The 84,751-nt window shown below is 46.1% G+C and carries 83 protein-coding genes and 1 tRNA gene; 48 read left to right on the plus strand and 36 right to left on the minus strand.

The features are described 5' to 3' along the window. Positions 1-225 precede the first annotated feature (225 nt). Both Q0389_RS00245 and Q0389_RS00250 read left to right on the plus strand, forming a co-directional pair. Positions 226-933 (plus strand): Bax inhibitor-1/YccA family protein, encoded by a 708-nt coding sequence (locus Q0389_RS00245; protein ID WP_298690234.1) that lies wholly within the window; start codon positions 226-228, stop codon positions 931-933. Positions 934-958: 25 nt separating this feature from the next. Further along, positions 959-1,339, plus strand: coding sequence for a thiamine-phosphate pyrophosphorylase (locus Q0389_RS00250; RefSeq protein WP_298690237.1), 381 nt, complete (start codon positions 959-961; stop codon positions 1,337-1,339). 34 nt (positions 1,340-1,373) lie between these two features. Here the strand turns inward: Q0389_RS00250 and Q0389_RS00255 are convergent, their stop codons facing one another. The 5 genes from Q0389_RS00255 to Q0389_RS00275 all read right to left on the minus strand — a co-directional run bounded on the left by Q0389_RS00255 (position 1,374) and on the right by Q0389_RS00275 (position 5,138). Beyond that, positions 1,374-1,748: a hypothetical protein gene (locus tag Q0389_RS00255; protein ID WP_298690240.1), complete on the minus strand. Its 375-nt coding sequence runs from the start codon at positions 1,746-1,748 to the stop codon at positions 1,374-1,376. Positions 1,749-1,913: 165 nt separating this feature from the next. Next, positions 1,914-2,609 (minus strand): methyltransferase domain-containing protein, encoded by a 696-nt coding sequence (locus tag Q0389_RS00260; protein ID WP_298690243.1) that lies wholly within the window; start codon positions 2,607-2,609, stop codon positions 1,914-1,916. Continuing rightward, positions 2,606-3,400: a metal ABC transporter permease gene (locus Q0389_RS00265; RefSeq protein ID WP_298690246.1), complete on the minus strand. Its 795-nt coding sequence runs from the start codon at positions 3,398-3,400 to the stop codon at positions 2,606-2,608. Before Q0389_RS00265 ends, Q0389_RS00260 begins: the two co-directional genes overlap by 4 nt. Before the next feature lie 14 nt (positions 3,401-3,414). After that, positions 3,415-4,176: a metal ABC transporter ATP-binding protein gene (locus Q0389_RS00270; protein WP_298690249.1), complete on the minus strand. Its 762-nt coding sequence runs from the start codon at positions 4,174-4,176 to the stop codon at positions 3,415-3,417. Then, positions 4,167-5,138 (minus strand): zinc ABC transporter substrate-binding protein, encoded by a 972-nt coding sequence (locus tag Q0389_RS00275; RefSeq protein WP_298690252.1) that lies wholly within the window; start codon positions 5,136-5,138, stop codon positions 4,167-4,169. Before Q0389_RS00275 ends, Q0389_RS00270 begins: the two co-directional genes overlap by 10 nt. Before the next feature lie 86 nt (positions 5,139-5,224). Between Q0389_RS00275 and Q0389_RS00280 the strand changes: the two genes are divergently transcribed. From Q0389_RS00280 to Q0389_RS00300, 5 genes are all read left to right on the plus strand, one after another. Then, positions 5,225-5,596, plus strand: coding sequence for a transcriptional repressor (locus Q0389_RS00280; RefSeq protein ID WP_298690254.1), 372 nt, complete (start codon positions 5,225-5,227; stop codon positions 5,594-5,596). A gap of 205 nt (positions 5,597-5,801) precedes the next feature. Beyond that, the gene (gene secG / locus Q0389_RS00285) at positions 5,802-6,119 is read left to right on the plus strand and encodes a preprotein translocase subunit SecG (protein WP_298690257.1); all 318 of its coding nucleotides are present in this window, start codon (positions 5,802-5,804) and stop codon (positions 6,117-6,119) included. A gap of 16 nt (positions 6,120-6,135) precedes the next feature. Then, positions 6,136-6,693: a ribosome recycling factor gene (gene frr, locus Q0389_RS00290; RefSeq protein ID WP_298690260.1), complete on the plus strand. Its 558-nt coding sequence runs from the start codon at positions 6,136-6,138 to the stop codon at positions 6,691-6,693. A 4-nt stretch (positions 6,694-6,697) separates the two neighbouring features. Beyond that, entirely contained in the window at positions 6,698-7,306 is a 609-nt protein-coding gene (gene pyrE, locus Q0389_RS00295; RefSeq protein WP_298690263.1) for an orotate phosphoribosyltransferase, read from the plus strand. 3 nt (positions 7,307-7,309) lie between these two features. Next, the gene (locus Q0389_RS00300; RefSeq protein WP_298690266.1) at positions 7,310-7,627 is read left to right on the plus strand and encodes a hypothetical protein; all 318 of its coding nucleotides are present in this window, start codon (positions 7,310-7,312) and stop codon (positions 7,625-7,627) included. Here Q0389_RS00300 and Q0389_RS00305 read toward each other — a convergent pair. Next, positions 7,624-9,234 carry a cation:proton antiporter gene (locus Q0389_RS00305; RefSeq protein WP_298690270.1) on the minus strand — a complete coding sequence of 537 codons (1,611 nt, stop codon included), beginning with the start codon at positions 9,232-9,234 and terminating at the stop codon, positions 7,624-7,626. The two genes, Q0389_RS00300 and Q0389_RS00305, sit on opposite strands and share 4 nt — an antisense overlap. A gap of 230 nt (positions 9,235-9,464) precedes the next feature. Between Q0389_RS00305 and Q0389_RS00310 the strand changes: the two genes are divergently transcribed. From Q0389_RS00310 to Q0389_RS00345, 8 genes are all read left to right on the plus strand, one after another. Then, positions 9,465-11,093 (plus strand): CTP synthase, encoded by a 1,629-nt coding sequence (locus Q0389_RS00310; protein ID WP_298690273.1) that lies wholly within the window; start codon positions 9,465-9,467, stop codon positions 11,091-11,093. Continuing rightward, on the plus strand, positions 11,077-12,672 hold the full coding sequence (recJ, locus tag Q0389_RS00315) for a single-stranded-DNA-specific exonuclease RecJ (protein ID WP_298690479.1): 1,596 nt from the start codon (positions 11,077-11,079) through the stop codon (positions 12,670-12,672). The genes Q0389_RS00310 and recJ overlap by 17 nt, the downstream gene beginning before the upstream one ends. Then, a complete protein-coding gene (locus Q0389_RS00320; protein WP_298690276.1) occupies positions 12,672-13,136 on the plus strand; it encodes a hypothetical protein in 465 nt (154 codons plus the stop codon). The genes recJ and Q0389_RS00320 overlap by 1 nt, the downstream gene beginning before the upstream one ends. 6 nt (positions 13,137-13,142) lie before the next feature. After that, positions 13,143-14,183 carry a tetratricopeptide repeat protein gene (locus tag Q0389_RS00325; RefSeq protein ID WP_298690279.1) on the plus strand — a complete coding sequence of 347 codons (1,041 nt, stop codon included), beginning with the start codon at positions 13,143-13,145 and terminating at the stop codon, positions 14,181-14,183. After that, entirely contained in the window at positions 14,158-14,598 is a 441-nt protein-coding gene (gene rnhA / locus Q0389_RS00330; RefSeq protein WP_298690282.1) for a ribonuclease HI, read from the plus strand. Before Q0389_RS00325 ends, rnhA begins: the two co-directional genes overlap by 26 nt. Further along, complete coding sequence (rnc, locus tag Q0389_RS00335; RefSeq protein WP_298690285.1) at positions 14,591-15,271, plus strand: ribonuclease III; 681 nt, start codon at positions 14,591-14,593, stop codon at positions 15,269-15,271. Before rnhA ends, rnc begins: the two co-directional genes overlap by 8 nt. A gap of 81 nt (positions 15,272-15,352) precedes the next feature. Further along, complete coding sequence (gene aroC / locus Q0389_RS00340) at positions 15,353-16,429, plus strand: chorismate synthase (RefSeq protein ID WP_298690290.1); 1,077 nt, start codon at positions 15,353-15,355, stop codon at positions 16,427-16,429. 105 nt (positions 16,430-16,534) lie between these two features. Then, the gene (locus tag Q0389_RS00345; protein WP_298690293.1) at positions 16,535-18,001 is read left to right on the plus strand and encodes a PhoH family protein; all 1,467 of its coding nucleotides are present in this window, start codon (positions 16,535-16,537) and stop codon (positions 17,999-18,001) included. A 257-nt stretch (positions 18,002-18,258) separates the two neighbouring features. Here the strand turns inward: Q0389_RS00345 and Q0389_RS00350 are convergent, their stop codons facing one another. From Q0389_RS00350 to folE, 4 genes are all read right to left on the minus strand, one after another. Beyond that, positions 18,259-19,233: an iron-sulfur cluster assembly scaffold protein gene (locus Q0389_RS00350; protein ID WP_298690296.1), complete on the minus strand. Its 975-nt coding sequence runs from the start codon at positions 19,231-19,233 to the stop codon at positions 18,259-18,261. Between the two features lie 12 nt (positions 19,234-19,245). Next, a complete protein-coding gene (locus Q0389_RS00355; protein ID WP_298690299.1) occupies positions 19,246-20,460 on the minus strand; it encodes a NifS family cysteine desulfurase in 1,215 nt (404 codons plus the stop codon). A 128-nt stretch (positions 20,461-20,588) separates the two neighbouring features. Further along, positions 20,589-21,896 (minus strand): flagellar protein export ATPase FliI, encoded by a 1,308-nt coding sequence (gene fliI, locus Q0389_RS00360; protein WP_298690302.1) that lies wholly within the window; start codon positions 21,894-21,896, stop codon positions 20,589-20,591. Positions 21,897-21,899: 3 nt separating this feature from the next. Continuing rightward, on the minus strand, positions 21,900-22,487 hold the full coding sequence (gene folE, locus Q0389_RS00365) for a GTP cyclohydrolase I FolE (protein WP_298690305.1): 588 nt from the start codon (positions 22,485-22,487) through the stop codon (positions 21,900-21,902). A 147-nt stretch (positions 22,488-22,634) separates the two neighbouring features. Between folE and tig the strand changes: the two genes are divergently transcribed. The 7 genes from tig to Q0389_RS00400 all read left to right on the plus strand — a co-directional run bounded on the left by tig (position 22,635) and on the right by Q0389_RS00400 (position 28,777). Then, positions 22,635-23,936 (plus strand): trigger factor, encoded by a 1,302-nt coding sequence (gene tig / locus Q0389_RS00370; protein ID WP_298690308.1) that lies wholly within the window; start codon positions 22,635-22,637, stop codon positions 23,934-23,936. Then, positions 23,936-24,532, plus strand: a complete 597-nt coding sequence (gene clpP / locus Q0389_RS00375; protein WP_298690311.1) for an ATP-dependent Clp endopeptidase proteolytic subunit ClpP — start codon at positions 23,936-23,938, stop codon at positions 24,530-24,532. The genes tig and clpP overlap by 1 nt, the downstream gene beginning before the upstream one ends. Before the next feature lie 9 nt (positions 24,533-24,541). Beyond that, positions 24,542-25,597, plus strand: a complete 1,056-nt coding sequence (locus tag Q0389_RS00380; protein ID WP_298690314.1) for a diguanylate cyclase — start codon at positions 24,542-24,544, stop codon at positions 25,595-25,597. 7 nt (positions 25,598-25,604) lie between these two features. Continuing rightward, positions 25,605-26,120, plus strand: a complete 516-nt coding sequence (gene def / locus Q0389_RS00385) for a peptide deformylase (RefSeq protein WP_298690317.1) — start codon at positions 25,605-25,607, stop codon at positions 26,118-26,120. A 197-nt stretch (positions 26,121-26,317) separates the two neighbouring features. Continuing rightward, a complete protein-coding gene (locus Q0389_RS00390; protein WP_298690320.1) occupies positions 26,318-26,575 on the plus strand; it encodes a hypothetical protein in 258 nt (85 codons plus the stop codon). A gap of 67 nt (positions 26,576-26,642) precedes the next feature. After that, complete coding sequence (locus Q0389_RS00395; protein ID WP_298690323.1) at positions 26,643-28,151, plus strand: YifB family Mg chelatase-like AAA ATPase; 1,509 nt, start codon at positions 26,643-26,645, stop codon at positions 28,149-28,151. Then, positions 28,151-28,777, plus strand: a complete 627-nt coding sequence (locus Q0389_RS00400; RefSeq protein WP_298690326.1) for a GDSL-type esterase/lipase family protein — start codon at positions 28,151-28,153, stop codon at positions 28,775-28,777. The genes Q0389_RS00395 and Q0389_RS00400 overlap by 1 nt, the downstream gene beginning before the upstream one ends. Before the next feature lie 27 nt (positions 28,778-28,804). On the opposite strand, the gene Q0389_RS00405 is transcribed toward Q0389_RS00400, so the two are convergent. Further along, a complete protein-coding gene (locus tag Q0389_RS00405; RefSeq protein ID WP_298690329.1) occupies positions 28,805-29,908 on the minus strand; it encodes a YeiH family protein in 1,104 nt (367 codons plus the stop codon). Positions 29,909-29,994: 86 nt separating this feature from the next. Beyond that, entirely contained in the window at positions 29,995-33,240 is a 3,246-nt protein-coding gene (locus tag Q0389_RS00410) for a DUF748 domain-containing protein (protein ID WP_298690332.1), read from the minus strand. Between the two features lie 96 nt (positions 33,241-33,336). On the opposite strand from Q0389_RS00410, the gene Q0389_RS00415 reads away from it, so the two are divergent. From Q0389_RS00415 to Q0389_RS00440, 6 genes are read left to right on the plus strand one after another with little or no spacing between them, the layout of a single operon-like run. Continuing rightward, the gene (locus Q0389_RS00415) at positions 33,337-34,356 is read left to right on the plus strand and encodes a ribonucleotide-diphosphate reductase subunit beta (RefSeq protein WP_298690335.1); all 1,020 of its coding nucleotides are present in this window, start codon (positions 33,337-33,339) and stop codon (positions 34,354-34,356) included. Beyond that, positions 34,343-35,077, plus strand: a complete 735-nt coding sequence (locus Q0389_RS00420) for a carbon-nitrogen hydrolase family protein (protein WP_298690338.1) — start codon at positions 34,343-34,345, stop codon at positions 35,075-35,077. Before Q0389_RS00415 ends, Q0389_RS00420 begins: the two co-directional genes overlap by 14 nt. Next, positions 35,074-35,721: a protein-L-isoaspartate(D-aspartate) O-methyltransferase gene (locus Q0389_RS00425; RefSeq protein WP_298690341.1), complete on the plus strand. Its 648-nt coding sequence runs from the start codon at positions 35,074-35,076 to the stop codon at positions 35,719-35,721. The genes Q0389_RS00420 and Q0389_RS00425 overlap by 4 nt, the downstream gene beginning before the upstream one ends. Next, on the plus strand, positions 35,718-36,329 hold the full coding sequence (locus Q0389_RS00430) for a bifunctional 2-polyprenyl-6-hydroxyphenol methylase/3-demethylubiquinol 3-O-methyltransferase UbiG (protein WP_298690344.1): 612 nt from the start codon (positions 35,718-35,720) through the stop codon (positions 36,327-36,329). Before Q0389_RS00425 ends, Q0389_RS00430 begins: the two co-directional genes overlap by 4 nt. Then, on the plus strand, positions 36,326-37,270 hold the full coding sequence (locus Q0389_RS00435; protein WP_298690347.1) for an RsmB/NOP family class I SAM-dependent RNA methyltransferase: 945 nt from the start codon (positions 36,326-36,328) through the stop codon (positions 37,268-37,270). The genes Q0389_RS00430 and Q0389_RS00435 overlap by 4 nt, the downstream gene beginning before the upstream one ends. Further along, complete coding sequence (locus Q0389_RS00440; protein WP_298690350.1) at positions 37,267-37,707, plus strand: low molecular weight protein-tyrosine-phosphatase; 441 nt, start codon at positions 37,267-37,269, stop codon at positions 37,705-37,707. The genes Q0389_RS00435 and Q0389_RS00440 overlap by 4 nt, the downstream gene beginning before the upstream one ends. Here Q0389_RS00440 and Q0389_RS00445 read toward each other — a convergent pair. The 4 genes from Q0389_RS00445 to purB form a co-directional block, all read right to left on the minus strand. Next, positions 37,704-38,315, minus strand: a complete 612-nt coding sequence (locus Q0389_RS00445) for a hypothetical protein (RefSeq protein ID WP_298690352.1) — start codon at positions 38,313-38,315, stop codon at positions 37,704-37,706. The genes Q0389_RS00440 and Q0389_RS00445 overlap by 4 nt on opposite strands. A 7-nt stretch (positions 38,316-38,322) precedes the next feature. Then, positions 38,323-38,652 carry a hypothetical protein gene (locus Q0389_RS00450; RefSeq protein WP_298690354.1) on the minus strand — a complete coding sequence of 110 codons (330 nt, stop codon included), beginning with the start codon at positions 38,650-38,652 and terminating at the stop codon, positions 38,323-38,325. A gap of 354 nt (positions 38,653-39,006) precedes the next feature. Continuing rightward, positions 39,007-41,373 carry a ribonucleoside-diphosphate reductase subunit alpha gene (locus Q0389_RS00455; RefSeq protein WP_298690357.1) on the minus strand — a complete coding sequence of 789 codons (2,367 nt, stop codon included), beginning with the start codon at positions 41,371-41,373 and terminating at the stop codon, positions 39,007-39,009. An 88-nt stretch (positions 41,374-41,461) separates the two neighbouring features. Beyond that, positions 41,462-42,790 (minus strand): adenylosuccinate lyase, encoded by a 1,329-nt coding sequence (gene purB / locus Q0389_RS00460; protein ID WP_298690360.1) that lies wholly within the window; start codon positions 42,788-42,790, stop codon positions 41,462-41,464. A gap of 117 nt (positions 42,791-42,907) precedes the next feature. Here purB and Q0389_RS00465 point away from each other — a divergent pair, with 117 nt between their 5' ends. Together Q0389_RS00465 and Q0389_RS00470 are read left to right on the plus strand one after the other, a co-directional pair. Next, positions 42,908-43,822, plus strand: coding sequence for an RluA family pseudouridine synthase (locus Q0389_RS00465; protein WP_298690363.1), 915 nt, complete (start codon positions 42,908-42,910; stop codon positions 43,820-43,822). A 4-nt stretch (positions 43,823-43,826) separates the two neighbouring features. Further along, positions 43,827-44,753, plus strand: coding sequence for an RluA family pseudouridine synthase (locus Q0389_RS00470; RefSeq protein WP_298690366.1), 927 nt, complete (start codon positions 43,827-43,829; stop codon positions 44,751-44,753). On the opposite strand, the gene Q0389_RS00475 is transcribed toward Q0389_RS00470, so the two are convergent. Further along, the gene (locus Q0389_RS00475) at positions 44,737-46,461 is read right to left on the minus strand and encodes a lysophospholipid acyltransferase family protein (RefSeq protein ID WP_298690368.1); all 1,725 of its coding nucleotides are present in this window, start codon (positions 46,459-46,461) and stop codon (positions 44,737-44,739) included. The genes Q0389_RS00470 and Q0389_RS00475 overlap by 17 nt on opposite strands. Positions 46,462-46,920: 459 nt before the next feature. Continuing rightward, on the minus strand, positions 46,921-47,454 hold the full coding sequence (gene ruvC / locus Q0389_RS00480; protein WP_298690371.1) for a crossover junction endodeoxyribonuclease RuvC: 534 nt from the start codon (positions 47,452-47,454) through the stop codon (positions 46,921-46,923). A 135-nt stretch (positions 47,455-47,589) separates the two neighbouring features. On the opposite strand from ruvC, the gene dnaA reads away from it, so the two are divergent. The 5 genes from dnaA to queF all read left to right on the plus strand — a co-directional run bounded on the left by dnaA (position 47,590) and on the right by queF (position 54,429). Continuing rightward, a complete protein-coding gene (gene dnaA / locus Q0389_RS00485; protein ID WP_298690374.1) occupies positions 47,590-48,918 on the plus strand; it encodes a chromosomal replication initiator protein DnaA in 1,329 nt (442 codons plus the stop codon). Between the two features lie 190 nt (positions 48,919-49,108). Then, positions 49,109-50,176, plus strand: coding sequence for a DNA polymerase III subunit beta (gene dnaN / locus Q0389_RS00490; RefSeq protein WP_298690377.1), 1,068 nt, complete (start codon positions 49,109-49,111; stop codon positions 50,174-50,176). 107 nt (positions 50,177-50,283) lie between these two features. Further along, positions 50,284-52,596: a DNA topoisomerase (ATP-hydrolyzing) subunit B gene (gene gyrB, locus Q0389_RS00495; RefSeq protein ID WP_298690380.1), complete on the plus strand. Its 2,313-nt coding sequence runs from the start codon at positions 50,284-50,286 to the stop codon at positions 52,594-52,596. Between the two features lie 9 nt (positions 52,597-52,605). Beyond that, positions 52,606-53,991 carry an EAL domain-containing protein gene (locus tag Q0389_RS00500; RefSeq protein ID WP_298690383.1) on the plus strand — a complete coding sequence of 462 codons (1,386 nt, stop codon included), beginning with the start codon at positions 52,606-52,608 and terminating at the stop codon, positions 53,989-53,991. Between the two features lie 48 nt (positions 53,992-54,039). Beyond that, positions 54,040-54,429, plus strand: a complete 390-nt coding sequence (queF, locus tag Q0389_RS00505; protein WP_298690386.1) for a preQ(1) synthase — start codon at positions 54,040-54,042, stop codon at positions 54,427-54,429. A gap of 150 nt (positions 54,430-54,579) precedes the next feature. On the opposite strand, the gene Q0389_RS00510 is transcribed toward queF, so the two are convergent. The 10 genes from Q0389_RS00510 to Q0389_RS00555 all read right to left on the minus strand — a co-directional run bounded on the left by Q0389_RS00510 (position 54,580) and on the right by Q0389_RS00555 (position 67,181). Continuing rightward, a complete protein-coding gene (locus Q0389_RS00510) occupies positions 54,580-54,801 on the minus strand; it encodes a hypothetical protein (RefSeq protein ID WP_298690389.1) in 222 nt (73 codons plus the stop codon). Further along, on the minus strand, positions 54,801-55,916 hold the full coding sequence (locus Q0389_RS00515; RefSeq protein WP_298690392.1) for a hypothetical protein: 1,116 nt from the start codon (positions 55,914-55,916) through the stop codon (positions 54,801-54,803). The genes Q0389_RS00510 and Q0389_RS00515 overlap by 1 nt, the downstream gene beginning before the upstream one ends. Positions 55,917-56,029: 113 nt before the next feature. Beyond that, entirely contained in the window at positions 56,030-60,295 is a 4,266-nt protein-coding gene (locus Q0389_RS00520; protein ID WP_298690395.1) for a PAAR-like domain-containing protein, read from the minus strand. A gap of 169 nt (positions 60,296-60,464) precedes the next feature. Further along, the gene (pstB, locus tag Q0389_RS00525) at positions 60,465-61,250 is read right to left on the minus strand and encodes a phosphate ABC transporter ATP-binding protein PstB (RefSeq protein WP_298690398.1); all 786 of its coding nucleotides are present in this window, start codon (positions 61,248-61,250) and stop codon (positions 60,465-60,467) included. 3 nt (positions 61,251-61,253) lie between these two features. Then, positions 61,254-62,096: a phosphate ABC transporter permease PstA gene (pstA, locus tag Q0389_RS00530; RefSeq protein ID WP_298690402.1), complete on the minus strand. Its 843-nt coding sequence runs from the start codon at positions 62,094-62,096 to the stop codon at positions 61,254-61,256. Further along, on the minus strand, positions 62,093-62,944 hold the full coding sequence (gene pstC, locus Q0389_RS00535; protein WP_298690405.1) for a phosphate ABC transporter permease subunit PstC: 852 nt from the start codon (positions 62,942-62,944) through the stop codon (positions 62,093-62,095). The genes pstA and pstC overlap by 4 nt, the downstream gene beginning before the upstream one ends. 58 nt (positions 62,945-63,002) lie before the next feature. Next, a complete protein-coding gene (locus Q0389_RS00540) occupies positions 63,003-64,421 on the minus strand; it encodes an HD domain-containing protein (RefSeq protein ID WP_298690408.1) in 1,419 nt (472 codons plus the stop codon). Further along, complete coding sequence (locus tag Q0389_RS00545; protein WP_298690411.1) at positions 64,418-65,830, minus strand: HAMP domain-containing sensor histidine kinase; 1,413 nt, start codon at positions 65,828-65,830, stop codon at positions 64,418-64,420. Before Q0389_RS00545 ends, Q0389_RS00540 begins: the two co-directional genes overlap by 4 nt. After that, on the minus strand, positions 65,824-66,498 hold the full coding sequence (locus tag Q0389_RS00550; protein ID WP_298690414.1) for a response regulator transcription factor: 675 nt from the start codon (positions 66,496-66,498) through the stop codon (positions 65,824-65,826). The genes Q0389_RS00545 and Q0389_RS00550 overlap by 7 nt, the downstream gene beginning before the upstream one ends. An 11-nt stretch (positions 66,499-66,509) precedes the next feature. Beyond that, the gene (locus Q0389_RS00555) at positions 66,510-67,181 is read right to left on the minus strand and encodes a PhoU domain-containing protein (protein ID WP_298690417.1); all 672 of its coding nucleotides are present in this window, start codon (positions 67,179-67,181) and stop codon (positions 66,510-66,512) included. A gap of 143 nt (positions 67,182-67,324) precedes the next feature. Between Q0389_RS00555 and pstS the strand changes: the two genes are divergently transcribed. From pstS to Q0389_RS00570, 3 genes are all read left to right on the plus strand, one after another. Continuing rightward, complete coding sequence (gene pstS / locus Q0389_RS00560; RefSeq protein ID WP_298690420.1) at positions 67,325-68,320, plus strand: phosphate ABC transporter substrate-binding protein PstS; 996 nt, start codon at positions 67,325-67,327, stop codon at positions 68,318-68,320. Between the two features lie 284 nt (positions 68,321-68,604). Next, the gene (locus tag Q0389_RS00565) at positions 68,605-69,972 is read left to right on the plus strand and encodes a hypothetical protein (protein ID WP_298690423.1); all 1,368 of its coding nucleotides are present in this window, start codon (positions 68,605-68,607) and stop codon (positions 69,970-69,972) included. 104 nt (positions 69,973-70,076) lie between these two features. Next, on the plus strand, positions 70,077-70,469 hold the full coding sequence (locus Q0389_RS00570; RefSeq protein WP_298690426.1) for a hypothetical protein: 393 nt from the start codon (positions 70,077-70,079) through the stop codon (positions 70,467-70,469). A 4-nt stretch (positions 70,470-70,473) separates the two neighbouring features. On the opposite strand, the gene Q0389_RS00575 is transcribed toward Q0389_RS00570, so the two are convergent. Beyond that, positions 70,474-71,163 carry an energy transducer TonB gene (locus Q0389_RS00575; RefSeq protein WP_298690483.1) on the minus strand — a complete coding sequence of 230 codons (690 nt, stop codon included), beginning with the start codon at positions 71,161-71,163 and terminating at the stop codon, positions 70,474-70,476. Between the two features lie 13 nt (positions 71,164-71,176). After that, positions 71,177-71,701, minus strand: a complete 525-nt coding sequence (locus Q0389_RS00580) for a SurA N-terminal domain-containing protein (protein ID WP_298690429.1) — start codon at positions 71,699-71,701, stop codon at positions 71,177-71,179. Between the two features lie 180 nt (positions 71,702-71,881). On the opposite strand from Q0389_RS00580, the gene Q0389_RS00585 reads away from it, so the two are divergent. Together Q0389_RS00585 and Q0389_RS00590 are read left to right on the plus strand one after the other, a co-directional pair. Continuing rightward, positions 71,882-72,214: a DUF2325 domain-containing protein gene (locus Q0389_RS00585; RefSeq protein ID WP_298690432.1), complete on the plus strand. Its 333-nt coding sequence runs from the start codon at positions 71,882-71,884 to the stop codon at positions 72,212-72,214. Positions 72,215-72,301: 87 nt separating this feature from the next. After that, entirely contained in the window at positions 72,302-72,781 is a 480-nt protein-coding gene (locus tag Q0389_RS00590) for a phosphate-starvation-inducible PsiE family protein (protein ID WP_298690435.1), read from the plus strand. Between the two features lie 6 nt (positions 72,782-72,787). Here the strand turns inward: Q0389_RS00590 and Q0389_RS00595 are convergent, their stop codons facing one another. Together Q0389_RS00595 and Q0389_RS00600 are read right to left on the minus strand one after the other, a co-directional pair. Beyond that, entirely contained in the window at positions 72,788-73,333 is a 546-nt protein-coding gene (locus Q0389_RS00595) for a hypothetical protein (protein WP_298690439.1), read from the minus strand. A 102-nt stretch (positions 73,334-73,435) separates the two neighbouring features. After that, positions 73,436-73,511, minus strand: a tRNA-Ala gene (locus Q0389_RS00600). A 112-nt stretch (positions 73,512-73,623) separates the two neighbouring features. On the opposite strand from Q0389_RS00600, the gene Q0389_RS00605 reads away from it, so the two are divergent. After that, positions 73,624-74,244: a hypothetical protein gene (locus Q0389_RS00605; protein ID WP_298690442.1), complete on the plus strand. Its 621-nt coding sequence runs from the start codon at positions 73,624-73,626 to the stop codon at positions 74,242-74,244. A 5-nt stretch (positions 74,245-74,249) separates the two neighbouring features. On the opposite strand, the gene Q0389_RS00610 is transcribed toward Q0389_RS00605, so the two are convergent. After that, positions 74,250-74,672: a hypothetical protein gene (locus tag Q0389_RS00610; RefSeq protein ID WP_298690445.1), complete on the minus strand. Its 423-nt coding sequence runs from the start codon at positions 74,670-74,672 to the stop codon at positions 74,250-74,252. 132 nt (positions 74,673-74,804) lie between these two features. Between Q0389_RS00610 and Q0389_RS00615 the strand changes: the two genes are divergently transcribed. From Q0389_RS00615 to Q0389_RS00640, 6 genes are read left to right on the plus strand one after another with little or no spacing between them, the layout of a single operon-like run. Further along, complete coding sequence (locus Q0389_RS00615; RefSeq protein WP_298690448.1) at positions 74,805-75,911, plus strand: HD domain-containing phosphohydrolase; 1,107 nt, start codon at positions 74,805-74,807, stop codon at positions 75,909-75,911. 9 nt (positions 75,912-75,920) lie between these two features. Continuing rightward, complete coding sequence (locus Q0389_RS00620) at positions 75,921-76,289, plus strand: response regulator (RefSeq protein ID WP_298690451.1); 369 nt, start codon at positions 75,921-75,923, stop codon at positions 76,287-76,289. Then, positions 76,289-78,622: an ATP-binding protein gene (locus Q0389_RS00625; protein ID WP_298690454.1), complete on the plus strand. Its 2,334-nt coding sequence runs from the start codon at positions 76,289-76,291 to the stop codon at positions 78,620-78,622. The genes Q0389_RS00620 and Q0389_RS00625 overlap by 1 nt, the downstream gene beginning before the upstream one ends. A 12-nt stretch (positions 78,623-78,634) precedes the next feature. Beyond that, complete coding sequence (locus Q0389_RS00630; protein WP_298690456.1) at positions 78,635-79,423, plus strand: HDOD domain-containing protein; 789 nt, start codon at positions 78,635-78,637, stop codon at positions 79,421-79,423. 15 nt (positions 79,424-79,438) lie between these two features. Beyond that, positions 79,439-80,563, plus strand: coding sequence for an FIST N-terminal domain-containing protein (locus tag Q0389_RS00635; protein ID WP_298690461.1), 1,125 nt, complete (start codon positions 79,439-79,441; stop codon positions 80,561-80,563). An 8-nt stretch (positions 80,564-80,571) separates the two neighbouring features. Then, positions 80,572-81,534 carry an ATP-binding protein gene (locus Q0389_RS00640; RefSeq protein ID WP_298690464.1) on the plus strand — a complete coding sequence of 321 codons (963 nt, stop codon included), beginning with the start codon at positions 80,572-80,574 and terminating at the stop codon, positions 81,532-81,534. On the opposite strand, the gene Q0389_RS00645 is transcribed toward Q0389_RS00640, so the two are convergent. Continuing rightward, the gene (locus Q0389_RS00645; protein WP_298690467.1) at positions 81,531-82,220 is read right to left on the minus strand and encodes a sulfite exporter TauE/SafE family protein; all 690 of its coding nucleotides are present in this window, start codon (positions 82,218-82,220) and stop codon (positions 81,531-81,533) included. The two genes, Q0389_RS00640 and Q0389_RS00645, sit on opposite strands and share 4 nt — an antisense overlap. A gap of 122 nt (positions 82,221-82,342) precedes the next feature. On the opposite strand from Q0389_RS00645, the gene Q0389_RS00650 reads away from it, so the two are divergent. Further along, the gene (locus Q0389_RS00650) at positions 82,343-82,606 is read left to right on the plus strand and encodes a heavy metal-associated domain-containing protein (RefSeq protein WP_298690470.1); all 264 of its coding nucleotides are present in this window, start codon (positions 82,343-82,345) and stop codon (positions 82,604-82,606) included. Here Q0389_RS00650 and Q0389_RS00655 read toward each other — a convergent pair whose 3' ends face one another. Both Q0389_RS00655 and Q0389_RS00660 read right to left on the minus strand, forming a co-directional pair. After that, entirely contained in the window at positions 82,607-83,578 is a 972-nt protein-coding gene (locus tag Q0389_RS00655) for an argininosuccinate synthase domain-containing protein (protein WP_298690473.1), read from the minus strand. A 123-nt stretch (positions 83,579-83,701) separates the two neighbouring features. Further along, on the minus strand, positions 83,702-84,751 hold a 1,050-nt coding region (locus Q0389_RS00660; RefSeq protein WP_298690476.1), incomplete at its 5' end, for a toprim domain-containing protein.

Here is an 84,751-nt window from a genome sequence, read left to right on the forward strand (position 1 = left end):
GGACGGGAATTATAGGGGAAAATATCAAAGATGTCAAGAGGTTTTCGAAAGAAATTGTACTTTTTGTTAAAAAAGTTTTTTCTCCTCCTTTTATAGATTTCAAAAAGTAACTTAATACCCCGATTTTCATCATTTAAAACCGTGATTTATCTTTCTAACCAAATCAATGGTTAATGAAAGTAATGTATAATCACTCTCATAAATTACCTTATAAAGGAAGAAGCTATGGCTTTATATGATCGCGAATACGCACGAGAAGGTGCTTTTGGTTACGAGAGCGCGTACCGAGACGAAGCGCAGATCGTTACATTTGTAAAAGATACCTATAAATTGTTTGCGGCTTCAATGCTCGCCGGCGGTGTAGGTGCTTATGTCGGTATGCCCTTTGCAGGTGTTGTAGCGGCCAATTACTGGTGGATTGCCATTCCATGGATGCTCTTTGGAATGTTCGGTCTTCAAATGATTAAAAACAAACCGGGCGTGAATATGATCGGCTTGTTCGCGTTTACCTTTGCGAGCGGTGTCATCATCACTCCGCTTCTAAGCCATATCCTCGGAATGGCAGGCGGAGCGACCATTGTCGGAAATGCATTTTTTATGACGGCGGCATTGTTCGGCGGCCTAAGTTTTTTTGCCATTAAAAGTGCAAAAGACTTTACTACTTGGACAAAACCGATCGTTATCGCTTTCTTTATTATTATGGCGGTATCGTTGATCAACGTCTTTTTCTTGAAAAGTCCGATGCTATATGTAGCTATTCAGGCAATCTTTTTGCTTGTAATCAGTATCATGGTATTAATTGATACTCAAAATGTTATCCGCGGCGCATACGAAACACCAATGGACGGTGCAATTGCGCTCTATTTGGATTTCTTTAACCTTTTCATCACATTGCTTCAACTCTTCGGAATCTTCGGCAACAGTGACGACTAAACCATTTCCTCCGGAGCTTCTCCGGGTGGTCGATGCTAATCTCAACCGTCTCAAAGAAGGTATCCGTGTGATTGAGGATATAGCGCGCTATGTTCACAATGACAAGGATCTCGCCGCTTCGCTCAAAAGTCTCCGTCATCAATGCCGTATCGAACCGCTCGAACCATTACTCTCTTCTCGTGACAGTATTAACGACGTATTGCGTCCTACAACAACAAGCGAAATGAACCGCACCGATCTGCGCTCTATATTAATAGCAAATTATAAACGGGGACAAGAGTCTTCACGGGTTTTGGAAGAACTTTATAAAATAGTAGAGCCTGTATTGAGCGAGCGATTCAAACAGATCCGCTACGAGCTCTATACATTAGAAAAAAGAAACCTATTATCTGATTTGAACGACTAAGGCATTAAAGTTTGCTTCTATCGAGGCAGAATTTTTAATGACGACACTCGCCGTCATGACAATGGGTTTGTCTTTCGACATATTCATCGGAAATCTGAAGATTGGTACACGAATCAAGCAATCCATACAGTTCCATATCCGCTCCCGTAATATGACGGACAATATTTCCATCCCCGTCTATAAAAACAAACATCTCGTATTTATGCTCATTTTTCTTTATATGATGCGAAAAAATGACATATTCGGCTTTTTCAAGTTCAGGAAAATTATTACATGAAGCAATGTATTTTTCACACTCTTTGTTTATTTTTTTAATCTCCAGAAATTCTGATTGTATAGCATCTCGAAGGACAGGCATCAAATTTGGGATAACATCTTTTAGATTTGCATATTTTTCAATTCCTACCATGACTGTCTCCTTTGTTTTTATCTTGTAGCTGGATAGTATACCTCTTTAACTCAAAAAGATATACTGCTTTTCATTTAACATACTACTATAAATATGCGTTCAAATTTATCTTTTGATCCTCTACGTTTATACAGGTATAGCCCGACAACATCGACCGAATAAATTTTATACGGATTTAGACATTATAAATACAACCTCAAATTCGAGGTAATTCAGCGGATACATTTCCATCAGCCGTTTCATCCGTCCTACATCCAGCAGCCGACGCCCTCCGCTCACCCCGCTGCGCTTGATATAGCGAAACATCTCTCGAACCGAATCAAATTCTAATGTCGTGTGCAACACTTCAAACCGTGCATCCAAATGATGTTCGGCAATACTTATCACCTCTTCACTCGAGCGCAACAGCGGAGCGACATCGGCACATTCATGCAGGGTTTTAAACGTCCCCGCAGTGAAAACAGCCAACGAATAAGGGGTGTTAAAGCGGGCAATATTGCTCAAAACGGCTCCAAGATCATCCGCCCACTGCAATGCCGATGCCGAATAGATATGATCGAACGGCTCATCTTTCAGCGTATCGAATAATGTCGGATCGTTAAAGTCCCCCAAAATCAGTTCTACATTCGGCGACCGAGGGTGATACTCCAACATCGAGGCGGAAAAATCAATGCCGACGTAACGCTCGATTTCCCAATCGATCAATGAGTAAAGGGTCCCGTTTCCGCACCCCAGATCCAAGATACGTCTCGGACGATCTACCGTCGAGTCAACCAGTTTTTTGGCAACAAGACGCTGAATAACGTTGCGGCTGCCGTATTCGGCAGCGTATCGCGAAAATTCATGACACGCATTGCTCATCGACGGTTCACCGCCAATGCGATGACAAAGATGACTAGCAGACACAGCACTATTGCCGCACCGCTTGGGAGGGCGAAAATATAGGAGCCTATCAGTCCGATCACAACCGAGAGAAGTGCAATCAGTGCGGAGAGGATCGTCGTTTTAAAAAATCCCATCCCGAAACGGATCGCGGCCACCGGAGGGATTACCATCAATGCCCCGATCAGCAAGGTCCCGACAACGCGGATGGAGAGGGCGATGATGATTGCTATGACACTGACAAGCATGAAGTTGAGCAACGTTACCCGAATTCCTCCGGCACGTGCCACCTCTTCGTCAAAAGCGATGAAATAGAGCTCTTTAAAAAAAATCAGTAACAACGCCATCGCCAACGACCCGAATACCCCCATCACCCATAAATCTTCGTTACTCACCGAGAGGATCGAACCGAACAGGTAACTAAATAACGAGGCGTTAAACGATCCCGCCAATGAGACGATCACAATCGCAAGTGCGAGCGAACCCGACAGGAAGATCGCTAATATCGAATCCGAATACATGCCGTGGACACTGCGCAAATATTCGATGAGCCATGAAGCGACAAGCGAGGCCGCTACTGCCATCCACAACGGACTTAAACCGAACAACAGCCCTAAAGAGACTCCGACCAAGGAAACATGCGCCAGCGTTTCGCTCAAAAGCGAATAACGGCGCAACACGATAAACGATCCGCTGAGCGACGCCAAAAGGGCAATCATCAAACCGGCGATAAACGCACGCTGCATAAAAGGGTAATCAAACATTTCCATCTTATTCTATCCCCTTAATGGTTATGCGATACGACATGCGCCGGAGTACCGTAGAGACGGCTCATCTCGTCGCATCGGATCATTTCGGCCGGATTTTGGGAGACAAGGACCGTTTGGTTGATGAATAAAACGCTGGTGATGTCTTCGGCAATAACCCCGACATCGTGAGTAATAAAGAGAATAGACATTTTTTTCGTCCGGTTAAGATTGCGCAAAAGTTCATAAAAACGGTGCTGCGATTCGACATCGACTCCCGTATTGGGCTCATCGACGATCAAAACATCGGGGTTTGAAGCCAAAGCGCGTGCGATCATCACCCGTTGACGCTGTCCGCCGGAAAGATTACCGATAAGACGGTCTGACAAATCGCCGACTCCCATCAACTCCATCGCTTCAAGAATCGCAGCTTTGTCCTCGGCACTTTCAAATCCTAAAATTCCGCGCCCCGCATACCGTCCCATCGCGACAACCTCTCTGACCGTCGCCGGAAATGCCGTGTCGACCAATGCCGAACGTTGCGGTACATATCCGATTCGATTCCATGCCCGAAATCGTTTTTGCGTCGTTCCGAAAAGCTTGATCTCTCCCGATGAAGGTTTTTCCAATCCGAGCAAAAGACGAACCAACGTCGTTTTACCTCCACCGTTCGGGCCGATAATAGCACAATACTCCCCCGGTAAAATCCGAAAAGTCGCCTCTTTGATTACGGGATTTCCCTGTCGTTCAAAGCTGAGCTTGTTAACCTCGAATAAAGGGGGAGAAAATTTCAATGACACTCCAGCGCTTCTCTGAGTTTTGCAAGATTCTCTTGCATGATCGAGAGATAAGTTTGATGCGATTTTAACTCATCTTCACTGATATTCTCCAGCGGTTGCATGGACTCGGCATTGACGCCCGCTTCTTTGGCAATCGTCTGGGCGACATTGTCATTAACCAGTTCTTCAAAGAAGATCGTTTTTATCCCATGTTTTTTGACTAAATCGATAATCTCAGCGATGGTTTTTGCGCTCGGTTGTTCATCGGTCGAGAGTCCTATGACGGAGATATCTTCAAGATGATTGGCATGGGCAAGATAACCGAAAGCGTCATGATTAGAGACAAGCATGCGATTTTTACACTCGGATAATCCCGCCGTGTAGTCCGATTTCAGTTTTTGCAACTGTTTAATATAGTTGTCCGCATTTTGATGAAATACCTCTGCTTTCAAAGGAAGAATTTTCGAGAATTCATCATCAAACGTTTGCGTCATTTTGATCATGTTGTCGATATCGAGCCAATAATGCGGATCGTATTCTCCATGATGATGAGTTTCCTCTCCTTCAGCCTCGGCAGTGTGTCCACCGTGTTCATGTTCTTCTTCACTTTTCATCAATATGACATGTCGGCTCATATCGACGCTCTGCGTTGTGCCGGAAAGGGCATTTTTAAGGTTCTCGGCCCAGCTCTCAAATCCCGCTCCGTTATATACGAACAGTGCCGATTTGGAGATTTCGGCGACTTGAGCTGGATTAGGAGAAAACATATGCGCATCGCTCCCCAACGGAATAATAGAACGGACATCGATCGCATCGCCTGAAACTGCCTGAGCCGCTTCCAAAAGAGCATAGGTACTTACCGATACAATCGGTTTAGTCTCGCCGTATATTTGTTTTTTCTGCGGCTGCGGAGAAAAAAAAGTGATCCCGATTACGATTGCGGCGATCACACCGCCAAATACTATAAGCCGTTTTGTATCCATTGTTCAGCTTCCTCAATATAAAAATCGGGTATCATTCTAATGCAACTTAGTTGCAATAAACCTTAAAGTTAAGAAGTATTATCAAAATGAACCTTGATGAAAAAATAACGCTCAACGGATTTCGGCTGACCGCTCCGCGCAAAAAGATTCTCTCGATCCTGGGAGCGCAGCACCACCCTATCAGCTTTGAAGAGTATACCCTCATCGATCCCGCTATCGACAAAAGCACTTTTTACCGGACCATGCAGGCATTTGAAAAGGCCGATATCATCCACGGCATCGAATCGGATGAGGGCAAACGCTATTTTGAACTCTCCGAAAATGTCCATCCTCATTTCATTTGCCAGTCGTGCCGTACAATCGTCTGCTTAAGCCCCCAACCGATTATTTCACCTGATGGCTACATCATTGATTCCGTCGTGTATAAAGGGAAATGCCCCGAATGTTCTTCATCATGAATAGAAAAAATAGTAAGCTACCGCCGAAACGACGATAGCCGTCGCATACGCCAGTTTTTTTCTCGCGGTACATTTATGACACATCTCTCCATCCTTCTGCTTTCACTCAACGGATTCTAGTCTCTCTTGTTTTAAAGGAGGCTTCATTCCCCTCTTATCAACACTGTGCTATAATCGCGAACTTTTTATACTATTAAGGATTAACATGACAGGTATACTGCTCATCGTGCAGATCGCTTTGGTCGTTATGATCACCATCGCGGTACTGCTCCAAAAAAGCTCTAGCATCGGCTTGGGTGCTTATAGCGGCTCGAATGAATCGGTATTCGGGGCTAAAGGTCCGGGAAGCTTTTTAGCGAAAGTAACTTTTTTCCTCGGATTTGTTTTCGTCGTCAATACTATCGCTTTGGGCTATTTTTATGCTCAACAAAAAAATGCTTCGGTAGTCGATGCAATGGTTGAAAAAACCGATGTCGCCGCGCCGACAATCAATATCGTAAACGACACTAACACCACTAAATAAAGCAAGGGAGAATTTCATGCTAAACGAAGTGTATCAATTTTGTGAAGAAAAAATGCAAGGGAGTATTGATCATATGATCAGTAATTTCCGCACTCTTCGCACTGGAAAAGTAACGACCAAAATCCTCGATAACGTCCGTGTAGAGAGCTATGGTTCTCTCGTGCCGTTAGATCAGGCAGCCAGCGTTTTGGCGACCGATGCAACAACAATCACGATCAGCCCATGGGACAAATCGATGCTCAGCGTCATCGAAAAAGCGATCATGAAAGCCGATATCGGGGTCAATCCGAACAACAACGGAACCGACGTCAAGCTTTTCTTCCCTCCGATGACGATCGAACAACGCCAAGATACCGTTAAAAAAGCCAAAGGGATGGCAGAAGATGCCAAAGTCGGTGTTCGAAACGACCGTAAAAAAGCAAACGATAAAATCAAAGTACTCGAAAAAGACAAACTGGTAACACAGGATGAGTCGAAGGGTGCCCAGGATAAAGTCCAAAAAATCACCGACAAATACATCTCTAAAATCGAAGAATTGCTCAAAAACAAAGAGCAAGACATCATGACGGTCTAACTCTATGGATATCAAAGCTATCTATATGAATGCGAATGCCATGCTTGAAGGGCATTTCAAACTCAGCTCCGGCAACCATTCGCAATACTATCTCCAATCGGCAAAAGTTCTCGAAGATCCGAAAACGGCAAAACTCCTTGCCGATGCACTCGCGGCGAAAATTCAGGAGAACGGTATCGCCATCGATACCGTATGTGCTCCGGCTCTGGGCGGTCTAATCGCAGGGTTTGCCCTTGCAACCGCATTGGACAAACGCTCAATCTTTGCAGAACGGGTTAACGGCGAAATGCAAATCCGCCGCGGATTCGAGATCACTCCGGGTGAAAAAGTCCTCATCTGCGAAGACATCATCACTACCGGCGGTTCCGCGATGGAAGCGGCCAAAGCGATCGAAGCTCTCGGCGGAGAAGTAGTCGCATTTGCCGCACTGGCAAACCGCGGTTTCTGTAAACGCGACGGAAGCACTCTGGAGCGTAAGACCAATTGTGCATTGCCATCCGACAAACCTTTGTTTGCATTGGCCGATTTTGACTTCGAGATGTATGCACCGGAGAGTTGTCCGCTATGTGCAGACGGTTCCGAAGCGATCAAACCGGGTTCACGGGGAAATTAATCCATGTCTGCGAATCCTGAGAAGTTTAAAGTCGATATGGAGCATCTGCAAAAGGTGCAACGTACGCTTCGAAAAGCGGGCAATATTTTCCCGAACGAAAAAGAGCTGGTAGCCACCCTCGAAGAGCTTATCATCAAAGCCCAGGACGATAATTCGCTGAATACCTATTATCATATGGCGCAATATCTTAAACAACGGCTCAAAGAGTTGAAATCCCATCTGGAAAACCCTCTTGAAGCCGTCGATACCGCCATCGAGGATTTGGATTGGTCTATCCGCTATCTCCAGTGGCTCGTTAGCGAGCAACCGAAAGAAGCTTAAATTTTACATTGAAGCGCTTCCCCGACAAGGGTACGCGCGACCTCTTTTTTCCCATCGACCGTAACGGCGATAGGTAGATCGGAAAGAGCCTCTTTCTCTTCGAGGCTGACTACTTTTACAACCAATTTAACCTGTTTCGTATGCTTCAATATCGCTTCGCAAATCAGCCGTTTTTTCTCTAAATTATCCAAGGTTACAATGACACCTGCCGCCGTATCCAGACATAATAGATCTAGAATAGAAGGTTTCGCCATATCTCCGTAATAGGCTTCCTCACCCTCTTTCAACGCTTCCTGGACATGTTTGTAACTGTTATCGATAATAACGTATTGAATTCCGTGCTCGCGTAAATCTTTTGCGACAAACTTTCCGACGATGCTGTATCCGCAAACAATAAAATGGTTCTGTCGTACCGAGAGAGAACTAAAATCATCCGTAGAACCCGGTTCTTTGAAAAAAAGTTTTGTCACCCATTCGATCCGCTGCAAAATAAACGGGGTCAAAATCAACGATAAGACGACCGTCAATACCAACGTCTGCGATACCTGCTCATTCATCAGTTTATGGTTCCCTGCCAACGCGAAAATCGCAAAAGAAAACTCCCCGACCTGCGCTAATGCCATCGCCGTCTTCATCGCTGTTTTAACTTTGGTTGCGATACGGATAATCCAGAAAATAATAGCCGCTTTGATCATCAATATACCGATCAGAAGAGCAAATATTTCTCCGTAATGGTGCACAAAGAAAGCCAAATCGATCTTCATCCCGACCGTTACGAAAAACGTACCGAGCAACAAGTCTTTAAACGGAGCGATATCCGATTCGACTTTATGATGGTATTTCGTTTCGGCAATAATCATCCCGGCGATAAACGCTCCTAGCGAATAAGTAAATCCGAATCCGTGCGCAAGCAGCGAAGCACCGACGACAATCACCAATACCGATCCCATAAAAAGTTCTTCGACGTTGGACCGGGACGAAAAATGGAGCAGCCACGTCATCGCGCGCTTTCCGATGACAAACAACAAACTGACGATCATCACGGCACTGATGGCGGTGTTTTCGAGAACCTGCTGGAAATCTTCGCCGTCCGAACTCATAAAACCGATCAAAAGGAGAATCGGAATAACCGCGATATCCTGAAAAATCAAAATCCCCATCGCACTTTGTCCGTAGGGACGATGAATCTCTTTGGTCGCTTTGAGATGACTCAATACGACTGCCGTCGACGAGAGCGAGAGGGCCATCGCAATAATGATCGACGAGGAGACCTGTATTGCGAACAGATTATGGGCTAAATAATAAAACAAGACGGCGGAGACGACGACTTGCAGCAGTCCGTTGACAAAGACATCGCGTTTCATCGTCCCCAAACGCTGCAGCGACATCTCAAGCCCGATCGTAAACATCAGAAAAACAACCCCGAATTCCGCGATCAGCTCCAACGTATGCGAATCGGCCAAATGGCGCAGATCAAACAGATACGAAACCGCCACTCCGGTCAAAATATATCCGATAATCTGGGAGACGCCGAATTGTTTTAAAATAAGATTGACGATGACGGAGACTCCCAACGCCATTGTCACATAGTAGAGTGCTGATTCCACCGATTTCCTTTACATCACAAACCTATTACCGACCGCTTCTGCAATTGCCGAATCTTCGGATATTCAAATCCGCTATGACAACACACTATTTTTGCTTTCAAAGTAGCTTTTTATAAGTCTTAAAAGTATATAATACGTTCCTTAAGAAGAGCGGCAATTTGTCGACGTTTTGGATCATCACGACCCATTTAACCCCATCGTAAAAACGCTAAGAGCTAAGGAATGATTCAATGACCAAATATATTTTTGTAACCGGCGGAGTTCTGAGTTCACTCGGAAAAGGGATTACGGCAGCCAGTATCGGCGCACTTCTCAAACACTCCGGAAAACAAGTCGGAATGCTCAAAATCGATCCGTATATCAACGTCGACCCCGGAACCATGAGTCCACTTGAGCACGGCGAGGTATTCGTTACCAAAGACGGCGCCGAAACCGACCTCGACATCGGTAACTACGAACGATTCCTCGATGCTTCATTTCTCCGTACCAGCAACTTCACGACGGGACAGGTTTACAGCAGTGTTATCGAACGCGAGCGCAGCGGAGGATATCTGGGTCAAACGATCCAAGTCGTCCCCCACATCGTCGGCGAAATCGTCGATCGGATCAAAAAAGCGGGAGAAGGGCATGAGATCCTCGTCGTCGAACTCGGCGGCACCGTCGGTGATATCGAAGGGTTGCCGTATATGGAGGCGATCCGCATGATGAAACATGACGACGAGGTTGAGGGGACGTTCTTTATCCACGTAACCCTGATCCCGTTTATCAAAGCGGCAGGCGAACATAAAAGCAAACCGACTCAGCATTCGGTTCAGGAACTCCGCCGTATCGGAATCACACCTCAGATGATTATCGCCCGTAGCGAAGAGCGCCTACCGAAAACCTTTAAGAAAAAATTGGCACTCGCTTGCGATGTCAGCAGTGACAGCATCATCGAAGCGATGGACGAGCAGACGATTTATGCGGTTCCGCTCAGTTTCATGCAGCAAAATATTTTGGCTCCGATTGCCAAAGAACTCGAACTCGGCGAACTCAAACCCGACATGGAGCAATGGGATTCGTTGGTTAAAAAAATCGTTTCGCCAAAACATCATGTCACGATCGGTTTCGTCGGCAAATATCTGGAACTCAAAGAGTCGTATAAATCGTTGATCGAAGCGCTGATCCATTCGGGTGCGCATCTCGATACCCGTGTCGCGATACACTGGGTAGACAGTGAAAAAATCGAGACTTCGGGAGCGGAAGCGCTGCTGCGCGACTGCGATTCGGTCCTCGTGGCCGGAGGGTTCGGAAACCGTGGTGTAGAAGGGAAAATCGAAGCGATCCGCTATGCCCGCGAAAACCGTATTCCGTATTTGGGAATCTGTCTGGGGATGCAACTCTCGATCGTCGAGTATGCCCGCAATGTTCTGGGTTATGAAGACGCCAATTCAATCGAATTCAATCCGCAGACAACCCATCCGATGATCTACCTGATCGATAACTTCATCGACCAGTCGGGAGAAACCCAGCTGCGTACCCACACGTCACCGATGGGGGGAACACTCCGTCTGGGCGAATACCCGTGCCAAACCAAAGAAGGATCGAAACTGCGCGCCGCGTATAACGACGAAGCACTTATTTATGAGCGCCACCGTCACCGTTACGAAGCCAATCCAACGTATCGTGATGCACTCGAAGCGGCGGGGATGATTGTAACCGGCGAATCTCACGGATTGATCGAAGCGGTTGAAATTCCTGAGCATCCATGGTTTTTGGGAGTACAGTTCCATCCTGAATTTACCTCCCGCCTCCAAAGCCCGAATGCTTCTATTCTCGGGTTTGTCAAAGCGACATTTGAACATGCGAATCCTGCCTGAGGTCCCCCTTCTCGACCACAGCACTCTGGGAGATTATCTCTCCCGACGTTTTGATACACAAAGCGTCTCCCTCTCCGACATCCCTCATCCCAATCAGCTCAAAGATGCCGATAAAGCAGCCAAACGGCTGGCCAAAGCGATTCGCAACAAAGAGCGTATCGTCCTTGTAGGAGACTATGATGTCGACGGGGTCACCTCCACCGCCATCGTCAAACGTTTTTTCGACCTCATCCCCTACCCGCTAAGTACCGTCATCCCAAACCGTTTTACCGACGGATACGGTGTCTCTCGCAATGTTTTGGAACGGATTGATGCCGATGTCATCTTTACGGTCGATAACGGGATCAATGCTCACGAAGCGGCACAATTGTGCCGGGAACGGAATATCGATCTGATTATCACCGATCACCATACCCCTTCCGACACCCTTCCGGATGCCTATGCCATCGTCAACCCGAAACAGCACGATTGTCCTTACCCCTTCAAAGAGATATGCGGTGCTCAGGTGGGATGGCTTTTGATGGGGCTTATTAAGCATGAACTAGGCCTTGAGATCGATATGCGGCGCTTTTTCCCGTTCCTCGCCCTCGCCGTCATTGCCGATGTGATGCCGCTGATCGGAATCAACCGGGCCATCGTCAAAACAGGCTTGGACATGATGCAGCGTTCTCCTATGGCCCCGTTTGCCATGATCCGCGATTTTCTGAACCGTTCGGCGATCACCTCCGAAGACATCGCGTTTCAGATTGCACCGCGGATCAATTCTGCCGGACGGCTCGAAGATGCATCGATCGCTTTGGAGTTTTTGCTCGCCGATACGATGGAGCACGCGTATCATCAGTTTGAGATTCTCACCGCCCTCAATACCCTGCGCAAAGAGACCGAAGCGCAAACGACGGCCGAGGCGATGCTCTCCGTCTGCGAAAACGATACCGTCATCGTCGTTGCGGGCGAACACTGGAATGAAGGGGTGGTCGGAATCGTCGCATCCCGACTCGTAAACCACTTTCAAAAACCGGCCATTGTCCTGAGTATCCATAACGGCATCGCCAAAGGTTCCGGCAGAAGTATCGGAAATGTCGATCTTTATACTCTGATCAAGTCGCAAGAGCACCTCCTCGCCAAATTTGGCGGACATAAAATGGCAGCAGGATTATCGATGGATATCCACAATGTCGATGCATTCCGCACCGGGATCAATCAAGCGGCATCGACGATCGAACCGTCCGATTTTATCCCCGTAAACGATATCGTCGGAGAGCTGGAACATGAAAGTATCAATTTTCAGCTCTTAGAGCTGCTAGAGCGCTTTGAGCCTTACGGAGAAGGCAATCCCCGTCCCCGCTTTTTACTTCGCGATGCCGAAGTAATCAGCGTCAAACTTTTCGGAAGCGATCAATCTCACAGCCGTCTCGAACTGCGTCCCTCCCGTGTTAGTCCGAAAACACTGGAACTGGTCGCTTTCCGCCGTGCCCTCAGTGCTCCGGAAAATAAGAAAATGAGTTGCAGCTATACCGTCAACAAAAATGAATGGAACGGACGGGTCTCTTTACAGCTTATGGTTGAAAAAGTCTTTTGATGCTTCGCCCATTCATTGCCGTATGTCTCCTCTTTTTTATGTACGGATGCCAATCCCCAGAGCGTAATCTCCCTTATCCGCTCACCGTTACCGAGGACGGTCTGGGAGCCATCCATGCCGATACGCCGATGGATCTCATCCAGAGCAAACTGAGCGGCTTTAGCTTTGAGAAACTGAGCCGGATCACGCCGGAGCATCCCGAAATCATCGTGCAGCTCAAACGGGGAAGCAATGTTCTCGCCCAGATCGTCTCCGACCGGTCCGGCAAAAAAATATCTGCCATCGTCATCGTTTCCCCACTCATTACCAATCGGCATAACGAAGGGATAACCGGACAGTTGCGTTCTAACATTCCCCTCACCTGCGACGAGAACGGATGTTTCTATACCGATGAGCCATCCGTACGTTATCGGCTCGACCCCTCCGACAAAACGATCCGCGAAATTACCTATCAAAAGCTATAATACGCCATGGACACTTTTTTTATTGAATTTCGCGATCCTCTCTTCGGGATTGTCGTTTTTTTTATCCTCCTTTTTATCCTGTCGTTTTTAAGCTACTGGTGGGGGCGCTACAAAGCGGCCCGCGAGCACCGTGATCTCGAGTCCTTTTTAGGGAAATTCGAAGCGATAGGGGAAGCCCAGCTCACGGAGCAGGTACAAACGAACTCCCTCTCAAGCGAATCGTGGCTTTTGCTCGCACAAAGTTTTGAGCATCAGGGGAACTACGAGAAAAGCGTCGAGATATATCACGCCCTTTTATCCAAAAACCGCGATCCGATCTTTCAGAAAGATGCCCTCCTTCTCTTGGGAAAAAGCCTTTTCAAAGCCGGTTTTTTAGAACGTTCTCGCCAAACCTTTTTACAAATACTCCAGAATCACCCGCGCACCCCACAGGCGCTTCATTATCTGATATTGATTTACGAACAGCTCCAGCAATACGACAAGGCGCTGGAAGTGACCGAGTCGCTTCTGGAACTCTCTTCCGACACCGTCAATGAAAAACTCTATCTCGAATGCCGCATCCTCATAGGCGATCACCGTATCTCCATTGATGAAAAAGCAACACGGCTGATCGAGATTTATGAAACACACCATACTCTGGGCTATATGATTTTTGAGTGGCTTTTCACCTACCGTCCCCTTTTGGGATGGAAACATTTCGACCAGTCCCTCAGCTCACGGATCACCGATATTCTGTGGCGTACAGCGGATGACAATCTTGATTTGGATATAATTGCGAGCAACACCTATCTACGGGAGCTCTTCAGCGCCAAAGGATCCGTCGATCTGGCAAGCGGAAGCTCCTTGTTTGAGCTAGACACCCTGATCACTCTGCATCAATGCGGTGCGTCAAAAGCCACGTTACAGTTCGAGTACACGTGTGATAAGTGTAATATGATCTCTTTTTTACCGTTTCACCGCTGTCCGCACTGTCACGCCATCGACACGGTAGGGGTTATCATGAATCTGACAAAGGAACGGTTTGAAGGCAATAACTCTCTTCAGTGACGGCTCTGCGCTCGGGAACCCAGGACCGGGGGGCTACGGAGCGATCTTACGCTACGGTACGACCGAGAAAATCATCCGTGGGGGAGAGGCGCATACGACGAATAACCGTATGGAGCTCAAAGGGGTCATCGAAGGGCTCAGAGCCTTGAAAGAGCCCTGCGACGTCACTATTATTTCCGATTCCAGCTACGTGATCCGAGGGATCAATGAATGGTTGGAGGGGTGGATAAAACGCCGTTTTGCCAAAGTCAAAAATCCTGATCTTTGGCAGGAGTATATTGCCGTATCGTCTACGCACCGTATCAACGGCGTCTGGGTACGGGGGCATAACGGCCATCCCGAAAACGAACAATGCGACCAAATCGCCCGAGAAGAGGCAGAAAAATTTAAAAAAGGACTAAAGGCAAATGAATGATCTACACACCCTTCAAGAACAGCTAGGGTACTCTTTCCAAAACCAACAGCTCCTTATTGAAGCGCTGACGCATAAAAGCTACAAACAGCCCTACAATAATGAGCGGTTGGAATTTTTGGGAGACGCGGTACTCGATTTGATCGTCGGAGAATATCTCTATACCAAATTTCGCAATTACGATGAAGGAAAGCTCTCCAAGATGCGGGCGTCTCTCGTCAACGAAGAGGGGTTCACCTCGCTTGCGAACCACTTGGGACTTGGGGAATATATCTATCTCTCCAATGCCGAAGAAAACAACAGCGGGCGAACCAAGAGTTCTCTGCTGTCCAATGCGTTCGAAGCACTGATGGGGGCGATATATCTGGAAACGGGTCTGGGAAAAGTTCAGGAGATTACCGTCAAGCTTCTCGAACTCGTCCATCCGGATATTTCGCTCGATTCACTGTTTAAAGACTATAAAACCTCTCTACAAGAACTCACGCAGGCCCACTACGGGATTACTCCCGAATATCAGCTGATTGCCGCACACGGTCCCGATCACAAAAAAGAGTTCGAGGTTGCCGTTTTGATCGACGGCAAACGCTATGCCTCCGCACAAGGAAAAAGCAAAAAGCAAGCACAGCAGGAAGCGGCTCAAATCGCCCTTCAAATGCTCACCAAGGAATTAAAATGAAAAATCGGGCCCACTGCCGAAGTGAACTCAGCGTTAGCGTAGCCAAAGGGGGCTTTGCCCCCTTTGCGTTAGGAAATTAAAATGAACCGCTTCGGAGAACGTTTTACCATCAGCACTTTCGGAGAATCGCACGGAAAAGCGATCGGTTGTCTCATGGACGGTGTACCGGCGGGACTTCCTATCGATGAGAGTTTCATCCAAAGCGAACTTGATCGCCGCCGTCCCGGGCAAAACGAATTCGCTACCGCCCGCAAAGAGGCGGATAAAGTAGAAATCCTCAGCGGAACCTTCGAAGGGCTCAGCACCGGAACCCCTATCATGATGGTCATTTACAATACCGATCAAAAAAGCGGTGATTATTCCAACGTCAAAGATATCTTTCGCCCCGGACATGCCGATTTTACCTATATGCATAAATACGGCCTACGAGATTATCGCGGCGGCGGCCGCTCTTCGGCACGGGAAACGGCAGCGAGAGTAGCGGGCGGCGCGGTTGCCAAACTGATGCTCCGATCCCTCGGAATCACCTTTCAAAGCGGTATCAGCGCCATTCACGGAATCGAAGCACTCTCTCTCGATTTCACCTACCCGCCGAACAGTCCGATCTATGCGCTCGATCCCAACGTCGAAGAGGCACAAAAAGCCGCTATCTTGGAGGCCAAAAACGCTCACGATTCGGTCGGTGGAGTTGCTACCGTCAAAATTTCGGGTCTTCCGATCGGCTTGGGTGAGGGGTTGTACTACAAACTCGACGCCGTACTCGCCGAAGCGATGATGGGGATCAACGCCGTCAAAGCGGTCGAAATCGGCGAAGGGATCCATAGTACTCAGCTTCTCGCGTCACAAAACAACGATCCTATCAGCCCGAAAGGGTTTAAAACCAACCATGCCGGAGGCATTTTGGGTGGTATGAGCAACGGAGACGACGTACTTATCCGTGTCCATTTCAAACCGACCCCTTCGATTTTCATCGATCAGGAGAGCATCAACACTGCCAACGAAAGCGTCCATGTATCGCTCAAAGGGAGACATGACCCCTGCGTCGCGGTACGCGGCTCGGTCGTGGCCGAATCGATGGCAGCGCTCGTCATCGCTGATATGCTTTTACTCAATATGGGACGTACGATGAGCGGGGTAGAGGGGTATTACCGAAAGTAGGCGACACGCCCTCCTTTAGCCCCCTTTTTCCTCCCTGAGAAGAAACGTATCCGTCTTTAAGCTTTCTTTGACTACCATTTAGAATTCCTATACAAAGGGTTCTTTGTGACCAGTCCGATTCAAAACTGCTACCTCCTAGATACCTCCGTAATTTTAGACGATCCGACCAACATTCTACGAATCAGCGATGAGAACCAAAACGGTATCCTTATCACGAACATCGTTTTGGCAGAGCTCAACAGTAAAAAAGACGATATGCGCTCTGAAGCGGGGTTCCAGGCCCGTGAGTTTTTTCGCCTTGCCGATGCGGCATGGGGGGAACCGATCAGTTCGGTAGAGTTACCGCGATGCGTTCAGGATCGGATCGATCTCTCTTTATGTCAGCATGACCGTTACTACCGTCTCTCCCTTAATTTCGACCGTTCTTTGCACGGGGGAGAAGAGAACCTCATCGATTTGTTTATCGTCCACCGCGAGCACTACCGCGTCTCGAACAATTTTTCAGAACCCAAAGGGCTTAATGACGCCAAAATCGGCGAAATCGCCGACGATTACGATCTAACCCTCCTCAGTAACGACATGTCGTTTCGCATCGCCGCGGAAATACGGGGTATCCGCACCCAAAGCATCCGCAACAGCAGCGTCGAAGCACCTGAAAAAATCGACTTCTCCTATACGTACGAGTACGAAGAAACTCCCCTGCTTCCGGCTGAACCTCAGCACCATAACTTCGATCAGATCACCTTTATCCAAAAAGCGCTCAGTAGCGCATCCGAGATGTACGAAACCGGAATCCAGCGCCACGCCTTCTGCATCAACAACCAAATCGAATGGTGCGACTTCGACCGCCGTTTCGGAGAACATTTCAACGAAGAGCTTGTCCGTCCACTGAATCTGGAGCAAAAGTTTTATTATGCGATGATGACCCACCCGCAAAACTATGTTACCGTTGTCGCCGGTTCCACCGGATCGGGGAAAACGCTGGTTGCATTGCAGGCGGGACTGGAACTTGTCGAAGAGGGGATTGTCGAGGGGATCGTTTATGCCCGAAACACCGTCACCTCGAACGACCAGCAAGCCGAACTCGGCTTCCGCAAAGGGGATGAAGAGCAGAAATTGGGCTTTTTCATGTATCCGCTTTATGCCGCGGTCAATTTTACCATCGAGCACCAAAGCAAATACTCCATCGATGCACGGGTAGAATATACAGGCAACACCAACTCGGTCAAACGGGAAAATGCAACCGAAGTGTTTATGAAAAAATACAACATCGAGGTCATGGATATCGCCCATATGCGCGGGACGACGATTTCGCGTAAATTCGTCATTATCGACGAAGCCCAAAACATGACCAATGCCACCCTGAAACTGATCGGAACCCGGATGGGAGATGAGACCCGCCTCGTCGTCATGGGAGATCCCGGACAAATTGACCATCCGTTCCTCTCCAAACGCCGCAATGCGCTGGTCAGCTTGCTCAACAAAGCGCAGCATAACAATTTTATCGCCGGTATTCAGCTACGTCATACGATACGTTCACAGGTAGCGGATTGGTTTGATAAGAACTTTTAATTCTTTTCTTGTCGCCAAGAAAAGAAACAAAAGAAGCGCATCTCTCCGGCAAAACGTTCACGCGACTCTTGGCATTTCTGCCACCGTGCGTGGCTTTCAAAGATGATGGAAAGACAAAGTTATTCTTAATAATGCCCCAAAAATTTACCTAGAGCCCAACCGCTGGCAGAAGTGCCAAAGCGGTTGGAAGCGTTTTATTGAGGGGGCGATTTTCTTTTGGTACTTTTCTTATGAAAAAGAAAAGTACAGAGAGGAACTTAGATAGGAAGAACGCGGATTTTTTGAGAAAGTTTTTCTTTGAGTGTCGCTTCGATCGCATACAACGTTCCGGTACTCGAACTCGCACATCCGTTACAGGCGCCCAAATAGCGGATATAGACATCGATATACTCCGGGGAGTCTTTGATGTCGATAACTTCCATGTTTCCGCCGTCCATGACGAGGAATTGACGGATCGAATCATCGATAACACTGTCTATCGCTTTGATTTTCTGAACCAGTGTCATCGCTTCGAAATCACCGTGAGTTCCCGCATCTGCCGCCGCACGCATTTTTTCCTGATCCATTTCGGCACGAACGTCCGCTAGGATATCGACGAGATAATATTCGCGTGCTTCATGCCCGCCCGGTTTGATACAGGATTTACAGAATCCGCCCGCTTTCGTATAGTCGGTGATCTGCTCGACTGTTTTCAGGTCATTGAGTTTGATCACTTCACGAAGCGTTCCCAAACTGACACGGGCACATTCGCACACGATGATCTCGTCTTCGAAACTTGATTCGTCGACGCCGAGATACAATCCTGCCGCTTTTTTGATAACGTCATACGCCATAACCGAACAGTGCATTTTTTGCGGTGGAACAGCCGGCGTTTCGGGATCGTCGCGGAGGGCGAATTCGACATCGATATTGGTGATTTTGACCGCTTCTTGAACCGTTTTCCCGATACAAAGCTCTGTCATCATATCCGAAGAGGCGATAGCCGTTCCGCATCCGAAACTTTTAAACTTCGATTTGACGATCGTGTCGGTTGCCGGATCGACTTCCCAATACAACCGTACCGCGTCACCGCAGCTCTCCGCTCCGAAATCGGCAACGATCAGCTTGTGTCCCGCAGCTGCAGCTTCCTCTTCCGTAATTTCCCCCTGATGCTGAGGGTTGTTCATCAATGTTGTTACTTTATTTGAGTACTGATCCCAGAGGGATCCGCCCAATAGGTCGTTTTTAGCCATAATAGATTCCTTTTAATGATGGATATTGCATTCGCCGGCTTCACCGCCGGGGGTTGGTTGTACTTTCGCATATGAGCTTGAAATCGCACGCAAACGGGAGACTGCCGCTTTAAAATGGTCGATTACATAATCGACCTCTTCATCGGTCGTAAATCGGCTCAGACTGAGGCGAATCCCGGTATGTGCCAGCTCATGGTCGGCACCGATCGCCAACATTACCGTATTGGCTTCCAAATCTTCGCTCGCACAGGCTGAACCCGTCGATGCACCGATAAGAGCATTGTTCAAATCCCACAGCATCCCTTCTCCTTCGACGCCGCGAATCGAGATAAGAATCGTGTTCGGAGTGCGGTTGTCACGGTTCCCGACGGTAAAAACATCATCGAGCGTAGAGAGAAGTGCATCTTCGAGACGGTCACGTTTCGCCCGGATCGATGCCATTTTTTCTTCGATATTATCGGTTGCGAGTTCGATCGCTTTACCCATACCGATAATATAAGGGACATTCAGGGTTCCGGAACGGCGTCCCCCCATATGCTCTCCCCCGTGCAGCAATGGTGTAAGCTCTTCGGAGTTGCGGATATAAAGGGCTCCGATCCCTTTGGGACCGTGAAACTTATGCGCCGACATCGACATAAAATCGACATGAACCTCTTGCATATCGACAGGGATTTTTCCGACAGCCTGAACGCCGTCCGTATGGAAAAGAACCCCTTTCTCTTTACAGATTTCACCGATCTCTTTGATCGGAAAAATCATTCCGGTTTCATTATTCGCCCACATGACCGATACCAATGCCGTTTTATCCGTGATGAAACTGCGGAGAGTATGGGCTTCGACGATCCCTTGGTCATTCACCGGAAGATAGGTCACTTTGACACCCTGTTCTTCGAGGAACCGACAGGTGGAAAGGACGGAGGGGTGCTCGACCTCTGTGGTCACGATATGGTTTTTATCCCCGTTGAGGATTTTGTCAACCCATACCGATTTGAGAACCCAGTTGTTTGACTCTGTCGCGCATGAGGTAAAAATGATATCGTCGTCATCGCTTGCGTTGATCGCTTTGTACATTTGGTTGATCGCTTTGGTAATCGCCGGATGGGATGCCGTACCGAATCGGTGAAGCGAGTTGGGATTTCCGTAAACCTCACTGAAGAACGGAACCATCGCCTCAACGACTGCAGGATCGACCATCGTTGTCGCGTTATTGTCCAAATAGACTTGCATTGTATGCTCCTAAAATCGAGTTTCAAATAAAAGACAAAAATTATCTTGTTTAACTTTTAGGATGATAGTGCAATCGACGTTATAGCAACCTTAAAAGATTTTTATGTTTAGGATTTTTTAAGGAGCGGTCAACTCCCCATCAATGCGATGATTTGATCGACCGTTTCTTGGTATGAAGAGATACTCATCGCCTCTTGAGAGAGAAACTGTTCCATCTTCTCTTTTTTACCGATCGCTTCATCCAGCTCCCGGTCCGTTCCCCGCACATACGCGCCGATACGGATAAGCATTTCGTTCTCTTTCAGCAAGGTATAGAGACGGCGAAACCGGCGAACGGCGGCCAAATGTTCGGGAGTGATGATATCGTTCATGACCCGTGAGGCTGAATTGAGAATATGAATCGGCGGATAGATACCGAAATCGGTCAATTCTCGGGAGAGGACGATATGACCGTCGAGAATCGAGCGGGATTGGTCGGCAATCGGATCGCTCAGATCGTCCCCTTCGACCAAAACGGTAAAAAAAGCGGTAATAGAACCGTTGCCTTCCTCTTTACCGGCACGCTCCATCAGTTGGGGCAACAATGTCAACGATGATGGAGGATACCCTTTAGAAGTCGGGGGTTCGCCCAATGCCAGACCGATTTCCCGCTGCGCCATCGCAAAACGGGTCACGGAATCCATCATGAACAATACGTCTTTCCCCTGCGCTTTGAAATATTCCGCAACACTCATCGCACTGAAAGCTCCGTATTTACGCATCAACGGCGAATCGTCCGATGTCGCTACGACCAATACCGTATTCTCCAAATTTCCGCCGAGGCTTTTTTCGATGAATTCGGGAACCTCGCGCCCCCGTTCACCGATCAGGGCGACCACTTTGATCGGAGCATCGGCACCGCGGACGATCATCCCCATCAAGGTCGATTTTCCGACCCCGCTTCCGGCGAAAATGCCGAGCTTCTGCCCTTTTCCGCACGTCAGCAATCCGTCTATCGTTTTAACGCCGACACTGAAAGGGACATCGATCATCCCCCGCTTCATCGCGGCAATCGGGGCTTTGATAATAGATTCGAAATGAGTACCGCCGATTGGCCCTTTGCCGTCGATCGGATTCATAAACGGATCGACGACCCGCCCTAACAGCCCTTCTCCTACTTCGATCATCATCCCGCTCTGATTCGGATAAATCTTGTCTCCCGCCCGAAACCCTTCGACAAAACGAAACGGCGTGATAAAAAAACGGTTTCGCTCTACTTCGCTCACCATCCCCAAAGCTTCCGTACCGCTCACTTCCGAAACCATCAAAACCGTATCCCCGATACTGACATGCAGCCCTTCGGCGACGATCACCGTCGGGCTGATTTTCGTAATCGTGCCGAATACGGTCGTGAGTTTTTCGACTCCGAGACGGCTGCGCAGCTTTTTTAAAGGCATCGGCTAGTAGCGGTTACCGCTGGAGGAGTTGATAAGGCTGAAAAATTCCATTCGGGTCTTTTCATCCCGCTTAAACAACCCGCGCAATGCGCTCGACGTCGTCGTCGAACTGATTTTTTCCACACCGCGCATCTCCATACACATATGACGCGCCTGCACGACGACGGCAACCCCTTTGGGTTCGATCGCTTCCATCAGCGCATCGGCGATCTGCTCGGTGAGCTGCTCCTGAATCTGCATCCGTCGGGCGAATACGTCGACAACGCGGGGAATTTTAGACAAACCGACCACTTTCCCGTTCGGGATATACGCCACGTGAGCCCGTCCGATAATCGGTAGAAGATGGTGTTCGCAGGTCGAATAAAACTCGATATCTTTGATAAGAACCATCTCATCGTTGGAACTTTCGAACATGGCAGAATTTAAAATCGTCTGCGGATCTTCGCGATAGCCCCCAAACATAAATTCGTACGCTTTCAAAACACGCCCGGGCGTTTTTTCCAACCCTTCACGCTCCACGTCTTCGCCGACATAACGGATCATCGTTTTGACCGCTTCTTCAAAATCTTTCGGTTCTACTTTTTGTGACATTCTTCTCTCGCACTCTATTTTTATCACTTTAGCACCTTTTAGCTGAGGCTTGGATGAGCAAATAGACTTCTTCATAGACTTGTTAGGACTTTTTGGATATTATTGCCACCATTTAGTCCACAGTGACACAACAGGAAAAGGGATTCAATGCAAATTACAACCAATAAAATCGACTCGGCTAATGCTAAAATCAATGCAGCCATCACACGCGGAACAATCGACGCAAACGTTGAAAAAATCGCTAACCAGCTCTCTAAAGAGGCTAAAATAGCCGGTTTCCGAAAAGGAAAAGTACCTGTAAGCGCTGTCAAAAAACAATATGGCGAACGTCTTGTTCAAGATGCTGAAGCACAAGCTTTGCGCGACCTATTGGATCAAGGGCTTAAAGCAATGGAAATCGCTGCGGATACGCTTATCGGAGAACCGCAAATTGCTAAATTTGAAAAAAATGAAAACGGCATCGATGTAGAAGTGGTTATTGCAACTCGTCCGGCTATCACCCTTGGTGACTACGCAGCAATGGTTCCCGAAGTAAGCAAACCTGCTATTGACGATACCGCAATTATGGCGCGTATTGAAGAGCTTGCATCAGCTCAAGCACCATTGGTCAACGTCGACGAAGACCGTGCACTCGTAAGCGGTGACACGGCACTGATCGACTTCGAAGGGTTTGTTGACGGCGAAGCGTTCGAAGGGGGAAAAGCTGAAAATTTCGGTCTTCGTTTGGGCAGCGGCCAATTCATCCCGGGATTTGAAGATCAAGTTATCGGTATGAAAAAAGATGAAGAAAAAACCATCGATGTTACTTTCCCTGAAAACTACGGCGGAGCTAAACTTGCGGGCAAACCGGCACAGTTTAAAGTAAAAGTAAACGCTATCCAAACCAAAGAAGCGGTTGTAGTCGACGATGAATTGGCAAAGAAAATGCTGCCAGGCGATGAAAACGCAACACTTGAAACGCTCAAAGAAAAAGTAAAAGAACAACTCCAGAGCGAAGAGATGAGCAAACTTTATAACGATGAGCTTAAACCAAATCTAATGGAAACTTTTGTGAGCGCATTCACCATCGATCTTCCTGAATTTATTGTTGAACAAGAGATGGACATGGCCTTGAACAAAAAAGCGCGCGAGATGAGCGAAAGTGAGATCGAAGAGCTCCGCAACGATGCCGAAAAAGTAAAAACAATGCGCGAAACGTTCCGTGACGATGCGTGCCGTGCCGTTAAAGCGACCTTCATCGTCGATGCATTGGCAAAAGCTGAAAACGTCATCGTAAACGAACAAGAATTGATGCAAACCATCTACTTCGAAGCGATGCAAATGGGTCAAGATCCTGCGGCAGTTTACAAACACTACCAAGAATCAGGCTATCTTCCGGCAATCCAAATGGCGATGATCGAAGATCGCGTGTTGAGCAAATTGCTTAACGACAAAATCAAAGAGGCGTAATGAGCTACATTCCTTACGTTATCGAGAAAACGGGACGCGGTGAACGCTCATACGATATCTATTCGCGTCTTCTCAAAGACCGTATCATCATGCTCAGCGGTGAAGTAAACGACCCGGTAGCCTCATCTATCGTCGCTCAGCTTCTTTTTTTGGAAGCGGAAGACCCTCAAAAAGACATCTACTTCTACATCAACTCTCCCGGCGGCGTTATTACCTCGGGGATGGCGATCTATGATACAATGAACTATATCCGCCCGGATGTTTGTACCATCTGTATCGGCCAAGCAGCATCGATGGGGGCATTTTTGCTCAGTTCTGGAGCAAAAGGGAAACGTTACGCCCTCCCACATGCACGTATCATGATCCATCAGCCTCTCGGCGGTGCTCAGGGACAGGCAACCGATATCGAGATTCAAGCCAAAGAAATTTTGCGGATGAAGTCGGAATTGAACGAGATTTTGGCCAAAAACTGCGGTCAAAGTGTCAAGAAGCTTGAAAAAGATACCGATCGCGATAATTTCATGTCAGCCGCAGAAGCGGTGAGTTATGGTATTATTGACGAAGTTTTAATTCAAAAAGAAAAAGAAGAGAAGTAAAGGCTAACCATGGCAAGTCTCAGTGATCTCAAGCGCTCACAACGACAGGCTGCCCAAAAAAGCGGCGAAGAGGGGGGCAGTAATTTTATCAGCGCCTCCTCTTTGAGCGATCCCACCAGCGATCTCGAGATTTTTGCCAAAGAGGTTCTAACCGCCCTGATCTCGGATAATCTTCCCCCTACTCCAAACAATTTCGCCCTCTATTTTGACCGTATCTTAGAAGAAAAAAGCGAAAGCCTTCGCCGTCAGATCGGATCCATTTTAGAGCTTGAAGAAGACAACCAAGACGATAAAAGTATCGAACTTGAAAAAACGCTCAAACAAGGTTTTTCTTCCGTCAAAAGTATTTTACAACTTAGTGCGACCCTCTATAAAAATATATCGCTAATGGAAAAGATTCTCGACAAGCGGAAAGAGGAGATTAAGAACATCCCTTCCGTAAGTGGAGCGAGCGACCTTCTTTTATCTCTCGGAACGGATGTCAGCAAGCTCAGTACGATCCTGAAAAAACAGGTCACCCATATGAAGAATATCTATGATGAAACGGCTACGATTGTCAAGCAGGTCGAAAACGAGACCATATTTGACAATCAGTACGGCGTTTACAACAAACGCTATCTTCTTACCAAGCTGGAGCAAGAACGCAATTTAATTGACGAGTTCAAGCATAAAAGCTCATTAATTACGGTTCGCCTCTCCAAAGAGACGACTAACAATATCCAAAGTGAAAAAGCGCAGCAACTTATGGTACGGACCGTTGCACGGCTTCTACTGAAAACCTCTCGCCGCAGCGACATTGTCGCCCATTACGGTGATGGGATATTTGCCATGGTGCTTAAACACACGGACATAGAAAGTGCCAAACGCGCTTCCGAACGTCTCTACGATCTTGTCGCTTCCAGTAACTTTTTTCTTGCCGAGCAGGAGATTCAGTTGCGCATCGCCATCGGCGTTGCGGAGCTTCAGGCAGCATTAGGCGTTGAACAGACACTGATGTGTACCCTCAACGCCATGGAAGGGGCCGACAACGATTCCAAACTCCGCTATATGGTTTGCAGCCAATAAGGTTTTTATGATCCTCCCAATTATCACCTATCCGAACAAACAGCTCAAAGCTCTCTCATCCGAAGTAACCCACTTTGACGAAAGACTGCACCTTTTTTTAGACAATATGTTTGAAACGATGATCAGCTCGAACGGAATCGGTCTGGCGGCTATTCAGGTTGCTAATCCTATCCGTGCCCTCATCCTCTGTATCCCCGATGAAGAAGGGAATCAGCACAAAGAGAATCTGATAGAAATCATCAATCCGGTCATCCACACCCCTCGGGGAACGGTCTTGTATCAGGAAGGGTGTCTGAGTGTCCCGGGCTTTTACGAAGACGTCGAACGTTACGAGAGCCTGACGCTCCATTATCAAAACCGCCACGGCGAAACAAATATACTGCATGCAACCGATCTTTTAGCCATTGCGATTCAACACGAGATCGACCACCTCGATGGAAAACTGTTTATCGAAAAGCTCTCATACAACCGCCGTAAAAAGTTTGAAAAAGAGTATAAAAGAGCACTCAAAGAGAAAAAATAACCTTCCGAATCTATTGCAAGATGCAATAGGTTTCCCTCAATAAACTTTTTTTGCTACAATGCACTTTTCATTACAACCTAAAATGTTGTATAGTGTTATATTTTGAATCTTAAATTTTTCAGCCATACGTAAAAATAATTGATCTATTTATTTCAATGGCACTACAATATACCAATAATCCGTCAAGGAGGTATAGTGTGAGAGTATTATTGAATAGAAGATATTACAGTATCTATCTTGTGGGATCGATCATATTTGCCTGCTTTTTATTTATGTTTATCAGCACTGTTTCCGTCTTGAATACTATCGGCGGCAAAACAAGTGCCGATCTCGCACTGGAAAAAGCCAAGCAGACCTGCCTTAAGAAACAAGGGGAATTGGTTCAAGTGAATAAGGACAATCCCCTTAATACGGTATGTATCGTAAACGGCGTTAAATCAGATTCAAAAAACTAAAGTCCGGATATGCCAAAAATACGGCGGTACGGCTTTGGTCTATTTTTGAATATGATCGGAATTATCTATGAAACAACTCTTGTGTGCAACATTTGAAGGGATCGATGCAAAAACGGTAGAAGTCCAATTTACCGCAACCAAGGGGCTTCCCGCATTTACGATAGTCGGTATGGTCAACACCGCTATCAATGAATCGAAAGAGCGGGTAAAATCAGCATTGCTCGGAAATAGCTTCGTCTTTCCTCCCAAAAGGCTTACCGTCAATCTTGCCCCGAGTGATTTACGGAAAGAGGGATCACATTTCGATCTGCCCATAGCGGTTCTGATCGCACTGGGAAGTTTTGAAGGCGATCTCACAAAATGGTATGTCTTCGGAGAGCTGGGGCTGGACGGAACCGTCACCGAAAATTCTCTTCTGTATCCTATCATCCTCTCCTTGGCTAATCAAGGGGTCATTAAACAGGCAATCGTCCCTAAAACCAGTATTGCCAAACTCTCGAAGATTCCCGGAATCGCATTTTACGGTGTCAATACCCTCAGTGAAACTCTGGATATTTTACGCGCGCAAACGCTTCCTCCTGCCGCTGCCAATACCTCGGAATTTAGTTTCCATCATATACGGCACAATGAAATAAAATACTACTATGACGAAAACTATCCACTCGATTTTAACGATATTAAAGGGCAGGAACACGCTAAACGCTCTGCGCTGATTGCGGCGGCGGGAATGCATAATCTTTTGCTCGAAGGTTCGCCCGGAAGCGGAAAATCAATGATTGCCAAACGTTTACGCCACATCATGCCTCCGCTACACAATGACGAACTTCTTGAATGTGCCAAGTTGGAAATTTTGGAAGGAAAAGAGCCTTCTTTTACCCCTGTTCGCCCGTTTCGCTCTCCTCATCACTCCAGTACGGGAGCCAGTATCTTCGGAGGGGGAACGCATAAAGCACAAATCGGGGAAGTCGGATTAGCCCATGGAGGAATCCTCTTTTTCGATGAGCTTCCCCATTTTTCCAAACCCGTGCTCGAAGCGCTTCGGGAGCCTTTGGAAGATCGGCATATCCGTATCTCGCGCGTCAATGCCAAGGTGACGTATGATGCAAACTTTTTATTCGTTGCGGCAATGAATCCTTGTCCGTGCGGCAATCTCTTTAATACCGCGATACCGTGTCGATGCTCGGATGTTGAGATAGCGCGTTATAAAAGCCGTCTATCCGACCCCTTTTTGGATCGGATAGATCTGTATGTCCAAATGCACCCTATCAGTTCCGACGACAAACCTACCGTTACCTCACGCGAACTGCACGAAAAGGTCAGACAGGCATTTTTACGTCAAAAACAGCGTGGGCAAAGACAGTTAAACGGTGCGCTCGAAGATATGGAAATCGCGCGGTTTTGCCGATTGGATGAAGAATCGCAACGGACAATCGATCAGGCGATAGGGCGATTCGGACTCTCGTTTCGTGCCGTGAGTCGGGTTTTGAAAGTTGCCCGAACCATTGCGGATATTGAGGGGGAAGAAGATATCTGCAAAGGGCATCTTCTTGAAGCGTTGAGTTACCGGAAGCGTTAGTGCGACGCCTGATTTTTGTACTCATCAGCCTGACGATAGCCATGATACTTTTTAAGACCCTTACGACACCGAAGAAACACCTCCCCTATTTTCGTCCTGACGAACGTATTTTGGCTTTTGGAGACAGTCTGACCTTCGGATACGGGGCCGCACGCTCAGAGAGTTATCCTGATAACCTGCAGCGCACTCTTAAACGCAGAGTGATCAATGACGGCATTCCGGGAGAACTCTCCGAACAGGGTCTTATACGATTACGCACGAGTATTTCCCGTTATCGTCCCCGCTTACTGCTGTTATGCCACGGGGGAAACGATATTTTACATAATATCGATGACAGCCGACTGCGTTATAATCTTGAGCAAATGATCATATATGCACATGCCAACGGTGTTGACGTAATTTTAATCGGCGTCCCGCAATTTTCTCTTCTGCACCTTTCCGAACATCCGGTATACGAAGAACTGGCAAAGCAATACAACCTTCCCATCGAAGGCGATATCTTAAGCACCATCCTTCACGACAACCGCTACAAGAGCGATTATGTCCATCCCAATAAAGCCGGATACGTGATTATGGCTGCCGCCGTCGAAAAAGTGGTTCGGGAAAAATACCGTTTTGAAGAATAGGAGGCATACGCCTCCTATAAAAGGAGGTTAGAATGTTGCCACAACCCATTGGGTGATGATAAAGCCGCCGAATACCAGCCAAAGAAACATAGACCCCGCCGCATAGATCGGTGCCAAACCAAGTCCTTTAAACTTGGTAAAGCGTGTCCCCATCCCCAGCGCCGTCATCGCCATCGTCAATAAGAACGTATCGATCACATTGATATTTGCGATTGTCGATTGGATCATAGTGGCAACCGATTCTCCCGCATGAGCATCGGTAAACTGAAGCAATAATGAATTCACCCCTGCCATACCGATAAAATAGACGGCGAACCACGGGATAACCAATTTAACGCCCCCTCCGGCCGTACCCGTTTTTTTGGCAGCGTATGAGAGATAAATTCCCAAAATAATCAACATCGGTGCGATCATGATGACGCGGGTCATTTTGACGATAACCGCCGTATTTGCCATATCGGCATCCGCGCCCGGGATCGATGCCGGAACGGCAACGACCTGTGCTACCTCATGAATCGTACCGCCGACATACATTCCGAACGTTGTCGGCTCCATATGCAAAAATCCGGTTGCCGGCTGAATGATCGCCGCGTACAACACCGGATACAAAAACATCGAAATCGTTCCGAAAAGGACGACCATCGATACGGCAACCGCCGCTTTATGCTCTTCTGAACGCAATACCGGTTCGGTAGCCAATACCGCTGCGGCGCCGCATACCGATGCTCCAGCCGCCGTCAGCATCGACGTATCACGATCAAGTCTAAAAAACTTTTGAGCCAAAAATGTTCCGAGGATAAATGTCGTCGAAAGCATGATCAAAGAGACCATGAATCCTTGCAGCCCTACTTGCTCGATTTGCTGAAACGTGATTCTAAATCCGTAAAAAACGATCGCAAAGCGTAAAATCTTTTTCCCGGAGAAAACGATTCCGCTCTCCCATGCCGAAGGGAATTTGTTGTGAAGCGTGTTTGCGTAAAAAATACCCAGTACAATCCCAACAACGAGGGGAGAGATACCCAAATTTTTAATGAAACCGATATCGGCGATCATCGTCGCCGCTGCGGCAAAAATAGCAACGAAAAGGATACCGCTGATGGTTCCCGCACGTTTTTGAGGTGAAAACGGCATAAAATCTCCTTTAATTAATTTAAATGCAATTATAGGGAGATTTATCCGATTTTAAAAATCAGCCCGATTGAATGAAATATTCACTTTTACGGTACAACAATCTCCATACGGACCGGAACATCCCCCGATTTTGCGGTACTGACCGCCTCTTCGTTTTTAATGACGATACGCGAAGCCAATCCTTCATTTTTCGCCAATTGCGCGCGGATATTCTCGGCACGCTTATGTGCCAACATCTGTAATTCCTGCGGCGCAAGCGGCTGTTTGGCGATGAGTTTATCGATGAGGGCATCCGAATAATGGCGTACAAATGCCGCTTCTTCGGGATACTGTTCCTCAAGTTTCTTTTTAAGGAGCTTGACTTCTTTGCCATCGAGCATATCATCCGCCATCTCTTCAAGCAGCTCCATGGTGATGGCCTGAGAAGAATCGATTTTAAGCTCTTTATTGCGTTTGAGAGCTTCTTTCACCAGTTTCGCCCCCTTAAGCGCATACGCATCGCCCTGCTCGTCCCATCCGCCATAGATTTCGAGCATCAGCTTCGGCCGTTTGGAGAGCATAGTCGTAAGCTGATCGAGTTTCTCGATCTGCGGAGGGAGCAATACGGCCGAGCCTGCTTCGAAATCGATGGAAGAGAGCTTATCGCTCTCGATCCCCATCAAAGAGCCCAATAGGCGAAACGGCGAGGTAACAGCCTTGGTAAAGAGGTTACTGATTACCTGCCAAACCACTTTTCCGTATTTGAAATCTGGATTATTCACATCCCCTTCTATCGGCAAGTCGATGTCGATGACGCCGTCGGAGTCTTCCAAAAGAGCGACAACCAGACGCATCGGCCACGGCGATCCCCCCTCTTTTTCGGCACCCAGTTCAATTTGTTTAATGACAACCTGATTCGCTCCGTTTAGTTTGCCTCCGTCGATCTTATATCCCAGATTCAAAAAAAGTTTCCCGCCGTCAATTTTATATCCTAGGAATTGGAGCGAGTACGGAGTGTAATGCTGTAATTCCAGATTGTCGAATGCCACTTTGATGTCGGTAAACTCTTTAGGGGCTTTGGTATTAATAGAACCGTCGACTTTTGCCAAACCGTACTGATCGACTCCTCCTCGCAGCTTCACAAACGTTCTGACGTCTTTCGTCGTCGAAATCCCCAAAACTGACCCCTCGAGATCATGGATATATGTTTTAAACGGCAGAGGAAGAGATTGGTCGCTAAACGTGGCGCTGCTGTTGCGTACCAATAATTTTACGATATCGATTCCAAACGGATTGGAGGCAGGTTTCGTAGTGTCCGTATCCGCACTCGAATGTTTTGAGAGCGTTGAGTAATTAAATACTTTTTGGGCATCGATGAGGGCATTGGCATATAACCCGTCAATTGCGAGCTGATTAATCTTTAGCCGATTGTCGGGATAGCTATAGGTAAACGGTGTCGCCCCGATATTTTGCCATCCGAGCAATACCGACTGATCACGGGAATCGTCGATGACCCAGTCGCTGAGAGCTACTTTCCCTTTGACCGATGCTTTGGCATTTGCATAGTCGTAATGAGCGCTTACCGAAGCGCTTCCGCGATGCAGTGAAGCATAACTGCTCGGCTCGATATACGGATCGAACAAAGCGACGTTTAAGCGTTTTAGCGTCAGATCACCGCTGCTGCGCATCGATGAACGGGTTATGTCGCTTTTAAGTTCCAGCGTACTTTTTTCATTAATCCGGGTATCAAACGTCAGATAATTTTTGACCTCCGGATTGCTTTCAAATCCGCGCAGGTTCAAATGCATCTGATCGAATTTGAGTGCTACCGCTCTTTTCGGTACCTCATCTCTGAACGCAACGGATCCTTGACTCAAATCAATCTCATCGAGGCGGTATCCCCATGGCGCCTCTTGCGTCGAAGGTTTCGGTGTCGATTTAGAGGCATATGCATATCGGGAGAGATCAATAGAGCCGTCATTAAGCCGTTTGAGAGAAACGCTGGGCTGTTGAAGAGCGATTCTTTTCACGGATGCAAACCGTCCCGCTCGATCTACCGATACCCCTTCAATTGAGCTTCCCTGCAGTGCAATGACTCTCGCATCGTCTTTTTGGCGCGCTACCTGAACGGTATCGGTGGCTATCTCGACATCGAGCGGCGTTGCCTCGTCACTGCTGATCGTGCCGCAGTGCAGTCTCAGATTGGCAACCGAAGCATGATACGGTTCGGCAGGAGCACTGTCTCTCCATTGCAACCCTACCCCTTCTATTGCGGCATGTCCGATCGTATAGTTCCACGGTTCTTTCGTCTCATTTTCATCGTCCGGGAACGCTTTTTGAATCTCTTCGATATAGTTTAGCCAATCGATCGTACCGTTCTTACCACGCTCCGCCGCTACGTTCAATCCGTTTACGTTCACGCTCCGGGCATTAAAAATTTTGCGCATCGGCAGCACGTTTCCGCCCTCAAGTTTTAAAGAGGCCAGTGTCAGAAGATTGCGCTGTTCCCCTTTAGGGATGATCCGAAGCTTCTCTACCCCTACGTAGAGGTTGGAGAGTTCCGTCGCATTGACATCATCGCTGTTAAACCGATAATCAAATCCGAACTGCGCGTCTCCGTCCGCCACTTCGATCGGAAATTTCTCCCGAAAATAGCTCCACGGGGTATACAGCTTCCCCGATTTGAACGCAATACTCCCTCCGATATCGAAAGGGGCAAGGGCATCAATCTTCCCGCGGATGTCGAGGAAACCTCCATCGTTGATCGTTGCGTACAGGCGCATTTTGCCGTCTGCACTTGAAAGGTTCCGAAGATCGATATTATCGATTTTAAACCCTATCGGCCCTACCCCTTGCGCAAACGACTTCCCATCCGATACGTCGCTGTAATCCAATGAACCGTCTTGAAGGGTAAAATGACGGATAATCAATCCCATCGGTTCGGAAGAGGATTCCTCTTCTTCGGTATCGGAGCCGAGGTTGCTCAGCCATTTGAAGTTAAAATCTCCCTGCTCGTCACGCCGTATAGTGATTTTGGGTTCACTCAGCGTGATATCGCCGATAACCAGGCCCCCTTTCCACAGATACGCCGTCGGATCGACATTGATCGAGAACTTTCGGAGGGCAAACAAATCACCGTGTTTCGGTGTTTTAAACGCAACCCCTTTCATTCTCAGATGAAACGTAAAAGGATTAAAAGCGACCCATTGAACCGAGAATTCTCCCCCCTTTGTCGCTTCGGCAATCTTTTTCGGGGCAACGTTTTTTAAAAGATAGGGAACTCCCCAGAAACCCGCCGTGCCATAGACCGCAACTGCCGCTGCCAATGATTTGAGGATCAGCCCTTTTTTCATCTTGTATACCCCTGCCAAAATCTGTTTTCATTTTATCATAGTTAAATCTATATTTAGACATAATCATTTACTTTAATCTACAGAGGGATAGCCGAAATGAAGCGCAAACAAATTTACAATCCTACCTCCAACGAACACGTAAACGACCGTCAGGTTTTCGGCGGCAATCCTACCGGTATTTTCGAACTTAACAATATCAAATATCAATGGGCCTATAACCTCTGGGAGATGATGCTTAACAACACATGGTTCCCCAAAGAGGTCGATATGACCCGCGATGCCGTAGACTATAAATTTCTCACCGAGATGGAAAAAACGGCTTACGACAAAGCCCTCTCGCAGCTTATTTTCATGGACTCCCTCCAAACCAACAATCTGATGGACAACATCAACCCTTACGTAACCGCCCCGGAGATCAATCTGATTTTGGTACGCCAAAGCTTTGAAGAAGCGCTTCACTCCCAAAGCTATGCCGTCATGGTCGATTCCATCAGCCAAAACAGCGAAGAGATTTACGATCTCTGGCGCCGGGACATGATGCTCAAAACCAAAAACGACTCGATTGCGGCCCGCTATGATGCCCTCGCCCACGATCCGTCCGAGAGCGCTTTCGTAAAAGCGTGTTTCGCCAACCAAATCCTGGAGGGGATCTATTTTTACAGCGGATTCACCTATATCTATACCCTCGCGCGTTCGGGCAAAATGCTCGGCTCCGCACAGATGATCCGCTTTATCCAACGTGACGAAGTAACCCACCTCGTTTTATTCCAAAACATCATCAACACCCTGCGCCGTGAACGTCCCGATCTTTTCACCGAAGCGTTGATCGAAGAGGTTTACGATATGTTCCGCAAAGCGGTCGAGCTCGAAGTCGCATGGGGTCAATACATCACGCAGGGGCAGATTCTGGGTCTGACCAACGAAATCGTCGAACAATACATCCAGCATCTGGCCGACAACCGTCTCAATGCGGTTGGGCTCAAACCTCTGTACAACGTTACCAATCCGATCAAATGGGTCGATGATTTCTCCAAATTCAACGACCAAAAAACCAATTTCTTCGAAAGTACCGTCACCAACTATTCCAAAGGAAGCCTCAGTTTTGACGACTTCTAAGACCCGTCCCGTCGTTTCGTTGTGCATTGAAACGGATACCGATTTTCATGCCAACCTGAATCAACTGCTCCGACTGATTGAGCGATCCGAAGAGGATGCGATCATCGTAGCTCCCGAAGTCGCTCTGAGCGGATTTGCCTACGAACGCTTCGACGAAGCGGCCGCATTTACCGACCATGCACTTCAACAACTTCAAGAGCGCATCGGCAACCGCCTTCTGATTTTTACCGCGATTTCCAAAAAAGGAGATGCGTTTTATAACACGGCTTATGCGCTTCACAACGGTATCATCCTGCACAGCCAGGACAAATTGAAGCTTTTCGCTCTGGGAGCGGAGCATGAGCATTTCCGACCGGGAGAAGAGGGGGAGATCGCCCCTTTTGAGTTTGACGGAATTAAAATAGGGATTCTTATCTGTTTTGAACTCCGTTTTAAAGCGCTTTGGCAGCAGCTGGAGGGGTGTGACATCATCGCCGTTCCGGCACAATGGGGAAAACTGCGTCTGGATCACTTTGTCACCCTGACCAACGCTCTTGCCCTAATGAATCAGTGTTTTGTTATCGCCAGTGATGCCGCCAACGAAGAGACTACCGGCATGAGCGGTATTATTACCCCCTTCGGCGGTGAAATCCGCAACCACGGAAATCTCTCAACAACATCGCGTTATGAAGAGCGCACCGTCCTCTCCATGCGCCGATACCTCAACGTAGGAATAGTATGAATATCGATAAAATTACGGCGATCAAGACCACCCGCATGGCCGAAGAGATCAGCAAAAAATTCCCTCTCCGCCCGATCGTCAAAAATGCCATTATCCAAACCAACCGCGAAGAGTTCGTCCCTATCGCCATGCGCCACAACGCCTACCGCCTCGATGCCCTTCCGATCGGCGCACAACAATACATCTCTTCGCCTCTTACGGTTGCAAAAATGACCCAATACCTCAGCCCGGAGGGGTGTGACAGCGTTCTGGAAATAGGGTGCGGAAGCGGCTATCAGGCCGCCGTTCTTTCCCAAATCTTCCGCCGTGTATTCACCATCGAACGGATCGAAGCGCTGCTGCTGGAAGCCAAAGAGCGCTTCCGTCACCTGCGTTTGGGCAATATCCACACCCGTACTGATGACGGACAAAACGGCTGGGAGCAATACGCCCCGTTCGATCGGATTTTATTCTCGGCATCCGCACGCGAGATTCCCCAAAAACTGTTTCACCAACTCGCAGAGGGGGGAATATTGATCGCTCCGATCGACAAAGGTCGGGAACAGGTCATTACCCGTTTTACAAAGCAGGGGGGAAAAATCCACGAAGACCCTCTCGAAGTATGCGATTTTGTTCCGGTATTGGACGGAGTGGTACGACGATGAGCGATCAAAGAGAATTTTGGAACGAGCGCTTCGCCAAAGAAGGGTACTTTTACGGTTTGGAACCGAACCTTTATGTCGCATCCATCATCGATACGTTAGATGAGAACCGCAAAATCCTTTTTTTAGGGGAGGGGGAAGGGCGTAATGCCATCTATGCCGCCCGTGCAGGGCATCAGGTCACCGCACTGGATGCCAGCGATATCGGCTTGGCCAAATGTGCCGAACGTGCCCGCAGCGAAGACCTCGCGATAGAACTGATTCATACTGATCTGGAAGAGTGGAGTCCGTCCGATTCCTATGATGCGGTTCTCTGTTCTTTTCTCCACCTCGCCGAGCCTCTGCGTAGCGACGTTTTTGCCAAAGTGCTGGATGTCCTTTCAACAGGAGGCCTTTTCGGCGGCGAATTTTTCTCCGTTCATCAGCTCCCCCGTACGACCGGAGGCCCCAAAGACGAAACGCTCCTCTACACCGCCTCCGCACTCGAATCGATTTTTTCAGGATTGTCGTGCGAGATCGCCGAACTGCACGAATGCGATGCCGAACTCTTCGAGGGAAGAGGGCATAACGGTATCGCTTCAGTAGTGCGGATGCAGGTACGACGCCGATGAGTCTTCCCGAAGCCTTTACACAGCGGCTGGAGCAGATTGTTCCACGTGAACGCTTCGGAAATGTTCTCTCTACCTTTGATCTTCCCAAACAGGTCACGTTCCGTGTTAATCCCCTCCAAACAACTCCCGAGGCTCTCGAAGCCGAACTGACCGCCTCGGCAATAGTGTTTGAACGGATAGAGTGGGGCGTTTTGCAAGGGGTTTACCGTATCGATCCCGCAGACAAGCTTCGTCTCACCCAAACCGAAGCGTTTTACAAGGGGCATTTCTATATCCAAAACCTCTCATCGATGATCGCTCCCGTTTTGCTGGCTCCTGAACCCGAAGAGACCGTTCTTGATCTCGCCGCCGCACCGGGAGGCAAAACGCTGATCCTCGCTTCGATGATGCAAAATACGGGATGGCTCTCCGCCGTGGAGCCCTCACGGGAGCGTTTTTTCCGCATGTGCGATAATCTAAAATCCCAAGGTGTAACCAACGCCCATACCTACATGACCGACGGACGCAGTGTAGGGAAAAAATGTCCTCTGATGTTCGATCGCATTCTTCTCGATGCACCATGCTCGTCCGAAGCACGATTCAAAAGCTTCGATGAAAAATCGACAATGTTCTGGACCCTTCACAAGGTCAAAGAGACCTCCAAACTCCAGCGCCGCCTCCTCCTCTCGGCATTCGATGCCCTCAAACCCGGCGGGAAACTCCTCTATTCGACCTGTTCTTTCTCTCCTGAAGAAAATGAATCACCCCTTCAGCACCTTTTAGAGCGCCATGGAGAGCATTTAAAGACACTTCCTCTAGTCTTACCCTTCGATAACGTTCAAAAGCCTCTGACACGCTGGGGAAAAGAGATTTTCGATGAACGAATCCAAAATGCCGTACGAATTTTGCCGACCGATACGATCGACGGATTTTTTATTTGTCTGTTGGAGAAAACTCAATGAAGTCGATTCTTTTTGTATGTCTCGGAAATATCTGCCGCTCACCGATCGCTGAGGGGGTGGCCCGTCGGCTGATAGAGCAGGAGGGTCACGGTATTACCGTCGATTCGGCGGGAACCGGAAGTTGGCATATCGGCGAGGCTCCCTGCCGCCATTCGATCACCGTTGCACGGAACAATGGCGTGGATATCTCTTCTCTGCGTGCGCGCCAGGTGCATAAAAACGATTTTCAGAAGTTTGATCTCATCGTAGCTCTCGATCAAAGCAACTACAACGATTTACAAGCGATGGGAGCTAAAAATCTGGTAAAACTCGGAGAATTCGGATGCGGGGGAGCCGATGTCCCCGATCCCTATTTTTTTGACGGGTTTGAAGGGTTTGATCGCGTCTTCGCAATGATCGAGTCATGTGTCGCACAGCTTCTCAGCGAACGCGGCTAAAAATTCTTCTCGATATAGATCATATCATAATTCGATCCGCCGTGATTGACCCCGTTAATCAGGCCGAAAACCCCCGAACGGTGTTTCAGAGCATACCCGATATAGGTATCCTTCCAATCAGGAACTCTGAGCAAGCGCCCGATATCGATGTCGGCACTGATGTCTAGGTAGTTAAGGAACTTGGAGGTATTGCTCCCTTTTTCTCTTGCGTCGATCACTTCCGTAATCGGAATCTGTTCGGCTAACGAAATCCCTTCCGCTCCCCCGATACGCAGACGATTGTCCCACACATCGATGTTATAGTACGCTTTGACATATACTGTTCCTTCCCAGAAACTCTCTTGATGATGGTTCTCTAAAAAACGGTAAATGGAAGCTTTCAGATAAATGTCGATCGGAAGATCGTATATCCCTCTGGCGAGTAAATATCCTCCGTCGATCCCTAACACATGGGTTTTGGCACCGCTAAATTCCCCTTCGCCGCTTAAAATCTGCCCCAGATCGTTTTTGTCGGCGATCCCCCATCCTAAACGTACCGAATAAAGATCGTCGCTTCCAAACGCGACCGCTCCCAATATCCCTAGTGTAACTATGGCTTTTCGTATCATTTCTCTCCTATCCGCTGTACGGAAGTTCTTCGTACCCGATGGAAGCCCCTATGATATAAAGCGGGGCCTCTTTTGCGCGGCCATTATAACTGCCGATTGTTAATGCATTGTGCGAGGGTGTTAGTTCCACCGTGATCCCATCGGACATATCCAAAGAGGATAAAACATTATCGCTCACGAGTTTAGCATCGGTTACGCTATCAACCTTGAAAAGAACGTCGATCCAATCGTAGCCGCGGGCACTGTCCTGAACACTGAAACGGATGGCGATGGAAGTAGGGGAGAGGGGGGTGAGGGAACGGATCTCGCCGTCTCTGGCAAAATCGATCCGTTCCATTAGTTTTTTTATTGAAGTAGTTGTTAATGGCGTCATCATTTACCTTAAAATATATAAGTGAGATTCCCTTAACCTGAAATTTATCTTACAATAAGTAAAATACAGCCCTACAATTCTTGTTGTACCTCGTTCTTAGTACTTTTGCAGAAGGACTAAGAACTCTACTATTTTCGTCATCATTTGAATCAGAATCAAGATTTTTTCCATATTGTCACCCCCTCTCGTAAAGAAATTTCTTCTACGTATTTAGAAAGGGATTAGGAATCTCATTTATATATTTTGTATGTACTATTATGCCGAAATATAGATTTATCTATGATTATATGAAAACAGACTAAAGCCCTAATTTGGGCTTTACTGGCACCCTTCACACTCCATCGAGCGGTCTGCCGTATCTTGCTTTTGCTCCGGCGATTGGGAACGGAGGTAATAAGTCGATTTGAGACCCAGTTTCCAAGCGAGCATATAGATGTCGTTGAGATATTTCCCGCTGGCTCGGTCTAGGGTGATAAAGATATTGAGACTTTGCCCCTGATCAATCCATTTTTGGCGGATTGCCGCTGCTTTGACGAGGATCGTTTGATCGAGATCATACGCAGGGGTGTAATAGCTCCACGTATCCGGGCTGAGTTTCGGAGCTACGACCGGAATCAATCCTGAAAGATTCTCTTCAAACCATTTGCGTTTGTAGATCGGCTCGATCGTCTGCGTCGTCCCCGTGAGGATCGAGATCGAACTGGTCGGTGCGATCGCCATCAGATAGCCGTTACGCATCCCCTGACGTTTGATCGTTTCGCGCAGCTCGTCCCATTCATAGTTTGGAGCGAACAATCCGCCGCGATCGACGAGATTTTGCACCTCTGCCGTTGCGTGATCCATCGGTAGAATTCCGCGGCTCCATTTTGACCCTGCGAATTCGGCATAAGAACCTTTTTCGACGGCAAGATCGCTGGAAGCTTTGATTGCATTGTAGCTCACCGCTTCCATCACTTCATCGACTTTGTCAAAATGCTCTTGGCTTCCCCATACGATTTTGTTTTCCGCAAGCATCTGCGCTTCGCCCATGACGCCCAGACCGATCGCTCGGCTGCGCATGTTCGTCCGTTTTACTTTTTCCAACGGATAGAAGTTCAGATCGATTACGTTATCGAGCGCACGGATCGCAACCGGAACGATCCGATCGATATCCTCTTTGGTATGGATACGGGAAAGATTGACCGATGCGAGGTTACATACTGCCGTCGCACCGTCGACTTTCTCTTTTTCGACGATATAAATCGGTCGTCCGCCCAGCGAATCGAGAGCCGTTACCTTGTTTGCGGGTTTTTCGATTCCGCTGTCGACTTTGACGATTTCGTCTTCTTCATAAGTGACGAAAGAACCGTCTTCAAATTTGATTTTTACCAGATAGTGATTCGGCTGCGTGTTTTGGAAAATCTCGGTGCACAGGTTTGAACTTCGGATTACTCCGTAATGGTCGTTCGGGTTGGCACGGTTGGCACTGTCTTTAAAACAAAGGAACGGGCTTCCCGTCTCGAAATACGAAGTAAGGATTTTTTTCCACAAATCTTTGGCTTTGGTATGTTCCTTGACCACATTCGGATCTTGTTCGAGTTCGAGATAGCGTTTTTCGAAATCGGCCCCGTAGAGTTCGCTGAGTTCTTTGACGTCAAACGGATCGAACATCGTCCAGATTCCGTCTTCGACGACACGTTTCATAAACATATCGTTGATCCAAAGGGCAGGGAATAAATCATGCGCACGTCGGCGCTCTTCTCCTGAGTTTTTCTTCACATCGATAAAATCTTTGACATCCATGTGCCACGGCTCGAGATAAACGGCGATGGCCCCTTTACGGGTTCCGAGCTGATCAACCGCGATCGCGATGTCGTTGGTGATTTTCAAAAACGGTACGGTTCCCCCTGCAGCATTCTTGTGTCCGTCGATAAATGAACCCATGGCACGCACCTGTGTCCAGTCCCAACCGATCCCGCCACCGAATTTGGAGAGCAATGCCATCTCTTTGTAGGCGTCGAAAATCCCTTCAATATTGTCCGGAGACGATCCGATGTAGCATGAACTCAGCTGATGACGGGTTGTACGGGCATTAGAGAGAGTAGGAGTCGCCATCATAACCTCAAATTTAGAGATCATATCGTAAAACTTTTTCGCCCACGTTTGACGATCCGATTCGTTTTGAGCCAGGAACATCGCTACCGCCATAAACATATGCTGAGGCAATTCGATCGGATCGCCTTTGCGGTCTTTGATCAGATAGCGGTCATACAACGTCTTAACGCCGAGGTAGTTAAACTCCAGATCGCGTTCGGGAACGATATACGCATCCAAGTCCGCTAAATCGTATTTTTCCTTCAATCCCAGAAGAATGCGCCCTTCCGCTTCACCGCGTTCAAAGTAGCTCTGCAAAGTACCGTATCCCGTAAAACCGTTGACACGGTGGTACAAGTCATAAAGAAAAAGACGCGATGCGACGAACGTCCAATTCGGAGAATCGATATCGATCTTGTCAACAGCCGTCTTGATCAGGGTTTGCTGGATCTCGTTACTGTTGATTCCGTCACGGAATTGGATCTGCGCATCGACTTCAAGCTCGCTTTGCGATACGTTGACAAGCCCTTTGACGGCGGCAGAAGTATATTTTTGAATTTTGGTAATGTCCAACGGTTCACGGCGCCCGTTACGTTTCACAATGGTTAGCATCTCTCTCCCTTAACTCTCTCAAAAGCTGTATTATAATCACTGAATATTGTATTGTTTCTTATACCGAAAGAAACTATTTTAATGATAATTATTTGAACACCCGTGCAAAAATTTTATCCACATTTTTGGTGTAATAATCATAATTGAAACATTCGCGGATCGCCTCTTCGCTCAAACTTTGACGTAGCTCTTCGTCTTCCAAAAGGTATTGCAGATAGAGACTTTCCCCTTTTTCATTGACGGCACTTTTACCGTGCTGCAATCCTTCCCATACTTTCATCGCATTGCGTTGAACAATACGGTAGGCATCTTCACGGCTTACACCCTTAAGAGGCAATTCAAGTAAAACACGTTGGGAGAAAACGAGTCCGCCGGTTAGATTAAGGTTACGCATCATGTTCTCAGGGTAGACAACAAGATTAGCGATAACACTGTTAAAACGGTGAAGCATGAAATCAGCTGTAACAAAACTGTCCGGCAACCAGAAACGCTCCGTTGAACTGTGAGAAATATCACGCTCATGCCATAACGCTACGTTTTCCATTGCAGGGATAACATAGGCTCGAACCATACGTGCTAACCCTGTGATATTCTCCGTCAATATCGGATTGCGTTTGTGCGGCATTGCGGATGAGCCTTTTTGCCCTTTCGCAAAAAACTCTTCACACTCATACACTTCGGTACGTTGCCAGTGGCGAACCTGTACCGCAAATTTTTCGATCGAGCTTGCCATCAATGCTAACGCCGAAGCAAGACGTGCATAGCGGTCACGCTGAATAACCTGGTTAGATGCCGGAGCCGGTTTGAGTCCTAACGCTTCGCACGCATACTCTTCAAGCTCTAACGGTGCGTGAGCGAAATTACCCATGGCTCCCGATACCTGACCGACGGAAATCACTTCCATCGTTTGTTGCAGGTTTTCCAAATGGCGAGCCATCTCATCATACCAAACCGCTAACACCAAACCAAACGTAATCGGCTCACCGTGAATTCCGTGGCTTCGTCCGACGAGTAATGTCATCTTGTGTTCTTCGGCCCGTTTTTTGATCGATTCCATCACCATTTTGACATCATCGATAATCAATGCCAATGAATCACGCATCTGAAGAGCGACAGCAGTATCCACCGTATCGGAAGATGTCATACCGTAGTGGAACCAACGACTCTCCTCTCCGAGGGTTTCAGAGACCGATGTCGTAAAAGCGATTAGATCATGGCGAGTAATCGCTTCGATCTCATCGATACGCTCTACACTGAACCCTGCATTCTCTACAATCTTTTTAGCATCTTCATCCGGAATGAGACCCAATTTATTCCATGCAACGACAACCGCTTTTTCAACATCGAGCCATGCTTGGTATTTTGCTTGGATACTCCATTTGGATTTCATCTCTTCTCTGGCATAACGATCTACCATTTCTCAACTCCTTAGTATGCTAAAATGCGCTTCATAAAATAAGCCGAAAATCTTAGTATGATATTGGCTCTTACTATAAGTTATAGTCTATCCAACCCTCCCTAAAAAGGAATTAAATTGCCATTCGTTACCAAACGTCTTTACGCGCCGAATCGTCAAAAAGCCTTTCTTTTTTTGATGCATGAATTAGGTATTCCCCAAAACGAAGCGCAACGTTTAATCGCCAAAGGTAGACTTTCCCAAAACGGCATCGTCATGTCAAACAATGCAGGCTTCATCGAGGGCGAATGCGATTTTATACTGTTTGAACCTCTTTCTCTCGGATTGGAACCTACGTTTGTCGCAAGCGAATTTGCCATATATGATAAACCTAGCGGTTTGCTTGTTCATCCTCAAAATCGTCATACTCCCTACTCGCTTAACGATGAGATTAAACACCGTTTCGGTCATGAAGCGAACATCACCCATCGTATCGACCAAGAGACGAGTGGATTGGTTTTGGCCGCGCGAAACAAAGAGAGTGAACGTGTTCTAAAAATGATGTTTGAAGAGCGCCAAATCACTAAGAAATATTTAGCTATGGTGAAAGGTCATCTGTCGCAGCCTCTCGATATTCAAGAACCTCTTTTACGCCGTGAAGATTCCAGTTCCATTATTCGGATGATTGTACGTGTTCATCCCGAGGGAAAACCTTCGCGCACATTTATCATCCCGCTTCACTATTTTCCCGAGACCGATACAACTCTCGTCGAGGCTTCACCTTATACCGGACGCCAACATCAGATACGCGTTCATTTGTTTCACGTGAAACATCCGATCATCGGAGATCCGATCTACAATCAAGATGAAACCGATGCCGTCCGTTTTTTAGATCGTGAGATGAGTGAAGCGGAACGTTTTACGAATACCGGTGCTTCCCGCCTCTTGCTTCATGCGTATTCACTCGATTTTACCTACAATAGCAATCCGTATCATATTGTCTCGCAAGAAGACTTTATCACACAATGTTTTGAAGCAATGAAGCAAAAATAATCCTATGCCGTTCGTTACCAAAAAACTTCATTCTCCCATTCGCCAACAAGCACTTTCATTTTTAATGAATGAACTCGGATATTCACGCAGCGAGGCTCAGCGTCTGATTACAAGAGGACGAATCTCACAAAACGGTACCGTTATGAATGAGCAGTTCGGATACATTGAAGAAGGTGATTTTGAGTTCATCTGTTTTGAACCGTTATCATACGGTTTCAAACCTATGTTTGTTGCTAACGACTTTGTCGTCTATGACAAACCCAATGGTTTGTGCGTTCATCCCAATAGCCGTAAATCGGGATATTCTCTGAACGATGAAATCAAACATCTCTACGGAAATGAAGCTAACGCAACCCATCGTATCGATCAGGAGACAAGCGGTTTGGTTTTAGTCTCTCTCAATAAAAACAGTGAAGCCGTTTTAAAGCGGTTATTCTCTGAACGACGTATCACCAAACGTTATCTCGCTATGGTAAAAGGGCATCTCAAAGAGCCTCTGGATATCAACGAGCCGCTCCTTCGAAACGATCACCCCAATCTATTAGTCAGCATGGTCGTCAAAGTAGACAGTGCAGGAAAAGTATCACGTACCCTCATAAAGCCGCTGCGCTATTTTCCTGAATCAGATACTACTTTGGTGGAAGCCTCACCGCTCACCGGACGTACCCATCAAATCAGAGTCCACTTGTTTCACGTGAAACATCCTATCGTCGGAGATCCGGTTTACGGCCAGGATCAAGCCGATATCGAACGGTATATACGAAAAGAGCTGTCAAGGGAAGAGATATATCAAAAGAGCGGTGCAACCCGTCTTTTACTTCATGCTCATACATTAGAATTTGAATATAGCGGTATCTCCTACCGAATTATTTCGGAAAGAGATTTCGGTGCGGAGTGTTTGGAAGCGATGAAAATCAATCCACGCATCTAATATAGCGTTGGCGTTTTGACTCTTTGATTTTACGGATATCGACTAATATATAACCGTCAATACAACTATTGAAATCGGTATCGATCCCGAAATCCATAAATTGGACTCCACCCTCTTCACACAACTCACTGTATTGTTTATAAAGGGTAGGAACCGATACGTCAAAGGCTTTGAGATAGTCTTTAAGACGTCTAAAGTCTTCAGCATAGTCTTCTCCGCTGAATAACTCCGTAAATTCCGCACGCACATAATCTGAGAGATGGTAAGGCGATTTTGCTTTTACCATCGTGTGATCCGAACCGAAATAGAGAGAATAAAAATAGACTAAAGCTTCTTGGGCGTGTTTCGGAAAACTCCCTGAAATACTGACAGGACCCATCATATATTTGATGTGCGGATTATGGCTCAAATAGGCCCCGATCCCTTGCCAAAGATAATCTAATGCTCGACTTCCCCAGTATTTCGGCTGAACAAAACTGCGTCCCAACTCAATAGCATCTTCTAGCACCGAATCGAATTGATCGTTCATTTCGCATAAATCGCTCATGTATAATCCCTCTTTACCCAGCCAAGAGAGAATCCATTCACACTCTCCGATACGATAGGCGCCTGCAATTTCAAGAGCCTCATCGTCCCACAATACTAGATGATGATAATAGCGGTCATACGCATCGACATCACGGGCGCGTCCGCTCCCTTCTCCTACTTTTCGAAAAGAGTACTCACGTAATCTTCCAATTTCGTTGATGATATTTGGAGCGTATTCTTGTTCGATCAAATAAATCTGTTTGTTATCACTTGTCAACCCGATCTGTTCCCCTTTACGAAGCTCTGCTCTGAGATCCTGACGCGATACGGGATGAGCAATCGAACATTCGGTAGGATATATCCCTTTTTTCCCTTTCGAGAGTCTCAAGAGGTGTTTACGGAACAATCGCGCATGACGTTTTTCAGTCAAATTAAAATCGTTAAGCGCTTTCTCACTGACCATTTGACCGATCGTAAAATCAAAAACCCGATTACGAGCGGCAAAAATCTCATGACTTAACAACAATGCCCCTAACGGTTTGTAAATCCATGAGACGCCATAGAAAAGAGGACTATTCTTTCCTTTGATATAAATAGGAAGGATCGGCGTTGCGTTACGCTTCGCAAATTTAATAAATCCCCCTTTCCATGCACCCTCTTTAATACCGAAAAATCCGGCACGGGAAACTTCGCCTGAAGGGAAAAAGATAACGGCTTCTTCCGCTTGTAACGCATTGTCGATTTGACGTAATGCATTTTTGGAGAGTTTATCGTTGAAATTATCGACGCCGATCATAAACTCTTTGAGCTGTACGATTTCAGAGAGCATACGATTAGCAACGATTTTCACTTTTCTATCCTGACGGACGGAACATACCATTTGTATCAGACACAAAGCATCCAATGCCCCCAACGGATGATTGGCTACTATAATAACTTTTCCCATAGAAGGAATATTTTCAATTTGCCGATGAACGGTCTTATACGATACATTTAAATATTCCAAAACGGCATTAATGAATTCCAAACCGTTTTTACCCTCATGCATTTCCATAAAACGGTTAATCGATTTTTCATGAAGAAGAAGTCGTGTCAATCCGACAATCGTTTTATTGATTAAAGGAGGATATTGAAATACCTTCGGGTGTTCTTTGCGTAAAATCATTTCTGCATTAACCATCGTCTTTATCCTCTGTTTTCACATCTATTAATCAAATAGTAAAATGTATCGATTTCAGTGTGATTACGTTTTGATTACTGCTGTGTAACATAATTGTTCGAAAACAAAATCTCGAATTATGTGAATAACTTTTTATAACAATGGCTTAATGAATATTTAACCGGGTAAAATTCTCGGAAGTCCCTAAAATAGGCGTTTTAAGGCTGGTTGAAGGTAGTGATTTCAGTCTATATTTATCTAAATATTTTCTGAAATGGAGAAGAATTTTTACAGATTATTTGAAAAAATCGGTTTAACTTATTCACAGAGCACTCACAGTGTGAATATTACACATTTTTAAAATTTTTCTTTTTTTCTTATACATTTAAGAAAATTCTCAGTGCTGTAACAAGGATAAACATTTAAGCGTTTTATCAATCTCAAAATATTAAGACTCTCTAAGCCTCTTTAGGTACACTTTTACCCTAGCGACTCTCCTGGTGTGTTAGTCGCTTTTCGTACTTTCTGACTCTTTTGATTTAAATCCAATTTGACTCTTTGCGCATGAGCGATTGCAACCGCCATAGCATCGGTAATATCCAACGGTTTAATCTCTTTGGTAATCCCTAAAATCTGTTTCACCATAAAAGCCACTTGTTCTTTTGCCGCCTTTGCTTTTCCCGTCAATGCTTTTTTGACTTGTAACGGTGTATATTCGGCAAACATCCCGTATTCCTGTAATAATTTAAGAGTGATTGCCCCTCTAAACTGTGCCAGTTTTAAAACAGTCTTCGGATTGTGGGCATAGAAAATATCTTCCATCGCTACCTCATCGATAGTATGAGAACGAAACAGTTGTTCAATCGCCTCACACACTTGGGGAATTTGATATTGAAGCGCTTCACTTTTCATCTTGATCAATCCGGCTTCGACAAGACGAATTTTTTGCCCTTCTATACTTACAAGTGCATAACCGCAATTACGGGTCCCCGGGTCTATCCCCAATATCGTCATACTCTTCCGCCTTACAAATTTTATATGCCGTAAATCTGTTCACATAGGTGAATATCTTTTATTCACCTCTTCTTTGAACCTAATTATAGGCAAATATTGGTATTATTCACATCACTATTCACAGGGAACAAAAAAATGAATTCGATCGGCAAACAAGTTTTAAACGCACTTAAAAATGAGATTAGTGAGATTGACTATCAACGCTACGTCAAACAACTAACCTACGATGAAAGCGAGTCCAAAAGCAATATTGCTATCTTTCGTGCTCCCAATCCTTTGATTGCCAATTGGACCCGGACTAAATTTGCGGAAAAGATTGCCCATCTTTTCGAAATCAAAACAGGTATCAAACCTTCCGTATCGATTTTAGTGCAATCTACTGCTGCACAAACACTCCAAAATACAGCTACAAATGCAATCGTAGAGAGACCTAGCGGCGGATCGCTACTCAATCCTTCTTTCACCTTTCAAAATTTTATTGTCGGCGATTCGAATAATTTTGCCTTTATCGCCGCTAAAAACGTAAGTGAGAAACCGGGAGTCGTTTATAATCCTCTCTTTATCTACGGAGGAGTCGGACTGGGAAAAACCCACTTGATGCAGTCGGTCGGAAATGTAATGCTCTCACAGGGCAAAACGGTCATTTACACTTCGGTAGAACAATTTCTAAACGATTTTACCCGTCATCTCAGCAACCGTACAATGGATCGTTTTAAAGACAAATACCGTAAATGTGATTTGCTTCTTATCGACGATATTCAATTTCTAAGCAACAAAAACCAGATTCAAGAGGAATTTTTCCATACTTTCGATGCGCTGCGCAATGAAAACAAGCAGATTATTATTACCTCCGATAAACCCCCTAAAAAAATCGGTGGACTCGAAGAACGTCTAAAAAGTCGATTTGAATCGGGTTTGGTTGCCGATATTCAGCCTCCCGAACTCGAAACAAAAATCGAGATCATTAAAAAGAAATGTGAAATCAACCGCGTTAAACTCGATCGCGAAGTTATTAACTATGTGGCAACGATCATCGAGAACAATACCAGAGAAATCGAAGGGATCCTTTCAAAGCTCAATGCTTATTCACAGCTCATGGGAGTCGATATTACGATCGAATTTGCCCGAAACGTCCTCAAAGAGCAAATGGCTGAAAAACGGAGTAATATCACTACCGACCTTATTATGGATACCGTGGCCAAAGAACTTAATATCAAACCGAGTGAGATCCGTTCTAAAAGCCGTAACAGCAATATCGTTTACGCCCGTCGGATCGCCATTTACCTTTCCCGTTCTCTTACACCCAACTCGATGCCTCAACTTGCACAATATTTCGGAATGAAAGATCATACGGCCGTTAGCCATACTATGAAAAAGATTCAAGAGCTGATGAAAAACGACGAAGATTTCCGAATCAAAGTCGAAGAACTCTCCAATAAAGTCTCTATGGCTACTCCGGAATAGTATTTTGTGTTTGTAAAGCCGATTTAAAAAAGATATAATTCAACACGTGAACAACTGTGAATGAAACAAACTAGATTCATCACATCAAAATAGCAGAAGAGAGGGGAACAAATCAGATGTTTTCACACATTCACACCCCCTTATTACTATCTACTACAATTGATGATATAAATAATAAAAGGAGTCTTTTATGAAAATTACCGTTGACAAGTCGGTCCTGGAAAATATCCTTCTGCATCTTCAACCCTTTTTAGAAAAAAAAGACACATCTCAAATCACATCTCATATCCTCCTCTCCACAGACGGAAGAACCCTTTTTGCAAAAGCAACGGATTATGAAATCGGACTTGTCATTCAAACAAACTCGGTAAGCGTAGAAGAACCCGGTTCTATTACCGCAAACGGTAAAAAGCTTCTCGATATCGTCCGTATCTTAAAAGACGAAGAAATTGAACTAAATCTTGACAAAGACACTCTTCATATCCGTCAAAAACGTTCCAATTTTAAATTACCGACATATAAAAGCTCCGAATTTCCGGCATTCCCTTCAACTGAGGGAAAACCGAACATCGCGATCAATTCTCATCTTCTTATCGAATCACTCAAAAAAATTACCCCTGCAGCCGATACCAACAATCCGAAATTTGAACTCAACGGTGCTCTCATCGATATTAAAAGCAATCAAATCAACTTTGTAGCTACCGATACCCGTCGTTTGGCTCTTGTTCACATTGACAGTCAAAATGATGCCGAACTCTCTATTATCGTCCCTAAAAAAGCGATTATCGAGATTCAAAAACTCTTTTCCGATAACATCGAGATTTATTATGACAATACCCATTTGATCATCAAATCGGAAGACTCTTTGTTCTATACCAAACTGATCAACGGAAAATTCCCGGATTACACCCGTATCATTCCCAAAGAGGCTCAACGTTCTATCACTTTGCCGAAAAGTGCGATTTTAACCGCTATCAAGCAAATCACGACAATCTCAAATGATCTCAAACTTACTTTTCAAAGCGATACCATTTTATTCGAAAGTTTGAGTGATGACAATATCGAAGCAAAAACGGCCGTTGAAATTGAAAACGGATTCGATGTCCCTTTTATCCTTGCCATCAACAGCCGTTACATCATTGACTTTATCTCACAAATCAACGGAACCGAATTTATTCTCGAAGCCAATGAATCCAATCAACCTTTCGTTCTTAAAGATAATAATTTTAAAACGATTATCATGCCGATCGTAATCTGACATCTCCTCTCAAAAATCCCTGATGAAGGGATTTTCTCTACAAAACCTTCTTTTTAGTTTATATCAGGTAAAATAAAGCCATTTAATACGCTACTTATGGAGCAAACATGGAACAAAACTACGGTGCCGGCAATATTAAAGTCCTAAAAGGTCTCGAAGCAGTTCGAAAACGACCCGGAATGTATATCGGTGATACCGGTCATCGCGGATTACACCATCTTATCTACGAAGTCGTTGATAACTCGATCGATGAAGCGATGGCGGGGCACTGTGATACGATCACGGTAACATTGACCAAAAACGGTACCGCAATAGTAAGTGATAACGGTCGGGGTATTCCGACCGATATGCATCCGACAGAGGGAATTTCTGCGGCAACGGTTGTTTTGACCGTATTGCACGCAGGGGGAAAATTCGACAAAGATACTTATAAAGTCTCGGGCGGTTTGCACGGGGTAGGGGTATCGGTTGTTAATGCCCTCAGTAGCGATCTCAAAATGACCATTCACCGTGAAGGTCAATCGTTTGAGCAAAACTTTAAATGCGGTATCCCGCAAGAACCTTTGGCCGTAACCGGTACTACCCGTAAACGGGGAACAACCATCGAGTTTTTTCCGGATCCGACCATCTTTACCGAAACGATTATTTTCGATTACGACTATTTGGCAAAACGGTTCCGTGAACTGGCATATCTAAATCCTCGTATTACGATTATTTTTAAAGATGAACGTAACGGCGCGAGCAATACGTATCACTTTGAAGGCGGTATCAGCCAATTCGTAACGGATGTGAATAAAAAAACGGTCGTAGCTTCTCCATTTGCCTTCAGCGAAAAAATCGAAGATATCGAGATGGATATCGCCATTATGTATAACGACAGTTACGACGATAAAACGTTTACCTTCGTCAATAACATTAACACTCCTAACGGCGGTACTCACGAAGCCGGTTTCCGTGCCGGTCTGACCCGTGTTATCTCAAATTACAACAAACAAAACGGCAATGCCAAAGAGAAAGACGTTCCTTTAACCGGAGAAGACGTATCCGAAGGGCTTATTTGTGTCGTATCGGTACGTGTGCCTGAGCCTCAGTTTGAAGGACAAACGAAAGGAAAACTCGGAAATACCTACGTTAGACCGTTAGTTCAAAAAGTAACGTATGAAAAACTGACCAAATATTTTGAAGAGAATCCGCTTCAAGCCAAAGCAATCGTTCAAAAAGCATTAATGGCGGCACGCGGACGTGAAGCGGCGAAAAAAGCGCGTGAGCTTACTCGTCGCAAAGATGCAATGACGGTTGGAACATTACCGGGTAAATTGGCGGACTGTCAAAGCAAAGATCCTTCAATCAGTGAACTCTATCTGGTGGAAGGGGACTCTGCGGGCGGTTCGGCAAAACAGGGACGTGATCGTGTCTTCCAGGCCATTTTGCCGTTAAAAGGTAAAATCCTCAACGTTGAAAAAGCACGTTTGGACAAAATCCTCAAATCTGAAGAGATTACAAACATGATCACGGCTCTTGGCTGTGGAATCGGCGAAGAGTTCAACGAAGAGAAACTCCGTTATCACAAGATCATCATTATGACCGATGCCGACGTCGACGGAAGCCACATTCAAACGTTGTTATTGACTTTCTTTTTCCGCTATTTGCCAAAAATCGTTGAGAATGGATACCTCTATTTGGCACAGCCGCCGCTTTACCGTTACCAAAAAGGGAAAAAAGAGATCTATTTTAAAGATGATCGTGTTATGAACGCATTTTTGATCGAAAACGGAATCGGAGCATTGGAAGTCGATAACATCGGTGCAAACGATTTGGTTAGTTTCTTTAAAATGGTCGATCATTACCGTTCGACGCTCGATGCGTTGGAACGCCGTTACGCTTTGGTTGATTTGATCCGTTACTTTATCGAAAACCCGGATTTGATCGGATTACCGATCAGCGAAATGTATACAAAAGTCGAAGCGTTTTTAAGTGCTAAAAATAATAATATTTTGAGTAAAAGTATCAACGACGAACAAATGCATCTGTTTGTTCAAACCGACAGCGGTTTGGAAGAATTGATCATCAATGATGAACTGTTTGCTTCTCCTCATTTTATCGAGGCAAACTATATCTATCAAAAAATTCAAGAGTGGAATTTACCGCTTGAGGGTGATTTGCTCGAATTGTTAAGCAAGATAACCGATTTTGCGAAAAAAGGCTCTTATATTCAGCGTTACAAAGGTCTCGGGGAGATGAATCCGGAACAGCTTTGGGAAACGACGATGACACCGGAAAATCGCGTATTGCTCCGTATTACGATCGAAGATGCGGAAGCGGCAGGAGAATCTTTCAATCTCTTTATGGGAGATGATGTAGAACCGCGCCGTAATTACATCGAAACGCATGCTAAAGACGTTAAACATCTGGATATTTAACCTTCATTTATGACCTACACCGAACAAAAAGAGAGGGAACACCGTTTTGCATTAGCCTTGCGGATGGGATTGCCTATCTTTTTTTTGAGTTCGGTTACCCTTTTTGCTTTTTTAACCCAGTCCTACACTACATTGGTTTCACTGATCGTTTTGTCTATCTCGTTGTTGGGGATAATGGTTTATTTTATTTTTTACCTCATTTATCAAAGTACCCGCGAAAACATCACCGATACGATCACACATACGTTTACAAGCGAATATTTTTTAAAACTTTTTTCCAAAGCATTAACGAAAAATACTCAAACGCTTGTTATGATCAGTATCGAAAATCTAACGGCGATCAATGAACGTTACGGGGTTAAAAACGGCGATATCATGTTACGGAAGATAGAGATTAAACTGGATGATTTTTTTCGGGACAAAGGATACGATAAACTTCCTGTCTGTCGTTACAAGGGGGGAGATTTTCTCCTTTTTTTTCCCGGAAAAAAAGAACAGTACACTGTTTTGCTGGAATTGCTAATGAGTAAATACCAAAACTATACCCAAGACGATATTGAAATTCGTCTCGAATCGGCCTTACTCGATTCTTCCGTCTCTGACAATGCCGATTCGTTAATCAGCCGTTTGTATGAACTCTATCACGATCGCGTTAATAACGAAAAAGAAGAATTTTATTCGATTAACGAACTCGAAAACGAAATCGTCGAAGCTTTGGAAAACAAACGTTTTTCAGTAGGATTTTGGCCTACGCGATGCGATGAATACTCATTATACGATACTACGGTTAAGTTGGTAGATTCCGAAGGAAGGTTTATTCATCAAAGTCGGTACGTCCCTGTCCTTAATCGTCTTAATCAAATGCGTCAGCTCGAAACGTACATTATCGAATACATCGGAAAATTATGTGACGAACGAAATCGAAATTTTGTGGTAACGGTATCTTCGGTCACTTTGCGTAACCCTTATTTTTTTGAACATGCACTGACATTGTTTGAACGGTATCCGATGGCACGTTATAAAATAACACTCATGTTTGAAGAAAAAGAGTATTGTCACCAAATCGAACGGTTTGCACAGCAAATCGCCCATTATCGCAAGGCAGGATATAAAATCGCTCTGGATCGTTTAGGCGGCTATCATACAACGTTGCTTTACCTCAAAGAGCTGGAAATCGATCTTGTCCGTTTCGATACGCTTTATACCCGTCATATAAAAGAAGCGGGGTACCAGAACATTATCCAGGGGCTTAACCTGAGTGCCCATTTGTGCGGGGCAAAAACGTGGCTGTCGATGATCGAAGACGCCAATGTAGACATTCTTGCCCAATCGCTTAAAATCAATTGCCGTCAGGGAAATTATCTCGGTACGATTTTAACGGCCGATCAGCTCTGATCTTTGAATAAACGGGTTCATACTCAAATTTTTAAAAAAGGAAAAATGATGAAATACGGAGAACAAATTGTCGAAAATTTCGATATCGAAAAAGATTTTGAAATATGGCCGAATGCACATGAACGCGACTATGTGATAAAAGTAACGTTACCCGAATTTACCTGCCTCTGTCCACGCAGCGGTTATCCCGATTTTGCAACGATTTATGTTGAATATACGCCGGATAAATGGGTTGCTGAGCTCAAAGCCATTAAACTGTACATTAATTCGTTCAGAAACCGCCATATTTCGCACGAAAACAGTGCAAACGAGATATATTCGGTATTTGAACAAAAAATCGCTCCTAAGCGCTTAAAAGTGATTGCTGACTATTATCCGAGAGGAAATGTTCATACGGTAATAGAGATCGATAGTGAAAAAATAGAAAAAGTAAAGTAAAAGGTTTCTCAACAGTTTCACCGTCGTTATCGTAGATCGCTGCGATGATATTGGCTCCATCATAGAGATAGAGGTGGTAGTATTCACTGATCGTTTCATGGTTCGACAAGCTCACCACGAACGATTTGAAATGCTTTGTAAGCTGTCGTCCTAAAGGATCGTAGGTGGGGTATACGATTCTATCCTTCTGCGTATTGCGGTTATATTACTGCTCAAATCACGCATCAGGTTATAGTGCATCCCCTCATAGCCGATAAAGCGTTTGATGCCATCCATGTTGTAGGCGTATAAAACACTTTTGGAGCCTTGACGCTCGAGTTGTACTTGGGCATTGGTGTTGTAGACAAAGGATGAGCTACGAAAAAATAGCACTACTCAACTTTCCCTTTGGTCAGAAAAATACCTCCTGCGGAATCTTTACTCGCTACAAACCACAGTTGTCCATCAATATAAGCAGGTACTTTCATAAGATTATATTTATCCAATATTTCATACTTCCAAGTTTTACCGCGATCAAGCGTGTATACGTGGACAGGTACTCCAAAGACTTCATCGCCATAGTTAAAAAAACCGCCGATGTAGTTATCTTTTACATCCCAATAAATCTGGTAAGGTAGCTGTTTTGGAAGAAGTACGTATTCTTTGGTTTCAGGAAAATAATAGGATGTTTGAGTATCGCTTCCTTCATTAAGGGTATACTCTTCAATCTCTAAGCCCAATTGATGATTACTGATAGCGAATCCAACTATTTTTTTATGCTCAGGTATTTCAAAAACCTTTTTTTCTATTTGCATGGTTTTTAGATCAAGGAATAGAAATTCTTTATTTTCTGTCATCCCGACTATAGTATGATCGTTAAGCTGTTGTAGTGATTGTGTTTTATCGTAAAATTCTTTTAATGTACCCGATAATGGATGCCATGTTTTGCCGCCATCTTGACTCATCGTCACTGTTTTTAAAATTTCTTCTTCATATGGTGAAGGAGTGTGTTCAATAAACATCATTCCATTACTCCATGCAAACGATGGCTTCCAAGCATTTGAAACCCATGTTTTACCTAAATCAGTAGAACGGTAGTAACGTATTTTCTTGGTATCTTGTTCATCGACTTGTATATAGAGGGTGTTATTAGTAAAAATGGGGGGATTTCGACTATACTCAACAGTGCCATGCCCTAAGCATATCTTGTCAAATGTTTTTCCGTCATCGATTGATCGGAAGATATAGGCTTTTTCATTTCTTCCTACATAATTTTCATCAGATAGTGGAACGCCGAATTTGACTTCCCATTTATCTGTGACTTCTCTTTCATCGCTACCATAAACCAATAGAACATTTTTAATACCGTAGATACCATTTATTCTGTATTTTTCAAGAGATGGATACGATTTATGATTGATTTTCGATACAAATGGTGTTTCACCAATTATAGCCGTAGTAAAATCAATATCCGTCCACTGTGTTTTCACTTCTGTAAATTTTTTCATTGTGATCCCTATTTTTTGATTCGTAAAATATGAAGAGTTAAGAACAAAAACTGCTCCGATAGTAAGCCCAATTAGGCTAAATAGTATCCACATCAGATTCCTTTTTTGTCTTTTCATTCAAATAAACTTTTTATTGAGTTGATTATATCTTTTGTTTTTTCGATCAACTGATCAGTTCTATAACCAGCTTCGGCTTTACTACAGTTATTCATAGTTTCCCATACACCCATTTTTTCACGCATGATATTGGCTTGTTCCCATGTAGCCCCGTCTAGCCATTCTTTCCAGTCGGGAGTGGCTGCAATTTTCATTAAATCGCTACAAGGAAGCATTTTCATCGCATCAGGTCTGTAGGCATCTGGATGGGTTGCGAAAGCAAAATACCGATGATCGGCATTTCTGCACTCTATCCCTTGGAAAAAATTTCCATTTTTATATTGTTTTACTCTTGTGTTGAATTTCTCATTATTAAGAGATCTATAATCCAAATTAACCAATCCTTGATCCATAAATTGTTGTAATAGTATTAATGTTTTATCTAACCACTCCTGCCCTTCTGGAGAAAGATTTTGATAGGTTTCAGCTTTAAATTTAGAACAATATTTGAAACCGTAATTGAGATAATATTCAGGTGGTGTTCGATTAGCACATGGCTTATGTCGTTCGATAAAATTATCATAACGTTTTTGGTAATAATCACAGCTTCCTTTTGCCATTGCCGGAACCGGTTTTTTACAACATTCTTCTTTTGGTTTCGGCAGTGTTCCTTTGATTTTTGTTCCATCGCCCTTATTCACTTGGGCAGTTCCTCCACCATTAGAGAGCTTCGGTTTCGGAGGAATCGGATTCGTTCCTGTTGTAGTTTTGGAGAGTACCTGTTGAGAATGATTGACTGCTCCCCCCGTTGCCACTGCACTAAACCCACTATCATCTATAAAGTTCACCGGATCATTCCCCACATACCGATAGAAGTTCGTATCCCCACCGAGGAATCCTATCGGGTCGGGAGTGATAAATCGTCCGATGGTCGGGTCATAGTAACGTGCACGGTAGTAGTACAAATCATCGGTGTCGAACTCTCTACCTGTATAACGATAGGGGTTTAGAGTTTGAAGCCCTTCGGTGTGTTCGCTTTTAGTAATATTACCGTAAGTATCGTATTCGTAATACTCGATGATTTGAGCGTTTTGATCACTGAGAGCTACTATAGAGTTTTGGTGATCTCTGTGGTAGTAGTAGGTTTGGATACGGGAGTGGTTAAAGAGGTATTGTTCACTCTCATCCAGTGTCTCATAGTGGCGTTGCTCATCGGGTGTTAATGCTTTCGTGGGATGAACGCTGATACTGAGAGGGGAATCGACAGCTTCATCGTGCAACAGTGTTGCCAATAGTGTATCGGTATCGGCATCGTAGATAGCGACGATGTCCGCTCCGTCATAGAGATAGCGGTGGTGGTATTCGCTGATCGTTTCATGGTTCGACAAGCTCACCTTAAGCGATTTAAAATGCTTTGTGAGTCGGCGTCCTAACGGGTCGTAGGTGAAGCGTATCTCAGTTCGCACTGAGCCAGTCGTTGGGTGAACGGGAGAGGCGGTATGAGCGGAGTACGTCACCAAATACCCCTCACTGTCATATGTATAGGTCGTTTGAGCGGTCGGTGAGCTCTTTTGGGTGAGCCGTCCCATAATATCGTAGCGGTAGTGGGTATCTCCCTGACGCATCAGACGCTGTGTGATCGGATCGATGTGGGTATTCTCTCCCAGCAGATTGCCTGCGTCGTCATAAGTATAGTTCTCGCTTCCCACTTGGAGAACCCGATAGGCAGAGTCGTAGGTGATGGGGAGGTTGTTTTTTTGGACGATACGCGATGTCTTGTCGTATTGATAGGAGAGGAAGAGTTGCTCTCCCAAAGAGCGGTTAGTGAGCCTTCCGAGAGGATCGAATGCGCTTTTACTTTCGATACGGTTGGGGTAAGTCAGAGAGGTTTGACGGGAGGCTTGATCGTAAGTGAGGGTGTACGATTCTACCCCTCTGCGTATGGCGGTTATATTACCGCTCAAATCACGCATCAGGTTATAGTGCATCCCCTCATACCCGATAAAGCGTTTGATGCCGTCCATGTTGTAGGTGTATGAGACACTTTTGGAGCCTTGACGCTCGAGTTGTACTTGGGCATTGGTGGTGTAGACGTACTCGACAGTGTTGATGCCATCATTCGCACGGGTGAGATTCCCCATGTCGTCGTAGGTGAATAGGATGGTTTTATCACGGCTGCTTTTGGAGAGTACACGTCCTCGTTTATCATGGGTAAAGTCGATACGTTCTCCATCCGCTGTTTCGATAGAGGATAGATGCCCTTTGGTATAGCTATAGATGCTCTCTGTTTTATCGGGAGCAATCACACGGGATAAAAATCCCTCTGCGTCATAGAGATATTGCGTAACGTTTCCGCTAGAATCGCTCAGAGTGCTAAAGCGTCCTGCCGGATCGTAGGTAAAGTGGATCGTCGGTGCGGTAGATACGCTGTGAGGCACACGCTGGGTTTGGGTGATGGAGATGAGATTGGAGAGTCTATCGTAGCTAAAGTGCTCAATCTGCTCATTGGGATCGATAACGGCGGTGTTGTTCCCCAGTTCATCATACACATACTGGGTTACCCCTCCCATCGCGTCACTGATACGGAGCGGCCATCCCATATTGTTATAAGCGAGTGAGGTTGCAATACCTGCGCTGTCGGTATAGGAGATGATATTACCCCGATCATCGTAGCTCCATGACTCACTTAGTCCATCGGGAGTAGTGCGTGATGTTCGGTTAAATCGCTCGTCATAGGTAAATAGGGTTTGTTTCTCCTCTACCGATAGACTCAGGGGATAGGGGTTGTTCCCCTCATAGCCATAGAGGATAATGCTCTTATCGGGGCGAACTTCGCGGATGAGGCGATGGCGTTTATCGAATACCCGTATATGGGTGTTGCCTCCCTCATCGATCACGACTGAGGTGTCATCGTGATACTCTTCGCGTGTCGTTGTCCCATCAGGATAGGTGATAGCACGGATGGCTCCCCAGTTATCGATTCCGTAAAAGGTTTTATCTCCCAAAGAGTCTGTTTTTATGACACGGTTGGGTTGGTAGCGGTAGCTGAATGATTCACCGTTTTCTCTGTAGCTCTCAACACGTCCGGAAGGATCGTACGTAACTTCCAGTACGCTAACACCGCTGGGATCGATGATTTGCTCTAAACGGTAAGGAGAGGTGTTTTGATAGACATAGCAGACGACTCCCCCCATAGGATCGGTGACGTGAGTGAGGGTGTAATGTTTAGTATTCTGGGATTCATGCACACTATCATAGGTATAGCTCCAAGCACGAAACGTATGATCACGTACACGAGAGACAAATCCCTCTTGGTTGTATTCAAAGCTCAGCGATGTATCCGATGAAGCAATATGGAGGAGTTTACCGTTATTCTCTCGTATGAGCTTTAGGCTATTACCATTAGCATCTTTTATCTCACTGAGGTAGCCGTTCTCATAACGTTCGGTGTGCATATCGTTAAAATACTCAACCAAAAAGGTTTGAGGGCTGAGTAACACCAAAGAGACTCCTAGATCATCTGCATCGATAAACCCCTCATCGCTGTAGGTAAAACGAAACGTTCGATCATCAGTAAAGACGAGGCTGAGCGTTGAGGGGTCGCTTCTGATTAACCGTGTCTCATAGAGACATTGCCACCCTTTGCCAAACATCCCGATACGTTCATCGCTGATGTAATGGCGCTCTAGCAGAATCGGTATCGGCGCTTTGAGCGACACATCACCCGTCTCATAAAAAAGTTTACCCGATGCGAGGAGAACCGGCGATCCGGTGCGCGAGCCCAAAGATCCGCTTCCGGTATTGTTGGTCGGTTTGTTTTTGGAATACGGCATAGCAATAGGTTCGGGTCGGGTATTTCCCTCGATTTTTCCTTCATCGGTAATATGGGCGGCGGAACCGCTTTCGGAACTGACCACTTTTCCGACGGTATTTTTGTTTTGCATATGCTGAACGTCTCCGACCCTCACGACGGCTTTACCGTTTACAAATACACTAGGACTTGCTTCGATAGGATCGGATTGCGCCCCTACTGTTCCTGATTTTATTCCTCCTGCACTTCCTTGGGCATCTCCGGTGACTTTACTGCTGTGCGAAGTTTTGACATAAACGGGATCACCGTTAAAGTTGACATTCGGGGATACCCCCTCCGCGCTACTCAAATCTTGCTGAACATCATAAGGTATTGGAGGTATCGATGGACCGCGCGGTGTTTTATTGACGCTCGGAGAGGTGCTGACAACTTTATATTGAGCATTTTTCCGTGCCCCGAAGTTTTTCGCCATGTTGTTCCTATAAAGTATAAAATAATTTATACTGTTATTATTTGTATGATATAGTACTAAAATAAATATTAAATAGAATTTATTTTGTTTTTAAAAATGAATAAAGATGGTAAGTCTGGATTGAAGAAGGAAGAAAAAGAAATGAGGTATAAAGGGGAAACCCTTTATATCAACCGAATTTACCGGTGATGTACTCTTGCGTGAGTTTTTCTTTCGGAGTGACGAAGAGCTCTTCGGTGTGTCCGAGTTCGATGAGCTCCCCAAGGTACATAAAGCCCGTATAGTCACTGACACGCGCGGCTTGTTGCATGTTATGGGTAACGATAATGATGCTCACGCGGTCTTTGAGTTCGATAACCAGTTTTTCGATCCCTTGAGTCGAGATCGGATCGAGTGCGGAAGTCGGTTCGTCAAATAACAATACTTCAGGCTCTACGGCAATTGCGCGGGCGATGCAGAGGCGTTGTTGTTGACCGCCAGAGAGGCCGTTTGCATCGTTTTTAAGACGGTCGCTTACCTCTTTCCATAATGCGGCGTCTTTGAGTGCCTGTTCGACGCGATCGGCAAGTTCCGTTTTGTTTTTTAACCCTTGCAGACGCATTCCGTAAGCAATATTATCGAAAATCGACATCGGAAATGCGGTCGGTTTTTGGAAAATCATCCCGATTTTAGTACGCAAATGGATCAGATCTTCTTTCGAACTAAGGATATTGCGCCCTTCGAATTCGATTTCGCCGTTATAGATATTTCCCGGATAAAGGTCATGCATACGGTTAAATGAACGCAAAAGAGTCGTCTTGCCGCATCCGGACGGACCGATGAGCGCGGTGATCGAATTTTTGGCAATGGGCATCGTTACTTTTTTCAGACTCGGAGCCTCTGCTCCTTTATAGGTAAATTCAAAATCACGTACGTGCAAAGCACATTCGTCTTTGATATCGATAATACTTGCCATTGATTACTTCCTTTTTCCGGCGAATAAGATTAGTCGTCCCATGATGTTGAGACCCAAAATGAACATAGAGAGGATAAACGCAGCCGCCCATCCGAGCTGTTGCCAATCCTCATACGGACTGATTGCATAGTTGAACATCGTCACTGTAAGCGACGGCATCGCCGCATTGAGATCGGTTGTAAAAAAGTTGTCGTTAAATGAGGTAAAGAGCAACGGAGCCGTTTCCCCTCCGACACGAGCGATACCGAGTAGTACACCGGTCAAAATCCCTGCTTTGGCACCGCGGTAGACGACGTCCATAATGACTTTGTATTTCGGCGCTCCCAGAGCGAATGCCGCTTCACGCAATGTACCGGGTACGAGTTGGAGCATATCGTCAGTTGTTCTCAAAATAATCGGAATCATAATGATAGCCAAAGCGATCGCTCCGGCCCAAGCGCTGAAATGCCCCATCGGCATAACGACGATCGCATAGACGAATGCTCCGATTACGATCGATGGAGCCGACATCATGATATCGCTGATATCGCGGATGAAGTGGGCAAGTTTGGAGTTTTTGCCGTACTCGCTCAAATAGGTCCCGGCTAAAATACCCAGAGGTACGCCGATAACGGTTGCCAAAGTGATCAAAATGACCTGACCGACCAGAGCATGTTTCAGACCGCTGTCTTCATATCCCGGAGGAGCCCCTTCGAAGATAAAAATATTCCAGTTTAGGGCGTCAACCCCTTTCATAACCAAAACACCTAAAATCCAGAACAAAAAGGCTATCGCAATGACGGCACTTAATGTGGAAAGGGCTAGAATGATCTTATTGACGACGACCCGTTTTTCTACCGCAGTCATGAACCTCTCCTTTCTTTACGTAAAAAGTAAAATTTCGCGACGGCGATAACCACGAAGCTCATAATGAGAAGCGTCAGCGCCAATCCGAACAAGCTTGAGAAATAGAGCGAACTGTCTGCTTCGGTAAATTCGTTTGCCAGCGTTACCGGAATCGATGTGGTCGGGTCGGTGATCGAGCTTGGAGTGTGGTGGACGTTCCCCATAACGAACGTTACCGCCATCGTCTCTCCGATCGCTCGTCCCAATGCCAAAATGATCGAACCGATGATACCGGCACGCGCGTAAGGGATGATAACGTCTTTGATAACGTCCCACTGTGTACCGCCGAGTGCATAGGCCGATTCTTTGAGGATATCGGGCGTCGTGTTCATCGCGTCACGGGTAACGGCGGCCATAAACGGCAAAATCATGATAGCAAGAACGATACCGGCACTGAGAAGGCCGATCCCCATCCCGCCGAAAATATCACGGATAATAGGGACAAAATAAAAAAGTCCCCACATACCGTAGATAACGGAAGGGATGGCGGCAAGAAGCTCGACGCTCACTCCGAAAAATCCTTTGATTTTGTCATGAGCGATTTCACTTAAGAAAATAGCGACTCCGATAGCGACAGGAATGGCAAAAAGCATCGCTAAAAACGTAGACGCAACAGAACCGAAAATAGCGGCGTATGCGCCGAATTTATCGAGATTAGGCGCCCACTCGTCTTTGGTAATGAAATCAAACCCGAACGCATGAATCGATTCAAGCGATTGATTATAGAGCTCTGTGAATATCCATGCAACGATGAAAAGAACCAGCAGAGCACTAAAACGGGTGAGGTTGGAGAAGATTTTATCGATCATGCAACACCTTGCCTTGTAATTAGGTCAGAAATTTTATTACACGATCATTACAACACTGTTACGAGGGGAATTGCCGAAAAGAAGGGGAAAAATGAGGATGGGATTTGAGATGATTTCGTATCCAATCCAGAGCTTCGGAGTGCGTTGAAAAGAGTTGATTGAGTTGAGCGTCGTAGGCTGTTTCGAGGATGATTTTAAATTCATCTGAAGGGGTAAGCCCGATATCGATTAGATCTCTACCCATGACGAACGGGGCGGGAGGGGTGTGCAAAACGCCCAATGAGACGGCGCGTTCGTAAAGCCACTCTCCCGCGTCGAAGCGGTGAGGTTTTTCACCGCTAAATCCGCGGCCGAAAAAATCGGCACGGGCAATGCGAATCAGATCGTCGATGCAAACGTGAGTGCTGAGACGGAGAATTTCGGGATCTTCTACCTGCAAACGGTGAAGTTTACGGGGCCATCCGTGATACTCTATCAGTGGTAAAACGGCAGCAGTGAGGGATTTGTCCTCCGTGATGCGCCAGAGCCATTCTCGGGCGACAGCCACCCCCTTGAAAGCATGCTCGGGAGAATAAAGATATCCGTTTATCGTGATAGTTGTAGCGGGTTTGGCGATATCGTGCAGTAATGCGGCAAACATCAATCCCAAATCATGTTTAGCCTCTCCCGTGCGCTCGGATGCCATCGCATCGACGCACATAAGGGTATGGTTCCAGACAGAGCCTTCGGGATGGGAATCGGGATTTTGTGGAGTCGATTCAAGAAGATCGAGGGGAGAAAAAAAAGGCAATCCCCCCATTTCACGCAACAGTTTTAATCCGATAGAAGGGGAGTCGCTTTGGAGAAGCAGTTTTTTGAACTCTTCGAAAATCCGTTCTTTCGGCAACTCTTCAAGTGCTCCTTCGGAGATCATTGTACGACATAAATTCAGCAGGGTCTCATCGCAGGTCAGCTCGAATCGTGCGGCAAACTGGATTGCGCGCAATACCCGTAGCGGATCATCGACGAAAGTCGCTGGATCGACACATGCCAAACGCTTGCGTTTGAGATCTTCTACCCCTCCATAAGGGTCCAGCAATGTTTTGTTCAGCGGATCGTAACCGATAGAGTTGATTGTGAAATCCCGCCGACGGGCTGCGGCGGGATAGTCGATGTCGCTTAGCCAGGTGATCTCAAAACCTTTGTGTCCATGTCCGTGTTTGGATTCGTTACGCGGAGGCGAAAAATCGATGTTATAACCGTTATAGGAGAGTTTGAGCACACCGAAGCTTTTTCCCACGACGTTGATTTTTCCGAACGGTTTTAAGAGGGTTTCAAGGGTTTCGAGAGAGGTGACGCCGTAGAGCTCGATATCCAGATCAATATTTTCGCGCCCGGTGAAGTAATCGCGTACAAATCCTCCGACAAAAATCGGACGGACGGAATGGCTTGAGAGGTGTTCTATCAGCTTTTGAAGCGGAGCGGACAGAGGGATCATGATTTTGTCGGTTTGCTTTTTTGGATAAAGTTTTCAATCGAAAACGTAAAGGTTGAACCGATTCCCAACGTACTGGTGATCGTAAGCGCGGAATCATGCAGTTTGAGGATATAGCTGACGATGGAGAGGCCGAGTCCCATAGAGTTGTCCCAGCGGTTTTTTTGTACCCGATAGAACTTCGAGGTGATTTTATCGAGTTCCGCAGGAGCAATACCGATCCCTTTATCGCTAACACTGAGGGTGTACATCGTGAGTGTGACGGTTACATCTTCTTCAGAGTATTTGAGGGCATTGTCAATCAGATTCGTGAGGGCGAGTTCGATCATCGTTTTGTCGGCATAGACCGTTTTTGTCTCGCCGTTGAAACGGATCGTGCGCGAGGGGTATTTTCCTTTTAAGACGGAAATAACCTCATGGACGGCTTCGGCAATATCGAATGTTGTCGGCTTGATGGAGAGATCGTTGTTTTCCAATTTGACCGAAAGGGCGAGACGGTCGAGCATCAAGGTGATTTTATGGGTGTTGCTCAAAATTTTATCGAGAAATTTTTCCCGAATCTGAACATCCAGGTTCAAGTCGTCATGGAGGGTTTCGGCATATCCCATGATCGCGGCGATCGGATTTTTGAACTCATGGCTTATCGCCGAAAGGACATCGTTTTGCTGTTTGTTGATAAGTCGGAGTTTGGCCGTATGTTTGCGTTTTTGTTTGTCCCGGTTATGGAGCTTTTTAACCAGATTTTTCAATAGTATGGAGATTTGCAAAAACTCCCTGAAATACTCGGGTCTGAGGACGGCTTTGTAGTTTTTGGCCGATACCTGATCGAGATACTGGGTAATCTGAATAATGTCGTGACGCGCTTTTTTGGAGATGTTATAGGCGATGAGCAGGGCGATAACAACCAAAACGGCGAAAGCGGCGACAAATCGGGTCCATAACATGTAAAAATGATTCATAACCCCTTCCAGACTCATGGAAAGACGAAAATAAAGGGTTCGTTTCGGAGAGACGATTTTTTTGGCGACATAGATAAAATCGCTTTTGACCGTATGTGAATAGCGGATGGTGACGCCGTAGGGTTCACTCATCGACTGCATCACTTCAACGCGGTTGGAGTGATTTTCCATTTGTTGTTTATCGGCATTGCTTTCAGCGATAACGGTGCCGTTTTCATCAATAACGGTGACGCGAAAATGGGTTTTACTATGAATGTTTTCGGCAAGTCGATCGTAATTGTCCATAGAGACGATTTGAGGTTCCAGAAGTTCGATACTTTGGATTAGGCGGTCTTCGCTATCCTTGATCAGCATGGCTTTGAGAGTAAGATAACTGATAAGGGATGCTATGGAGAGTGCGGCGATAAAAAGTCCGAGAACGTTAAGAAAAAAAAGCTGATGGATCTTTAGCACAGTGTGTATCCGACTCCCCGTACTGTCTTGATGTACTCTTTGCTCTTATCCGGATCGATTTTTTCTTTCAAGCGGTTAATCGCGACGTTTACGGTACGATCCTGATACACCTCGTCGCTTCCCCAGACGTTTTCGAGCAGGTAATCGCGATCGAGGACCACATTTTCGTTAACGATCAGCGCGTGCAGAAGGTCGAATTCGAGTTTGGTAAGCTCGACCGGAATCCCTTCGATCATGACGGTTCTTGCTGCGAGATTGACAGAAATATCACGATAGGTGATATTCCCTTCGGGAGAAAGTTTCTTGGTGCGCCGCAGCATCGCTTTGACCCGCAAGACCAACTCTTTCATGCTGAAAGGTTTGGTGATGTAATCGTCCCCGCCCCGTTCAAACCCCTGTTCAATATCTTCTTCTTTTTGTTTGGCACTCACGAAAATAACAGGGGTGTGAATCCCTTTTTTGCGGAGTGACTCGACAAACTCGCTCCCCTCGGCTCCGGGTAGATTGCGGTCCATCAAAATCAGATCGACACTCTCTTCTTCCAAAACATCGGTGACATGCTTGGTATTTAAAAAGCCGATGGTTTCAAATCCCTCTTTGGCGAGATGATACTCCATCAGCTCCAAAATATCTTTTTCGTCTTCAACGATTACGATAAGACCGTTCACATCAATCCTTTTTAGCTGTGCAAGCGTAACTCGCCGCCTTTTTGCGCATACAGCATCAACGATGCGATATTAACCGCGCGGTCGCCGATCCGTTCAAGTTTGCGCAACGTACCCAATACTTTGACGTATTCGATTGAGAGCTCATCCGAATTAATAATCAGGGTAAGGAGCTCTTTTTCCATAATAGAAAAGAGGTCGTCGTTTTTGGACTCTTCTACCATTACTTTACGGTATACATCATCCGAATCGCATCCGTCCATATGGGTAAGACATTCTAAAATATATTGTAGCGCATTGAGGGTCGTTTTGTGCAGTTGGACGATCGCATTTGACAAAACGGACATATCGCATCCGCCCATGCAGTGTTGGTAAAGGCGGGTGCTGTATTTTTTCATCGCATCGCCGATACGGTCGATTTCGTTGGTCATTTTTAGATAGGCGACCAACAACCGCAACTCATCCGCTTCCGGTCCGAAGAGGGCAAACGTTTTGATGATTTCGTTATCGATCGTATTGGCATCGATTTGGATATTTTTAATATGGGTACGCGAACTTTCATACAGTTCTTCATTATTGGTCTCAAATGCTTGGAGAGTCTCTTCACTGGTGAGGATGATCTGACTTAGCATGGTTGAAATCATACCGCGGATTTCATTGAGTTTGAGTTCATAGCGTGGTAGCATTTGCAAGCCTTTTTTTGTAATGATGGTGCGCGATTATAACAATGGTTTATAACCATAGTATTACAGAGAAGTGTCCGTGCTTGTAATCTTTTCGTTACCCGATCGTTCTACAATGCCCCCATCAAAACACCAAGGACATGAATATGCTAAAAATAGCTACCAAAGGTTTAGTCATTGCGGCTATTGCTGCGACATCAATGATCGCTGCGGATAAAATCAGCGGCGCAGGGGCAACGTTCCCGGCTCCATGTTACTATGACTGGGCGTATAACTACCAAAAAGCGACTAAAACACGCGTTAACTACCAAGCAATCGGTTCAGGCGGCGGTATTAAACAAGTCTCCGAGCGTATCGTAGATTTCGGAGGAACAGATGCTCCGATGACTCCAAAAGAGTTGGATAAAGCGAAACTTTGGCAGTTCCCTGCCGTTATCGGTTCAATCGTTGTTGCGTATAACATTCCGGGTGTCGCCGATGAGCAACTCAAACTTAAAAACAGTATTGTTGCCGACATCTTCGCGGGTAAAATCACTATGTGGAACGATCCGGCTATCGCAGCGGACAATGCGGGTGTAAAACTTCCTGCTGAAAAAATTATCGTAGCACACCGTTCAGACGGATCAGGTACGACGTTCGTATTTACTGACTATCTAAGCAACGCGTCTAGCAACTGGAAAAGCAAATTCGGAACCGGTAAAGCGATCGGTTGGGCAACCGGTATCGGCGGAAAAGGGAATGAAGGGGTAACAAACCTTATCAAACAAACACCTTACTCTATCGGTTATATCGAAAACGCTTATAAAGAGAAAAACAATCTTACAGCTGCTACCCTCCAAACAGCTCAAGGCAAATGGGTAACGGCTACGACTGCACACTTCCAAGATGCGGTTAAACAAGCAAAATGGAGCAAAAAAGATCATTTCTATAGCTCACTTGTACTCCAAGACGGTGCATATCCGATCGTAGCGGCGACATTTATCCTTATGCCACGCGAAAAAGCGGATGTAAACCAAGAAGTTATCAAATTCTTTGACTATTCATTCCGTAACGGCGACAAAGCGGCGCAAAAATTGGGTTATATCCCATTGCCTACCGAAACAACAAACCTTGTTCGCGAATATTGGGCGGAATCAAAATAATGTTCATGCGGGAGTCCATCTCCCGCTCCTTCTCTCATCAATCCGATGAGCATCTCTAAGTATAAAGTAATGTATCCTTAGAGGTGCCCATGTGGCACATTCATTTCTCTTCTTCTTGAATTCCTTAAGTTTTTCAAACCCGTCCTTGCGTATGCGTTCGGGTTTGTGTCTGTTTTATATCCCCATTTTTTATTCATTTTCCTTATTGTAATCATTGCGTAATGTAACATTGAGGTAATCAAACTTTTCTACAATGACGGCACAAAATTACAGGAGTGACCATTATGAAAAAAGTTGCGTTGTCTGCCCTTGCTGCGGCGATGATTAGCGGTGTTGTATCGGCTGATGCACTTACCCTTTATAGCGATCCTAAAACAGGACAAGTTTACACAACCCCGGGTGAGGGACGTGTTGAGATGGGTGATTTTATCGATGCGAAAACTGTTGACCTTCAAATGCGCGATATGGAATCAAAAGGTTCTGAATATCAAGAAAAAATGAAAAAATACGTAAACGTTAAATCAAAAGCGAAAACGCTTGAGTTCAGCGGTACACATTACTTTGGTTTGACAAGCAATAACTACGGTTCTGAGAACTATAACGGCGGTGACAAATCGACCGGTTTCGAACTTCGCCGTAACTACCTTCAAGTAAAAGCATATTTCAACGATAAAGACTATTTCCGTGTAACGATGGATACGACAAAAGAACTTGAGTCATCGACTACATACGCAACTATGTATGCAAAATACGCATACCTCTATTTGGATGAAGTTCTCCCATATACAGGAGTTGAAATCGGTATCGCTCACCGTCCGTGGATCGACTATGAGGAGCACAACTCATGGTATTTCCGTTCTATCAACAAAGTTATTTTGGAAGACAAATTTTCTGTCGCAGCCGGTGCTTCAGGTGCATCAAAAAATGTCGGCCCCGATGTTCTTAACTCGGCTGACCTTGGGGTAAACTTCAAAACGAAAACCGATTATTTCTCTAGCGAACTCGGGATTTTCAACGGTGAGGGTTACCACGCGGATAAAGCGGCTAACAACCAACAAAACAGCAGCGATCTTTCATTCGAATGGCGTTTGACAGGTCATATTTTGGGTAACGGTACAAAAGTGGGCAAATACAAACGTGACCAAGATACATACGCTAACATTTCATTCGCAGGTCTTAGCAGCAAAAACCATAAAGACAACAGTGTTGTTGTTGATGATGCGGCTGAATACGATCGTAACGCATACTGGTTCCACTTCGTGTATAATCAACCGGAATTCTTGATTGCGGCACAATACGACGTGAGCAAAGACGAAGTTCAACGTACTAATGCAGAGACAAAATTGAAAATGTGGTCGGTGAATGCCGAGGTCCGCCCTTTCCAAGACTGGACGGTTCTAGCTCGTTATGACAATTTAAAAACAGAATACTCTAATGATGCAACGAAAAATGCCAATGATGTCGGTGACGCTGATCAATTCATTTACGGTATCGCCTATGCGTATAACAAAAACGTTAACTTTATCTTGTCCGGTAAAACAGTAGATGCAAAAGATAAGAGTGCGTTTACTCGTGTTGACGCTACAACAACAACCCTCGGTGACGCTTTAGACAAACAAAGCTATATGTTGACTACCGAAGTTAAATGGTAATCGATTAAAAGCACTATCTCTTTATTCTCCCCTTTGCGGGGAGATATTCTCCCTCATCGTTTTTTAGCTACAATACTTTTCATCCCAAGCCAAAGTAAATCCTTATGATTACGGTTAATTTGATTCTTACCATCGTCGGATTGTTATTTCTCCTCATTGCACTGGTTGCCATTTATGTCTGGAGCAGTAAAAGCAAAACATCCTATTCGATTTCTACGGAGATCGAGACGTTTGACTCTTTAAGCGCCGTTATACGGAACAAATCTTCAAGCAACGCGGCATTAAGCCATGCGGTAGAGGCTATATTGCACCGTTTCGGTACTATTGGTTCGCCGACATTGGAGAGTTATAAAAACCTTATCGAGACGCTGTGCGTCCATCCCCACACCGACTCAAAGCTTCTTTTACGGTTTGAAAAAGGGCTTCGTCAGGCCAATCCCGCGTACTCTCATGAGATAGAACAGGCGTTAGCCATCGGTTTGGCCGCACGAGGATAGGCGGTTATCGAAGCGTATAGCTGATCGGAACGGTAATCCGAACGCTTTTGGAAGGTTTCGGGAATTCGGGTGATGCCGCGGTAATCAAGGTGCGTGCCGCTTCGTCGAGAAGGTCGAATCCTGAACTTTTCGTAATGGCGATTTGGCTCACTTCTCCGTTTTGCGAGAGGGTAAACGTGACGCTGACCTCTCCTTGCTGGTTCAGTCTGCGGGCATTTTTCGGATATTTCAGCCGTTCCGCGAGGATTGAACGGATTTCACCCAAATGGTTGTCCTCGTAGTTTTCTTCGACTTTTGGCGGAGGGGGCGGAGCCGTCTTCTTGGGTGTATCGGATTCGGCAGTTTTGGCTGTCGCTACAGAGGTAGGTGCGGCGGCAGGTTGAGAGACGACGGGAGTCGGTACTGGATTTGGCTGTATCGACGGTTTTACAGTGCTCGGCATTGCGGGAGCGGGTACAATTTTTTGTATCGGTTTGGGTTTGATCGTCGGTTGGGGTTCTTTTTTAGCCGGTACTGGAGGTTGAACGGGTGTGACTTCGTGTTTTTGGGCTACGGGGCTTAATAGTACTTTCAGTATCAGCTCTTTTTCACTTTGAGGAAGAGGTGTGTGGACGATGTTTGCCAGAACGATCGCCGAAACGATCAAGGTAAAGTGAATCCCTACCGAGAGAAGAAGCGATCGGCGAATATACACGGTATGCAAAAAATTAAAGTTTAACTTCGACTTTTGCCGCTCCGCGAAGAGAATCGGTGGTTTTCGTCATTTGTGCTTTGAATTTTTCAACTTTCAAAAATTGGGTGATCTCTTTTTGCACTTGGTCGAATGTGAGTTTTTTGTCTCCCTGTTTCATTTTGTCTCCGTTAGCATCGTAAAACGCCTTCGCCTCTTTCTCGGTTACCGTGATTTTTGACATTTGCTGTTTCATCCACATATCGACTGCCAGGTCGTCTTTGATTGCCGCATATTGGGCTTTGAACGCAGCAGTATTTTGAAGGCCGCTTTTTTTCACTTGCTCTTTAATAAGATATTGGTTGATGAGCTGATCGACGACTTGGCGTTTCATCTTCGGATCGAGCTTGTCAAAGCTCATTCCCGGAATCGCTTTGGACATAAATGCGGCTGCTTCGTTGGTCGTGATCGCTTTTCCGTTTACGGTTGCCAATGTTGCCGGTGCGGCAAATACACACGATGAGGCTACAACCAGCGATGCTAAAGCGAGAGAAAATTTCATGAAATCCCTTTTGTATAGTAATAATCAGACTATTATAATCAATCTTGATTATTAAAGAGTTAATGAACGGGAATAATGTGAATAAGAAGGGATATAATATGATAACGCTTATCACTATTGACAAATAAATCCCCTTTTCCTATAATATGATATTTATTATCAAAAATAAGGAGTATTTCCATGTCTGTACTAGTCATCGGCGGAGACAAAATAACCCGCCTTCAATCATTTTTGGTATCGCTCGGAGCAACTAAAACGCACCATTGGGATAGTCGACTTATGTCAGCTACGCATAAACAGCTTCCTCATAATACTGACATGATCATAATGTTGACCGATTTTTTAAATCATAACGCAATGTACCATTTTAAACGTAAGGCTAAAAAAAACGATATCCCTTTTTTATGTGTCAAAGGGATGAGCGGGTGCAGTGAATGTCAGATTAGCCAAATGGTTGAAGGGATTCGTCAGAATAAATGTGCGAACCCCTCATGTCAGGGTGGATGCAAATAAATCGGCAAACAATCATAAAAATGCTACCATGTCGGAAAAGGGAATACGACCGTTTTCCCTATCCGATCCCACCAGTGAGCAGAGATGATGGAGCAACTTCAAAAACCGGACTTACACAAAACATTTGATGATTTGGAGGCGAGAGCCGAATCTTTTTTCCAATGGGCATTAAAAGTATTAAGACTGCTGTTTATTCTGATTATGATGGTCTATTTGTTTGATTGTTTGGTCAGTTTATCGGGAAAAATAGTCGTCCTGACGTTAGAACACGGCATGTTGGATTTCCCGAAAATGAAAACCCTTTTGACCGATTCGTTATTTACTCTGATTGTATTGGCTATCGTTAAGAGCTTGTTTATCCGCAGCAATTACGTCTATGCGGTCACCTTCTTGGAAATCGGGTTTGTTGTACTCATGCGTAAACTGATTTTGCTGGAAGTCGATCCGAGCGATACGTGGCTGATGCTCGTATTGGGGATGGTATCGGCTCTTTTCTTCGGGTTGATCATCTATGCCCACTACGGGAAAAATACGCTCTTTTCAGAGAAGGAAGCCCAAAAGAATTGAAAATTTTTATCGATCGAGAAGTAGATGCCGCAATCGACGATAGATACGCCCTATGCGCCGTTTCAGATGCTCTGAGCGATTAAAAAAGCGGCTTCGGATACGAATTAGTGCCGAGTGGATCTCCTGATATAAAATACTGCCGTGGAGTTTATCTAACTGAAGGATGACCCAGCCGTAGCAAAATGCAAACCACGGGTACGAAAGAAGTTTTTCTTTGCCGTTTTGTAAAATTCCCAGCGCAACAACGATCAACGGGATCTTTAACATATAAAGGAGCCCGGCACTTACGATATGAAGCTGTGCAACCAGAAGTGCGGATAATGTACCGATGATCTCGCCCAAGGCAAACGGCACGATAAATAAGATCAAAACACTCAGCGGGCGTGCCCGATCCCGGATATACTCTAGAAAATACCGATACGGATGAAAAACACTCAGATAACGTATGAGTGGGGCAACCGCAGTTTTCCATATCAGTTCTTCAAAAATTAGATACAGAAAAATCAGGAGAACAAAAAAACTGTTTCGAAGACGATGGAAGAGACGGCGCATGATGCTCTTTGTTTCGGTATAGAGATAGTTGTGAAACGGTACGGGACTGATATATTATATCCGGATTCGGTAATGTGAGTGAAAAAAAGAGTTAAATGCAGATGGTGGACCCTAGCGGGATCGAACCGCTGACCTCGTCGCTGCCAGCGACGCGCTCTCCCAGCTGAGCTAAGGGCCCACATACAAAGTTGAGGAGCAGAATTATACGGCGTGCGCTCTTAAATGTCAATGAGGATATAAAAGAGCTATGGGGGTGTAAAGTTTTATATTCAAGCGGTCGATATAGAGATATGAAAACTTTAGCCCTAATAATGATCTTTAGTGTTGTCGGTGTAGTGTTGAGCGCAGAGGAATATACGATTCAGACGATCAGTACTCTCAAAGAGAGTTCGATCACTCCCGCGTTTGAGAAAAAGGTAGAAAAGAGTGCCCTTCCCTCAACAAAGAAAAAAGAGGGGCAATGCAATATTGTGACCGTCGGGAAATACGACACCCTCAAAAAAGCGCAAAAAGACCTCCGAAAAGCCAAGGCGATTGCAAAAGATGCTTTTGTCCGTCCGTCGGAACGTACGACTCCGAAGGTATGCATGACGTCGACTGCCGCAGCGGATAAAAAGGGTGATAAAGTGCTTATGTCGGACACAAACGCTACGATGATGGTAAGTAAAAACGACACTCATCCGACTGCTGTGACGGTCACGGATGCCAATAAAAAAACCGTTCCCGTCACAGCGGTCCTCTCTACGGAAGCGAAAATGCAGCCATGTAAAAGCGAGTTAAAAACAGAGTCCACCCCAAGCGTCTTCATATACGATCGTAACCTTGCCCGAAAAAGCGATATTCACGAAGCCATAGAGTATTACGAAAACTCCCCTTACTACTCGTTTAAACCTCTTGCGATGCAGCAGTAAGAGCCTCAAGGCTCTTTATTAACAGCGCTGTAGAGACAATCCAAATCGATACGATGCAGCTTCTTAGCTTCCACATGGAGCGCTTCAAGCAACTCGGCCGCATTCTCTCCGTTTGAGGGATAGCATACTTCTGCCGCAGGAATAGGCGCCGCAAAAAGTTCTTCGATCATCCGTTTGACGATACCGGTACCGTATCGGTCGGTATAAGGCATGACAAAGAAGTAGTAATGCTCAAAATGAACGATCGAATCGGAGGTACGAAGCAGACTCGGCAGATTGGTATCAATCAAAGATTGCGGAATCTTTGAAAAGTCGCAAAACAAAATCGTAAAGCTCTCCGACCGGTTTTCATCGAGTCGGTCGGCAATCCCGATATTGAGATTGACCAGCGCTGAAAAGTTATAAAACGAAAACGACACTCCCGCCATTTTGACTCCTCAAAAATAATGTATGGTTTAGTATAGCGTTAATTTACTCAAACTAATAATGCTTTAAAATTACTCGGAGTACACTTGATAAAGATATTGACATTATCAAGCCGCATCGGGAGCACTTCAGCTATGCCAACTATGAAGGTACTGGCCGTCGACGATCAGGAGTTTAATCTTGATTTGATCGATTTGGCGTTTATGGACAATCCAAGCATACAGATTACCCGTGCAGTGAATGGGCGGGAAGCCTTGGATATTTTGGCTGCGGATGCAGGATACAGTGTGATTCTTCTGGATCTGGCAATGCCGGTAATGGACGGGTTTGAAACGCTTTCCAGACTCAAAGCCCATCCTTTATGGTCAAAAATTCCGACGATTGTCGTGACGGCGAATTCCGAAGAGAAGCATCGCGCTTTGCGCGAGGGAGCCAGTGATTTCCTGAGTAAACCGATCGATGTGGAAGAGCTGAAACTGCGGACGCATAATTACGCCAAAATCAAAGAGTACCAAGATTATCTCGGCGATATGAACCGTATTTTAGAAGAAAAAGTCCATGAGCGGACAACCGAACTCCAAGAGGCGTTGGCATTTGCCAAAAAAACCGAGTACGAAATTTCGGCTCGGCTGGGTAAAGCTTCAGAGTACCGTGATATGGAGACCGGTATGCACATCAAAAGGATGAGCCATTATTCGGCGAAATTGGCTGAGCTTGCGGGATTGCCTCCCGAAGAAGTGGAACTGATTTTATACGCCTCACCTCTCCATGATATCGGAAAAGTAGGGATTCCCGATCGTATTTTGCTCAAACCGGGCCGTTTTACCCCGGAAGAATTTGAAATTATGAAGCTCCATACCGTAATAGGGGGGAGAATGCTGGAAACGGACGGAAGCTATCCCGTAATCGATGCGGGTCGGATCATTGCACTTCAGCATCATGAAAAAGTAGACGGTACGGGGTATCCTGCGGGGCTGAAAAGAGATGAGATCCATATGCATGCGCTGATCGTTTCCATCGCCGATGTTTTTGATGCGTTAAGCTCTCAGCGGGTATATAAAAAAGCATTTACGATCGAGGAGACGCTGGAGATATTGCGTCAAGGGTGCGGAACCCATTTCGATGAGCGGTTGGTGTATCTTTTGATCGAAAATTTAGAAGCATTTACGGCCATCAAAGAGGCATTTCCCGATGAAGAGGAGTCGCCGTCTATCATGAGTTTGATCGATCAGTTGCAATAAGGAGTAAAAGTGCATATATTGATAGCCGAGGATGAAGAATACAATCAAATGGTGATACAGGCCATGATCGAAATGCTTTATCCGCAAGTGCGTATCGAGATGGTTTCTGACGGACGCGAAGCATTCGAAAAGCTGCAAGGTGGATCGTTTGATCTGGTATTGACGGATATCGATATGCCGGTGATGAACGGATACGATTTGCTCACCGAAGTGCGAAAGAGGGGATTGAATATTCCGATGATCTGTGTGACCGCTTTCGCGATCAGCGGGGATAAAGAAAAGCTGTTACTACACGGTTTCGAGCGTTATATTTCCAAACCGATCGATATGGAAGATCTAAAATCGGTGCTTGACCCTTATTTAGAGGGAGAACTTTAATGTATCAAAGCGTCGATATCGCTTCGTTGATAGCCGTTTTTGCGTTAAATGAAGAGCAAATGCGGCGACGGGAGAAAGTCGGAACGTACATACACTCTTTTTCGGCATTAGTGTATGATCGGATGTACAATCACTATTTATTGAAAGAACCTATGTATCACAGTGTTCTCTCCTCCGCCGATGTCCCCAGACTGATACGGATGCAGTCGGAATATCTGAGTTCATTGTTTATCCACCCTTTCGACGACCGGTTGCTCGAACGTACACGGCAGGTCGGCAATATCCACATCGCGATAGGGCTTGAACCGGTGCATGTATCCCGCGGGTACAATATCTTGAGCGAAATCATTATCAGTCTGAGCGAAGTCAATACGCAGATCCGCGAGGACATGGCAATCATCCTCAAAATGCTTCATGTTTCCGAGACGGTGATGCTGGAGAGTTACTTCGAACGGTATTCTCAGCATCAAGACGAGATGAATCGGGAGAACGAAATCCTAAACCTGTTCGATAAACTTTACGCCGCATTAACGATCCATAAGCAGACGCAAAAAAAAGTGGTGAATTACTTTCTCAGTCATGACAACAATATGGCATCGGTAGCGGAACCGCTAAGCGAACATGATTGCCCGTTTAGCGCGTTATTGGATGAATTGAGCGGGAAGCAGGCATTGCTGGAGGGATTCGGGATTGAGTTGCAACAGATCCGTACGCTTCATCATGCGTATCATGAATCGTTAAAACAGCTAAATTCTGCAATCACACAGCCCGAAGAGCAAAAAAACATCCTTTTGAAAAAAATCGCAGAGCAATCCGATGCCCTGTATTCTATCCTTGATAAACCGCTGGAAGAGATTTCGGCAACCTCGTATCTGGGCGTTCATTCGGGAATGGCATTTTTGGAAGCGTGCGCATTGTCGAATCATGATAGTGCCGGCAGTCGCGATGCGGATGAGATCGTGGATAATATGCAGGAAAAACTGCGTACACAGCTGCAAAAGACGGTAGGGTGGTGTATCGAGGAGTTGCACATCGGCTTTTCGGAATTTCCTTTTGGCGCTCAATTCGATGTGAGCGAAAGAATCCTGCTTAAGGGCAAACGGATTTATATCGGCGTTATGATCAAAGCGATTCCGAACAAAGTATTTATGGTAGAGATCATTAAAATTCTCCTGGAAATCGTCCGTCAAAACGCGTATAACAAAGAACGTGAATATGCACTGATTCAATTAGTCGATCAGGTTGAACGGGCGAGCCAGTCGAAAGATATGTTTTTGGCCAATATGTCCCATGAACTTCGCACACCGCTCAATGCCATCATCGGGTTTTCCCAGATTTTAGGGATGAATCCCGCTTTGCCGCAAAACTTGAAACCGTATATCGATAAAATCGGCATCGCCGGCAACAATCTGCTGACGTTGGTCAATACGATTCTCGATTTTGCGAAACTGGAAGCCGGAAAATTGACGTTTAAGCCGGACATTACGATCATCTCGGGAGTGATGAGAGACGTCGCGACGATTATCGAGCCGATGGCGTTGAAAAAATCGATTCGATTTCACTATCCCGAATTGATCTCTTTGGGGCTCTATCTGGACCGTCAGCTGATCCATCAGGTCTTATTGAACCTGCTCAGCAATGCCGTCAAATTCACCCCTGAAGGGGGAGAAGTGTCCATGTCGGTCGATTTTGATGAAGAAAAGAGGGTTTACCGCTTCAGTATATGCGATACCGGTATCGGAATCGAGGCAAAAGATATTACTACTCTCTTTGATCCGTTTACGCAAGTCGAGAACCCGTTTCAAAAAACGGCAAAAGGGACGGGGCTTGGGCTGGCGATCACTAAACGGATTATCGAGGATTTGCACGGTGGAAAACTGTGGGTTGAAAGCGAACCGGGGAAAGGGTCGTGCTTTTATTTTACGATTCCCGTTTCTCAGACCCAAAATACGGTAGAGAGATACTCGTCTTCCACCGAAGATGCCAAAAAAATGTTGATCGTCGAAGATGCTCCCGAATATCAGAAAATGCTGCTGGAGCGTTTGCAGGATCATTACCATTTAGTTATGACGAACTCCGTGAATCGGGCTAAAGAGATGCTCGAATCGGAGAGTTTCGATTTCATCGTCCTCGATTTCTTTTTAGTAGACGGCATCAGTTCCGAAGTGCTTCAGTTTATGGAACATAACCGCATCGCGATCCCCGTTATCATCATTTCGGCGGAAGATGACAGTAAGCTGATCGCCCATCTGCCCAATACGGAAAGCGTCGAGGGGATATTCAACAAAGCCCATATTCAAGAGATATGCGACTATTTAACCAAACGATTATAAGGAGAAAGAGTAATGACCAATGAGATAAAGAGCCTTCCCCCGTTGCCGGCATCGATTGTCAAGATTCAAGAGTTGTGCATGAGCAGTGATACGGATATCGATGAACTTGCACGGGTGATCGAAGCGGATCCGATGCTCAGTGCCAATATCCTTAAATCGGTCAATTCGCCGTTGTACGGGATGAGTAAAGAGATATCTTCGATTCCTCAGGCGGTCATGCTGTTCGGAATATCGATGATTCGCGGTTTTGCCGCCGCCAATGCGATCAAAAAAACCGTTCCGGTCGATTTGAATCCGTACGGGAAAACGATTGATGACTTGGGGAGAATATCGACGTTGCAGGCGACGTTGGTTCGCGAGTGGTATCGCAATGTCGATAAGTCAATGCTTCCTTTGCTGCAAAGTGCCGCTTTTTTGATGGAACTTGGCAAACTGGTCGCTTCGATCAAACTGATAGGTTCCGGTAGTGCTGAGCGTTTTAAAGAAGCCCTTGCGCAGGGAAAAGCCATCGGCGAGGCAGAACGTGACTTGTTGGGGATGAGCAGTTATGAGATTGCGGCAATGATGTTTGAACATTGGAATTTTGAAAGTGCTCTGACCGAGGCGCTAAAAGCGATTTCCGATCCATCCAGCTCAAATCGCTATGCGCAGGTCTTACGTGTCGTGTCCGAAGCGGTCGATTTTCGTGATGCATTGGGGACGGAGGGGATACGAAAGGCCGTGGAGACAATCGAAGTGCTGGGATTAAACCGTAGTGCATTTGAAGATGCGGTGCAAACAATCCAATCGCATAATCATTGATTAAAAAGGCAAATGATGAAAAGTGAACAGATACGCTGGAGCGAAGGAAGCGGATGGAGTCTCTACGATACGGCAGAGGGGCCGAACCGGAATTTGGTATTGGTTTTTTTTGATCATCCCCAATGTCATGATCCGGAGTGGTTCGAAGAGCTCAAATCGTTCTATCCTAATGCGATCATCGCCGGAGTCAGCAGTTCGGGGAGCGTGTTGGATACGGTAATCAGCGATCACGATGCGGTAGCGACTGCGTTGACGCTGGAGCGCTCCGGTGTGCGGTGCGTCTCTCATAAGATATCCGATTACGCCGATGCGGAGATACTGGGAGCTGCATTGGGCGAAGCCCTGTTGGATGAGGGATTGCGGCATGTATTGATCCTTTCGGACGGACTATCGATCAACGGGAGCGAGCTAGCCCGCGGGTTTTCCCGTGTATTGCCTGAGGGGATTACGATTACCGGCGGGTTGGCAGGGGACGGTACACGGTTCGGGACAACATACGTGATCGCCGGAGCGGGAGCGCAAACCGGTATTGTCGCGGCGGTCGGCTTTTACGGCGAAACGTTGCGGGCGAAAAGCGGATGCTACGCCGGTTGGGACGAGTTCGGCCCGGAGCGGGTAATTACCCGCTCGGAAGCCAATGTCCTTTATACAATCGACAATCAACCGGCACTGGAGTTGTACAAACGGTATTTGGGCGAGTTCGCCTCCGATTTGCCGAGCAGCGGTTTACGATTTCCGATGAGCGTCCGTAAAAATATCGATGCGACTCCGGTCATACGGACACTTTTGGCGGTAGATGAAACGTCGCAGAGTATGACGTTTGCCGGCGATGTTCCGCAGGGGTATTTATGCCGATTGTTGAAAACCAATATGGATTCGTTGATTGAACACGCGGGAATGGCGGCCGAATCGTCAAAGCTGGAGGAGGATTCACCGTTTTTAGTGATTGCCGTCAGCTGTGTCGGTCGCCGTTTGGTACTGGGGCAGCTGTGTGAAGAGGAGCTTGAAATTATTCGTGAAACACTCGGAGAACAAGCCGTCATTACAGGGTTTTATTCGTACGGAGAGCTGTCGGAAAAAGGGGAAAACCGATGTACGCTCCATAATCAGACCATGACTCTTGTCAGTATCTATGAGTAGAGAACACTATGGCTGATACCTATCATCGGCTCCTGATGCGCCAAATGCGGCGCTTTCTGAATACGGATCATCTTGAAGAATTGGCCCCTTTTTTAGAGAGTATCAGCGCTTTTTACGAAGATGCCGAAAAAGAGCGTAAATTATGGGACCGGATATTGGAAGTGAGTTCGAGAGAACTCGAAGAGGCCAACCGTTCACTTCGACAGCAAAATAAGGAACTTCGGGAAAAAGAGGAACTCCGATTGGCGCGGGATGCGGCGATTGAGGAGATGAATCAGGCGATAGAGGCCAATCGGGCCAAAGATACCTTCCTATCCAGTATGAGTCATGAGCTTCGTACCCCGCTTAATGCGATTATCGGATTTTCACAGATTCTTTTAGCAAAAAAAGATACCCCCGAATCGGTTAAAGGGTTTGTAGAGAAAATTCACCTTTCGGGTAAAAACCTCCTCTCCTTGGTCAATACGATCCTCGATTTTTCAAAAATCGAGGCGGGGAAAGTGGAGATTCATCAAACAACATGGGGTTTGAAAGAACTAATGGAAGAGGTGAAAATTCTCCTTGAACCGATGGCGGAGAAAAAAAGGCTCCGCATTGATATTCGTATGGATATGACGCACCATATTTACGCCGATCGGCAATTGATCAAACAGGTTATGGTCAATCTGATCAGCAACGCGGTCAAATTTTCACCCGAAGGAGAAAGTATTGCGATAGAACATTGCACTGCGGAGGGTCAAGAAGTGTTTCGCGTCTGCGATCACGGGCATGGGATTGCTCCTGAAAAAATCGACTCGTTGTTTGAACCTTTTGTGCAGATTCGCGAACATCAAAATGAGGCGATCAAAGGGACCGGGCTGGGGCTTACGATCGTCAAAAGGATTATTGAACTGCATACGGGAAAAATTTGGATAGAGAGCCGGGTAGGGGAGGGGAGCTGTTTCATATTCAGCTTGCCGGTTCCGTCTTAAATCGGTAGATCGAAAAAGTAAGCTAATCCGTAATAAACGCTGTAAAATCCATAGATCAGAATCGCCAATGCGGCAAGACGGTTCATCGTTTGACGAAAAGCGATCTCTTTAAAAAAACTGACCGACTGTCCCAGCGCCAACAGAGTCGGGACGGTTGCGAGTCCGAATGCCGCCATAATCAGACCGCCATCAAGTATCGATGCCGAAGCGGCCGCTTTTGCGGCGAAGAAAAAGACGAATCCGCAGGGAAAAAATCCGTTCATCACACCCAGAGCAAAAAAGCTGCCGATCGTTTTGCTCTTGATTAAACGGGAAAAGAGAGTCTTGAAGAGAGAATTGGTCGAAAAAGAGCGTTCCAGAATATGGATAAGTTTGGAGAGACCGAACATCCCCAAAGCCGTGATGATCATAACAAATCCGGCGAATATGAAAAGGGCTCCGTGCAGCTGCATATTGAGGGTGAAGAGTGACCCCAACGCTCCGAAAATCATCCCCAGAAGCATATAAGAACTGACCCGGCCGAGATTGTAGGCTCCATGGCGTACGAGCTGTGCACCGCGGCTCATCGACGCGTCGATTTTCGTCGAGCTGTAGGCCACGATAAAGCCGCCGCACATCCCGATACAGTGGCCGAAACTTCCGGCAAATGCGATCGAGATTATAACCCACCATTCGATACCGTGCATGATTCCACCTTCTTGCAAATAGTATATAGAGTATACGATTTGTGTTACAACAGTGTTAAGGCTTAACACAAATTTAACATTTCTATGAAACAATAGCACGAAATCATTTAAAGGATTCGTGGATGAAAAAAGTTCTTTTGGTAATGGCGGCATTCGTGTCGATTGCAGGTGCGGATGAGTTGGTCAACCTCAAAATTGACGGTATGATGTGTCCGGCGTGCGTTAAAAATGTCAAAGGCTCTTTAAATGAAGTCAAAGGGGTGAAAGACACCAGCGTCTATCTCAAAGACGGACGTGCGGAAGTAAAAGCCGAAAACGGCACAAAGCCTGAGGCAATGTGCGATGCGGTAAAAAAAGCCGGTTACGGCTGTGCGGTTACTAAATAGTTAAATAAAATACTGTTGTGCATCGTTGCGGCTAAGATCGCTAAGGGTACTTAGCGAAACGCCGCCGAAATCCAACGTCTGTTCCCCCTCAAATCCCGCTTTACAATACGCCAAAAGAAGTTTTCCCGCCAGTAACCGGTCGTTCTCGTCGGCATTGACGGATAAGAGCGCATGAGGCCCGACGAGTTCGGTACGGACATGAATGTATTTGCGGTTTTCGATCGTTTCGAGGATGGCGTTGTCTTCGGCGTTGCGCCCGATGATGAATTTCGCCCCTCCCGGAAGACGGAGCTGCCGTCCGTATTTCAGAGTCGGGATGTCCTCTACCGTAAAGGTATCGTGGGCGATGAAATCACGGATCTTATTCGAGAATTTTTCATCGGTCAAAAGGCATCCGCCCCCCGGTGCTTCGTAGTCTTTAAGCCCGAATTGCTCTGCCAGTTCTATCTGTCGGTCACGGTTGCGTCCGACGATATTTTCGAGTTTCTCCCGATCGACCCATCCCTCTGTTTCCGGAAGCGTCGGTTCCAGTGATTTGGCACTCATCGGACGCAGGAGCAATCCGCCGCAGTTGCTGAGGTTAAGGACTTTTTCGAGCGATTCTCGGTTTTGGCTCATCGGGCGTTGACCGAGGACTTCACCGCTGATGAGAAAGCTCGCTCCCCATTCGTCCATTAGACGTTTGGCTACTTCGAACATTTTGGCATGGCAGTCGATGCAGGGGTTGAAGTTTTTTCCGTAGCCGTATTTCGGGGAAAAAAGGACCTCTTTGATGTATTCGTCACGGATATCGACGCTTCGAAATTCGGCACCGACCTGTTCGCACATGTTTTTCATATGGGACAAACGGTCTTTAGTCGAACCGAATCCGGTATTGATGTTGCAGGCGATTACCTCGATCCCCTGATCAATGATCAGTTTCATTGCCAAAGTGGAGTCGAGACCGCCGCTGAAGAGAGCTATGGCTTTCATAATAATTACATTCCTTTATGATTTCTCTTTCTTTTCTCTAAAGCGCAAAAAAAGGAAACGTATCCTTTCGGCTCATTGCGCAGGTCATTTCCGTATTTGTACGGGAGGAGATGAAGAGACAGATTATCCCAACGGGACAAGTTCCCCTTTTTTAAGACGGGCGATTTTGTCTCGAAGCTGACGGATTAAATACGATTTTTGATCGAATGATATCGTATTTTGGGTATTGATTTTTTTGAGTTCGCGGGTATAGTGATTTTCTAAGAAAGTTAAAAGAGCTTTTTTGACCCCGGTATCCCCCTCGAAAACCCGGATTGAATTATTCATCATCAGGGCGTTTAGACGGGGGTTGTTCGGCTCGGCTCGGATGGCCGCTTCGAATTCTGCTGCGTGATGGCGGAACATCGAGACATCCAAAAAATCCAGAATCGAATCGGTGATATGCGGGTATTCCAAAATGGTTTTTACGAAACTCAGCTCTTCCGTGTCTTCGTGCGAAGAGAGGGAGATCGGCTTTGCAGTGGTATTTTGGGTATTCCCGAGCCGTATCAGCGAAGGGGAGACGCCGAGTTTGGATGCGAGGTAGGGGCGATACTCTTCTTGCAAAAGGGGGGTGAGGGTTTTGAGAAATCCGATCCCTTCATGCAGAGCGCTCTCTTTGGCTTTCGGGTCTTGAAGGTCGTAGCTGCCGATCATTTCGGCGATAACGAATTCAATAAACGGAATCGGGCGGTGCAGCAGCGTATTGAGCGCTTCGGTCTGAGCGTTTTTGACCATGTCGGCGGGATCGAGTCCCCCTTCGAACAACACGACCCCTCCGTCGAAGCCCGACGCGCTTAAGAGTTTAGAGGCTTTAAACGCGGCGGCACGTCCCGCTTTATCTCCGTCGTAGGCCAAAAATATTTTTGGTTCCCCTTTGCGAAGCAGGGGGAGATGCTCGGCGGTAAGCGCCGTTCCCAGTGTCGCTACGGCGTGTGTAAACCCTGCCTGATGGAGCATGACGACATCGAGATAGCCTTCGGTGACGATAATCTCGCGTCGGCGGTAGATCGCTTCACGGGCGAGATGGTATGCGTATAACAAACGGGATTTATTGAATATGGCGCTTTGGGAGGAATTGACGTATTTGGCCTGATGCCCGGTGATGGTTCGTCCTCCGAATCCGACAATCGC

It is taken from the genome of uncultured Sulfuricurvum sp., from assembly GCF_937936435.1.
Taxonomy (GTDB): Bacteria; Campylobacterota; Campylobacteria; order Campylobacterales; family Sulfurimonadaceae; genus Sulfuricurvum.

Bases quoted from the DNA above. Each gene is read 5' to 3' on its own strand.
- Q0389_RS00630 (WP_298690456.1), top strand. From the start codon at position 78,635: ATGACCAATGAGATAAAGAGCCTTCCCCCGTTGCCGGCATCGATTGTC.
- Q0389_RS00590 (WP_298690435.1), top strand. From the start codon at position 72,302: ATGGAGCAACTTCAAAAACCGGACTTACACAAAACATTTGATGATTTG.
- Q0389_RS00625 (WP_298690454.1), top strand. From the start codon at position 76,289: ATGTATCAAAGCGTCGATATCGCTTCGTTGATAGCCGTTTTTGCGTTA.
- Q0389_RS00255 (WP_298690240.1), bottom strand. From the start codon at position 1,748: ATGGTAGGAATTGAAAAATATGCAAATCTAAAAGATGTTATCCCAAAT.
- Q0389_RS00500 (WP_298690383.1), top strand. From the start codon at position 52,606: ATGACCTACACCGAACAAAAAGAGAGGGAACACCGTTTTGCATTAGCC.
- Q0389_RS00275 (WP_298690252.1), bottom strand. From the start codon at position 5,138: ATGGATACAAAACGGCTTATAGTATTTGGCGGTGTGATCGCCGCAATC.
- Q0389_RS00380 (WP_298690314.1), top strand. From the start codon at position 24,542: ATGGCAAGTCTCAGTGATCTCAAGCGCTCACAACGACAGGCTGCCCAA.
- secG (WP_298690257.1), top strand. From the start codon at position 5,802: ATGACAGGTATACTGCTCATCGTGCAGATCGCTTTGGTCGTTATGATC.
- Q0389_RS00635 (WP_298690461.1), top strand. From the start codon at position 79,439: ATGAAAAGTGAACAGATACGCTGGAGCGAAGGAAGCGGATGGAGTCTC.
- Q0389_RS00450 (WP_298690354.1), bottom strand. From the start codon at position 38,652: ATGGAACGGATCGATTTTGCCAGAGACGGCGAGATCCGTTCCCTCACC.
- folE (WP_298690305.1), bottom strand. From the start codon at position 22,487: ATGTCACAAAAAGTAGAACCGAAAGATTTTGAAGAAGCGGTCAAAACG.
- gyrB (WP_298690380.1), top strand. From the start codon at position 50,284: ATGGAACAAAACTACGGTGCCGGCAATATTAAAGTCCTAAAAGGTCTC.
- Q0389_RS00260 (WP_298690243.1), bottom strand. From the start codon at position 2,609: ATGAGCAATGCGTGTCATGAATTTTCGCGATACGCTGCCGAATACGGC.
- Q0389_RS00515 (WP_298690392.1), bottom strand. From the start codon at position 55,916: ATGAAAAAATTTACAGAAGTGAAAACACAGTGGACGGATATTGATTTT.
- pstB (WP_298690398.1), bottom strand. From the start codon at position 61,250: ATGGCAAGTATTATCGATATCAAAGACGAATGTGCTTTGCACGTACGT.
- Q0389_RS00470 (WP_298690366.1), top strand. From the start codon at position 43,827: ATGCCGTTCGTTACCAAAAAACTTCATTCTCCCATTCGCCAACAAGCA.
- Q0389_RS00595 (WP_298690439.1), bottom strand. From the start codon at position 73,333: ATGCGCCGTCTCTTCCATCGTCTTCGAAACAGTTTTTTTGTTCTCCTG.
- pyrE (WP_298690263.1), top strand. From the start codon at position 6,698: ATGGATATCAAAGCTATCTATATGAATGCGAATGCCATGCTTGAAGGG.
- Q0389_RS00395 (WP_298690323.1), top strand. From the start codon at position 26,643: ATGAAACAACTCTTGTGTGCAACATTTGAAGGGATCGATGCAAAAACG.
- recJ (WP_298690479.1), top strand. From the start codon at position 11,077: ATGCGAATCCTGCCTGAGGTCCCCCTTCTCGACCACAGCACTCTGGGA.
- Q0389_RS00610 (WP_298690445.1), bottom strand. From the start codon at position 74,672: ATGGCGGGAGTGTCGTTTTCGTTTTATAACTTTTCAGCGCTGGTCAAT.
- Q0389_RS00585 (WP_298690432.1), top strand. From the start codon at position 71,882: ATGTCTGTACTAGTCATCGGCGGAGACAAAATAACCCGCCTTCAATCA.
- Q0389_RS00555 (WP_298690417.1), bottom strand. From the start codon at position 67,181: ATGCTACCACGCTATGAACTCAAACTCAATGAAATCCGCGGTATGATT.
- clpP (WP_298690311.1), top strand. From the start codon at position 23,936: ATGAGCTACATTCCTTACGTTATCGAGAAAACGGGACGCGGTGAACGC.
- Q0389_RS00355 (WP_298690299.1), bottom strand. From the start codon at position 20,460: ATGCAAGTCTATTTGGACAATAACGCGACAACGATGGTCGATCCTGCA.
- Q0389_RS00430 (WP_298690344.1), top strand. From the start codon at position 35,718: ATGAGCGATCAAAGAGAATTTTGGAACGAGCGCTTCGCCAAAGAAGGG.
- Q0389_RS00520 (WP_298690395.1), bottom strand. From the start codon at position 60,295: ATGGCGAAAAACTTCGGGGCACGGAAAAATGCTCAATATAAAGTTGTC.
- Q0389_RS00410 (WP_298690332.1), bottom strand. From the start codon at position 33,240: ATGAAAAAAGGGCTGATCCTCAAATCATTGGCAGCGGCAGTTGCGGTC.
- Q0389_RS00650 (WP_298690470.1), top strand. From the start codon at position 82,343: ATGAAAAAAGTTCTTTTGGTAATGGCGGCATTCGTGTCGATTGCAGGT.
- fliI (WP_298690302.1), bottom strand. From the start codon at position 21,896: ATGCCTTTAAAAAAGCTGCGCAGCCGTCTCGGAGTCGAAAAACTCACG.
- Q0389_RS00580 (WP_298690429.1), bottom strand. From the start codon at position 71,701: ATGAAATTTTCTCTCGCTTTAGCATCGCTGGTTGTAGCCTCATCGTGT.
- dnaN (WP_298690377.1), top strand. From the start codon at position 49,109: ATGAAAATTACCGTTGACAAGTCGGTCCTGGAAAATATCCTTCTGCAT.
- Q0389_RS00425 (WP_298690341.1), top strand. From the start codon at position 35,074: ATGAATATCGATAAAATTACGGCGATCAAGACCACCCGCATGGCCGAA.
- purB (WP_298690360.1), bottom strand. From the start codon at position 42,790: ATGGTAGATCGTTATGCCAGAGAAGAGATGAAATCCAAATGGAGTATC.
- def (WP_298690317.1), top strand. From the start codon at position 25,605: ATGATCCTCCCAATTATCACCTATCCGAACAAACAGCTCAAAGCTCTC.
- Q0389_RS00655 (WP_298690473.1), bottom strand. From the start codon at position 83,578: ATGAAAGCCATAGCTCTCTTCAGCGGCGGTCTCGACTCCACTTTGGCA.
- Q0389_RS00565 (WP_298690423.1), top strand. From the start codon at position 68,605: ATGAAAAAAGTTGCGTTGTCTGCCCTTGCTGCGGCGATGATTAGCGGT.
- Q0389_RS00325 (WP_298690279.1), top strand. From the start codon at position 13,143: ATGGACACTTTTTTTATTGAATTTCGCGATCCTCTCTTCGGGATTGTC.
- aroC (WP_298690290.1), top strand. From the start codon at position 15,353: ATGAACCGCTTCGGAGAACGTTTTACCATCAGCACTTTCGGAGAATCG.
- Q0389_RS00280 (WP_298690254.1), top strand. From the start codon at position 5,225: ATGAACCTTGATGAAAAAATAACGCTCAACGGATTTCGGCTGACCGCT.
- rnc (WP_298690285.1), top strand. From the start codon at position 14,591: ATGAATGATCTACACACCCTTCAAGAACAGCTAGGGTACTCTTTCCAA.
- queF (WP_298690386.1), top strand. From the start codon at position 54,040: ATGAAATACGGAGAACAAATTGTCGAAAATTTCGATATCGAAAAAGAT.
- tig (WP_298690308.1), top strand. From the start codon at position 22,635: ATGCAAATTACAACCAATAAAATCGACTCGGCTAATGCTAAAATCAAT.
- Q0389_RS00300 (WP_298690266.1), top strand. From the start codon at position 7,310: ATGTCTGCGAATCCTGAGAAGTTTAAAGTCGATATGGAGCATCTGCAA.
- Q0389_RS00405 (WP_298690329.1), bottom strand. From the start codon at position 29,908: ATGCCGTTTTCACCTCAAAAACGTGCGGGAACCATCAGCGGTATCCTT.
- frr (WP_298690260.1), top strand. From the start codon at position 6,136: ATGCTAAACGAAGTGTATCAATTTTGTGAAGAAAAAATGCAAGGGAGT.
- Q0389_RS00350 (WP_298690296.1), bottom strand. From the start codon at position 19,233: ATGGCTAAAAACGACCTATTGGGCGGATCCCTCTGGGATCAGTACTCA.
- pstS (WP_298690420.1), top strand. From the start codon at position 67,325: ATGCTAAAAATAGCTACCAAAGGTTTAGTCATTGCGGCTATTGCTGCG.
- Q0389_RS00320 (WP_298690276.1), top strand. From the start codon at position 12,672: ATGCTTCGCCCATTCATTGCCGTATGTCTCCTCTTTTTTATGTACGGA.
- Q0389_RS00265 (WP_298690246.1), bottom strand. From the start codon at position 3,400: ATGGAAATGTTTGATTACCCTTTTATGCAGCGTGCGTTTATCGCCGGT.
- Q0389_RS00245 (WP_298690234.1), top strand. From the start codon at position 226: ATGGCTTTATATGATCGCGAATACGCACGAGAAGGTGCTTTTGGTTAC.
- Q0389_RS00605 (WP_298690442.1), top strand. From the start codon at position 73,624: ATGAAAACTTTAGCCCTAATAATGATCTTTAGTGTTGTCGGTGTAGTG.
- Q0389_RS00540 (WP_298690408.1), bottom strand. From the start codon at position 64,421: ATGATCCCTCTGTCCGCTCCGCTTCAAAAGCTGATAGAACACCTCTCA.
- Q0389_RS00310 (WP_298690273.1), top strand. From the start codon at position 9,465: ATGACCAAATATATTTTTGTAACCGGCGGAGTTCTGAGTTCACTCGGA.
- Q0389_RS00435 (WP_298690347.1), top strand. From the start codon at position 36,326: ATGAGTCTTCCCGAAGCCTTTACACAGCGGCTGGAGCAGATTGTTCCA.
- pstC (WP_298690405.1), bottom strand. From the start codon at position 62,944: ATGATCGATAAAATCTTCTCCAACCTCACCCGTTTTAGTGCTCTGCTG.
- ruvC (WP_298690371.1), bottom strand. From the start codon at position 47,454: ATGACGATATTGGGGATAGACCCGGGGACCCGTAATTGCGGTTATGCA.
- Q0389_RS00615 (WP_298690448.1), top strand. From the start codon at position 74,805: ATGCCAACTATGAAGGTACTGGCCGTCGACGATCAGGAGTTTAATCTT.
- Q0389_RS00445 (WP_298690352.1), bottom strand. From the start codon at position 38,315: ATGATACGAAAAGCCATAGTTACACTAGGGATATTGGGAGCGGTCGCG.
- Q0389_RS00640 (WP_298690464.1), top strand. From the start codon at position 80,572: ATGGCTGATACCTATCATCGGCTCCTGATGCGCCAAATGCGGCGCTTT.
- dnaA (WP_298690374.1), top strand. From the start codon at position 47,590: ATGAATTCGATCGGCAAACAAGTTTTAAACGCACTTAAAAATGAGATT.
- Q0389_RS00475 (WP_298690368.1), bottom strand. From the start codon at position 46,461: ATGGTTAATGCAGAAATGATTTTACGCAAAGAACACCCGAAGGTATTT.
- pstA (WP_298690402.1), bottom strand. From the start codon at position 62,096: ATGACTGCGGTAGAAAAACGGGTCGTCGTCAATAAGATCATTCTAGCC.
- Q0389_RS00455 (WP_298690357.1), bottom strand. From the start codon at position 41,373: ATGCTAACCATTGTGAAACGTAACGGGCGCCGTGAACCGTTGGACATT.
- Q0389_RS00645 (WP_298690467.1), bottom strand. From the start codon at position 82,220: ATGCACGGTATCGAATGGTGGGTTATAATCTCGATCGCATTTGCCGGA.
- Q0389_RS00440 (WP_298690350.1), top strand. From the start codon at position 37,267: ATGAAGTCGATTCTTTTTGTATGTCTCGGAAATATCTGCCGCTCACCG.
- Q0389_RS00570 (WP_298690426.1), top strand. From the start codon at position 70,077: ATGATTACGGTTAATTTGATTCTTACCATCGTCGGATTGTTATTTCTC.
- Q0389_RS00415 (WP_298690335.1), top strand. From the start codon at position 33,337: ATGAAGCGCAAACAAATTTACAATCCTACCTCCAACGAACACGTAAAC.